We start from the raw sequence: 113,625 nt of genomic DNA, 5'->3' as shown, positions 1-113,625 counted from the left end.
ATCACCGCCGGGCGCCGGGGCAGCCAGGGGCCCACACAGCCCACGTTGCTCTTCACAAAACGTTGGCAAAAACCCGGCAGTACAGAAAGCTTGGGAGCGCTGCTTTTGGGGCCCCGCCATCCGGCTTAAAAGTCGATGGCGACCACCCGGGAATGGGCGTATGTTGCCTCGGCGCATATCTCATATATGCGTACTTGCGCAAACGCTCGTCGGCGCGACCGACAGCAGCGTTACCAGGGGGCGCGGTCACCTATCGAAACGAACGGGAGACCAGTGTTATGCATACTCGACTGCTTGTTGCAGTAGCAGCCATGGCGTTCGCAACATGTGCTTTAGGTGCATCCCCAACCACCCTCACGCTACAACGAGGGGGCACTACGGTGCCAACCACCACGCCTCTTGGTGGCGCACCGATTACAGCTCTGGAGCTGGATCCGGCGTTGGCCGGCGGGGAGTCGGATTCGGGGGGTGACCAGACTTACGGTCAGCCCGTCGTGAATCGCAGCATTGCGCATGGACATGCGGGCAGCAACAAGATGGGCAACGCCAACCGCGCCAAGTCGCATCCGGAACTCCTGGGTGGTTTCGATGGCCTCAACTTCCACGATCAGCGTTACGCCAATGGTGGTAACCAGTTCTCGGTGGAGCCGCCGGATCAGGGGCTATGCACCGGTAACGGGTTTGTTATGGAAAGCGTCAACGACGTTTTGGCCATCTATGACAGCGCGGGCAACAAGCTAGTCGGGCCAGTGGATCTCAACACGTTCTATGGCTACTCCGCGGCGATCAATCGCGGCACGGGACAGTACGGCCCGAGCATCACGGACCCTTCCTGCTACTACGATGCAGGCACGCAGCGTTGGTTTCAGGTGGCGTTGACGCTCGATCGCATTGGTACGACCTCAGCATTGGCTGGCACCAATCATCTGGATATCGCGGTCAGCCAGACCTCCAACCCCACCGGTGCCTGGACCATCTATCACTTGCCGGTGCAGAACAATGGCACGCAAGGCACGCCGGATCACGGTTGCGCAGGTGGCTTCTGCCTGGGCGACTATCCGCATATCGGTGCTGATGCCAACGCCATTTTCCTGACCACCAACGAGTTCGCGTTGTTCGGCCCAGGTTTCTACGGTGCGCAGATCTACGCGATCGACAAACAGGCATTGGCGTCGGGCGCTCCGTCACCAAATGTCGTGTTGTTCAACGGTGGTGACCCGAGCATTCAGGCAAACGCGTTCACCGTGTGGCCGGCTATTTCAACGGGCGGGCAGTACCCCACGGCGCATGGTGGCACGGAGTTCTTCCTCAGTTCGGACGCCGTGTTCTACAACTCGGGTACGTCCACCACTGTCTGGCTGTGGTCGGTGTCCAACACGCAGGCGATCACCAGCGTGCCCGGGGCATTGGTGTTGAATGTTTCGCCGCTCACGGTGCAGCAATATGCCGTGCCAACCAGCGACGCCCATCAGAAGCCGGGCAGCACGCCATTGCGCGACTGCTTCGCACTGATCACCTGTGCACCGGTCTATCTCGGCTATCCGAGCATCGTCTACTCGACGCCGCGCGACGTCGCAGTGAATGACTCGCGCATGCAGCAGGTGACCTACGCCAACGGCAAGCTGTGGGGCACGTTGGATACCGACGTGGTGCTGAGCGACGGAAGCCATGGCTCAGGCATCAATTACTTTGCAATCAACCCGAACTCCGGCCACATCTTTGTCAATGGCACGCTGGCCCTGCCGGATGCCAACCTGACCTACGGCGCGGCGGCCGTGACGCAAAGTGGTCGTGGCGTTATCGCGTTCACCGTGGTGGGTCCCAACGACTATCCGAGCGCCGGTTACGCCAGTTTTGATGCAAAAATCGGTGCCGGCGATGTGCATATCGCCCAGGCGGGCGCAGGTCCGTGGGATGGCTTTACGGGCATCCCGTACTTCGGCAGCGCACCGCGCTGGGGTGACTACGGCGCGGCGGCGGTGGATGGCAACACCATCTGGATCGCGTCGGAGTACATCGCCCAGACCTGCACGCTGGCGCAGTACCTGACCCCGCCGTTCTTCCAGTGCGGTGGTACGCGCGGTGCCTTGGGCAATTGGGCCACACGCATCTCGCAGATACAGCTCTGATCGTTGCTTAAAGCGTCCAGGAACGGGCGTGATGGGTCTATCCCATCGCGCCCGTTTTGCATTTGATGCGGGAGCATCGAGTCGGCGACGAATGGACGGGTGGAGCATTCCACTCGTTTTCACAGGATGGCCGCCGTTTCACACCATGTGACGTGGCGGTGTCGACCATGGGCGATGAAGCACCTGATGCCGGATGGGTCTACGTCATGTCGCAAAGCTTGTTTGCCCGGCCGGACCGAACACCGCTGTGCGTGAACCGTTCTAACTGTGCGGCGGATGCATAGGTCGAATGAAAGGGCTCGCCACCATGCAGCACATGGAAAGGATCGACCGACATCAGAATAATAAGGTCGACTTCGGCGCGGAGCAGGATATGGCTGTCTGGTGATGATGCCTGCGGTGCGTGCATGTCACCCATGTGATCGCCATCGTCACGCGCGAACAAATGCAACGGGCACGGCGCTCGGGCCGAGCCGGTCAGTGCATATCCGATGACGTCGCGAAACCGATCCTCACACTGGCCGGGCTTGTAGTGTCCGTGTCGACCGCAGTCATCGTCATTGGCGGCCTTCAGTGCGGCGCGTGCGTCATGAACTGGGCTTTCGATCCATGTAAGCACCGGGCGTTGACGATTCGATACCATCGTGTCGCCACTGCGGACCGTTGTGCGTCCGATATGCGAACGACTGTGTTGCACGGACAAGTGCTCGCTGTGATGGGGATCGCATAACGCCCACAGCCATGCCGTCAGGTTGGGTTGGCGACGACGAATGCAAAGTCGTTCGCCGGCCGCGACGCGCATGGTGCTCGCCTCTTCGAGGTTAACCGTTGTCAGCCCTGACTCATCCATGGATGCACCTGCGGTCTTCCGGTATTGCTTCGCTGTGGATTGCGGTGAGCCAGGTCGCGCACAGAAGCATCGGCATCGACACGCCGCCTTTACGGGCAGCTGTCGTGCCTTTCGCTAAGCTGAGCAACAGCACTGGTCGTGGGTAGAGCGGAGTGGATCCGCGCTGAGAACATGCCGGGGTAAGCATGGAACATCGCAGCGCCCGAGTGACTATTTGGCATTCGGCGTACGGGCTTCTTCAAATACCACAGGCCCGTCGGACGAAGCGTATTTGGCACGCACCGCCGACGTATTGCATGTGACATTGGTCAGGTCATGGTGGTTTCGATGAATGCGTTATCCATGACGCACGTTCAGGCATTTACGTTGCGCCAAACTTGCGCCGTGTTCCAGGGCGGACACATCCAGAGAGTAGAGTGAGCGCGAATGTCCGATGTCGATCTGAAGCAGCCGCCGTCGTTTTCCATGGAACGGCATGACGCGAGTGGCCGCTGAACATTGGCAAGGCCAGTTGACCCTCTACCATGCACCCCATGAAGCATCGCTTGAAGCGTGGGGCGTTGCGGACCCTCCCAGGGTTGTTTGTTGGCGTACCCTGGCGCCGCCGTTCAACGAAGGAGAAACGCGCATGACCACGTTGTTGCTGATTCGCCATGGCGAAGTGCCGGGCATTCAACCGCCCACGTTTCGCGGGCGGCTGGATCTTGCGCTCACCGACAACGGCAAGCACCAGGCCGAGCTGACACGTGACCACCTTGCAGAGCACTGGAAGCTCAACGCGATCTACTGCAGCCCCTTGTCCCGTTGCGTACGTACCGCCGGCACCATCGGTGCGCCGTTCGGCCTGCAGGGCATCACGCAGGAAGGCATTATCGATATTGATTACGGCAGCTGGGGCGGCCTTGCAGTGGCTGATGTCGAGCAGCGTTGGCCGCGCGAAGCCGGCCTTTGGAGAGCGGCGCCCCACCGATTTCGCATTCCCGGCGGCGAGTCGCTGCAGGAAGTGGCCGCCAGATCCACCGATGCGCTGGACGACATTCTCGACGCGCATCCGCAGGACACCATTGCCGTGGTGACCCACGACAGCGTGATTCGCGTGCTGCTCTGCCACTTTGCGGGGTTGCCGCTGTCCAGCTATTGGCTTTTCCAGCCATCGCCCTGCGGGATCAGCGTGGTGCATATCGGTGATGATGTTGCCATTCCGGCAGTCAATAGTGCCCAGCACCTCGGGCACTTGTGAGTTGCCGATACTCAGTCAGGCGCTCAATCGCCTCCGCAAATTGGCGGCAAAACGTTCCGCTGTTTCGGGCCGGCCTGCAAGGTGAAGCAAGGGCTCGATCACTTCCAGTTCCATCAGAAGGAAGCGGCCCTGGGTGATCACGCCATCTACTCGAGCGTAGGCAATGTCGGCATGGCCCATTGCCGCTGAAGCCTCGAGAGCTCGCTTCGCACTGGCAACAAGCGTCGCATCAGGTTCGACAGCTCGGGCGGTGCCGCCAAATTCGCCTTGCACGCGGTAGTCACCGTCGGCCGGACGCTTGATCACCGCGTGGCTGTATTCGCCATCGAAGAAGATCAGAGACCATTCACCGTCGGTGACGATCTCAGGTACGTAGGGCTGCACCAGATATTCAAACTCTCGCGGCAGCTGCGCAATGGCTTGATCCATCGCCGCATCACCTACAACGCCACGCACGGTATGCCATGCCGTGCCACTAATCGTTGGCTTGATGACGACTTCCCGCCCATGCATGGCAGCCAGCGCGTGTGGCAAATGCTTTGCCGATACGATGGTCGTGGGAATGATATCGACGCCGTGTTTCGCCAGCTCGGACAAGTAACGCTTGTTGCTATTCCAGCGCAACACGGCCTTGTTGTTGATGGTGGGAACGGGGAGCGCATCCAGCCATTGGCTGAAGGCCGCGTAGTGCTGAAAATAGTCCCAGGTGGAGCGCATCAGCACCGCGTCATATTGCGACCAGTCGACGGCAGGGTCATTCCACACGCACGCCACGGGCTCGATGCCGAGACGTTGGAGCGATGCCGCCAGGTGGGCATCATCCGGATGGATGTCCGGAATGATGGACGATGTAGCGATGGCAAGACGATGAGTGAAAGATGCAGACATTGCAAAACCTCCAACGATGGAGGGCGCCCTTGTCTGATAGATCGGGACCGAGCGTGGCGGACCTGGTCCGTCGCAGCACCCCTCGGCTCCGACTGCGTGATAGCTGGTATGCACGCAACGAGTAAGCATCGCCTTGACGATGCCTGATAAGTCTCACTGACTCGTCGGCATGCCGTCAATGTACCGTTTCAAAACAAGCGGCAGACAAACCGATGCGAAGGCATTGGCAAGTGGCATGATAAACCCGACGCCGCGCGCACCGCGGTGCAGAGAGAACTTCCACTTTTGATGGACCTAGTTATGGAAAACGCTGTTCCAGCCTTTTGCGCCATCTACCGTTGGCGTCTCCATCCTGGCTCTGAAGCATCCTTCGTCGAGGCCTGGTCACGAGTCACGCAGCTGCTCTTGACCGAGCGAGGATCGCTGGGCTCACGCTTGCACCGTGGCCCCGACAATATTTGGTATAGCTACACGCAGTGGCCATCGGCGGCGGCAAAAGCAGAAGGCCTCGCGCGACCGTCCGTCGATCCGGAGGCCTGGCAGCAACTGCGGTCGGCGATCGCGGAGAGTTTGCCGGAGTTGATTCTCGAACCCGTATCGGACTTCCTGGCGCCACTTCCACCCGATGGTTTATCGAGCAACCCAACGGGTTGATGACCTCGCTGCCATCCATGTAGCGAGAAAGTCAGGGGCGGCGTGCTGAAGCGTTCGCCTCTGACTCTAGGTGGGCATGCCTCACTCGGAAAGCGGGCGCGGCTGGTCCAGATGGGCCGTGGTGGTTTTCTTCAGTAGCCACAGGTTGCGGGCGTACAGAAAGGGCAGAAACGCGTAGCTCAGGATGATGGGGAGCTTGTCGATGTGCAGCGCATATACCAGCTGCAAGGCGCTTCCCCAAAAGCTGAGTTGCCAGAAGATGGGCGGCACTACCAGCTGCTTCTTCTTCTCCGAAAGCAACCACTGGATGACGAACCGCGCACTGAAGAGCCCGGCGCCAGCAAGACCTATCACCGTCCATAGCCAGGATTCGCTATAAAGCCACGGGGCCCAACTTCCGATCAGGGGTGAGAGGAATCCGCTCGAATCTTGCATCTTGGCCCAGGCTCACGTTGGTGGAGCCGAGATCTTGCAGCCTGATGGAGCGCGCAGCAAGCTGGGCAAGGCCTGATCGATGCCACCTGAGGTCAGGGCGGGCGACAGGGTTCCGCCACCCCCGGCGGGCATGCACTGGCGATGGTGGGTGGCTGGCGTATCCTGTATAGGCAGGGCCCGAGCATTCGATTCGAAGTTCCGTCTACGGATCGCCAATGACATCGACTACCACCACGACCGATCGTCGCGTCTTGCACGACGCGCAAGACTTTTCGTTGGTTCTCGGCGGGCCGCTTTTCCAGCTTCTGCGTCGAGCACACCTGGCCGACGACTCGCTGTCCCTGTTGCACAAACGCATCTTTGTGATCGCGCTCTTGGCGTGGCTGCCGCTTCTGGTCCTTTCAGCGCTGGAAAGCCATTTGTGGGGCGGTGCCGTGGCGGTGCCTTTCCTCAGGGATATGGAAGTGCACATCCGTTTCCTGGTGGCGGTGCCCTTATTGATTGTTGCCGAGGTGGTCGTCAACCAGCGCCTGCATCCGATTGCGCAGACCTTTCTGGATCGGAACTTGATTCCGGAGAACGCCAAGGCGCGCTTCGATCATGCGATCACGTCGGCGTTGCGCCTGCGCAACTCGGTGCTCGCCGAGGTGCTGCTGATCCTTATCGTATATACGGTCGGCGTGCTGGTCGTATGGCGCCACTACACCGCGCTCAATGCCGACACGTGGTATGGAACATCGTCGAGCACCGGCTCGAAGCTTTCGCTTGCGGGCACATGGTATGGCTACGTAAGCCTTCCCCTGTTTCAATTTCTCTTGGTCCGCTGGTATTTCCGACTCTTTATCTGGGCGCGGTTTCTCTGGCAGGTATCACGCATCAAGCTCAGCCTTATTCCGACGCATCCCGATCGCCTTGCCGGTCTGGGATTTCTTCCGGCGACAGCCTATGCGTTCAGTGTGCTGCTGGTGGCACACGGTGCCATGGTTGCTGCGCAGCTCGCTAATCGCATTATTTTTCTCGGTGCGTCTCTCTTTGAGTTCAGGGTCGAGATCGCAGCCATGGTTGTGTTTCTGCTGTGCGTGGTCTTTGGACCGCTGCTGGTATTCACACCTCAACTTTCCATGGCGAGGCGGACGGGTCTTCGTGAATACGGCACGCTTGCGGAGGGTTACGTACGCGAATTCGATGGCAAGTGGTTGCGGGGTGGTGCACCCGGTGATGAGTCGTTCGTAGGGAGTTCCGACATTCAGTCACTAGCGGATCTGGGCAACAGCTACGAAGTACTGCGGACGATGCGCGTCATACCCGTTACCCGGGACGCCATCGTCCAGCTGGCGGTTGCTGTGCTCGCACCGATTGCACCGCTCGCGTTGACCATCTGGTCGCTGGAAGATCTGGTGAAGCAGCTGTTCGGCATTTTGTTCTAGGGTCACGTCAGCTGGATTCTGATAACGCAGCTTTCCTCACCACGTGTAACGCAATCCGGCATCACCCCACACACCCTTGCGAGTTCCATCGGTGGATCCCGAGATGGAATGCGCGTAGCCGAACTGACCATAGAAGCTCATACGTGGCGTGACGTAGGCCGTCAGGCCGGCGGCAGCATCGAGTCGTGTCGCCTGCTGCGCCAGCGGCACGAGTTCGATATGGTCGTACATGGTCGATGCACGACCTCCTGCATCGCGCCATAGGTTGACGCGCACGTAGGGCTGCCATGTGGCCCCAGTTTCGCCGACAACCGTCCATTGAAGGCGCACGCCAAGCCGGCCAGACACGCCCGAGGTTGTTCCCGGCGACACGTCGGTGTTGCCATCATTGGCAGTGTCCAGCCCGGTACGTTGCCATACCACCTGGGCCTGCGGCTCCACCATCGCGTCGGGCCCCAGCGGTATCGCGAAGGGATAGCCTGCTTCGATGGACGCCACGCCGCCCCAGCCGTTGAGTGCGAGTTGGGCGAACGATGTGCGCGCCGTGCCGTCGTAATGCGTGCCTTGCAATACCGCATCCAGATACCAGCCGGCGGGCCCGTAATGCGTCCAGTAGGCGCCGCCGGCGTACGCATTGAGCCGAACGGTGCCGGTTTGGGTCATCACATACGCCGTGGCTTGCGCATTGGTGACGAGGCCATGCGCATCGACATCGCTATGGCTGTAGGCAAAGTACAGGCCGGCAGCATCGACATGATCGGGCCATAGACTTCCGCGCCACACATCCACGCCCGTCTGCAGGCCGAGCAGCGAGCCTTGCCCGGTCGCATTGGTGAAGCTCTCGTAGCGATTGTCGACCTGCTGTCCGAACAGGCGAGCCCAGCCGGAATTCAACCAACCGTCGCTGTCTGATGGGGCGTGAACGGGCGCGCTGGTGTTTCCGATGCGCTCGTGCAGCGTGCCGAGCATGGTGAGACCTTGCAGGCGCGTCATGGGTTGAGCGATGCCATAGGTGGACAACTCGGGACCGATGATCGGGTACTCGCCGGGGGGCAGTACGCCAGGTGGGGGAGTGAGTGGCAGCGATTCGATGGGGGGCGGGGGATCGATCGGAGGTGCCTCAGCGGATTCGTTGACGATGAAATCCGAACGCAGGAACCAGTCGTCCGGGAACGCGCCGCCTTGGCCGCCGTGGAACAGGCGATAGTCGAACGCGCCGGCACGCAACTCACCGGGAGCCTGTACGAATGCGCCTGGGCTTGTAGTGCCACCGTTGGACACCTGTACTACCGGGATGCCGTTGGCCGTCGTCTGTCCGCCCGGACCACCGACGTTGGTGACCAGCAGCGTCGTCGTACCGGTGGCCGTGCCACCGTTGATGACCATGTTGTCCGACGGCGAGGTGTCACCGCCAAGGTAGGTATTGATGGCCAGTGTGCCGCCCTGGCCAACGTAGTTGCCCGTGGTCAGCACGGCGCCGGGATCCCTCGCAATGCGCACCAGGCCGCCGTTGGTGACGCTTGCGACGGTCTGATCGAAACTCTGCACATCCAGCGTTGCGCCATTAGCGACGGCGTACGCCGAGTTGGGGCTGAAGACGTTGGTCGCCCCCGCTGCAAGTCGACCCGACTGCACAAGGGTCGGGCCGGCATAGGTGCCCGATCCCATGAGCACGGTGGTGCCTGTGCCGATTTGCGCCAACGCACCGCTACCTGAAATGGCGTTGGCTACGGTCATCGTGTCGGAGCGATTGAACGCCAGCAGCGCGTTGTCCACGACATCGCCCGTGCCTAGCGTACCCGTGGTCGTGCCATTGCCGATCTGGATGGCGCCGGCCGTAATCGTGGTGATACCGCTGTACGTGTTGTTGCCGGTGAGTGTCAGCGTGCCGGGGCCCAATTGCTGCACCGTGCCCGTTCCGCTGATCACGTTGGCGTAGGTCGTGCTCGAGCGATTGAAGGCCAGTGCACTGTTATCCACGATATCGGTAGCGACCGTGCCATCCAACACGCCGTTGCCGATGCTGAGCACGCCCGCATTGATGATGGTGGCGCCGGATTCCGCGACACTGCCGGTGATGAACAAAGTGCCATCGCCATTCTGCGTGAGGGTGCCGCTGCCGGTAATCGTGCCGCCAAACGTGATGTTGTCGGAGTGATAGAAGTCGAACGCAGCGTTGTTTACGACATTGCCCGTAATACTTCCCAGCGTGCCGTCATCGCCTATCTGCAGCGTGCCGGCGTTGATGGTGGTGCCGCCGGTATAGGTATTGGTACCGGTGAGCTCGGTGATGCCGGGCCCGACTTGCACCACGCCACCACTACCGCTGATGACCATGGGGACGACTAACGTGTCGGAGCGATCAAAGGCGAGTGTCGCGTTGTCGATGAAGTTGGTGCGCGTGCTGCCGACGGTGCCGCCGTTGCCCAGTTGCAGCGTACCGCCGCTGATGTTGGTAGGCCCGTCGTAGACTTCATCGGCCGCCAGAACTAACGTGCCGGCGCCGAGTTTGGTCAGGCTGCCACCGCCGTTGATCGGTGAGGTGAATGCTGCGGAATAGCCATGGGTATCGATGGTTCCACCGGGCGGATCCAGCGTCACGGCCCGTCTCGGTGATGGGTTGAAGCTGGCTTCGAACTGCAGTGTGCCGCCGGTAAAATCCAGCAGTCCGCTGGCAAAGCCGAGGCTGGCGTCGCTGGATACGCCGAGAACGCCTTTGTTCAAATGGGTGCCGCCGGCATAGCTGTTATTGCCTGACAGGAGCAGCGTTCCAGCATCGGTTTTGGTCAGCATGCCGAGGCCATCCACCACGCCCGACAGGGCCAGGGTGGTGCTGGCGACGGGCGCAAAGGTGCCGCCGCCGGTATTGAGAGTGACGTGACGCCCCGAGCTGATGTTGGCAGTGGTCGCCAAGGTGCCGGTATCCAGGCTGAGCCCCCCGCTGGCGGCGCCGAGATGGCTATCCGAACTCACTTGTAGCGTGCCACCGTTGATCTCGGTGCCACCGCTGTAAGTATTCGCGCTGCCCAACACCAGGATGCCGTCGTCGCGTTTGATCAACGACGCCGCGCCGCTTGGGCCATCGATGATCGGTGCGTTGACGGTTGCGGTGAGCCCCGGGTCGACTCGAATGACGGTGCTCGGATCCGCCGCCAGGCTGAAACCGTTGCCCTGGATCACGTAGCCCGAGGTCAGGAATTGCATACCCGAAACCCGGACATCCTCGACCAGCGTGACCGTGCCGGCCGTACCTTCGAATACTGCAAAGCCGTCGTTCCATGGGGCGATGCTGCTCTGGGTCGCTGTGGTCCAGTTTGTGGTGACGGTGTCCCAATTTGCCGTTCCACCATTGGCCCGACCAATAACCGTCCGCACTGGGCCATTCCAAAACTGCACGGGCACGCCGCCTGCAGCAACAATCAGGTTGACCTGGTTGGGCACCGTGGTCTGGATCTGCAGATCGCTCGAAGAAAAGCCCGTAGGCAGCGTGCCGAACGCCAATCCGTTATTGGTCAGCGTGCCGCCGTAGTCAAACACGCGGTAGGCGCCCGTGCCGAAGCCGCCCAGGTCAGTGATGTTCAGGGTGCCTGCCAGCGTGAGGTTACCGGCCACCTCGGTGAGATCGTTGGTGGTCCCGCCTACGATATTGGGCAGGCCAAACTCGTAATCGAGCTGTGAGCCACCATTGAGCACCAACGAGGCCACGTGCAAGGTACCGGGACTGTCGCCCGGTGCAAGGTGACCACCGCTCGCGATGTTGACTGCCCCGGTAATGCTACCGATGCCACCGAGAATGGCGTTGTTGTTGACTAGCGTATTGCTCGCAATGGCGCCGTCGACGTTGAGACGGCCTGATGCCACCGTCGTCGCCCCGGTATAGGTGTTGGTGCCGCTCAGGGTCAATAGGCTGCTGCCCGCTTGCGTGAGAACGCCGGAGCCGCTGATCGTGGCGGTATAGCGGAAGTCGGCGGCATGGTCGAAAACCAGAGCGCCGTTGTCGACGATGTTGCTCGCGACCGTGCCGTCGGCGCCGACGCCATTGCCGAGCTGAAGCGTACCCGCCGTGATCGTGGTGAGGCCGGTGAATGTATGGTTCTGGGTAAGCACCAGCGTGCCTGTGCCTGCCTGGGTCAGCGAGCCGCTGCCACTGATCACTTCACCGTATGTAACCGTGTCGCTGCGATCGAACACGAGCGAACCGTTGTCGGTTACGTCACCGTCGACGGTTCCCGTGGTTCCACTGGCTCCCCCCGCGCCCACTTGCAGGGTGCCGCTGCTGATCGTCGTGCGGCCCGTGTAGGTATCGGTGCCGGTCAGGATGGTCGTGCCGCCGCCGATTTGCGCGACGAGTCCAGTGCCCGAAATCAAATTGGAAAACGTAACGACATCGGAGCGATCGAAGGCGAGTGTTCCGCTGCCGTTGACGGTCACGTTACCGACGATGCTTCCGGTCGTGCCGTTGTTGCCCAACTGCAACGTGCCAACATCCATCGACGTGCCGCCGGTGTAGTTGTTGTTGGCTGTCAAAATGGTCGTGCCCGGGCCGATCTGCCTGATCGTGCCGTTGCCGGATATCACGCCCGCAAAGGCGCTTGTATCCGACCGGTTGAAGCTCAAGGCGCCGTTGTCGGTGATATTGCCAGTGACGCTCCCCGATGCGCCTCCGGCACCAAGCTGCAGCTCGCCGGCACTGATGGTGGTGCCACCTGAGTAGTTTTCATTGCTGGTCAGGGTGAGGATGCCAGCACCACTCTTGGTGACGGCGCCCGTGCCAGTGATCAATCCTGCGTAGGTGCCGTCGTTCGCTTGGCTAAACAGCACCTGGCCGTTATCGGTAATGCTGGGAGGAAGGCTTACGGCAGCAGCGACCAAGGTGCCGGCGGAATCCACCACCATGCCGCCGGTGAATCCCGAATTGTTGCCGACGAGGGCCAGCGTGCCCTGGTTCACATCGACGCTCATGTTGCCAGTGATGGAGCCGGTCAGAGTCCACGTGCCGGTGCTGATCTTGGTAAGGGTTGCAAACCCCTTGATCGATCCCGGCAGTGACTGCGAGCCCGCACCGGTCAATGTGATGCTGTCACTGCCTCCGCCACCCTGCAGCGAACCGGTGATTTGAGAGCCCGTGTAGAGCGTGACCTGATCTTGATGTCCCACCAAAGTCAGGTCGCCATCGACGATGCCGTAGTTAGTGAACAGGACGTTGGCACCCGTGGTGCCTCCCATCACGCCATGGGTGGATCGGATGACACCTGTGGCCAGGTTGAACACTGTATTCGTACTGCTTCCGTTTGCGAAGTTGATCGCAAACGAGGGGGCCGAATAGATCAGGCCACTGTTGCTGATGGTATTGCCCGTCCCACGAAGATTGATCGCTGCGGCCGTCGGAATGCTGCCGTTGCTTGCGACCGTCGCCGCCATACCGATGTTCAAGGTGGTGTTGGCGTTGAAATCGATGGTGTTCTTGCTGTTTCCATTCGGGCCGCCACCACCGTTGGCGCTATTGCTTACCGAGGCGTAGTTGCCAATGTTGATGACACCGCCACTGTTGATGGCAATAGCCTCTTTGTTCTGCAGCAATACATCCGCTGCGTTGGACGTCGAGGTGCCGCCGTTGATGGTCACCGTATAGTTGTTTTGTGAACCGTTGCCAATGCTCTGGTGATAGGGATCGGGATTGGAGGCATCGCAGGTGGCAGATCTACTGCCGACGGTGCAGTTGGCGAAGGCAAGGGCTGGCAAGCCGCCATACAAGCTGACGCAAAGCGCCCAGGCCAAGGGGCAGGGCAGATGGCGAGGCGATGCCGCGCAACACAACGAGCATCGAATGGTTGGCATAAGCGCAACCTCTTTCCCGACCCCCGTGCGAGCAATGTACTCGCCGATGCATCAACGTTATGCGTACCTGCACCGCAACGTCTTTTGTTGCGACGAAGTCCTCGTCCATGGCGCAACTAGTTGCGACACCTCCGCCGAGGCGAGGTAGAGACGAGAGAAGTTATGGAAAAATGTCCTGCTTCGAGGGTGGCCATCCGGCCACCTTGGCGCATGCCAATGGTCTGCCTTCGCCCCGATAGGGACCTTCTTCCCTCATGGCTACGCACCAGGTACCGGCGCATCTGCGCCGGTACCTGGTACGGATCAGAGTTGTGCAGTCACTCGCTCAGTGATGATCGTGGTCACGGTCGGCAGGGCCCTGATCCGGTGCAAACGAAATTCCGCGGAGCACCTCGGCAAAGTTGGCGGCGCGAAGTGTCACGAACCGCTCCTGTGCGGCAACGGTCGCATCGCTGTTTTTCAGCGTGTCGCGAATGGCCACCAGTTGGTTCGGATCAGCACCCGTATCGCCATTGCCACTAATGGTCGATGTGATGGCCCAGATCGTCACCCGGCCGTCATGATCGACGCGGCCTTCAAGATTGCGCAATCCATCGGTAGCCGGTGACCACGGCAAGCCGGTGACTGCGTTGATGCCCGTGGGATAGCCGCCCACCGTATAGGCCTGGCCAAGATTGAGACCGGCCTTCAAGGTGTAAGCCAGTGACCAGGTCTTGCTGTTGCTGTTGTACACCCACTTCTGCAGGCCCGCCGTGGTTTGCGCGGCAGCATGCGTGTACAGATCGGCGCCGCCGACGTAACCGTCCCCCTCATCCGCGACATAGAGCGTGTTGGCGTCGGCGAACCACAGCGAGAACGGATAAGACAGCGGCTTGGCTGTCTTCGCCGGCGTGGCCGGGAATCCGGCGAGGATGCACATATTGGTCGGCAGGCCGTTGCTTGCCAGGGTGCTTGCGTCGTAGCCCAACGGTGCGCTGGGCAGAGCGGCGCCCGCCACGGGCACACCGACGCCGTTCGGACACGCCGTACCCGTGGTATCGACGAAGTACACCGTATTCACACCGTTGCCGCCGCTGCCTTTGGTGAAATACACCACGTTGTCGTGCACGGTGATGCCGCGGAAGTTGTCGTCCTTGCCAATCTTGTCGGCCTTCAGGCCAAGCGCCGTGATGGAGAAGCTGGCCAATGGGGTGGTGGCGGCTGGGTGCTGCGCGATCTCAGGCAGGTGTGCTGGCGTGATGAACTGCGCGCCAGCACCAAGTACGACTCCGGCAGGCTGCGGATTGCTGCCGTTGCCTGCGTTGCCGGCCGTGAAGAAGTAGTCGGCTCCACCGCGGTTGAGAAGAATGGCTGCGCGTCCGTTGTTGCCGCTGTAAGCATTGGTCTCGGTAAAGCTGAAGTGGCCCTTGCGATCAACCGTCGCAATAGCGCGGTACACGCTTTGACCGTCGGGGTTGGTCGGATCAACCGCAGCAGGCGTGTTTGAGTTGGACACATCGAGCGCATTCACCGGCGCGACGTAGCCCATGAAGCTGAGGTACTTGTGATCCTGCGAAAGATGCAGCGCAAGCTCGGATTTGGAGCTGAAGCTGGTCACCATTTCGCCTTCAGGCGCAGTCGGGAGCAGGCTGTTTGGAACCTGCAACGAATCGATCAAGCGGCCGTCCGGTGTGATCTGGTCGAGATAGATGCGCGCCGTTATGCCGAAGCTGCCGTCGTACAGGTCGTTGTTCCACACATAAGGATATGTGCCGTCGAACGGAGCGCCACTGGCGGCGCCGCAACCGCCCGTCGTGCTGGCGCAATTCACCGGCAGGATGGTGCCCACCTGGACGTTGCTGGCTTTGTTGTCATACACGCTGCGGCTGAGCACGAGATTGCCAGGATAGAAATGGAAGTCACGCCGATTCCATGAATCGTCGGCATGGGCGACAACGCCGGTGCCGAACAAAACGAGCGCAAGGGTCGCGCCAATACGCTGCCGAGCAAAACGATTTGTCATGGTGGTCTCCAGGGGGTAAGCCGGCCCAGGACTGGGCGAGCGAAGCCACGCTAGTGCCCACCGATGAAGGATTATTGACAAGGTGTGATGGCTTCAAAACAAAAGCCGCTTCTACACAACGGCGTCACGGAACGAATTGCGCTACTCGAAAGAGCCTGCGTTGCATCCTTGCTCGACGTGTTGTGACATATCTGAAACGCGCCTGGCTACTTCGATGGTGTGGATCACTCAACGCAACATGCCCACAAGGTCTGGCTACGTCATGTCATGACGGGCTGTCGCGTAACTTTGTGCGCAAAGTAAAGTGATGGGAATAGCAAGGCAGCCTTGGCCACCCGGGCGTCCCTCAGAGGCGGCAAGCGCGCCATAACTCGGCGCGCTTGCGGGCTTTGACTAGCCGGCTGGCAGCATGTCAGTGGCTGCCAGGCCATTGATGACTGGGCGCAAGGCTTCCATCAATCTGCCTAGCGAGCGATTCACCAATTCCGTTGCCGCGCCCGCCCTGCATACTTGCTCAAGTTCGCCCGCCAGTGCTGCCACATTCATCGCGCCAATGTTTCCGGCCGCACCACGCAGGGTATGTGCGAGTCGCTCTGCCGCGCTGGCGTCGGCATCCCGACGGGCCGTCCCGAACGCTTCTTCGAAGTCGGCATAGTTCTGGAGGAACATACTCAAAAGGCGGCGGTACAGCGGCATCATCTGCGCGCATGTCGTCAGGCCGGCACGCTGATCGATACCCGGAAGTTCGGGCAGCAGAGATGACGACAACACCGGCAATGCCACCGCATCAGCATGAGGCTCGGGCTTCAGCCACCTCGCTATCGTTGAGAACATGGCATCCACGTTCAGCGGCTTGGAAATATGGTCGTTCATGCCGGCAGCCAGCGCGCGGTCGCGATCACCCTCCAACGCATCGGCCGTCATGGCAATGATGGGCATATCCGTGAGGCCCAACAGGTGACGAATGTGGCCCGCGGCTGCATAGCCGTCCATCACTGGCATCTGGCCGTCCATCAAGACGCCATCGAAGTGCGGGTCGCGCTTCAGGACATCCAGTGCCTCCTGGCCGTTGCGCGCCAGCACGACCTCCATGCCCGCGCCGCGTAGCAGCTCCAGTGCGAGTTCCTGATTCAGCTCGTTGTCTTCCACCAGTAGCACGCGGCTTCCCTTGAGCGCGACCATCGCATGCTCAGGCGTGGCGTGCGGCGTGTCGGGTCGCGCATCCGCTGCATCACCCGAGCCGAGTGCGTATCGAATGGCATGGGCCAGGGTGGATGGCGTGACGGGTTTTGCAAGCACGCCATCAAGCTGGACACCTCTTCGCTGCGCCTCCTCCATCGCCCGATCACGGCCGTAGGCGGTCACCATGATGACTGCCGGCAGATGGGTCGCTTGCGCCGATTGAAGAAGGCTCACCGCTTCGATGCCATCCATCTCGGGCATGAGCCAATCCATCAAGAGCAACTGGTAGGGCTGGCCGGCGGATAGCGCCTCGTCGATGCGTCGAAGTGCCGTCACGCCACTGTCGACGTCTTCTGTGACCATGCCAAGGTCCGCTGCCATGGACGAGAGCGCGGCGCGAGCCTCCGGGTTGTCGTCAACGACCAGCACGCGCAGGCCGCTAAGCGTGCCTCGTCCGTCCGATTCTGGGCGACGGCTCTCTCTCTGCAACCCCATAAAAATCTGGAAGTAGAAAGTCGCGCCGCTGCCTTCTGAGCTTTCGACCCAGATCCGTCCATCCATCAGCTCAACCAGTCGGCGTGCTATGGTCAAACCTAATCCCGTGCCGCCGTAACGCCTGGTGGTCGATGAATCGGCCTGGACGAACGATTCGAACACCCGCAAACATTGGTCGGCGTTCATGCCGATACCGGTGTCGCTCACCCGGAAGCGAAGTTCAACGCTTTCCTCCGTGGTCGATATCTGCTGTACGCCAACGACAATCGATCCATGCGTTGTGAACTTCACCGCATTGTTGGTGAGATTGAGCAGGATCTGTCCCAGCCTGAGCGGATCGCCGACCAGTGCGGTAGGTACGTCACGCGTCAGCTGAAACAGCAATTCCAGTCCCTTCTCCTCAGCTTTCAGTCCGACCATGCTGGCTAGCTCGTCCAGTACATCGTCCAGCCGAAACTCCACGCGCTCCAGACGCAACTGCCCCGCCTCGATCTTGGAGAAGTCGAGGATGTCATTGATGATGCCAAGGAGTTTGTCGGCGGATCGGTGGATCTTTTCCAGATAGCCGCGTTGCCGTGCATCCGGACCGGCCTGCAACGCGAGGTGGCTCATGCCAATGATGGCGTTCATCGGCGTGCGAATTTCATGGCTCATGTTGGCCAGAAAATCGCTCTTGGCGCGCGTGGCTTCCTCGGCCAGATCTTTTGAGCGTTGCATGGCGTCTTGTGCCGCCTTGCGTTCCGTCATGTCCAGCATCCAGCCGAGTACGCCCGGCTCGCCTTCATAGTTGATTGGCAGGTAGGTCACGACCATGTCGCGTTCACGGTGTTGGCCGTCGTACATCTGCACTTCGCGATCGGCAACGATGCCGCTCGTGCCAAGGGTCTCCCAGATCTGCTCGCGCTCGCGCAGGTTGACGTACATGCGGGCGGTACTTTCACCAGGCTTTATGCCAAACGCCTTGATGAATGCAGGATTGGCGAAGCGAATGCGCCCCTTGGTCGCCACCGCAATGCCGATAGGGCTACTGTCGAGGATGTATTGAAGCTGTTCTTCGCTTTTGAGAACGGCCGCTTCCATGGCGCGGCGCTCGCTGATGTCGCGTACAGACGCACAGATGCATCGGCCGCGACCTTCGAGGTCCGGAAGAAATGAAAGGCCGATCTCCACCGAGAATTCCGAGCCATCCTTGCGGACGCCGTGCAGATCCATGTTTCTTCCGCCCATCTGGCGACTGACGCCCTGGGAAAAAAACTGGTCGCGAAGATGGACATGCGCGCTCCCGGATGCGGATGGAACCAAGCGCTCAATTTGCATGCCGGTCAGCTCGCCGCTTTTGTAAGCGAAAATCTCTTCCAGTTTGGGGTTGGCCAGCAAGATACGCCCCTGTTGGTCGGCAATGAGGATGCCGTCTGGTGCCGAATCGACAATACCCCGATACCACGCCTTCGCCGCGGTGATCGTCAGCTGTTGTGCTTCCATCTGCAGCGTCTGGGTCTTGAGATCGGCGGCCTGCCGGCTCGTTTCTTCCAGCAGCTGTCGGGTGTGCATTGCCCGCTCGAGAATTTCCAGGTTCGTGGCGAGTAGCGGAATAAGCTCGTGGAGAAGCCCGCTCTGACTCGCGCTGAGCGGGGCCATCAGGGCGAGCTCAACGACGCCGTACAGGCGATCGCCTCTCTCCACTGGCAAGGTCAGGATCTCCAGTGGTTCGCCCTCGCCAAGGCCAGATGTCACGCGTAAATAGTGCGCCGTTGGCTTGATCAAAATGGCCTTGCGTTCCAGGGCACATTGCCCAACGAGACCTTCGCCAAGTGCGACATGATGTTTCGCTTCACTCGTGGCGTAGCTGCCGCGCAGCTCCAAATGGTCCGACGAGGCGTCATGCCAATAGAAGGCCCCTTGGCCTGCATGGATGAGCGGTGCCAGGACAGAAAGAAATCGGCCTGCCAACTCATCGATATCGCTGGCCGACTGAAGCACGCCCGTCATGGAAGCGACATGCGTCTTCAGCCATCGCTGATCGGCCATCTGCCTGGCTTCGCCCTGCAGCGTGACGATGCTTCGCGCCAGGTCACCGGCCTCGTTGGGGTAGTCCGTGCAGGGCACTACGGTGTCAAGTTCGCCCGTGCTCAATCGGTCCAGTGCCTGCCGGAGACCTTCCGCCGGACGACGAATGGATCGACTGATAAGCCAACCGAACAGCAGGCCGCCGCCAACGCCCAAAGCCAGCAGCCATGCCGTAAATTGCGCACCAAAGCGAAAGCGAGCGTTAGCTTCCAGCACGTCCGCGTCGGCGCCTTCACGCTTGAGTTGCTCAACGCGGGTCAGCGCTGCCTTGACATCGGCATCGCTGCGCCGAAACGCCGCTGACCTCAGCTGTGAGATAGCCGCAGCCTGCCCGCCATTTGCAGCTGCCGTCGAGGCACTCAGCTCAGTCGTGACCAGATCCACTTGATACGTGTACTTGGCGTAGGCCAGTTCAAACGTGTCGACGCTCTGTTCGGTTACCTCCCGATAGACGCGCGTCTTGACCAACGTGATCTGCTGGCGTTCAAGCGCTTCGGAGTCGGCCAACCGACGCAGCGCGTCGGCGCGTTCATGTGCCTCATCGACCAGCACGGCTTCGCGCAGATTCTGGCCGATGTCGCCCAGAGAGGTTCTCGCGGCCTCGATGAAGATCAGTCCCTGCATGTCCTTCTCGTGCAGTCGATCGATCTCCTGCTTTTGCAGTCGCTGCACACCGATGCTGTACAAGCCGAGGAAAACGGTCAGGAGCAACAAGCCGCCAAAACCGATCTGAAGCCGGCGTCGCAACGCCATGCGCTCCAATCGTTCAAGCAGGGCAGTCATGGCTACGAAGCCCCTTGCGGCTCTTCAAGACGGGTGCGTGGGGCGCCGGCTTTCGACGAGCCAATCGTCTCTCATGGGCATAGGTTCATCCGCAAAACGCTTGGCGATGGTCTGGAACTCGTCTTGCAGGTCGAGGAAGGCGTCAACGATGTCAGGATCAAGCTCGACCCCGCGCTTTTCCGTGATGAGACCCACCGCCTGGGCATGCGACATGCCTGCCTTGTAGATCCTGGGACTTATCAACGCATCATAGATATCCGCGACAGCCATCAGGCGTGCGGAGAGCGGGATGTCTTCCGCCGATCTGCCTTCCGGGTATCCGCTGCCATTCCATCGTTCCTGGTGGCTGTAGGCCATTTCCTTGGCGATTCGGAGGAATGGCACATCTCTTCCCAGCTGATTCTCAGCCCGCTGTATGGCGGCTCGACCCAGCGTCGTATGTGTCTTCATGACTTCGAATTCTTCAGGCGTCAGCCGCCCCGGCTTGAGCAGGATGCTGTCGGGTATGCCGACCTTGCCTATGTCATGCAGCGGTGCCGATTGGAACAGCAACCGACGCGTGGTTACATCCAGCGCCTCGGCAAACTTGGGGTGATCCTTGAGGTGGTCTGCCAACACCTTGACGTAATGCTGCGTGCGTCGAATGTGGTTTCCCGTTTCGTTATCACGGGCTTCCGCCAGTGACGTAAGCGCAAGGATAATCGCCTCCTGCAACGCCACGACTTCGTGAGTGCGCCGCTCAACCTCTTGTTCGAGGTACGTGTTCTTGTCGCGAAGAAATTCCTCCGCTGCCTTGAGGCGAAGATGAGTGGCGACACGTGCAATGACCACCGGCGGATTGATCGGCTTGTTGATGTAGTCGACGGCGCCGAGCGCCAGTCCGCGTGCCTGGTCTTCCGTCGAATTCAACGTCGTCAGAAAGATCACGGGGATATCGCGCGTCTCTGCTTGCGATTTGAGCTTCCGACATACATCAAAGCCGGATATGCCCGGCATCATGACATCGAGCAGGATGATGTCAGGCTTCTCAGGGCCAGCGACCGCCCTCAGCACTTCTTCGCCGTAGGAGGCATGGTTGACGCGGTAAAGGGGTTTGAGGATTTCGGACAGCAACAAGCGATTGTCCGGACTGTCGTCCACCACGAGTACGACAGGCTCTTTTGCGACGTCGCCCACCTCCATCGTGACTCTCCTTCGCAAGCCCTGTGCTCGAGTCTGTGCGCTTATGGCGTGATGAATCTGTGGTGGATGGATCAGCGTATTGTTTAACCGGTGGCAGGGCCGCTCCAAACTCTGTTGTGCGGCAAAATTTCACGCCAAATTGACATGACGGATCGACTTGGCCCCGCTCATGGCGGCGGCAATGAGCCTCTCTGCCTGGTTTGGAGCAAACGCCATGCGCCGATGTTCAGGTCGGCGAAAGTCGTCGGCAGCGACTCAAGGTCCGCTCAGGAAGTGCCGTTTCAAGCGGTCAACGCAACCCCCTGATGGACCCGCGAGGGCGGCGTAGCAAGGGTCGATGCGGCCCTCAGCGAGCCTTAAATCGGTTCAGGCGCGTTCAACTTTCTGCTTATTTCCCAAATAGTTACGCTTAGCTCAGCGTCACCATACGCCTTTGCGGGCACCCCGCCGGGGTGTTGCGTTGACCCACTGAGACGGCAACCCCATGCCGGCACGATCCGCCTCAGGCGACTGCCCCATCCACGGGGTGCTGGCGGAACGGCTGGGCGAAAAAGCGCATCTCAAGTGGAACTACGATTGCACTTTGGGGCGATGAGCCCTATCGTGCACGGGCTGAGTTTCAGGGGTCACCGTGAATCGTGGCCCGATGTTGTAGGTCTCAGATTCACTACACCGTTGTACCGCCTTCCTCCTTGCGACCAGCCTATCCGCCGCTTTGCGGCTTAATTTGTTCCAAGGTGATATAGACATGTCTCAGACAGAAACCGGTACGGTGAAGTGGTTCAACGATGCCAAGGGCTTTGGCTTCATCAGCCGCGATAAGGGCGGCGAAGACGTCTTCGTGCATTTCCGCGCGATCCAGTCTTCGGGCTTCAAGAGCCTGGTCGACGGTCAGAAGGTGACCTTCGTCGTGACCCAGGGCCAGAAGGGCCTGCAGGCAGAGCAGGTGCAGGTGGTCTAAGTACCCCTGTTCGTGTGAAAAAAAACCGGCCATGCGCCGGTTTTTTTTTGCCTGAATGGCTTCCGTGAAGCCTTGGGTCAGCACACGCTTGATTCGCCTGCGAAGCTCAGGCGTCCTCGATGGTTGGCGGGGGCGGGGCCGACGGTGTCTTTTCACCATCGCGCGACGCGACCTTCTTCGCCTGCTTGTCGTCCTGCTTCTTCTTCTTCGCGATTTCGCGCTGGCGTTTTTCGAAGGAGTAGTTTGGTTTTGCCAATGGAGCGTCCCCTTATGATGTTATGCGTGGTCGGTCTCGCGCAGCGTATCCGCCGGCATCGTTGAGAGAGCAGTCGTTATGCGGCAGGCGCACACCGCTCGCTGCCGGCGGCTGGACCGTTCGCTTCGGTATAGATGGCTTTGCAGTAGGGGCCATTCATGGCAAAGCGGCGGCACCCTGAGGGCCTCGTGTCATAGATGCCGCAGTTCATGTGCACCCGATCCAGGGCCACGCACCAGCCGTCCTCACTGCGCTTCATGATGCGCAGACCTTCGGGCGAAAGCGTGGTGAGGTCTTCAGGGATGTGGTCATCCGAATGCAGCACGACGGTGAGGCGGCAGCATGCAGCCTGGCAATGGGAACAATGAGCGCGTACATGCCGGGGCTTGTTGGCGGGGCCATGTGCGCGAGGCTCGCCCGGCTTCGGTTCTGGTAGGGCATCTTGTCGCGGCAAGTCGGTACTTCGCATGTTGCTCATAACGCAGTGTACCTCAGCATGTGCAACGCGCTGCCCTCCTGATAGCTGGCCCGAGTGCAAGCAAGGGCAACGCGCGAGTGCCGACTATTTGCGATAGGGCTTTTTGCCCGAGGCAGGGTGCTCAGGTGCCTGGCCGGAATGGGATGGATCCCGGTCGAACTGGCTGGTCGACTGGAAGGACTGCTTTTCGTCTACGACCCGGGTCGCTTTGCCTCCCGAGTAGATCGAGTGAATGTCAACCGTCGAAAGCGGCTTATCGACCTTTTCCATGGGGGCACCTAGCGGTAACGGGACACCTAACGGTACGCCACCTGATGCCGCGTGATGTTAAAAGCTCCTGGGCACCAAGGCGTTGAGTTGCTCATCGCTGTCCTGCCTATTCCATCGGGAGCATGGCATGGACCGGGGAGACCGATTCGCCAGCAGCCCTGGAGATTCGCTCAAGCGCTGGCGGAGCGATGACGCCGATGTTCGGTTTCGGTCCAGCGCCGACTTATTCATAGAGCTATAGGTAAACCCTTGTGATCGAGATGCCTCGCAGCCTGACGTTGGGCAACGTGTTTCCACACAAAGCAGAGGTGCTCGCTGCCGTCACGGGCGGGGCGAGCGTTCGCAAGGATGATCGAACACTGCATGTCGCGGACCTGCTTGGAACCTACACCCTTCGCCTGAGGCTCGCACAGGGCCGTGGAACAGCCGCTCAGGTTTCCGACCTGACCTACCTCGTCGCCAAGCTGCGAGAGCACATCGATGAAGCGGCGGATGTTTGGTACGTCCATACGCAGGACGGGGTCAAATTCCACGTCTTTGAATGCAGCGGTGACGGTACGGCGCTCGGCTGCCTTAGAGGGAACTTTGCGATGGCCCAGGTCTGGCAGCGGAACAAGTAGTTTGGTGCTGCTTGGAGCCGTTGGCCACGCCGTTCCATCGAGTGAATTCAAAAAGCTTCGCTTTCGACCCATCGCTGACGTACGAACAGCCAGCATGAATCCGTGCTCGATGTCTCCGCGCAGGGCCAGAAGTGGACGCGCGGCGCCATCAAGTGCGGGCCGAAGCCCTCGGACAGCACTTGCGCTGCTCGCGGAAGCTCACGCAAGGTTGCCGCCATGTCCATGCGCCAAGCTGGCGCACATGTCAGCACGGAGGCCGCATGCGCATACTTCTGGTCGAGGACGAAGCCGAACTCGCAGCTGCGCTGGCGTCGGCGCTGGCGCGCCACGACGTTGTGGTGGATCACGTGCCCAGCGTTGCCGCGGCTGCCTCCGCTGTGGGAAGCCGGGTGCATGACGCCATTCTTCTGGACCGCCGCCTGCCCGATGGCGATGGGCTGTCCCTGCTGCCCGTGCTGCGGGCTCATGACATCGACGTTCCCGTCATTGTGCTTACCGCGCGCGCCGGCCTGGAAGACCGCGTGTCCGGCCTGGATCACGGCGCAGATGATTACCTGGCCAAGCCGTTCGCCGTGGAAGAAGTGATGGCGCGCCTGCGCGCCGTACTCAGGCGCCCAGGAAAGGTGGTGACCGAGATCGTGCAGATCGGTCGCCTGGTGTTTCACACTGAACACCGCGAAGCCACGATCGATGGTGCGCCCCTGCTTTTGCCGCGTCGTGAACTGCTGGTGCTGGAGGCGCTGGTGCAGCGCAAAGGGCGCACCGTGCTGCGTAGCTCGCTGGAAGAAGCCGTGTACGGTTTCGATGAAGCCGTGCAACCCAATGCCTTGGATACCCACGTATCGCGACTGCGCGGCAAGCTGGCGGCTGCCGCGGTGGAGATCCACAGCATTCGCGGAGTCGGTTACCTGCTGCGGGAAGCACCGGCTTGAGCAGCAGCGGCACCTTACGTTGGCGGTTGGTACGGCGCCTGCTCGTTCTGCAGATCGCCATGCTGGGGTTGCTGTTGGTCGGGTTGCTGGGTCTATGGTGGTGGCGCGGCGACCCGCTCGCACTGGAGACGGAAGACCGCGTGCTTGAGGTGCTTGGTGATGCGCTGACGCGCGAACCCGATGGCGCCCTAGCGCTGCGGCCCACACCTGCGCTGGCGCAACTGCGCAGCGACGTACCTGGCCTGTGGTACAGCATTCATGACGCGCAAGGCCATTGGCTGAGCGAAGGCCAGATACCGACGGAATATGCACGCATCGGGCATGCGCTGGATGCCATCGGGCAGGCCCGGCTGGGCTGGAATCTTGGTGATCCGGCACGCCCTCCTGCACGCATCAAGCGCCTTGAAACTGCGGCGGGTACGGTGCAGATCATGACTGGCCCGGGCGGTCAGCTGTCCGCACAACAACTCGCCAAGGGGGCTCTTCTCACGCTGGCCGCGTTTGGCCTTCCCATTGCGGTATTGATGGCGCTGGCTACGTTGCTTGCGACGCCGCTGGTGGTGCGTCGAGCGATGCGCGGCCTGGACCGCGCCGCCGCCGATGCGGCAAGGATCGATGTGGATCAGCACGGTGTGCGGCTTCCCATCGAGCAAGTGCCAGCGGAAGCGAGGCCACTCGTCATCGCCGTCAACGCCGCACTCGCCCGCCTTGACGAAGGTTATGCGCGTCGGCAGCGCTTTCTGCTTGATGCGGCGCATGAATTGCGCACGCCTCTGGCCATTCTCCAGGCGCGACTGGAAGGGCTTGCCGATGGCCCGCAGCGCGCGCAGCTGCTGGGCGACGTCGCGCGCCTGGTGACGCTGGCCGAGCAGATGCTGGACGCAGAGCGCTTGCGCCAGCGCGTTGATAGCTTCGGTCCCGTGGACCTGGTTGCCCTCGCGCGTCAGGTGGCCGCCGATCTCGCGCCGCTTTCCATCGCTGCCGGCTACGAGCTGGAGCTGCAGGAAGACGCTGCCCATCCCTTGTGGATCAACGGTGACCGCCTGTCGCTGGAGCGCGTGTTGGCGAACCTGGTGCAGAACGCCATCCAACATGGCGGCCGGCATGGACGTATTGCGCTGCGGGTATGTGAACCGCTCGCGCTCGAAGTGGCTGACCAGGGAGAAGGTATTCCGGTGAAAGATCGCGAGCGCATCTTCGAACCGTTCCACCGCCTGGGCTCCCTGTCGGCGGGTACCGGTCTTGGCCTTCACCTGGTTCGCGAAATCGTGCAGCAACATGGTGCGCGTGTCTGTGTTCGTGATGAACCCGGCGGTGGCGCGTGTTTCCGTATCGATTTTCCGCCCCAGTCAACCACACCACATGCTGTGTCCATTGGGCAGCGACACGACGAGTCCAACCTCAACTGAACGTATCGTGGCGGACGCCATGTTGTTGCCATGCTGTTTCGCAAGGATGGCCATGCATCGACTTATGGAATGCTCATGGCCATCCTTCAGGACTCCCGGTTGTTCCTTCAACGCTGGCTCGCTGATCCACGTCGTGTCGGTGCCATCGCACCGTCGGGGCGCGCGTTGGCCCAGCTGATCACTCGCTGTGTGCATGCGCGCAGCGGACGCATTGCGGAATTCGGCGCGGGCACCGGCGTCTTCACGCGTGCGCTGCTCGCACGCGGTGTGCACGAAGGCCATCTTGTGCTGGTCGAACGCGATGAGGCCTTTGCTGACCGTCTGCGCGAACGCTTTCCTCGTGCGCACGTGCTGGCCATGGACGCCGAGCGATTCGGCGAATGGGCGCGCGCGGAGCGCTTTGCAGCGGGCGCCATCGTCAGCGGACTGCCCATGCTCAACCTGGGCAGCGATAGCCGGCGCCATATTCTTTCCAGCGCCTTCGCCAGTCTGTGCGGCGATGGCGTGCTGTACCAATTCACTTACGGACTGGCCTGCCCGGTACCCGCAGCACTACTGACTAGCCTGCAGTTGGAAGCGACGTCGTTGGGGCGAGCCTGGTTCAATCTGCCGCCAGCGTCGGTATTTCGCATCCAGCGTTGCCCGCCCAGCATCATCGCCGCCGCGGCTTGAGTGTCGATACATGTCCGACATTCTCATCCAGTGGCTGGGTAGTGGCTTGTTAGGCATGGGTGCGGCAGCGTTCGTTGAGAAGCTGGTGCCCGTGTTTCCCTCTTACCTGTTGTACACGTGGCTTGGCATGTATGCGACGCCCTCCGTGGCAGGTCTGTTGAGCGCCGCTGTGGTGGCGAGCACAGGATCAACGCTGGCCTCCCTATGCTGGTACGCGGTCGGCCATGCGCTCGGCCCCGTACGCACTGAGAGGTGGGTCGTCCGGTTTGGCGGCAAGAGCGGTCTGGACGCCGCACGCTATCGACTGCTGAGCGCGCGCTGTCGTCGGCAACCCTTTCCGTGGCTGCTACTTGGTCAGGTCACACCGGTCGTACGCCTGTGTGTACCGCTGATCGCCGGGGTTCTTGGCATCCGCGCGCGGACGTTCATCAGCGCAACGATTCTGAGCAATGCGTTGTGGAACACGTTGTTCCTCGGACTCGGTTTCGTCCTCTCCCATCACGCACGTGATCCGGCCCGCCTCGGCATGGGCGTCGTCACCGTGTTGGTGCTGGCGGAAGTAGCGGTTGCCGTCACGTGGCGCCACCGGCGTACATCGGATGCCGGCCAGATTTAGCCTGCAGGTGGATCTGCCGATGTCCATGTGTCGTGACCGAAGTCCGTTTGTCCGGACATCGTCCGCGGACAGTGCATATGCATGTGTGGCTTGCGTGAAAATGGCTTGGTAGCGCGGTTTTCCAGAGGTTCGCGCGGTTGGCACGGCGATTGCTCTATCTCCAGTGAAAGCAAAACCCACCCACTCAAGGAGAGCCATCATGAAATTCGAAAACATCATCCTGCCGGGCCTGTTCGTCGCTTGCTTCCTGGTTTGCGTGCTGACCATCGGTGCCATGATCACGGCTAAGCCGGCGCCCGCATCGAACGTGGTTGCCAGTCAGTCCACCGCTGCTTCCGCAACGTTTGAAAGCTGATCGGGTCGTCATGAAACGCCAAGAGGAGAGAGCGAAGGTAGTGCGTCACTGACTGCCTCCGGTCTCTCTCCAAGGGACAGACAAGAAGGGATTTCTTCGAGGTGATGTCGCCCGCTTCGGAGGCGAGATCACCGCAAGCGACGACCTGGCTCAGGCCATCGTCAGTCGGTCAGCTAACTGCTGCAGCGCCTGTCGCAAGGGCGCGGGGCTGCTGACACGAAACCCAAACGGCAGGCGCGCCAGTTCACGTGCGAGCCAATCCAGGTCGTCGACCTGGCTGCGCATCAGTACACCGCCATCAACAGGTTCAAACACACCGATGGCGCCGCCCAGGTGGCTCATGGCATTCGCCAGATCGGTATGCAGCTCCACTTCGGCCAGATAGGTGCGCGGCTGGGTGGCGAGGCTGGCGGTGAGATGAGTCAGCGTGTCGAAGCGTTCCGGGCGTTCGAAGCCAACGGCAAGTGAGTCAACACCAGTGATGCGATCCAGCCGGAACGAACGTAGCTCCCGACGCAGGTGGCAACGACCCACGAGATACCAGTGGCCGTCACGGTGTCCGAGCCCGAACGGATCGACATCGCGCTCGGTGTGCTGGTCCTGTGGCGAGCGATAGTTCAGACGCACCCGATACCGTGAATGAGCAGCCTTGCTCAGTTGCATCAGCAGGGTGCTATCCACATCAGGGACGGTGCGGCCGCGATCGAGACTGACGGTTTCAGTAAGTGCGCGCACGTGCTGTTGCAATGGCTCAGGCAGCACGCGCTCAAGCTTCGCCTGAGCGCTGGCGGCAGCTGTGCTGGCCTGGGTCATGCCCAGCCGTTGCGCGGCCAGCAGGCCTACCGCGAGCGCCAGTGCTTCGTCGTTGCTGAACATGATGGGCGGCAGTTTGAAGCCGGGCACCAGCATGTAGGCACCATGACGGCCGCGTTCGGTCGTGATGGGTATGCCAATTTCTTCAAGAATGGCTATGTACCGGCGCAGGGTGCGGGGGTGAATATCCAGCCGGCGTGCCAGTTCGCTGCCACTGATCCGACGGTGGGCCTGCAACAACTCCAGAACGGCCAGTGCACGGCTGGTGGGGTGGTACATGCGAAGGCCCTGGGGTTATTTAGGACGCAAACTGTCCTAATGGCTGCCTAGCATGCGGGCGATCCACGGGTGCCACAAGTGAGCCATGCGTGTGTGCCGTGGTCTTGTTTTGTTTTGCCAACTGAGGGAACGCCTTATGAAAGTGATGGGTTATATCTGCATTGCGTTGCTGGCCTGTGGGCTGGGTTCGCCGGTTGCCAAGGCGGCTGCCGCTGCTCCCCGTTGCGCCGACACCGCGCACCGTCAGTTCGATTTCTTCGCTGGCGACTGGGATGCCTATGAAGGCGGCAAGCTGGTGGGGCACAACCGTGTGGAAGTAGCGCACGACGGCTGCACCTTGATCGAGCACTGGACCGGCGTGGAAGGCGGCACGGGTACCAGCCTTAATACCTACGATGCCAACCGCAAAGTCTGGAATGAAACCTGGGTGAGCAGTCACGGCATGTTGCTCACTATGGAAGGCAGCATGCAGGGCAAGCAGATGGTGATGATCGGCACGCACGTCGAAGACGACGGGCGCGTGGCATTGCATCGCAATGTGTGGACGCCACTGCCCGATGGTGTTCATCAGGTATGGGACTACTCGTACGATGGCGGCCAGACCTGGACCGTAAACTACGACGGCTACCTGCACCCGGCCAAGGTGAAAGCGGCGCACTGAAAACGGGAGAGGGTTGGCATTTGCCAACCCTCTCCCTTCGTCACCGACATCGGGCTTTCTTCAGATGGCGCAGGTATCTGGCATGCCTGCGAATTTCTGCCCGATGTCGATGAACTCGCGCAATCACTTGTCCATGATGACGCTCTTGATCGGCTGATCTTGTCAGGCCTTCTTGGGCGAATGCGATACACACCAGCCCTTGGCATTGACCGCCTTGCCCGGGAACAGCTGGCACGGACCGAAGCCGGTGGGGCCGCCGGAGTAGAACTGGCAATTAGCGCAGCTGTCGCCGGCCTTGTGTTTGGCGTCGGCGGTCTTGCTCGCGTCTTCCACATAGCCGAGTGCCTTGGCGGTCGGGTCCGATTCCGAAAGGTGCGGGAGATCGGCGGCAAAGGCGAAGCGGGGCAGGTTGCCGATCACGGCGGCAGCGGCCACCGTGGTGCTGACCGTTTTCAGAAAGCGGCGGCGGGACTCGGTTTCTTTCTCGTTCGACATGGTCATCCACTCCGTCGACGGGATAGGGGAGCCTCAGATAGTGCACCGAGTGTGTGCAACGTCGCGTGATCTTCGGCCCTTGCGGGGTTCACATCGCCAAGGAGAGGTCACGGTTCGCTAGCGTGAGGTGCTGCCTGTCTGGCCACGAACCGGCACGGGCGAGCGGGGCGTTGCCAGCGGGGGCGCGAGCAGGCGCATCGCGGCGTCGCGATCGATGTTTGGTCCCGCTTCGATGCCGCCAAGAGACGCCCTGGCTAGAGTGCGAAGATGGCTCGCCGCGTCGTGATCGCCAAGCGCGGTGTCGACGCGAGCCAGGTCCGCCTCAGCGTACGCTGCGAGTACGTTGGTACCCGGCGCCATCGCGCTGGTGGCAGCGATGGCGCTTTCCAATTGGGCTCTGGCCTCGTTGTTGCGACCGAGTGCCTGTAAGAGATCGCCAAGCAGAAGACGCGTCCTGATGGCTTTCTCTGCACCCTGATCGGCCAGCGCGTCGTATATCGCCACGGCTTGCCCGCACAGCTCGGCTGCGTGTTGGTTATCACCGCTTGCTGCCATGAGCTCGGCTTCGACCATCAGGACGAATGCAATATCGGGATGTGCGTCCCGATGCCGTCGACGCGCTTCCGCCAGGGCCGTGGCGACCAGCGGTTTCGCTTCGCCGAGGCGTCCACGCGCGATGAGCACTTCGGCGAGACGCGCCTGGTCGTAGCCGAACCCATTGTCGCCATAGTCGGCGCCAAGCAGGCGCTGCTTGCGCCCTATCGCATCACGGTAGCCGGCCTCGGCGTCCGCGTAGTCTCCTTGTGCGTAATGAAGCCGCGCCACGTTGCCGATGCTCACCGCCTCGGTGAGGTCAGCCGCAGGCGCGATGGCCCGGGAGATCGCCAAGGAACGGGCGTAGAGTGCGCTGCCTTCGTTGAGTCTGCCTTCCTGCGTGAGCACATTGGCCAGATCGTTGAGATGCCACGCGGTGTGGGCGCTGGGGCGCGCGTACACGCTGTTGTCGATGTCGACGGCCTCACGCAGTAGCTGTTCGCTTTCGTCATAGTGACCGAGCTGGGCTAGCGGCTGAACCAGCAGGGCCAGGGCATCGGCCACATCGCCGTGCCGCGCACCGAGATGACTGCGTTTGCGCGCCACGGCCTCGCGCAGCAGTGGCACGGCCCGATCGGGATGGCCCGCGTCCATCAGGAGCCAGCCGAAGTTCAAGACGGCCTCGGTCAATGCATCGCTGTCGTCTGGCAACACGCGGCGCGCGAGCGAGACGGCTTTCTCTCCGATCTCGATGGCATGGGCTGAATCGCCACTGCGCTCATCGAGGCCGGCAATCCAGGCCAGCGCTTGTATCTCTTCAGGGACGTGGAGGCTGGACGCCGCCTCGTACGCTGCGACGGCGTTCTGCAATCGCGTGGTCGCCTCGTGCACGCGACCAAGCTCGTCGAATTCCTTCGCCAACAGATATTCCACATGCAGCGTGCGCCGGTCCGCAGCGCCATATTGCGTCCTGGCGAGCGTGGCGGCTTCTTCAAGCGGCTGGAGTGCGCGATCCGGGTGGCCGCTGCGGCGTTCGAGATCGCCGATAAGCGCGATGATCTCAATGCGAAGTGCAGGCTGCATCGCAAAATCGTGGTCGGCGCGCTCACGACCCAGTGCAAGCAGCTTCTCGGTGGTTTCTGTGCCCTTGGTTTCCGGCGCGGCGCTGTCGAACAATCCCTCGAGGAAGACCTTCAGCGCATCCGCACGGCGGGCTTCACCCTCCGCCGCCAAGGCCTGTGCATGCGCGTCCTGAGCGGAGCGCCGCGCGAGATGCGCCTCGTGCAGACCTACGACCGTGGCGCCGGCCAGCATGAGCGTGGCCGCCACGCCGGATGAAACGGCAAACACATGCCGCTTCGCAAACGTGAAGGTACGGTAGGCCAAGGTATCCGCTCGCACTTGCAGTGGCTTGCCGTCCAGATAGCACTGAATATCTGCACTCAGTGCCGACACGCTGGCGTAGCGCCGATTGGGGTCTTGGCGCGTAGCCTCCTTCACGATGGCGTGAAGGTCAGCACCGAGTTTCTTGTGCAACGCTTTGTTGTCGAACCCCGGAACCTCCCGGTCGGCCTGATCGTGCATACGGCGCGGCTGCTGGCCGCAAAGCAGCTCGGTCAGCAGCACGCCGAGGGCGTACACATCGATGGCCGTGGTGGCGGCATCGCCGGAAAACTGCTCGGGCGCTGCATATGAACGAGTAAGGCGTCGCGCCTCGGTGCGGGTGCGCTCGCTGTCGCCGGTCAGCAACTTGGCGATGCCGAAGTCCACCAGTTTGACGCAGCCGTCGGGACCGACGAGTACGTTGCTCGGCTTCAGGTCGCGATGAACGATCAGGCTGCGGTGCGCATGCTCAACGGCAGCGCAGACGTCGGTGAACAGCGCGAGGCGCTCGCGCACGCCAAGGCCATGTTGATCGCAATGCCGGACGATATCTTCGCCAGCGACGAATTCGAGCGCGAGGAACGGCGCGCCCGCAGGCGAGAACCCAGCGTCCAGCAGCTGCGCGATATGCGGATGCTGCAGTCGCGCCAGGATGCGCTGCTCTCGCAGAAAACGTCCGCGTTCTTCGACGTCGTGAACGTCGATGCGAAGCAGCTTGAGGGCCACCGTCTGCGGCCCTCCCGGCAGTGCGCGCTCGGCTTCGAAGACGCTGGCCATGCCGCCGGCGCCAACGAAACGGAGCACGCGATAGCCTGCGACGGTAGGCAGCGCATCGGGCGGGTCATCGACCAAGGCCGGCAGCCACTGCGTCATGCCGCGCTCGAGTGCCTGGTTGCTGGCGGCGTGGTCCAGCGCCTGTGCAACAAGCTTGCGCAGGGTGGCGTCTTTGCAATGCTGGTGCAGCCAGTCGGTTCGCTCGGCAGCAGGCACCTCGAACAGCTCGTCGATGAGCGGTTCGATCTCGTGCCAACGTTGGGCAAACTCGGTGATCATGGCTGTGCGTGAATCCGGTGCGTCATGTCTTTCATAGCGTATTTACGCGACGGTGACCGACACGGGCTCAGGACGACGGCATCAGGCATGCGGAGAGGAAGGTTCGCGCTTTCAACCAGTCCCGTTCCACCGTGCGCGCGTTGACGCCGAGCGTGGCCGCAATCTCCGGGCTCGAAAGGTCGGCAAACAACCGCAGCTGGGCGACCTGCGCCAGGCGGTGGTCGGTGGCGGCCAGGCGGGTCAGCGCCTCGTCGATGGCCAACACGTCGATCATGTCCGAGCTGTCCTCGGCCGCCGTCATGGGTGGGGCCTGACGCTTCTGTGCCTTCTTGCGGCGTGCGTGGTCGACCAAAATATGGCGCATGACCTGGCTCAAATAGGCATACAGGTGTGCGCGATCAGCAAACGCAGCGCCGCTTTGCGTCACCAGTTTGAGATAGGCCTCGTGGACCAGGGCGGTCGTTTCGAGCGTGTGGGCATCTTCACGCGCGCGTTGGCGTTTCGCGAGCTGGCGCAGCGTGGCGTAGATCCGTGGAATCAGCACATCGAATGCCTTGGGGTCACCATGGGCGACACGCGCAAGAACTTCGGTGACCTGGGGTTCGGCGTTCATGCGTGCGGCAAGCAGAGACGCTGCGATAGCGGTATCGATGGCTTCCATCGCAAGAGTTCACGAGCAACTGCTGCGCCGAAACCAGTGGCATCACTCGGATGAGCCGCAAGCCAGCTGAAAGTCATCGCCTGTCGCCTTCCGTTGGGGACCGAAGTGTCGCCGGATCATTGCGCTGCTCATGCGGACTCACAAGTGCGGTGCGCGATATTTCAGGTGTCACCGCCGTGACGATCTTTCATTGGGCTGACGTTGGCCGACGACATGCTGAATGGCGATGTCGACCGCTATGCAACATGACCGACTCATTCATCGCAGGTATCACGTGTTGTGCCATGGTTTCGAGCACCTCCTCTGCTGCTGGAGTATCGCTATGCGCCATCTCATTCCGCTCGCACTCTTTGCCTCGCTCTTCGCCATGCCGCTGATGGCGGCCCCGCAGCACGGCAACGGCGGCGGTGGCGGTCATGCCGCATCCATGCCGGCCAGCATGCCGATGAACCATGACATGCATGGCGACGCCGCATCGGCCCAGGCCAAGTCCGCCAAGGCCGCCGATCAAAAGGTGGGTCCGCAGGTGCGCGATGTCGCTCGTGACAAGTCGCACGGCAAAGGGTTGACCAAGACCAACGGCAAGGGCCACTAAGGCTGGCCCTCCGTTCAACGGTCGATGGTGCACGGGCGCCATCGATGAGGTGAGGGCTCCGCGAGGTGCGGAGCCCTTGTCACCTCTCTCTGGAAAGGGAGCTGAACATCGCCAGCTTTGCTAGGAAGCCTTCGGTCTTCGGCGGGTCAGCCCGTCGCGCTTAATGAGTTGTCGCCTGCAACGTATGCAGCGGGAGTTGCAGGGCGAAGCATCAGCACACCCAGCGAAAGCATCCACAGCGATTGCATGGCGAACAGCAACTGCATGCCATGAAGGTGCAGATCGAGCAGTCGGCTTAGAAGCGCGACCAGGCTAACGCCACCCAACACCAGACCAAAACCGCCGACCCAGCGCCCACCTCTTTTGACCGCCAGCAGGTCGATGGATACCAGTGCAATGGCCGTGGACATGGCCAGTTCGCCGGCCACAATGAGCACCTGATTGAGGGTCATGGAATAACGTATCAGCTGATCCATGATGACAAGGTTTGGGTCGCCATCGTGCGGATAGGTGGCAAGCGTACCGGTGACGAAGCCGTCCACCAGCGCCGCACCGATGACCCCCACGGTGCCAAGCAGCAGCATGATCGCCGCCCCCCGCGGTACGGGACGCAGCAGGTTTCGCGACACCAGCCAGCTAAGCAGGGCGCACAGAATCGCGCACTGCATGGCGATCAGTGCGCCGTGGACGACCCGCGCGGATAACGCCATCCCGGCAAGCTGAGGCATCGCTTCACGCACGTTGTGCGCGGCAACGGTGGGGTGGTGCGCGAGCACGAACAACGACAACAGGGGCATGACCACCAACAGCCAACCGGCCGTGCGCAGGTCGCCGCTTGGCTCGGGTCGATGGATCGCAACGGACATATCAGGTCGCTCCGGCATTGGGGTGGCCTGACCTTAAAGGCTGGCCCGGTGGCGTTGTCGGACGAAATCGCCGGAATGTCCGATATTGCCAGGCCGCTTCGCGCGATCGCATGATGGGTCCATACCCAGGGCGACGAGCATCTTCGGGGAGCACCATGGATCAACGCATTGACCGCAGTTGCACGGCACTGAAGCAGGCGCTGTCCAAGCTGCTGCTTACCCGGCCCTACGCGAGCATTACCGTCGAAGACATTGCTCAATGTGCGGGCGTGGCGCGCTCCACCTTCTACATGCACTTCAAGGACAAGGATGCACTGCTGAAGGACAGCATGTCTGGCCGGGTCACCGCATTGAGCCGCTTGGCATTGGAGGGCGAACCCGCGTCCAGCGTCGTACCTGCACTGAACCACTATGTCTGGGCGGGCGATGTGGCCATCGCCATGCTCACTGGAGATGTGCATCCTATGGTCTGCGCCGCGCTCGCATCACGGATCGAGGCCCACTTGCGCACACGTGGTCTGCACCGACCGGGGCGTCTGCTGGTCCCAGTGGCATTGCTCAGCGCCATGCTTGCGGAAGCACTGATCGCTGGCGTTCGCACCTGGCTGACTTCTCCCAGACGCATCAGCTCTGACGATTTCGCCTTGGTGCTGGGACGGCAAGTATCCGCGTTGATCCACGCATCCACTGCTGGCGCGCAAGCCCATATCGAAGCCGTGCTTGTGAACTGAGGTTGTGCGCGCGTGGGCATCGGGGCGAGCTCGAGGTCGCCGGACCCGCCTGTCCTCAACGAAAACGTCGCCCAGCGCCGGGATGCGTTTTCGGCTCGAGGGTTACGCCAAGAAATTGTGAAGACGAACGGGCTGCTGGCCGCTACACACGCAGGCCGCCTCGGCACCAGGGCGCAAACGCAGGCCTGGGCTGCTTTCTTACGTAAATTTGCGGTTCCCCTTTGCTGTCGACAGGCGTCAAATGAAAGTCTGGCTACACGCTCCATGACGCTGGTATGGCCTTGCAACGTGAGGTGGGAACCATGTCGACAAACCCGGCTGAGCAGCAGCTTCCGAAGGTGATCAAGCCACGGCCGCCCAAGGGCGCGGCCAAGGCCAAGCCAAAGGCCACTTCGAAATCCACGCCAAAGTCCAAAACGTCGTCAGGCGGCGGGCGCTTGGCGCAAGGGACGATGCTCGAGCGGCCAGAAGAGCGGCAGGCCGCGGCCAAGGCGCTGCGCGAGAGTTGTCCGCGCAAGTCATTGGGAGGCTGGCAGGCGCCGAAGAACCGGAAGGATCCGGTCGATATCCTGATTGAATCGTCGAAGGGACGCGTGGCCCAGCTGGTGCCGATTCGCTACGCGCGCATGATGGCTTCACCGTTCGCGTTCTATCGAGGCGCCGCCGCCGTCATGGCCAGCGACCTTGCCAGTACCGCACGCACCGATGTGCTTCTGCAGGTCTGCGGCGACGCTCATCTGGTGAACTTCGGCGGCTTTGCAACGCCGGAGCGCAAGCTGGTATTCGATATCAATGATTTCGACGAAACCACCGTGGGGCCGTGGGAGTGGGACGTAAAGCGCCTGTGCGCGAGCCTGGTGGTGGCGGCGCGCTCGAATGGATTCAATGCGAGTGATGCCAAGGCCACAGCTTGGGAAGCCGCCTCAGCCTATCAGTCGTACATGACGTCCTACGCGGAGATGCCTCTGCTCGAAGCCTGGTACGACCAGATCGATCTGGAGGATGTGATTGATCATCTCCAGGACGAGCAGGTGAAGAAGCTCGCCATCAAGAACGTGAAGAAGGCAGTGGAGCACACCGCTCACACCAAGGAGTTCATCAAGTTCACCGTGGCGGGCGGGTCGCCGCCGCAAATTCAGGACGAGCCGCCGCTGATCTATCACGACAAGGCGCTGCAAGATGAAGTGGGTGTGGAAGACCGGAAGAAGGCATTTGCCGACTACCGGGAATCGCTGTCACCGGAGCGACGCGTATTGCTTGACCGATTCGAGATTGTAGACGCCGCGGTCAAAGTGGTTGGTGTGGGCAGTGTGGGCACTTACTGCGGCATTCTGCTGATGGTGTCCGGCAGTGGTGACCCGCTGTTCCTGCAGTTCAAGGAGGCGCGTGCATCGGTAATCGACCCGTTCATTGGCAAGAACCCGTACAAGCACCAAGGGCAGCGTGTGGTGATCGGGCAGCGCCTGATGCAATCGGCGAGCGATATGTTCCTTGGTTGGACGGAAGGTCCGCGCCGCCACTTTTATCTACGGCAATTGCGGGACGCCAAGATATCTCCTCAGGTGGAGCTTATGACTGCGCCCGTACTGCGGCGCTACGGCAGGTTGTGCGCTCATGCGTTGGCGCGGGCGCATGCGCGCTCGGGGGATGCGGTGTTGTTGTCGGCGTATCTCGGAAAAAGTGATGCGTTTGCGGATGCCATGGCGTCGTTCTCGGTGGCTTATGCGGACCAGAATGAGCGGGATCATGAGGCGATGGTGAGGGCGGCGAGGGCGGGGCGGATTGAGGTGGCGTCGTTGACGTAGGGGTTCTGTGCTCCCTCTCCCCCTGTGGGGCACGCGGGGAGCGGCCATGGATGGCCGCGGCTTTGAGGAGCGAGGAGAGGGTTGGGATGAGCCCCGGAAAGGGGGTAAAGGTCGAGTGCTTGCGATAACGCATATTCCCCTCACCGTCATCCCCGCGAAGGCGGGAGGCGCTTTTCAACAGCCGAATGGCTGGTCATCCAGTGACTTTGCTTTCCGCTTTGAACGCGCCGCGGCCGCCAGCGTGCCGCCTACGCGGCGGGCGTTTCGATCCCCTGCCGGCGCTCGAGTCACTTTTCTTTTGCTGGCCCAAAAGAAAAGTAACCCAAAGAAAATGGCCTCAGAGCGGGGGCTGCCTTAGCGTCGTGATTGATACGAGCCTTGCCGTCCGCGAAGCCCGGATCGTCACGATCGCACGACATACGGTATGGCTACACCGCAACGCGCCAAGGCGAAGAGGACTTAAAGCGTTCGCGCACATCATTGCGCGCCGGAACTTTGCGATGCGCCACACTTCTCCCTCTCCCCTCCGGGGAGAGGGCTGGGGTGAGGGGCGGGTGCTCGCCTCACCATTGCATAATGACCGCTGTCCCAGTGAACGCTCAGGTTCCTTTGCCGTTTCTGGAGCGCACCAATAACGAAGCGAATTAGTGCGATTGCAAACGCTCCGCCATCGTTACGCTACGCGGTGCTGCAAGTCCGCCATATCGCACATCGATGGTCTCCAGCAAGCGACGGGCATCATCAGCCCTTCCGCTATCCAACAAGGCCTGCACTTTGTCGAGCTGCGTATCAAGTTCTCGAGCCATGCGGGCACGGCACGCCGCGAGTGCATTGGCATCAGGCGTGTGGTGTTTGTCCAACGACGTCAGTGCGCGATCGAGCGCCGTTGCAGCAGCCAACTGATGGCCTGTCCATGCCATGGTTTCGGTATCGACATCGGTGATGCACCAGTCACGCAGTGATTGGCGACTTTGTCGGTCCGCATCCTGCCTTGCCGTGTCTTTGTCTCCGGTGAGGTAGACCAGTCGCGTTGACTCCTGGAACTTCGACATCAACGGCTCTGGCGGGAGTGGGATGGTGTTGCCCAGGGTGTCGCTGCCGGCGTTGAGCAGTGCGCCGCGGAACAAGTCCGGGTAGCCGAGTGCGAGGCGCAAGGCCACACGTGACCCGCCGGAGAAGCCGCCCACGTAGATGCGTTGTGGATCGACGTGGTAGCGCGCCATCACGTTGGTGGCGGCGAGCAGTGCCAGGGGTTCTCGGCGGTCGAGCGGGTCGGCGTCGTTGCCGGCTTGGGCGGCGCTGACCAGGATCACGCCGTGACGGTCGAGTGTCGTCGTCCACGTGGGCGGTAGCTTCGCTTCGTTCCACGGTGGCACGAATACCAGCAGGGCGTAGCCGTTTGGCGGTGACTGCGGCGGGACGTAGAGGGCGAATCGCTCCTGGGTGAGGTCGATGGCTTGCTGGCGAATGCCGGTGGTGGTCGCGTGCTGTTGCAGGCGCCAGGCGTTCAATGGGCTGACCAGGCGCCGGATTAGTTCGGCGCTGCTGGAGAGATCGGCGTACTGGGAGAACACCACGTTGTCCTGCAGGCCGGTCGGTGCGGTGGTGCGGTCGTCGGCCAGCGCGACCCACGACAGCAGGCCGATGCATGGCAGCAGCGCTCGCCAGTTCATGGCGGCAGGCTAGCACCGGCAGGTGCCGGCTTCTGTAACAGCAATTTCTTGCGGCGCCGGTATGATCGGCGGCTCGTTTGCGCGCTTTCATCGAAAAAGGGGTTGCCGATGTTCCACTCGTCGCGGGCACGCCGTGCCGTGCTGCTTGCTTCGTTTTCACTGTTGGGCGCGTGCGCCAGCGAGGCGGAACAGTCGCCTGCAGCGGCCTCGTCGTCCATCGACGTGCCCAGCATCCAGCGACCGGATGGGGAGACGCCGCAGTGGTGGTTCCGCAGCGGTGCGGCGGCAGCGTCGCAGCTGGCAGCGCAATCGGGCAGCCATGGGCAGCGTGCGAAGAATGTCATCGTATTTCTCGGTGACGGTATGAGCCTTACCACCATCGCGGCTGCGCACGTGCGCGCGGGACAGCTCAAGGGTGTGGATGGCGAGAGTTATCGCCTGAGCTTCGAAAAGTTTCCCTTCAGCGCGCTGAGCCGCACGTATGAGACGGATCAGCAGACGCCTGATTCCGCCGGCACCATGACTGCCATCATGAGCGGTGTGAAGACGCGTGGCGGCTTTATCGGCGTATCGCAGGTACCGCGCCGGCAGGATTGCGCAGCCTCGCGTGGGCAAGAACTGGTGAGCACGTTGGAACTCGCCGCGTCGGCCGGCATGAGCACCGGCGCCATCACCACCACGCGCATCACGCATGCAACGCCGGCGGCGACCTATGGCCATCTGCCTGAACGCAACTGGGAAGTGGATGCCGACATGCCGGCCGAGGCCAAGGCGCAGGGCTGTAAGGATTTCGCCGCGCAGTTGGTGGACTTCCCTGCCGCCTCCGGGCTCACCGTCGCCATGGGCGGCGGGCGCACGGAGTTCATGGTGGCTGGCGAAGACGATCCGGTGGAGCAAGGCAAGGTTGGCCAGCGCCTGGATGGGCGTGACCTTATCGGCGAGTGGAAGCGTCAGCATCCGCAGGGCGCTTATGTGTGGAGTGGGCGGCAGCTGAAGTCGCTGGATCTCTCGCGCACGCCGCAACTGCTTGGCCTGTTCAATGCCTCGCACCTCAATTACGAACACGAGCGTGTGAACGACAAGCTGGATGAGCCCAGCCTCGCGGAGATGACCACCAGCGCCATCGATGTGCTCAAGCAGAATCCGAACGGTTTCTTCCTGATGGTCGAAGGTGGCCGTATCGATCACGCCTTGCATGCCGGCAATGCTTACCGTGCGCTGGATGAAACCATCGCCTTCGCCGACGCGGTGCAGGCGGCGCTGCAGCACACCGACCCGCGTGACACGCTGATCGTGGTGACCGCGGACCACAGCCACACCATGACGTTTGCCGGCTATCCCAAGCGCGGCAACGACATCCTCGGTCTGGTGCAGGGCCACACCGACAGCTACGACGACGAAGGTGGTGCGGGCATGGCGCGTGATGCTGCCGGCAAGCCGTACACCACGCTGGGCTTCGCCAACGGCCCCGGCTACACCGGCGCCAGCGATACGCAGCCGGAAGGCAGCAAGCAGTTTCCGCATGTGGCACACGACTACTCGCATATCACCAAGGGGCGCCCGGACCTGGCCAAGGCCAAGACCAACGATCCGAGTTACATGCAGGAATCCATTCTGCCGATGAAGGCGGAAACGCATGGTGGCGAGGACGTGGCGATTTTCGCAAACGGGCCCGGCGCGGCGGCATTCCATGGCGAGATGGAGCAGAACACCATCTTCCACGTGATCGTGCAGCACACTCAGCTGATCCGTGATGAGCTGTGCAAACTCGGCAGCTGCAACGCCGACGGTGTGCCGGTGGATCGACCCACGTATCAGGCGTGGTTGCAGCAGACCTCCGCTCCGGCAGCCCGATAGTCACGGCCAGCGTCGCAATTTCGTCGCGTGAAATTTTCGTGTAAACGAAATTTCATACGGCAGCTTCAGGATGGAGGGACATCCGTCTCCGTGCAGATGTCCCTTCCCCAGGAGTTCCCCGCTCAATGAAGAAGCACATGCTCGCTGCCGCTGTTGCGGCGGCCTTGGTCGTTCTTTTGCCCGGCGTACACGCCGCTGAGGTCAGTCAGCCAGCGGACGCCGCCACCTCGGTGGATAGCGCGAAGAATCTCGAAAGCATTTCTGTGATCGGCCAGGGTGAATCCCGCCAGGTGCAACGCGTCACTGTGCAGGACACCAAGGTGTTGCCGGCAGGCACCAGCATCCAGAAGGTACTCAATCGCATTCCCGGCGTGAACGTGCAGTCCAACGATGCGTTCGGCGCCAACGAAGAATCGCAAACGATCAGCCTGCGTGGCTTCAACACCGTGCGCCTTGGTTACACGCTGGACGGCATGCCATTGGGTGACAACGCCTACGGCAACTACAACGGCCTCAACATCAGCCGCGCGCTGATCGCCGAAAACTTCGGCGGCGTGGAGCTGGCCTCGGGCATCGGCAGTCTGGGCACGGCGTCCACCAGCAATCTCGGCGGCACCATTCAGTACTTCTCGGACGACCCGGCCATGGTACTTGGCGGCCGCTTCGGCCAGACCATTGGCACGGACCAGAATCGCCGCACCTATCTGCGCCTGGATAGCGGCGATTACCACGGCTTCTCGATGTATCTCTCCGGCATTCGCGCCACCGCCGACATGTGGGCGCCGCCGAATTCGCCGACCACCACCAAGCAGTTCAACGGCAAGGCGGTGTATCAGTTCGACGGCGGCAAGATCACGGCGTTTGCCAACACCTCGCGTACCTCGCAGGCGGACTATACGTACCTGTCCAAGAGCGGCATGGTGCGCGGGCTCGGTTGGGACTGGAACCTTTACGCACCGGATTGGCAGCGTGCCGTGTCCGCGGCGTACTGCGCGCCGATCTACACGAAGGGCGGCAAACGTGATCCGCGCTGTGCGTTCTCCGGCGGCGTGGACAACATCGACGACGCCTATTATCAGAGCCGCGCGCTGCGTCGCGATGATCTGTATTACCTCGCCGGCGATTTCTTCCCCAGTGACACGGTGACGGTCCACACGCAGGTCTATCACCACGAGAATGCTGGTCAGGGCCATTGGTGGGCACCGGGTCAGCCGTCCTATCCGGGCACGCCGCAGGAAGTACCCATCTCCATCCGCAGCACCAACTACACCATCAACCGCAACGGTGCCATCGCATCCGTTACGTGGGATCTGGGCGGCCATCACCTGGAAGGCGGTGTGTGGTACGAGCAGAACCACCACTCGGTGCAGCGCAACTTCTACTGGATCACCGGGCCGGTCAACGACGATAACTATCTCAGCGACCCCAATCGCCGCCTGTTCTATCAGAAGTACCTGATCACCACGAAACAGGCATACGTGCAGGACAGCTTCAAGCTGCTGGATGATCGCCTCAGCATCGATGTGGGCGTCAAGAGCCCCCACACCAGCATGAAGGCCAACGAAGTGCCGGGCGTGACGGTGGAGGCGCCGGTGGCCAATGGCCAGCTGAATGCCAGCAAGGCGTTTCTGCCACAGGTTGGTGTGAGCTATGCGCTGGGCGGTGGCCAGGAGTTGTTCGGCTCGTACGCCGAGAACATCGCCGCATTCCAGGGCGGTGGCGCGGGTGGTCCGTTGCTGGTGACGCAGGCGGCCTTCAATGCCACGCGTGGCAACCTGAAGCCGGAGAAGTCGAGCACCTTCGAAGGCGGCTATCGTGTGGTGCAGCGTGAGTTCGAAGCGTCCGCGGTGGTGTATGACGTGACCTTCGACAATCGCCTGCTGTCGCTTAACCCGTGCCCGAGCATCCAGCAGGGCACCACGCCGTTCTGCACCACGCGCTTCTACAACGTGGGCTCGGTGAGCAGCCGTGGTGCGGAGTTCACCTTCATCTGGAAGCCGTTCGAACACTTCGAGTGGTACAACTCGGCGTCGTTCAACCGCTCCACCTACGACGACAACTATCAGCAGAATGGTGTGACCATTCCCACCAGGGGCAAGACCACGGTGGATACGCCCAAGCGACTGTTCGCCAGCGAAATCAGCTGGGTTTATGGTCCGTGGAATATTGGCCTTCGCGGCAAGTACACCGGCACCCGCTACTACACCTACACCAATGACCAGGGCTTCGGCGGCTATACCTCGTTCGATCTCGGTGCGGGCTACGACTTCGGTGCGGTGGCCGGCCTCACCGACGTGAAGTTGTCGCTCAACGTCACCAATCTGACCGACAAGCGCTACGCCTCCAACCTGACGGCTTTCTCCAACAGTGATCCGGCGGGCCGCTCGCTCGCGTTTCATGCCAGTGCGCCGAGGCAGAGCTTCCTTACGCTGGACGTGAAGTTCTGATGGAAGGTTCCGCGTGAGGGCATGGCTTTGGCCGTGCCCTCACGCGAAGATGGGCCGTGTGTAGGAGCGCACTTGTGCGCGACCGTCACCTCCATGCCAGTGCGCCGCGGCAGATTTGGCCGTGCCGCCATGTGAAGGCAGGTCGCGCACAAGTGCGCTCCTACAGTGGGCATTCCCTTTACGGCAACACCACCTTGCTCGCCCCATACGGCAAGTTCAGCTTGCCCTTCGCGTAATCAATCGCCATCGGCATGTATCCCGCCGAATAACGCGTGCTGACGCGTTCGCCGTCGGGCTTCAGCTCATACTCGGTCATGCCATGTTCGGCATGGGGAAACAGCGCGGTGGTGATGGGCAAGCCCTTGGCCTGCAGCGAGGTGAGGCGGCGCATGGTTTCGCCGCTGGGTGCGTCGATATCGTCTTCGCCCAGTTGCCACAGCTGCGGAGTCTGGACCTTCTCCAGCACGGCCATGGAGTCGTAATGCCATGGTGTGTTCCATGAGGCAAAGGCTTTGCCCTTCTCGCGAATCTCGTCACTGCTCATCGGCAGCACCATGTAGCTGAAATCGCCGCGCACATCCTTGTACCAGGGCTCCTTGGCGTACCTGGCCTTGGCCGCTTCGAGCTGGTCGAAACCTTTGGTGAGGCCGCTGGAAAGAATGACGCCAATGGCATCGGACAGCTCCCACGCCTTGTCGATCACCGCCTGGTCGTAGCCCTTTAGCTTGAGGTCGAACGCGACGGCTTCGCGATCTTCTTCCAGCGGCGAGATGGCGAGCCCATAGCCGACGATCACAAAATCGACCTTGGTGCGCGTCGCCGCGAGTGGTGCCACCCAGCCGCCCTGACTGCCGCCGCGATAGCCCACGCGGCCGACGCGTGCACCGGCCAGTCGGCGGGCCTCGGCGACTGCGGCTACTGCGTCGTTGGCGAGCACGCTGTAGTCCTGCGTGTAGCTGCCGCCGGAGGCACCGGTGCCGCGCTTGTCGTATACGAAGGCGCCGACGCCCCCGGCAGGAAACTCGCGCTGCATGGCGTCGAACGTCATGGCCGAATCGTGTTCCGCCCCGTGCACCAGCACCACGATGGGGACCTTCGCGTTGCCGGGAGGCAGAATCAGCCGGCCCACCAGCTTCGTGCCACCGTCTCCGGTGAAGGTGGTTTCCTGCACCTTGAACGGGATGCGCGCGCCCTTCATGCCGTCAAAGCTGAGCTGGCCTTTCGCGCAATCGGAGAACTGCACGCTCTTGCCGTCGGGACGGTCGGTCCATCCCAAGGTGCTGGTCCACACATCACCTTTGCCATGCGCAAGCTTGCCGGTGCTGCCGTCGAGGCGACGCCAGCGCAGGGCATCCGAGTCGGTGGGCGCAATGTCGACCATGCTGCCGTCGGTCAGTCGATAGGCGCCGACGTGGCAATCGAGAGCGGGTTGAGCGCTGCTGAGCAGGCTGGCGAGCAGGAAGGAGAGCATGAGCGTCCTGATGCACTGGGAGTTGGCGCCAACCTAGCACCGATGCACCACGTCGCCATTGGCCGCAAGTCACACGGTGCCGTCAGTCATGTCATGGCTTACACATGACTTGCGTAAGCTGATGTTTCAAACGGGCTGTCTCACCGATGTCAAAGAAACGACACGCGATGGCGTCACCATGGGTAGATGGCTGCGCCGCATCGGCGTTTCGCGAAGGATCACGAGGGTTTTGCCGTGGGTCGTTTAAGCTGGACCGTCTTGATGGCGGGTGCGCTGCTGATGAGCAACGTTGTAAGCGCTAATGAGGCGCCGCTGGCGCAGAAGGTGCTGGTGATTGGCCATCGCGGCGCGAGCGCACTTCGCCCGGAGCACACGCTGGCCTCCTATGGCAAAGCGATCGCAGATGGCGCCGATTTCATCGAGCCGGACCTGGTGATGACTCGCGACGGCGTGCCTGTGGCACGGCACGAGAATGAGATCAGCGGCACCACCGACGTCGCTCAGCATGCGGAATTTGCCTCCCGCAAGACCACCAAGACCGTTGATGGCCAGGCGGTCACCGGCTGGTTCACTGAAGATTTCACGCTGGACGAGCTGAGAACGTTGCGCGCACGCGAGCGCCTTCCCGAACTGCGCAGCACCGCGTTCGACGGCCAGTTCCAGATACCCACGCTGGACGAGATCATCGATTTCGTCGCCACCGAGTCGGCTACGCAGGGCCGGGTGATCGGCATCATTCCCGAGATCAAGCACAGTACGTATTTCCAGAAGGCGGGACTGCCGATGGAAGATCGTGTGCTGGCCATACTTGCTGCGCATGCCTATACGCGCACGGCCCCGGTGGAAATTCAGTCGTTCGAGATCGCCAACTTGCGCTATCTGCGCAACAAGCTGGGCAAGGCGCACCCCAATATTCGCCTGCTGCAATTGTTGGGTGACTCAACCGAGCAGCCTTACGATGCGGTCGCTGCCGGCGGCAAGCTGACCTTTCGCGACATGATGAAACCGGCAGGTCTTCGCGAGATCGCCGGCTATGCCGATGCGATCGGCCCAAATATTCGCGCCATCATTCCTCTCGCTGCCGACGGCACGCTTGGCAAGCCCACGGCGCTCGTGCACGACGCGCATGCGGTGAAGCTGGAGCTGCATCCGTATACGTTCCGCCCTGAAAACCATTTCCAGGCGAAGAACTTCTGGAAGGGTAGCGACCCGAAGACATTCAACGAGGCGGGCTCCATGGCGGAGATTCGCGCGTATCTTGATGCTGGTATCGATGCGTTCTTTACGGACGATCCGGCGATTGGGCGTAAGGCGGTGGATGGGCGGCGGTGAGTTGATCTTATCTAGTGCCCGCTTTTTCGATCGTCATTCCAGCGAAAGCTGGAATCCAGTGTCTTACATGGCGCTAAAAGTCGCTGGATCCCAGCTTCCGCTGGGATGACGGTGAGGGTTAGCTACGTCTTGCAAGCTTGTTATCTGTGGTGATCGATCATGCATAAAGCCATCTCTTTGCTCGCTACCGCGCTGTTGTCGCTTTCGTTTAGTTTGCCCTCCACCGCGGCACCGGTACTGATGATCTCCATCGACGGTCTGCGCCCGGCCGATGTGCTTCAGGCGCAGCAGCGCGGACTGCATCTCCCGAATCTCGAAGCGTTCGTCAAGAACGGCACCTACGCCGAATCCGTGCGTGGTGTGCTGCCCACACTGACCTACCCGAGTCACACCACGCTGATTACGGGTGTGTCGCCGGAGGTGCATGGCATTGGTGGCAACCTCACGTTCGACCCGTACGGAAAAAACCAGCAGGGTTGGTACTGGTACGCCAGCGACATCAAGGTGCCCACGTTGTGGGATGCGGCACACGCAGCGGGTTTACATACGGCCAATGTGCACTGGCCCGTCAGCGTGGGCGCGCAGGTGGACTGGAATCTGCCGCAGATCTGGCGCAACGGCACCGCTGATGATCGCAAGTTGGTCGCATCACTGGCCACACCGGGTCTGCTGCCGGCGCTTGAAAAGCAGCTTGGGCCGTACGCCGATGGTATCGACGAGAGCCTTGCTGGCGACCGCACGCGCGCACACTTTGCCGTGGCCTTGCTGGAGTCACGCAAGCCCGATTTCATGACGGCATACCTCACGGCACTGGATCACGAACAACACGTCAGTGGGCCGGACACGCCACAGGCGCAAGCGGTGCTCGGGCACATCGACGAACTGGTGGGTGAGTTGGTGGAGGCCGCGCATCGCGTGCATCCCGATGGTGTCGTGGTAGTGGTTTCCGATCATGGCTTCCTGCCCGTGCAGAACGATGTGAATCTGTACGCGCCCTTTGTCCAGAACGGGCTCATCACGTTGAAGGATGGTGCCGTGACGGATTGGCAAGCCATGCCGTGGAACGACGGTGGCAGTGCGGCCATCGTGCTGCGCGATCCGAACGATGCCGTCGTGCGTGCGAAGGTCGACACGCTACTCGCCAAGCTGCAGCAGGACCCGGCCTTTGGCATTGCGCGTGTGCTGGACAAGTCGCAGGTGGAACAGCAGGGTGGCACATCGCTCGCACAGTGGTTCGTGCTGTTCAAGCCAGGCAATGAGATGAGCCCGAAGCCCGATGTACCGTTGGACTCGGCTAGCCACTATCGCGGCATGCATGGTTACGACCCTGCGTTGCCGCAGATGCGCTCCACCTTCTTGATAGAAGGAAAGGGCGTGCCGTCGAACAGGAATCTAGGCGATATCGATATGCGTGACATCGCCCCGACTGTCGCTCGCGTACTTGGCGTCAGGCTGACGAAAGCGCAGGGCAAATCGCTGCTTCCGTGAGTGGTGATGACAACGTGTGCTGTCACACGTTGTCGAATGTCTAAGCGGTTTTCGCGAGTGTTTTAAATATCCGTGTAATCGCGAATACACACGCAGCCTTCACGATTTCCTAATGCCGACCGAATGGTTCGGACGGCCATTTCGCTTTGTCTCCCCAACCAACGAAAACGTGCGGATTCACGGCGAATCCGCGCGCAAGGATTCGTCATGCCCAAGCATTCCCTTCGCAGGACCGCGATCGCGCTGGCTACCCTGGCATCCCTCTATAGCGGCGTGTTGCTCGCCGACGATATGAGCCCCGCCGCACCGGCACCCGCCGCAGACGCTTCGGCCAACGCCAAAGGCGACAAGGCCAAGAACATGGAGGCCGTTTCCGTGGTGGCCTCAGGCGAAACGCGCCAGGTGCAGACAATCACCAGTGAGGACCTCAAGGCGCTCGCGCCGGGAACCAGTCCGCTGAAGGCCCTCGACAAGTTGCCGGGCGTGAACTTCCAGTCGGCTGACCCATGGGGCAGCTACGAGTGGTCGACCCAGATCACGTTGCACGGCTTTGACCAGAGCCGCCTGGGCTTCACCCTCGATGGCATTCCGTTGGGCAATATGACCTACGGCACCACCACCGGCCTGCAGGTGACGCGCGCGATCACCAGCGAAAACATCAGCACAGTGGAACTGGCGCAAGGCGCCGGTGCGCTGGGTACGGCGGCCAATACGAATCTTGGCGGCACCATTCAGTTCTTCTCGTCCGACCCGGATGCGGTGGCCGGCGCGCGCATTAATCAGGTGGTCGGTTCGGATTCGACCACGCGCACTTTCGTTCGCCTGGATTCCGGCAACTACCACGGCTATTCGATGTACGTGTCGTATGTACATGCGTCGACCGACAAGTGGAAGGGCTACGGCGATCAGCGCAACGACCAGCTCAACCTGAAGTCGGTCTACCAGTGGGACAGCGGCAACATCAGCCTGTTCTTCAACGAGTCGCGCCGCAAGGAATACGACTATATGGATCTGTCCCTGGCCAGCCAGAAGGCACTAGGCTGGAACTGGGATTATCTGCAGCCGGATTGGAACAGTTCCGTGCAGATCGCGAACGCATACAACGGCAAGGGCAACTATCCCGCCGTGCTTTCGCCGCTGCCGCAGGGTTATGACCTGGTGGATTCCACCTATTACGCGGGTGGCGGTATTCGACATGACACGCTCACTGGCCTGAGCGGCACGTTCAATCTGGCGGAACACACCACGCTGAACCTCGGCACCTACTACCACGACAATCGCGGCGAAGGTCAGTGGGCCACGCCGTATGTCGCCTCCTCGCCGACCGTGCCGCTGGCCATGCGCACCACCGATTACGGCCTGGATCGCTACGGCGGCACTGGATCGCTGCAGTTCGCGCTGGGCAACAACGATATCGAAGTGGGGTTCTGGGCAGAGAACGCAAAGACCAATCAGGAACGCAACTACTTCTACCTGACCGGTGCGTACAACTACCTGAGCAATTTCTACGAGAACGAAGACCCGTTCTTGCGCGGCTTCCTGCAGCACTACGTGACGCAGACGCGCATGGCGTATGCCTCTGACACCATCCACCTGATGGACGATCGCCTCACCATCAACTTTGGTGCCAAGGCGCTGGGCGTCACCAACACGGCGGATTCGCTGGTGCCGACCAAAGCACTGGCACAGGGGCGCATTCGCGCCAGCGACGGTTTCCTGCCGCAGGTGGGCGCCAACTACAAGATCGATGCCAATCAGGAGGTGTATGCCTCCTACAGCAAAAACATCGCAGCGTATGGCTTCCTGCCCTTCAGCCAGTCGCAGGCGGCGTTTGACGCAAGCAAGGGTTCGCTCAATCCGGAACAGTCGCAGACGTTCCAGCTGGGCTATCGCGTGCATGGGGATACTTTTGAAGCATCGGCCGACGCGTACTACACGCGCTTCAGCAACCGCTTGCTGGCGGTGTCACCGTGCAGCGCCGTGCAGACCTGCTCGGCCATTCTCAACAACGTGGGTTCGGTGAAGAGCACGGGTGTGGACCTGGCCTTTATCTGGCGCCCGATCGAGCATGTGCGCTGGCTCAACTCGGTGTCGTACAACAACTCCAAGTACCAGGACGACTACCTCAACAACGGCGTGGTGGCCACCGACGGCAAGTACGTGGTTGGCATCCCCAGCTGGATGTTCACCAGCGATCTCAGCTACAGCTACGGCGGCTGGTCGGCAAACATCGACGGCAAGTACACAGGGCGCCGCTACGTCACCTACATCAACGACTCCCAGGTGCCGTCCTACTGGCTGTTCGAGGCCGGCGTGAACTATGACTTCGGCACGGTGTCCGTGCTGAAGGACCTGAGCCTGGGCCTCAACGTCACCAACCTGTTCAACAAGCGCTATTTCGCGACCACGGGTACCAACGGTTACGTGGCCACGGACCCGCAGGGCTGGAACCAGACGTTGATGGCCGGGGCACCGCGCCAGGTGTTCTTCAATATCAACGCGAAGTTCTGATCGGCGCGTTTCGTTTGGGGTGCCTTCCTCCTGTGAGGAGGAAGGCGGGAGAGGGGGCGCTGTCCCGCCGGCGCGCCCGCTTCTTGCAAACCCTCCCCCGAGTACGGGGGAGGTTTTTTTTTGCGTTGCGACAGGCAACTGGCGTCGTTCGCACTACCATCGGTCGGATCGATGCCCTGGGGAATCCATGCATGCTTGTTTCAAACGCTACGGCGAGGCAGCCCTCGTCGCTGTGGAGCGATCTTGCGATTGCTGTGCTGGCGGTCGGTGCGATCGCTGGCGCCATCCTGGGTGCAGCGGGGACGGCGGACGGCTGGCACTGGCTGCATTGGGTGTGCAAGCCGCTGACGACGGTGCTGATCCTGTGGTCGGCTTGGCGCGCCGAACCGCCGGTGTCCCTGCGCTATCGGCGCTGGATGGTGGTGGGCATGCTGTTTTCGCTGGCCGGTGACGTCTTTCTGATGTTGCCGCGCGACGCTTTCGTACCCGGCCTGGTCGCGTTCCTGATGGCGCACGCCTGCTTTATCCGGGCGTTTCTGGACGACAGCCGATTTGCCGGATACCCACTGGGCATGCTGGCATGCGTGGCCTATGGCGCACTGAATCTGTGGGCGCTGTGGCCTTCGCTGCCGTCGGCGCTGTATGTGCCAGTGATGGTCTATGTGCTGGTGCTGGCGAGCATGGGCGGGCAGGCGGTGGTACGGGCGCGGCAGCATGCGCGCGACGCGCTGGCCCGGTCGGCGCAATGGGCCATGACGGGCGCACTGTTGTTCATGGTCAGCGATACACTGCTGGCGTGGAACCGGTTCCGCATCGCCATTCCGCTGTCGGCGCTGTGGGTGCTGGCGATGTATTACGCCGCGTTGTGGTGTCTGGCGCGGTCGGTTCGACGGGGCGGCGAAGTGGCATGAACACGCAGGAAACCATTATCAGCTTGGCCACGCCGGTGTTCTTTGCGTTGATCGCGATGGAACTGCTGGTGGCCAAACTGCGCCGTCGCACCGTGTACCACAGCACCGACGCCATCAACAGCCTGGGCCTGGGCGTGATCTCGCAGATCGTGGCGGTGTTCAGCAAGCTGCTGACGCTGGGCATTTACGCATGGTGCGTGACGCATTTCGCTGTGTTTTCGCTGCCGGCGAACAGCGTGTGGGTGTGGATCAGCGCGCTGCTGTTCTACGACCTCTGCTATTACTGGCTGCATCGCGCCGGCCACGAAGTGAACCTGCTGTGGGCAGCGCACGTGGTGCATCACCAGAGCGAGGACTACAACCTGTCCACCGCGCTGCGCCAGACCGGCAGCGGCGTGTTGCTCGGCTGGCTGTTCTATCTGCCGATGGCCATCGTGGGTTATCCGCTGGAAGTGTTCGTGGTGGTGGCGCTGATCGATCTGCTTTACCAGTTCTGGGTGCATACCGAGCTGGTAGGGCGGCTGGGCTGGTTCGACCGCGTCTTCTGCTCGCCGTCCAACCATCGCGCGCATCACGCGGTGAACGATCGGTATCTGGACAGGAATTACGGCGGCATCCTGATCGTGTGGGATCGCCTGTTCGGCACCTTCGTGGAAGAAGACGACAACGATCCGCCCATCTATGGCACGCGCTCGCCGCTGCGCAGCTGGAACCCGTTGTGGGCCAACGCCGAGGTGTACTGGGCGACGTTGAAGGATGCATGGCATGCGCGTCGCTGGCGCGACAAGCTGCTGGTGTGGTTCAAGCCGCCGGGCTGGCGGCCGGGGGATGTCGCAGAGCGCTACCCCAAGCCTGATTTTGATATCCAGCGCGAGCGCTACCAGCCGATGTTGTCGCGCGGGCTAACCATCTACAGCCTGGTGCAGTTTGCGTTGCTGCTGGGCATGGCGGTGCAGTTTCTGGATCTGGCCAAGCATCTGGCGGCGTGGTCGCTGGTGGGTTATGCGGTGTTCCTGGTGCTGAGTCTCACGGCGTTGGGAGCGCTGACGGAAGGGCGGCGCGCTGGCGTGGGTCTGGAGCTGGCACGGTTGGCGGTGACGGCGGTGATTCCGCTGGTCACTGGTGGTTGGTTTGGTGTGCCGCAGCTGCCTGTGGGCATGATTGGTGCGCTGGTGGCCATTTCGGCACTGAGTGCGGTGGCGGTTGGCTGGTTGGCTGTTTCCTCTGCTCGCAGAGCTGGTACGGAGAAGCCCATTCCGGGGTAACCGAGCTCGAGCCCGTCATCCCAGCGCCTGTGTACCGTGCGAAAGACGCTGGATTCCAGCTTTCGCTGGAATGACGGCATGTATGTGCGTGGCCGCCAACACCCCCGCGGCGCAACTGCAGCATGGCATGGGCGGGGGCATTCGCTATGATCGCGGCTCATTTCCCGGGGATGAGCTGATGGGTGTCTTAAGTAAATTGGTGCGCCACAAACCTGTGGAGCTGTTGCAGGCCGAGGCCGGCAAGCGGGGCGATTTCCGCCGCGTGCTGGGGTTGTGGCAGCTCACCGCCATCGGAATCGGCGGCATTATCGGCGTGGGCGTGTTCGTGCTGGCCGGCCAGCAGGCGGCCATCAACGCCGGTCCTGCGGTGGTCATTTCCTTCCTGATCGCCGGTATCGCCAGCGCGGCTGCTGCACTTTGCTACGCCGAGTTTGCGGGGTTGATTCCGGTAACCGGCAGTGCTTACACCTACGGTTACGCCGTGCTCGGCGAGTTGGCGGCGTGGCTGATCGGCTGGGACCTCTTGTTGGAGTACGCGCTGATCGTGGCGGTGGTGGCCATTGGTTGGTCCGGGTATGTCCAGTCGGCACTCACCAGCGTCGGCATCCATCTGCCGGTATGGGCGCAGGGCGCAGTCGGCACCGGTGAGGGGCACGTATTCAACGTCATCGCCGCCCTGGTGACCCTCGGGGTCTCCGCGCTGCTGACCATGCGTACCGAATGGGGCGCACGCTTCAATACGCTGGTGGTGACCATCAAGGTCGCTGCGGTCGCATTGGTTATTGGCGTTGGCGTGTTCTACGTCAAAGCGGAGAACTGGGTTCCGTTCATACCTGAGCGGATTTTTGATGCCAAGGGCATCGGCCACTTCGGATTCCAGGGCGTGGCAACGGCGGCAGCCGTGGTGTTTTTTGCGGTGTTCGGCTACGACACGCTGACGACGGCGGCGGAAGAATCGAAGAATCCACAGCGCGATCTGCCGCGCGCCGTGCTGCTATCGCTTGCCATTTCGATGACGATGTATCTTGCCGTGTCGCTGGTGCTGACAGGCATCGCGCACTACAGCACCCTCAATACCGACGCCCCCGTGGCCGACGCGTTCAAGGGTCTGGGCTTGCACTGGGTGGCGTTGACCGTGTCAGTGTCGGCGGTATTCGGTCTCATCAGCGTGCTATTTGCTTTCATGCTGGGCGCGTCGCGCATCTGGTATGCGCTGGCACGCGATGGATTGTTGCCGGGCTGGTTTGCACACGTGCATCCGCGCTACGGCACCCCGCACCGCCCAACCATCGCGCTGGGTGTGTTTACGGCCGTGGTTGCGGGCTCTACACCGATTCAGAAAGTGGCCGAATTGGTCAATATCGGCGTGCTTTCGGCCTTCATTGTGATCTGCAGCTCGGTCATGATCCTGCGTAAACGCAAGCCGGATCTGCATCGTGCATTCCGCACCCCGCTGGTGCCGCTGGTGCCGCTGATTGGTATCGCATTCTCGATCTGGCTTCTGGCGGAACTACCGGCGATCACGTGGGAGGTGTTCCTGATCTGGGTGAGCCTGGGTCTGATCATTTACTTCACCTACGGCATGCACCACAGCAAGCTCGAGAAGCAGCAGTAAAGCAAAGCTATCGGTAGGAGCGCACTTGTGCGCGACCGTCAGGCAACATGCTGGCGAGACGCAGGTTGGTCGCGCACAAGTGCGCTCCTACAGGAAAAGCGTGGTGTCTGGCGGAATGCCGGTGCTATCGCCCAAAGAAAAACGGCCGCTTGCGCGGCCGTTTTTTTGTTTCCAACACTAAGCGATGCTTAGAAGCGGTATTCCACCGAAGCGGAGTAGGTCGCGATGTTGGTGTTGGCCTGCGACAGGCTGGTGTCGCGGCCGTACTTCACGTGGTAGTTGTCGTAGTTCAGCGCCAGGCTGACGTTCTTGGTCACGTCGTAGCCCACGCCTGCACCGGCGTACCAGCCGTTGTTCCAGCTGGTCTGCTTGGCGACGTTGGAGTCACCCACGGTGACACCGGCGCTGGTGCGCGAACGCAGGTAGCCGCCGTGACCGGTGACGTACCAGTTGTTGTAGAAGTTGTACTTGGCGGTCACGCCGAGCTGAGCAGCGCGCGGCTTGGCCCAGGCGCTGACGTCGCCGACGTTGTTCTTGACCTTGCCCAGGTCGACGTAGCCGGCTTCGGCGCCGACGATGCCGTTCCAGCGCCAGCCGAAACGCAGGTCGTAGAAGCGATCGCTCTTATCGGAGACACCGCCAATGCGGTAGTTGCTCTGGCCCAGGTTGCCAGCAACAAAGAAGTTGTCCAGCTGGTTGTTCTCATCGGCCTTGGCAGCAAACGGCGCAACAGCAGCGACGGCCAAAGCGGCCGCAATGAAGGTCTTGTACATGGAGTACTCCATTTCTTTCTTGTGATCCATCGCAACCAAAGGGGGATTGTTGCGACAGTCCGCGTGGGGATCGCGGTGATGAAAGGATACGGGTTTTTAACGTCTTTAGCCCGATTTCGGCATCTGCGGGATGGGCGAGGTTCAGACACTGCCATGACGAATGGCAGGGTGTGAGAAGCGTCAACGCACACTAGCATCGAAGGTTCATGTTTCGTGCAGCAACGCTCTGCACAGCTCGATTTTCGTAGGAGAACCTCTTGAAAGCTTCACGTCTCGCGTCAGCCATCCTCGCTTCCAGCATCGGCCTGTGCAGTTTTGTCGCACTCGCCGATGTGCCTGCGCCGAAGGACATTCCGTTCGACGGCACTCTGAAGATTCATGTGGATGCGACGGATCTGGCACATCGCGTGTTTCGCGTGCGTGAGACCGTGCCGGCACAGCCGGGTCCGCTGACGCTGCTGTATCCGCAGTGGTTGCCGGGTAATCACTCGCCGACGGGAGCCATCGACAAGCTGGCCGGCCTGGTGGTGAAGGCGAACGGCAAGACGCTGGCGTGGAAGCGCGACCCGCTCAACGTGTATGCGTTCCATGTCGACGTGCCGGAAGGCGCGAGCAGCGTGGATGTGGAGTTCCAGTTCCTCTCTGCGCAGGACACCCGTCAGGGCCGCGTGGTGATGACGCCGGAGATGCTCAACCTGCAGTGGAACTCGGTGTCGCTGTACCCGGCGGGCTATTTCTCCAGGAACATCAAGGCCGAAACCAGCGTGACATTGCCGACCGGTTGGCAGTACGGCAGTGCGCTGGAAATGGCGTCGCGCGACGGTGACACCGTGCGCTTCAAGCCGATCCACTACAGCGATCTGGTGGATTCGCCGATCTACGCCGGCAAGTACTTCAAGCGTGTGGATCTCGATCCGGGCGCGAAGGCGCCGGTGTTCCTCAATATCGTGGCGGACGATCCGAAGTTTCTCGAGATCAAGCCCGAACAGCTGAAGGTGCATCAAAACCTGGTGCAGCAGATGTACAAGCTGTACGGCGCGCACCACTACGATCACTACGATTTCCTGTTCTCGCTGAGCGAAAAGATGTCCGGCAACGGCCTGGAGCATCACCGTTCCAGCGAGAATGGCGTGGGCACCGGCTATTTCACCGAGTGGGACAAGAATGTGATCGTGCGCGATTTGTTGTCGCACGAGTTCAACCACTCGTGGGACGGCAAGTACCGCCGCGGCGCGGATCTGGCCACGCCGAACTTCAACGTACCCATGCAGAACAGCCTGCTGTGGGTGTACGAAGGCCAGACCCAGTTCTGGGGCTACGTGATGGCGGCGCGCTCGGGCCTGTGGAAGCAGGAGCAAGCGCTGGACATGCTGGCCAACGTCGCCGCCACCTATGACCAGGGCCGACCGGGCCTGGCGCAGTGGCGCAATATCCAGGACACCACCAACGATCCGATCATCGCGATGCGCCGCCCGCTGCCGTACCGCAACTACCAGATGAGCGAGGACTACTATTCCGGCGGTCAGATGATCTGGCTGGAAGTGGACAGCAAGCTGCGCGATCTCACGGGCAACAAGCGCTCCATCGACGATTTCGCCAAGTCGTTCTTCGGTATGGAGAACGGCAAGTGGGACGTTAACCCCTACACGTTCGAAGACGTGGTGAAGACGCTCAACGACATCGCGCCGTTCGACTGGGCGCCGTATCTGCGCGAGCGCCTGGATGGTCATGGTCCGCTGATCGGGGGTTTCGAAGCCAACGGTTGGAAGCTGGTCTACAACGACAAGCCGTCTGACGTGGTCAAGGCGTTGGAGACCCGCGTGGGTGGCGCCAATCTGACGTATTCGCTGGGCGTGTCGATGGGCAAGGCCGGAGACATTGTCGACGTGCTGTGGGATGGCCCTGCCTTCAAGGCTGGGCTGGCGCCGGGCATGAAGGTGATTGCGGTGAATGGCAAGGAGTATTCCAACGACGCCATCAAGGATGCGGTCACTGCAGCGGCGAAGGATAAGGGTCAGGCGGTGGAGTTGTTGGTGAAGGATTTTGATGAGTACAAGACGTTGCGGATCGATTACCACGGTGGATTGAAGTATCCGCATCTGGAGCGGGTGGCCGGGAAGCCGGATCGGCTTTCGGAGTTGCTCAAGGCGCGCTGACGTGCGGCGCTCTCTTCCTCTCCCTTTCGGGGAGAAGGTTGGGGTGAGGGGTGGGTGCTCGCGATACCGCGAGTGCTCGGGAGAATGCGTGTCCCCCTCACCGTCGCATACCCCCTCACCGTCATCCCTGCGAAGGCAGGGATCCAGTGACTTTGCTCTTGGCCTTGAACGTGGCGCTCCCGCCAGCGTGCCACCTACGCGGCGGGCGTTTCGATCGTCTGCCGACGCTCGAGTCACTTTTCTTTTGCTGGCCCAAAAGAAAAGTAACCCAAAGAAAACGGCCTCAAGAGCGGGGTTGTCGTAGCGTCGTGTTGAATACGAGCTTTGCCTGCTGCGAAGCCCGGATCGTCACGATCGCCCGACAGCCAGTACGGCTACACCGCAACGCGCCATCGCGGAGAGGGCTTAAAGCTGTCGCTGGCTTCGTTAGTCATTAAGGAAGCGAGCGAAGCACGACACTTCTCCCTCTCCCCTCCGGGGAGAGGGCCGGGGTGAGGGGTCAATCTTGGCGCAGTCCTTCCGCAAAACGGCCCTGTAAGCCCGTTTCGCCAGAACCCTACCCCCTCATGGGCTCCCGCCCCCAACTCCGCTATACTGCGCGTCCGCCGTACCGGGAGCTTTGGCTCCACGGACGCGCCAACGCTTATGCGCCCGTAGCTCAGCCGGATAGAGTAGTGGCTTCCGAAGCCATTGGTCGGGGGTTCGAATCCCTCCGGGCGCGCCATCTCCTCGCGTCGTTGCCAGCCCATTCCGGGCTACTCACGCACATCGCCATTCCTCTACACCCCATTGGCTAACCTGCTCGTAGTGGCTGGTCGGGTCGTTCGGGTCATCCGCGCCTGGTCGAGTGGGGTGCGACATCCGATTCGTGCTGCGGTCATTTGAAAATCACCTGCATGAGCCGTATATTAGATGTATCGAATATATGCATATAACGGAGTAACCGCATGCACCCGTGGGTACTCTCCGCCGTGGGCGGGGTATTGATTGGCTTGTCGGCCGTGCTGTTGATGGGCGCGCTGGGCCGCATTGCCGGCATCAGTGGCATTGCGAGCGGTCTGGTGGCTGGTGCGAGTGATCGTGGCTGGCGTGTGGCGTTTGTGGTGGGCCTGGTGGCTGGGCCGCTGCTGTTGCTGCTGTTGCGTGGCGACAGTGGCATCGGTGCGCCGCAGGTGTCGTTGCCGTGGATGGCGGTGGCGGGCCTGCTGGTGGGCTTTGGCACGCGCCTGGGGGGCGGTTGCACAAGTGGTCACGGGGTCTGCGGCATGGCGCGCCTTTCGCCGCGTTCATTGGCGGCGACCGTGGTGTTCATGGTGGTGGGTGTCGCAACCGTGTTCGTGATGCGTCATCTGCTGGGAGGTGCGGGCGCATGAAAATTGGGATGGCATGTCTTGCAGGCCTGTTGTTCGGGCTTGGCTTAAGTCTTGGCGGCATGACGCAGCCGGCGGTGGTGCTCGGCTTCCTCGATCTCTTCGGAAACTGGAATCCGCGTCTGCTGTTCGTGATGGGCGGCGCTGTGCTGACCACCGCGATCGGCTATCGGCTGGTGTGGGGACGGGCGCGGCCGTGGTTTGAATCCGAATTCAGGGTGCCGGCTGCACGGCAGATCGACACCCGTCTGCTGCTGGGCGCTGCCGTGTTCGGTCTCGGCTGGGGTATCGCCGGTTATTGTCCGGGCCCGGCGCTGGCGTCGCTCGGCGGTGGATGGGTACCGGTGGTGACACTGGTGGCGATGATGGTGTTGGGTTGGTGGCTTGCCGCGAAACTGCCGGCGCGCGCAAAAACAACGAAGTGAGATGCAAGCGATGAATCGTCCAGACGTAAAAGCATTCTTTGATGAACCGACCAACACCTTCAGTTACGTGGTGTGGGATCCCACCACGCAAAAGGCAGCGGTGATCGACAGCGTGCTCGACTACGACGCGGCTTCGGGCCGTACGAACCACGCCTCGGCTGACGCCATCGTCGATTTCGTGAAGGCGCAAGGCTTGGCGGTGGAGTGGGTGATCGATACGCACGTGCACGCCGATCACCTGTCGGCGGCGCCTTATGTGCAGTCGCGCCTGGGCGGCAGGCTTGGTATCGGTGAGCATATCCGCACGGTGCAGGAGACCTTCGGCAAGTTGTTCAATGCAAATGACGAATTCCGCGCGGACGGCAGTCAGTTCGATCATCTGTTCAAGGATGGCGAACATTATCGTGTGGGTTCCATCGAGGCCGTGGCTTTGCACACGCCGGGTCACACGCCGGCCTGCATGACGCATGTGATCGGCGATGCCGCCTTCGTCGGCGATACATTGTTTATGCCCGACTACGGCACCGCACGATGCGATTTTCCCGGTGGCGATGCCCGCACGCTTTACCATTCCATCCATCGCATCTTTGAGCTGCCAGAAGAGACGCGCGTCTTCCTGTGCCACGATTACAAGACGGCAGCTCGCGACACCTACGTACACGAAACCACCGTGGGCGAAGAACGGCGCGCGAATATTCACGTGCGAGATGGCGTCGATGAAGAGGCCTTCGTGAGCATGCGCACGACCCGCGACGCGACGCTGTCGGTGCCGCGCCTGCTGCTGCCTTCGGTGCAGGTGAACATGCGTGGCGGCCAGCTGCCAGCGGCGGAGGACAACGGCGTGCGCTATCTCAAGATACCGTTGGACGCATTCTGAGGATGCCGGCGTTATGAATCGTCCCGCAAAATCCGCGCCATCGCGTGCCCGCAAAACTGCCATGAGCATGGAAGTCATGCAGCGGCACGCGGACGAGGCGGTGGCAGCACTCAAGGCTCTGGGCAGCCCTAATCGCCTGATGCTGGTGTGTCAGTTGCTGGATGGCGAGCGCTCGGTGAACGAGCTGGCCGAAGCGCTGGAGCTGGCGCAAAGCGTGGTGTCGCAGCATCTGTCGCTGATGCGCCGCGATGGTCTGGTAGCCGGTCGCCGGGAAGGTCAATCGATCTACTACGCCATCGCGGACGAGCGCGTGCACGCGCTCATGGCGAAGCTGTTTGAGCTGTATTGCGTGGAAGAGTGAGACGGGCGATGCGTCCCTCTGCCGACCCTCTCCCCGCAAGGGGGAGAGGGCGCAAAAAGTGGTTGATGCTGATTAGTGGTGGCGAATCTTCTTCTCGAAGGCCTTGACCTGTTTCTCGGCCTCGTCGCGCGCCATGCCGTAGCGCTCCTGCAGTTTGCCTGAGAGGTACTCGGCGTTGCCCTCGGCTACTCTCAGGTCATCGTCGGTGAGTTTGCCCCAGTGTTGCTTGATTTGACCACCAAGCTGTTTCCACTGACCCTGGATGGTGTCTTGATTCATGGTGTGTCCTCGTTATGCGGGCGGAATGCAATGCGCATTGCAGGGCGCAATTCGAGCAGCGCCTGAGTTAAGTGCACGTGGCCGTGGTGTCGACTGTGGTGGAAACGTTCATGGGCGTATGCCGGCGCCTGATATGACGTTCGCATTTCGTCGACATGAAAGATGCGTCGATGGCGTCTCGTAGGGCTAGCGACAGGCTGACGAAGCCTGAGGCAAACGGCGTACAGCCGTGTGTTTGTCGGTACGGTCTACTGGCTACGGGCTGCTTTCGGCTCGTTTCTCAACATCACGGAGGGGCGCGACATGAGTTCTGTTCTGCAGCGTGGAGTCAGCCGTACGGGTTGGATTCTGGTGTTCTACGGCATCATCTCGATACTGTTCGGGATCAGCGCATTGCTCTGGCCGGGCAAAACGGCGGTGGCCATTGCGTGGGCGTTTGGTGTGATGGCCGTGGCTGAAGGCATCATCAGCGTGTTTGCCTTGTTCCAGCGACACGTCGCCGTGTCACGCGGCTGGCTGGTGCTTTATGCCATTGCATCGCTTTTGTTCGGTGTGTTGGCCATCATGCACCCGGTCGCGGTGCTTAATGTGCTGCTGATCTTTATTGCTGCTTGGCTGATTGTGGCCGGCGTGTACCGCATCATCTTCGCCATTCGCGTGCGCAAGGAAATCACCGGTGAATGGATGATTGCGCTGAGTGGCGTACTGGCGATTCTGCTTGGCGTGCTGTTTGCGGCTTACCCTGCGGCAGGATTGTTGACTCTGGCGGTGTGGATCGGAGCAGCGGCGCTGGTTTATGGCGTGCTGCAGCTCATCGCCGGTGTAAAGGTGTATCGCTGGAAGCGAGCGCTTTAACGACATCGCCAATATCCTCAAACGAAAAAGGCGCCAAGGGCGCCTTTTTCGTTAGTGGGAGACAGGGTCGGCTTCAACTTCGTACGTCGAAATCTTCCGTGGCGACGGCTTGCCCGTTGAGAGTGATGACCACCTTGTACTTGCCCTTCGGCCACGGATTCGGGTTCTGCACACTGAACGTGGTGATGGCCGGACCGTCGGTGGCGATCGACTCGGTGGTGCTGGTGAAGGTTTCATCCTTGCCGTCCACGTAGCTCCACTTGGCGTTCAATGTGGCGCTGTCGGTGGCGCCGGTGGTGGCGACGCTGGCGTAAATAGCCTTGTCCTCAGGCGCAAAGTGGCGCTGTTCCTTGCTGATGGCGTTGGCACTGTCGACCTGGCTGCCGATGGTGACGGCCGCTACGCGGATGCTTGCCGGCTTGAGGCTGGCGGACTTGCCCGAGGTGCTGGCGGGCGCTGGTGCCGTGCTGGCGGGTGCCGGCGCGGTACTGGCCGGCGGTGTGGCAGGTGTGGCGGCGGGTGCCGGCGCGGCCGGAGCCGGTGCACTGGCGGCAGGCGTGGTCGGCGTCGTGTTGGACGCTGGCTCCTGCTTGCCGCACGCGCTGAGCATCAGCAGGCCGGCAAGGGTCGCGCAGTACAAAGCGGTGTTGCGTGCCTGAATGTTCATGACTGACCCCGTGGCTGGTGGCGGACACACACCCGGCAACGCCGACGTCGCCGGGTGCCCAAGTACGCACAGGCTAGTCCCGTGGGACTGAAGCCCCGATTACCAGTAGCCTTTTTTCAACATGGCCTTCACGCGGTCAAAAGTCGCAGCGCGCGTTTACTGGCGCGCGCCGCGGGGGTTGCCCGGCGTGCTCTTGCCCGTGCTGCGATAGGGGTTGATGTCCAGGCCGCCACGCCGCGTGTAGCGCGCATAGACGCTGAGTTGCTCGGGGTGGCAGCGTTCCATCACGTCCACGAAAATGCGCTCCACGCACTGCTCATGGAACTCATTGTGGTTGCGGAACGACACCAGGTAACGCAGCAGGCCGGCCTGGTCGATAGGGGCGCCGCGATAGCGAATCTGCACGCTGCCCCAGTCGGGCTGGCCCGTTACCGGACAGTTGGAGCGCAGCAGGTTTGACACCAGTGCCTCTTCAATCACCGACTGCGTAGCGTCCACATGCAGGTAATCCGCGCGCGGTGGGCCGTAGTCGTCGATATCCAGCGCCTGCTCGTCGATCAGCTGCCCTTCAAGGTCGGCGACCGCATGCTCCTGCGCACGTGCCTTGCTCAGCAGCACTTCCACCGGTGCCCCGGCGGCAGCGGATAGATCGCGCTCCAGCGTGGCAACCAACGTCGCGGTATCAGCGATGCGCTCCTGCGAGAAACCGTTGAGATAAAGCTTGAACGACTTCGACTCGATGATATTGGGCGATGCCGCCGGCACGCGGAATTCCGCGAGCGCCACGATCGGCTTGCCTCGCGCATCCAGCCACGAAAGCTCGTAGGCGTTCCAGATATCCACGCCGTGGAACGGCAACGGTTCGGAGACGCCAATCTCCTCGCGCTTGGCGATGCGAGGAATGGGAAACAACAGGGTGGGGTCGTAGCGGTCGGCGTAGACCGTCACCTTGCCAAGCAGGGAGTGTTCGGGGGTAGTCATCCGCTTATTGTACCGCCGCCCGTCACCCGGCATCGCAGGAAGCTGCGGTACGCAACCATGACCACTGACCCGGTTCAGCAGGGCGCGGGGGTTCCTATAGTCTTGCCTTGAATCCGGGGAGTCGTGGGAAAGCCTGATGAAGAAACTGGTCCAGGCCAGCGGCATGGCCGCTGGCGTTATTGATGTTGCCCGACGTGCGTCACGCCCGGTGCGCCACTCGTTGTCATTCGCCACCTTGCTGGCCTTTGGCCTGCTGTCGACGGCACACGCCGACACCAACGACGCCGCTCGGTGGAAAGCCCAGGCCTCCGCTGTCACCGTCACCCGCGACGACTGGGGCATCGCCCATGTCCACGGCAAGACAGACGCCGATGCGGTATTCGGCATGGCGTATACGCAGGCAGAAGACGACTTCAACCGCGTCGAAACCAATTACCTCAACTCGCTCGGTTGGTTGGCAAAGACAGAAGGCGAGCAGGCGATCTGGTCGGATCTGCGTCAGCAGCTGTGGATGGATCCGGCCGAACTGAAGCAGCTCTACACCAAGAGTCCATCGTGGCTGCGTGAGTTGATGGATGCGTGGGCCGATGGCCTCAACTACTACCTCGCCACCCATCCGGACGTGCACCCGCGCGTCATCACGCATTTCGAGCCGTGGATGGCGCTGAGTTTCAGCGAAGGAAGCATCGGTGGTGATATTGAGCGTGTCTCGCTGAAAGAGCTGCAGGCGTTCTATGGCAAGACCACCGACACGGTCGCATTCGTCGATACGCCGTCAAGCTGGGTGGAGCCTACCGGCTCCAACGGTATTGCCATTGCGCCGAAGCTCACAGCAGACGGGCATGCGCTGCTGCTGATCAATCCGCATACCTCGTTCTTCTTCCGCTCCGAACTGCAAATGTCGAGCGACACGGGTCTGGATGTGTATGGCGCGGTGACGTGGGGCCAGTTCTTCATCTATCAGGGCTTCAACCCGCACATCGGCTTTATGCACACCTCGACCACGGCCGATGTGGTGGACGAGTTTGCCGAGACCATCGTTCGCCATGATGACAAGCTGAGTTATCGCTACGGCAAGGACATGCGGCCGGTTACGGCGAAGCGCATCACGGTAGCCTACCGCAAGGCAGATGGTTCCATGGGCGAGCGCACGTTCACCACCTACGCCACGCATCACGGCCCCATCGTGCGCGAGCAAGGCGGCAAGTGGATCGCCACAGCGCTGATGAACAAGCCGATGGAAGCGCTGGAACAAAGCTGGCTGCGCACCAAGGCCTCCGATTTCGCTGGCTTCATGAAAGTCGCCGAGCTCAAGGCCAATTCATCCAACAACACCATCTTCGCCGATGACAAGGGCAACATCGCGTACCTGCATCCGCAGTTCATACCCAAACGCGACAACCACTTCGATTACACCAAGCCCGTCGACGGCAGTGATCCGGCTACCGACTGGCAAGGCCTGCTGCCGCTGGATGCCGCGCCACATCTGCTCAATCCGGCCAACGGCTGGATCATGAATACCAACAACTGGCCGTACTCTGCGGCAGGCGCCAACAGCCCGAAGCGGGAAAACTATCCGCGCTACATGGACAGCGTGGGTGAGAATCCGCGTGGCCTGCATGCCACCAGGGTGCTCAGCGACAAGCGTGACTTCACCCTGGCATCGCTGATCACCGCAGCATTCGACGCGTACCTGCCGGCATTCGCGCGACAGATACCGATCCTTGTCGGTGATTACGACGCGCTGCCCGCCAGCGATCCACTGAAGCAGAAACTCAAAGGCCAGATCGCCCTGCTGCGCAGTTGGGACTATCGATGGGGCATCGCCTCCATGCCCACCTCGCTCGCCGTATTCTGGGGCGACACGCTGTGGGACAAGGTGGACAAGTCGGATGTCTCCGAAAGCCTGTCCGTCTACGACATCATGGCGGAAAAGGCGGGCCCGAAAGCACGCCTCGAAGCGCTGGTCGAGGCTTCTGACCGACTGCAGAAGGATTTCGGCAGCTGGGGCGTGCCCTGGGGTGAGGTGAATCGCTACCAGCGCATCAACGGCGATATCGTGCAACCGTTCGATGATGCCAAGCCGAGCATGCCCGTGCCGTTTACGTCTTCTCGCTGGGGTTCGCTGGCTTCGTTCGGTGCGCATCGCTGGCCAGGCACCCGGCGCTATTACGGCACCAGCGGCAACAGTTTCGTCGCGGTAGTGGAGTTTGGCCACAAGGTGAGTGCCCGCGCCATCACGGCCGGTGGCGAAAGCGGTCACCCAGGGTCGCCGCACTTCGATGATCAAGCCGAGCGCTATACCACTGGTAACCTGCGGGCGGTGTACTTCTGGCCGGAAGATCTGAAGGGACACACAGCGCGGGTCTATCACCCGGGCTCGTGAGTCCCGGCCAACGTCGGAACGTAACGGCCATCCAGACGTCTGCAACCTGATCGTAAGCTACGGACCCCATGCTCTCGCGGCTGGGGTCCATTCACCCTGCTGTCGCAAGTTTTTGAAGGAACATCTCGCTTCAATCCGAAAGACGACCACACTGATCACGAGGGGTAGTGATGAAACGCGTTCTGTGCCTGCTGTTGTCTTTCAGTTGGATGCTTGGTCCGTCGGTCTTCGCTCAAACGTCGCCCGGTTCCATGGACGTGCAATGGGATGCCGGCAAGGCTGACTGCAGCAAGGATGCACCGCGACCTCTGCAGGTGCACCGCTATAACGACAGCACCTACATCCTGCGCGAAAACGTCTGCACCACGTCCGAAGCGCCTTTCATGTATCTGCTGATCGGTGACTCAAAAGCCCTGTTGATCGATACGGGCGACGTCGCTGACGCAAACAAGGTGCCGCTGGCGGCCACCGTCATGCCGCTGCTGCCTTCGGTGCAGGGCGCCAGGATGCCGCTGATTGTGGTGCACACGCACGGGCACCTCGATCACCGCGAGGGCGACGTGCAGTTTGCCTCGATGCCCCATGTGCAGGTCGTCGGCACCGATGTGGATCATGTAAAAGCGTACTTCGGCTTTCCAAAGTGGCCCGAAGGCCTGGCGCAGGTAGATCTTGGCGGACGCGTGGTGGACGTGATTCCCACGCCCGGCCATCACCCGTCGCATGTCACCTATTACGACCGCAATACCGGGCTGGTCTTTATCGGGGATTTCTTCCTGCCGGGCCGGCTGATCATCGACGACGCCGATGCGGATCGCGCCAGCGCGCAGCGCATCGTGGACTTTCTGCGCACGCGGCCCGTGACCTACGTGTTGGGCGGTCACGTAGAGCTCAACCGCCAGGGCGAGCTGGAGGATCTGGGGTCCACCGTTCGCCCGGACGAGCGTCCGCTGCCGCTGAGCAAGGACGACCTGATGAACCTGCCGAAGGTACTCGCGACCTTCAATGGGTTCTACGGCAAGAGCGGCGTGTACGTCATGTACAGCCAGACCCGCGTGCTGCAGGGCCTGGCCGTCGCGGCGGTCATCCTGCTGATCGGTCTGGTGTTGGCGGTGCGCTGGCTGCTTCGTCGCCGCAAGCGTGTCAAGGCCACTAAGTCACCCTGACGGGTCATACGCCGTTGTTTACAGTAGGGTGAACAAAGGGGGGATCTCGCGTGATCGTGGCGCCGTGCGCAACATCGGGCCATCCACCCGTCAGTCTGGCCACCTATTGCCCACGGAGATTTCGCCGCATGCGTTTGCTACCTCTCTTCGCCGCTATGGCGCTGTCTCTTGGTTCAGTGGCCAGCGCCCTTGCCGACGATGCTCCCGCGCCCAAGCGTGTAGCGGTTCGCGCTGCCCATCTTGTTGATGTGCAGACGGGCTCGGTGCGAGACAATCCGCTGGTAATCATCGACGGTGAACAGATCACTGACGTGCGTTATGACGGTCAGGTGCCGGCCGGCGTGAATGTGATCGACCTGGGTGGCGCCACGCTGCTGCCCGGTCTGATCGACTGCCACGTGCATCTCACCGGCGACCCGAGCGCGGTGCAGGGTGATTACTACGAAGCCGTGCTCAAGCGCGGCTCCATCGACGAGGCGATCCTGTCGCCCACGTATGCCAAGCGCACGCTGGACGCGGGCTTCACCACCGTGCGCAACCTTGGTGCCGACGATTATGTGGACGTCGCCTTGCGCAATGCTATCAATCGGGGTGATATCCCCGGTCCTCGCATGTTCGTGTCGGGTCCGCCGCTGGGCGCGACCGGCGGCCATGCCGATGGCACCACGGGCTTCTCACCGATGATTCAGTTCCACGGCGTTGATGGTGTGGCCGACGGCGTGGATGCGATTCGCCATCGCGTACGTGAGAACGTGAAGAACGGCGCCGACGTGATCAAGTTCATGGCGAGCGCAGGGGTGCTCAGCGCCGAAACCTCGGTAGGCGCGCCGCAGTACTCGCAGGAAGAAATGAACGCCCTCGTCGACGAAGCGCATCGCTGGGGCAAAAAAGTGGCGGCGCATGCGCACGGTGCGGAGGCCATCAAGATGGCCATCCGAGCGGGCGTCGACTCCGTCGAGCACAGCAGTTTGATTGACGACGAGGGCCTCAAGCTGGCCAAGCAGCACGGCACTTATCTCGACTTCGACGTCTATAACGACGATTACATTCTCAGTGAGTACGCCAAGAAGGGTTTCCCGGCCAGCACCGTTGAGAAAGAGAAAATGGTGGGTCGCCTGCAGCGCGAGAATTTCCAGCGCGCGGTCAAGGCCGGCGAAAAGCTCGCCTTCGGCACCGATGCCGGCGTTTACCCGCACGGCTGGAACGGCAAGCAGTTCGCCACCATGACCCAGTGGGGCATGACGCCGATGCAGGCCATCCAGGCCGCTACCGTCAACGCCGCCGATCTGCTGGGCATGAAAGGAAAGTTGGGCGCCGTCGCGCCGGGCTACTACGCCGACCTCGTCGCAGTAAACGGCAACCCGCTCAGCGATATCGCGCAACTCCAGCACGTTGCCTTCGTGATGAAGGGCGGCGAGGTGGACAAGAACGAGATCAAGCGCTGATCTTTGCGACCATCGAGGGTGTGATGTGAACAGACAGTGCCTTTGGCGTGGTCTTCGCCAAAGGCACACTGTGGCTGTGTTGTGATACTTGCGGTGTTTCGCGCTTGCTGCATCGGAGGCGACCATGGCAAAGCTCGACCATCTGACGATTGCCGTTCGCAACTGCCGTGCGTCGGGCGAATGGTATGTACACACACTCGGACTTCGCCCCGAGTTTGAAGTGCCGGATCAGGTGATTGCCTTGCAGGACGAGGGTGACTTCACGCTGTTCGTGGAAGAAGCTCCGTCGCCGGTCTTGGAGCCATCCTGCGTGCTGTATTTCCAAGTGCACGATGTCGATGCGCTCCATCAAAAGCTCGCGTCGGCACAGCAAGTCGACGTGGCATACCCGCCGGGCCGGCAGTTCTGGGGCTACGGCATGGAGTTGATGGACCCCGACGGCTATCGGGTTCGCGTGTGGGATGCCAAGAGCATGAGCGAGCAGGGTGGCGCGTAACCGCGTTGCTCGTCGAAGCTACTTCACCGGTTCGGCCAACGGTTTGCCTTTGTCGACGATCCAGGTGGAAAGGGCCACACCGCCATCGCCGCCGGGAGCCGCGGCGAGACTGTGCACGGCGCCGCGTGGATTGAAGAAGTGATCGCCGGCCTTGAGTACGCGATCGGGTTGTCCGCGCGTCTTCAGTATCAGGTTGCCTTTCAGCACGTAGCCCGATTCGTCGCCCGGATGCACATGCCAGCCAACCACGGTGCCCGCGGGCAGTTCGGCAGTGCCGATCACGATCACCTTGTCCGGCACGTTGCTCTGGTCGTGCTGATCCAGAATGGTGCGCTTCGGTTGCGCCGCGCCTGGCTGGGCGTCCTGTGCCAAAGCGCTGGCTCCCAGGGTGGTTGCAACGAGCAGTGCAGTGGTCGCGATGAAGCGAGCGGACATAGCGGCGTCCTCGATGCTGAATCGGAGTCCGCGCATTGTGCGCACCGCGGCGTGACCGGGCCGCGAAGCGTGGCTCATCAGTTGCTGGCGGGTTCCAGCGACACCAGTTGGCGACGCATCACCTCGGTGGCGTCCTCACGACCCAGCGTGAGCGCCGCCTGGATGTCGGTGGCTGCCGTGCAGTTCCAGGTGGACACCGGCACGCGCCTGCTCGGCTGCAGGTAGTGACGCCCGCGATAGCGAAACAACATCGGCAGCTTGGGGTAGTAGCGGGTAAGCAGCACCAGGGTGGTTGCTCTCGCCGCTGCTGCTTCGGGCAACACCGGCACGCTGTCGAGGTAGCCACCATCCATGGCCACGCCTCCCGCCACCAGCTGCGCGGGAAGAAAAGGTGGCGCCGCTGCGGCTGCCAGCAACAAGGTCTGCGCCTCAGCCAGCGTGGCGCACTGCTGCAGCCCCACAAACTCCTGGCGCAAGCCGAGCATGCGCGGCAGGCGAGGGTGCAGGCGATTCCACACAAACTTGTCCACCAGGTAAGCGCAGGTGCCCGCCACCATCGAACCTTTCAGGCCCAGGGTGCGGGCGGGCCGTGTCAGCGCCACCATCAGTTGTTGTGGCGCTTCACGCACGGCGTCGAACGTACCGTCGTTGACGAAGGACGCGAGCCAGGCCGGGTAAACGCGGTGATGGGCAAACCGCCACTGCCGCATCGAACGGCCGCGCCACTCGAAAAGGCGCGGTGTTTCACTAAACAGCTGTCGGCACGAGTCAAAGGCGCGCTGCAGCCCGTCACTGGTGAGTGCTGCGGCTGCCACGGCGGCTCCCGCGCTGGTGCCGACCAGGGTCGGGGGCAGGCGCCAGCCGCGTTTCATCCAGTCGGAGACCATCGCCGCCTGCCACCAGCAACGGTTGCCGCCGCCGGCGAAGACCAGCGTTTCGATCTGGGGCAAATGCAGGCGTTGTACTGCCTCGACGTGCATGCTGTTTCGCGGATAACGGATAAGTCCGCAAGGATGGCGGCGCTTGGCGGAGGACTCAAGGGCGAAGCGTCGCGCTAGCCCAAAAAAGGATAGGCCCCCTTTCGGGGGCCTATGGGCCGGAACTAGGGGGGCGACCGGCCCGGGTGCCGCTCGTTCGTGGAAACGACCGGCATGCGTAGATTGCCGCAAAGCGCCGGGCGACCTGTGTAAGCGAACGCCTACTTGCTTGGTAGGAACTGGGATCGTCTTGTGTCGGCTCGCCTGAGTTCGATGCAAATTCATTGCGTACGCACGGTGCCATCGCCGATACCGAGGCAAAGACGTGCAGGCCATGTGAAGAAAGAACGATGCGCGCAACGACGTTGATCGGCTTCGCGCTTCTCGTCGAGCCGAGGGTTGCTCAGCCGCTGAGCTAATCGAACGTCAGTGATATAGCCGTGCAGAAAAAGCAGGTCGGTCCATAACGAACGAATGGGTGGTCTCCAGCTTCAGTCAACAGTGTCGCCGGTCAGCGGCGTGGCGAGCATCGAGGGACGTTGCACAAAGGCGCGGTACCACTCGGCGAGGTGCGGTCGGTTTGATTCGAAGTCGGGTAGCTCACGAAACGCCAGCCAGCTCAACGCCGTGGCCAGCGCGATCTGGCCGATGTCGATGCCGTCCGAAGGCGGCGCAACGGCCCATTCGCGTTCCAGAAAATCGTAAGAGGCCACCAGCTTCTCGATCTGGCCATCGCGCATGGCCGGGTAGCGCAACGCTTCGGGACGTCGCACCGTTTCATGGCGCACGGCAATGCCCGCATCGCACAGGCCCTGGGCAAGTGCTTGCAGACGAAGGCTGCGCCATCGTTCGCGCGGATCATCGGGAATCAGTTTCGGGCCCGCGTGCAGGCCGTCCAGGTATTCACAGATCACACTGGAGTCGAACAGGGTCGTGCCGTCGTCGAGTACCAGCACCGGCACCTTGCCTAGCGGGTTCACGCGAAATACCTCGTCATTGCGCCAAGTGGGGCTGGTTTCGTGGTGCACCACGCGGAGACGATCGGCGAGGTCGGCCTCATGGGCCATCACCAGCACCTTGCGGGCATAGGGGGAGTGGGTCTGATAGAGGAGTTGCATGGGCTCGGCAGGTGGGGCGGGTATGCGCATTCTGGCCGGCTCAGGCGCGGTTGAGCCGCGTATTGGCATGTTTTGTCGTTGCCGGGCCGCAGCTTTTGCCGTATCAATGCGGCATGGCGACTGACTACCTGCTGGACGATTTCGATCGGGAAATCCTGCGCTGGGTACAGCGCGACGCGCGTGCCACCGGGGAGGACATCGGTGCGCACATCGGCCTGTCGGCGGCTGCTGTGCAGCGCCGGCTGAAGCAGCTGCGCAAGATAGGCGTGATCACCGCCGAGGTGGCGATAGTGAATCCGACCGCTGTGGGGCAGATGATGGCCTTCATTGTGGGTGTGGAGCTGGAGCGTGAGCGCGTCGATATGCTCGACGCTTTTCGCGGCGCAGCGCGCGCTGACCCCAATGTGCAGCAGTGCTACTACGTGACGGGCGAGGCGGATTTCGTGCTTATTGTCACCGCAAAAGACATGGACGATTTCGAGGTGTTCACTCGCCGGCTGTTGTTCGACAACGCCAACATTCGCCGCTTCACCACGCAAGTGGTGATGGCGCGCGACAAGGTGGGCAGCAGCGTGCCGGTGTAATGCCGTACCGCGCGGCCCTCGCAGGGACCGCGCGGTACATGCAGGTTACACGTTGACCATGTGCATGCCGGCTTCGGTATAGCGGCTGCCGGCGATAGCTTCAGGCGGGAACACCGCATCGATCGCGGCCAGCTCGCCCGCACTCAGCGACACATCGAGCGCGCCCAGGTTTTCATCCAGACGATCGCGACGCTTGGTGCCCGGAATGGCCAGCACGTCCTTGCCCTGTGCCAACACCCAGGCCAGCGCCAGCTGTGCGGGCGTGCAGCCCTTGTCGGCGGCCAGCGCCTTCACCTTCTCCACCAGCTCCAGATTGCGGAAGAAGTTCTCGCCCTGGAAGCGTGGCGACTGGCGACGGTAGTCGTCTGCGTCGAAGTCATCAGGGCTGGCGAACGCACCGGTCAGGAAGCCGCGGCCGAGTGGGGAATACGCCACCAGCGACGTACCCAGCTTGCGGCAGGCGTCGAGCATGCCGTTCTGCTGCGGGTCGCGCGTCCACAGTGAAAACTCCACCTGCAGCGCGGCGATGGGGTGCACCTTGCTGGCGCGCTCCAGGGTGGCGGCGGAGGCCTCGGACAGGCCCAGGTAACGCACCTTGCCGGCCTTCACCAGCTCGGCCATGGCGCCCACGGTTTCCTCGATGGCTACGCTGGGATCGACACGATGCTGGTAGTACAGGTCGATGTGGTCGACGCCCAGGCGCTTGAGGCTGGCGTCACAGGAGGCACGCACGTATTCCGGGCTGCCGTTGACGCCGCGCGCCGTCGGGTTGCTGGGGTCGCGCATGATGCCGAACTTGGTGGCGACGAAGGCCTGATCACGACGATCGGCAATCGCCTTGCCCACCAGCTGTTCGTTGGTATGCGGGCCATACATGTCGGCGGTATCGAGCAGATTGAGGCCGCGTTCCAGCGCATGGTGAATGGTGGCGATGGATTCGGCGTCGTCACGACTGCCGTAGAAATCGCTCATGCCCATGCAGCCGAGGCCGAGGGCGGAGACGAGGGGACCGTGTTGGCCGAGCTGTCGCTTCTGCATGGGGATGTCCTTGGTGAGTGGGTGGGGCATGGGGCGCATTCTTCGCCATGGCAGGCTTCCGATAAATACTCAATAATCGCCATCTCTGTTGTTGAAATCGCCAACAATCAGCCGGGAGCCTTATGGACCGTCTGCAAGCCATGCGGGTTTTCACGCGCATCGTCGAGCTGGGCAGCTTCACTCGCGCCGCCGATGACCTCGACCTGCCGCGCGCCACCCTCACACACACCGTCAAGCGGCTGGAAGAACGCCTCGGCGCGCACCTGCTGCAGCGAACCACGCGCAGCGTAAGACCCACCCGCGACGGCGAGGTCTACTACAACCACTGCTTGCGTTTGCTGGCCGATCTCGATGCGGTGGAGGCGGACTTCCGCGAAGCTGCCGTGGTGCCCAAGGGCAGGCTGCGCATTGATCTCGCGTCATCGCTGGCGCGCAGCCTGGTGGTGCCGGCTTTGCCGGATTTCTTTGCGCGCTATCCGCAGATCGAACTGGATATCGGCACCAGCGATCGTTTCGTGGATCTGGTGCGCGAGGGCGTGGACTGCGTACTGCGCGCGGGTGAGCTTGCCGACTCCACCATGATCGGTCGCCGTGTGGCGAATCTGTCGCAAGTCACCGTAGCCAGCGCGGACTATGTGCGCCGGCATGGTCTGCCGCAGACCCTGGCCGATCTGCAGAACGGCCACCGGGCGGTGAACTGGGCATCGCCGACCACGCGTCGTACGTCGGCGCTGGAGTTCATGCAGGGGCGTCGCATGCACGAGGTGATGCTGCCCGCGCAGGTCACGGTCAGTGGCACCGAGGCCTATCTCGGTTGCTGCGAAGCGGGACTAGGTATCGCACAGTTCCCGCGCTATCGCGTCGTTGATGCACTGGCCAAAGGGGGGCTGGTCGAGCTTCTGCCGACGACACCGCCACCGATCTTGCCGCTGACCGTGCTTTACCAGGCGCAACGGCAGTTGCCGCTGCGCCTGCGTGTGTTCATCGATTGGGTTGGTGAGCTGTTGCGCGACTTGCCCTGAGCTCTATCGCCTACCACCGTCATCCCGGCTTATGCCGGGATGACGGTGGTGATAGCCAGTGCGTTAGTGAGCGTAAGCGGGTTGGCGGCTGATGCCTGACTCGGTGCGCAACGCATTCGCATCCATCAGCTTGCCGTCCATCAAGACGAGGTCGGTGTGGCGCAGATCGCCAATCTTGGTTGCAGGATTGCCATCGACCAGCACCAGGTCCGCTGCCTTGCCGACATGGATGCTGCCGGTGCGATCGTCCGCACCCACCAGATGCGCGGTTGCCACGGTAGCGGTGGCCAAGGCCTCTTCGGTGGTCAGGCCGGCCTGCACATACAGTTCGAGCTCGCGCACGATCTCCATGCCGGAGCCGTCGGTGCCGGCCACGATAGGCACACCAGCCTTGTGCAGCGCGCTCACCAGGGCCTGCAGCTTGGCGAAGCTGGCGCGGTAGTCCGCGCGGGTAAGGTCCTTCGGCACGGCGAAGCCGCCTGAGCGGAAGTTGCGTTCGACGGCAGGCGGCAGGCTGCCCTGGAAGGGTGCATAGGCCGGTGAAAGGTCGCCATTGTCCGGCACGTAGAGGCTTTCAAACGCCACCAGCGTGGGATCGACGGTGATCTTGCGCCTGGCCAGCGTCGCGATAAGCGACTTCATCGGGTCTTTGTCGAGATCGACGTCCTTGGCGTAGCGCCCAGGCCCTTCGAAACGCGCCATGCCGTTGGACACTTTCACCACGGAATCGGGCATCGCCTGCATCATCACGAAGTTGATGTGGGTGATCTCGTCATAGCCATCGGCAACGGCGTCGGCGGGGCGCATACCGGCGGGGATGTGACCGTGCACGTGCAGGCCCAGCTTGTGCGCCTCCGCGACTGTGGCCGGTACCCAGGCAGGATTGAAGGTGCCGTAGAGCTTGATGGCGTCGAAGCCATCGGCCTTGGCCTTGCGCACCAACGCGAGCGCTTCATCCTGCGAAGTGGCGACACTGCCCACCTGTGCCGTGAACGGGCCCTTCCCGTCGATCAGCATGGAGGGATAAACCCGTGGCCCAAGCAGCTCGCCCTTTGCCCGGCGGCTGGCGCGCGACAGGGTCAGGGTGTTGATGTTGCCGGGGTCCCTCACCGAGGTGATGCCTAGCGACAGCAGCATGGGGCCGGAGAAATCGTCCCCGACGTGCTGATGCGAATCCCAAAGGCCGGGCACCAGGGTCTTGCCGGTGCCATCGATGATCTGTGCATTCTTCGGCACCGTAATCGATGCGGCAGGCCCCACCTGCGTGATCACACCCTTGTCGATCACCACCGTTTGGCCGTCCATAAAGTGCGCGCCATCAACGAAGGCGCGTACATGAGTGAATGCGACCGGGCTTGCCGGTGTCTTGAGCAGTTTCGGCACCAGCGACTTGGCATGCTCAGCCATCGCGTCCGACTGCGCTTTCTCCAACACAACCTGCGCATTCTCATATCCCGTCGGCATCCAGGAAAGGAAACTAACGAAGGCGAAGAACTTGCCCGCGTCATCGGTCCAGACGGGCACAGGGGTGTTGTTGACGCCGGTGACCAGGTACGCCTTGACGGTCTTCTTATTCGCGCCGTCGCCGACCGTTGCGGTGGTGAGCGGTTCAATACGCGCCTGGCCACCCGGTAGCAGCAACAGCGAATGATCCGGCGATGCCAGTAATTTTTCGGTGAGATCGGCGGTGAGAGACATCGGCCCGCCAAAGGGATTGTAGTCAGCCGGTGAGCTATAGGCCACGGCGCCCGAATCCACCGGGCTCTTCCACGCGGCCTTGCTTGCCTTGATGTCGAACGTTTCGGCGGCATCACCCTGCGGTGTGCGTCCACGAATGACGACGTGATCGTACATGCCGTCCTTGCCGAGCGTGGCGCGGCTATCCACTTCCGTCACCATGCCGCGCAACAGCATGCTTTCGCGTCCCATGAGCGTGCCGTCAGCGGCCGTCCAGCGTTCGGACGTGCCATGCCTGCCGGCCGTGGACACGATGGTGAAGTGCTGTGCGTTGGCCGGTGGCTTGGCCAACTGTTCGGTAGGCGTAGGGGCGGGGGTATCTGCGAAGCAAGGAAGTGCGAGGCACAGGGCGAACACAACAAACGGGGCACGCATAGGTAAGCCTCCGACAGGGGTTCTCTGCGGAGTATCGTCGTGCGACTGATGCCGCAACAGTCCCCGATAGGGGGTACTGATGGCATAGGCCGGTCGCCACTTGGCGGCCCCTTGAGGTCAGGCAAACGTCAGCAAACGCCAGGCTGTTGTCCGTCCTGGGAGAACGGCGCTGGGGTCAACGCATGCCGACGTGTTGATGGTCGGGGCCGGGCCGACTCGCCTGGCGATGCGTAGCGCTATTTGCCGGGAAGTGTCCTCGCCGTAACCATCATCCCGGCAAGCGCCGGAATGATGTCCGTGAGGGCACCAGGGCTTCACTCGGCGTCAGCGGGCCGGCGACTGATACCTGACTCAGCGCGCAGGGCGTTCGCATCCATCAGCTTGCCGTCCATCATCACGATGTCGGTATGGCGCAGATCACCGATGTGCACCGCCGGATTGCCATCCACCAGTACCAGGTCCGCCGCCTTGCCTACATGGATGCTGCCAGTGCGTTCACCGGCGCCGACCAGATGTGCCGGTGTCACGGTGGCGGTGGCCAGAGCCTCTTCATTGGTCATGCCGGCTTGCACGTACAGCTCGAGCTCGCGCACGAGTTCCAGGCCGCTACCATCGGTGCCAGCCACGATAGGTACGCCAGCCTGGTGCAGCGCACCTACCAAGGCCTGCAGCTTGGCGAAGCTGGCGCGGTAGTCCGCGCGGGTAAGGTCTTTCGGCACGTCAAAACCACCCGAGCGGTAGTCGCGCTCGAGTGCAGGTGGCAGGCTGCCAAAGAACGGCGCATAGGCCGGCGTAAGCTCGCCATGGTCCGGTACGTAGAAGCTTTCAAACACGACCAGCGTGGGGTCGACGGTGACCTTGCGCTTGCCCAGTGTCGCTATTAACGACTTCATTGGGTCCTTGTCGAGATCGACGTCCTTCGCATAGCGCGCCGGACCTTCAAAGCGCGCCATGCCGTTGGAGACCTTCACCACGGCATCCGGCATGGCCTGCATCATCACGAAGTTGATGTGCGTGATCTCGTCATAGCCGTCAGCGACGGCATCGGCGGGACGCATGCCCGCAGGGACGTGGCCGTGCACATGCAGGCCCAACTTGTGTGCCTCTGCAGCCGTGGCGGGCACCCACGCAGGATTGAAGCTGCCGTAGATCTTGATCGCATCAAAACCGTCGGACTTGGCTTTATGCACCAGTGAGAGCGCTTCAGCCAGCGAAGTGGCGATATTGCCGTCCTGTGCCGAGAGGGGACCTTTGCCATCGATCAGCATCGAGGGATAAACGCGTGGCATAAGCAGCTCGCCCTTCGCCCGGCGGCTAGCACGCGACAGGGTCAGGCTGTCGATGTTGCCGGGGTCTCGCACTGAGGTGACGCCCAGCGAGAGCCGCAAGGGGCCGTCGGAATCTTCGATGATGTGCGCGTGCGAATCCCAAAGTCCAGGCACCAGAGTCTTGCCGGCACCGTCGATGATCTGCGTGGTCTTCGGCACGATGATCGAAGCGGCGGGTCCGACCTGTGTGATGACACCATGGTCGACCACCACCGTTTGGTCGTCCACGAAGTGCGCGCCGTCGACAAAGGCGCGCACATGCGTGAAAGCCACCGGACCCGCGGGTGTCTTGAGCAGTTTGGACACCAAAGACGTGGCGTGCTTGGCCAACGCATCGGCCTGCGCTTTTTGCAGAATGTTTTCCGCGTCCTCGTATCCGACCGGCATCCATGAAAGCAAGTAGACCAGAGCGAAGAACTTACCCGAGTCATCGGCCCAGACGGGCACAGGCGTGTTGATGAGGCCGGTGATCAGGTAAGCGTTGACGGTTTTCTTGTTTGCGCCCTCCCCAATCATCGCGGTGGTGAGCGGTTCGATTCGCGCTTGGCCGCCCGGTAACAGTCGAAGCGAATGATCCGGCGACGCCAGCAGTTGCTCGGTGAGATCAGGGATGAGCCACATCGGCCCGCCAAAGGTGTAGTACTCGGTGGGCGTGTCGTAAGCGACGGTGCCCGAATCCGACTGACTCTTCCACGTAGCCTTACCTGCCCGGATGTCGAACGTCTCGGCGGCATTGCCCCCCGGGGTGCGGCCACGTATGACGAGGTGATCGACCATACCGTCCTTGCCGAACGTGATGCGGCTATCCACCTCGGTGACCATGCCGCGCAACAGAATGCTTTCGCGCCCCACATGCGTGCCGTCAGCAGTCGTCCAGCGCTCGGACGTGCCGTGCTTGCCGGCCGTGGACATGACGGTGAAGCGCTGCGCGTTGGCCGGCGGTTTGGCCAGCTGTTCGGTGGGTGTCGGGGTGGAGGTCTCAGCGAAACAGGGTAGTGCGAGGCACAGAGCGAACACGACCAACGGGGCACGCATGGGTAAGCCTCCGACCAGGGTTCTCCGCGGAGTATCGCCGGGCGAGCACCGCCGCAACAGTCCATGACAGGGCGGCCTGATGGCCTAGGCCGAGCCCCGATTAGCAGCGCGTTGACGTCAGCCAAACGGCGGCAGGCGTCAAACTGTCGTTACTTCAAGGGAGCAGTGCGATGGGGTCGACACAACCCGATGTGTTGATTGTAGGCGCCGGTCCGACTGGACTGGCGGCGGCGCTGTTGCTCGCGCGTCGCGGTGTGACGGTGCGTATCGTCGATGTATTGCCGCAAGCTTCGATGTACTCCCGAGCGCTAGCCGTGAACATGCGTACGCTCGAAGTGCTCCGCGATACGGGCGTATCCGATCGCATCGTCGCCGAAGGCTGGGCTATCAAAGGCGCCTGCCTGCGCGCCGGGGATCGCGAGGTGCTGGTGCTAGACCTGCCCGACTCGTCCGGAGCGCCACAGGCCATGACGGCGCTGCCGCAAGCGCGCACCGAGGCTTTGCTTGCCGATGCTTTGCAAGCGCATGGCGTGACGGTGGAGCGTGGCGTGTCCTTACAGACGCTGACGCAGGATGCATCTCACGTCACTGCCAACCTGCGACACCCTGACGGTGCACTGGAGCAGGTACAGACGGCTTTACTCTTTGGTGCCGATGGTGCGCGCAGCGCCACCCGCGAATCGCTGGGGGTGGCATTCACCGGCAGCCATCTGCCGGAGCCATGGACGCTATGGGATATCGACATGTACACGTCACTCGATGCCTGGCGTGCCCACATTCTGTTGCAGCCAGACGGCTTCATCTTCGCGCTGCGGTTGCATGGTGATACGTGGCGTGTGATCGGCAATGGCGCTGACCCGCTGGCCACGCTGCGTCGCTATGGCACGTTAGGCAGCGTGGCGTGGCAATCGCAGTTTCACATCGGCCATCGCGTTGCTAGTCAAGCCGCAGTGGGACGAGTGGCGCTTGGTGGCGATGCGGCGCACATCCATTCGCCTATCGGTGCGCGGGGCATGAACCTCGGCATCGAAGATGCCTACGTGTATGCCGATTGCGCCGCAGATGCCTTGGCGGGTGACCTGTCGCGCCTGCGGGACTACGCGGTGTTGCGTCACACCGTGCACAAGGCCGTGGTGCGTCGCATTGGTGCGATCACCCGCTTTGTACATGGGCGCCCGCTGTGGTTGCGCTGGCTGCGCGACGAAGTCGTGCCCGTGGCGGGCCACATGGGCTTTGCGCAGCAGCAGTTTCTGCGCACGGTGAGCGGTCTCGACCATCCTTTGAAGACGCGCCTCGAGCGTCGCTGACACGGCACGGCGTCAGCCTCAAGTAAACCGACGTCATGCCGATAACCGGGCATGACCGCTCACAAGCCGCACATCAAGGGGAATCGCGTGGACTGGAGCGATCCACGCCTGGAAGCATTGCTGCGTGGGTCCGAGCACTGGAAGCTCGACAACCGCGGCACCTACAACCCCAAGGAAGTGCAAGTGCACCTGGGTTGGGGCGCCACCACCGGCCAGCCCGCGCTGCTGATATGGGAGCGCGATCAGGTCATGATGCTGGAAACCCGTTTCGCCATTCCGTTGGGCGAGCATGTGCGCGTAGATGAGCCACAGGGCGAGACCATGCGCACGGCGTGGGGCATCGTGGCGGAGGGGCGCGAAGGCTTTCGTGCCGAAGACCGCGACAATGGCGTGCATCTGCATTGGCTGCATTTACGCTGAGATAATGCGCGTCGGGTTCCAGCCCGACGCGTGGGCATCACTCCATGCGTGCAAGGCCCCTGCGCGGCGCCTGAGTGCCCATGGTCCCTGACGTGAGCGGCGCACCGGCTGCGGCCAGCGCAGCGCGTTGTTCCATCACCGGCAGGCGCAGCATGGCATCCTCGAGTCGCGCCAGTTTCTGGAAGGCGGGCAAGGCTTGCACCTTCTCCACCAGCGTCGCCATGCGTGGCCAACGCTGTGCATCGACGGCGTAGCGCACGAACGAGGCCGTGCGGAAGTACGCCGCCATGCTGATATCCGCGATCGACAGCGCGCCGAACACGTAGCCTTCAGCTGGCAACTGGCTTTCGAGGTAATCGAGGGCGGCGGGGATCTCCACTTCGAGTGCGGTGGTCACGATGTCCTCATCCGTCGTCTCGCCAAAAATGTGGCGACGGATCGCCTTCTGGTAGAACAGCTTCCAAATCAGCAGGCTGGCCAGATGCGTGTCGCAATACTCTTCCAGCCAGCGCGCCTTCGCACGAGCGGTGATGTCTGCAGGGTAGAGCGCTGGCGTGGGAAAGCGGTCTTCCAGGTACTGGCAGATCACCGAGGAATCGTTGAGCACCATGTCGCCTTCGATCAGCACCGGTATGCGGCGCAGCGGACTGAGCCCGGCGAAACGATCGTCACCGGTAAAGGGCACGATGGGATCGATCTCGTACGACAGGCCCTTGATGTCCATGCATACCAACACCTTGCGGACATAAGGCGAAATGTAATTGCCGATCACGGTGAACTGAGCAGACATCGCAGGGACTCCGGGTGGGGACCCATAGAGCGTGGTCGCGCGCCAGCTTCGTCGTCAAGGGCCGGAAGCCGCCATGCCGTGCGCAACGGAAGGCGGCCAATGCCCGGGCGATCAGGCGTGTGACGAGGCTTGAGCGGCCGGCAGCGCCGGCACCGTGGCTGGCACGCCGTTGGAATCCAGTGCCACCATCACGAATCGGCCGGTGGTGCAGACGCGGCGATCGCCCGTAAGCGGATCTTCCGCCGTGAGTTCCACTTCCACGGTCATCGAGCTGTGACCCACGTTCACGATGCGTGCGACCAGCTCGGCCAACTGTCCCTTACGCACCGGCACGCGAAAGTTCACTTCTTCCGAACGCGCGGTCACCACCGTGCGGCGTGCATGACGCGAGGCGACGATGAAGGCGGCCTTGTCCATCCACGCCAGCGCCTGCCCGCCAAACAGCGTGCCGAGGTGGTTGGTGTGATCGGGAAACACCATCTCGAGCATACGGGCTTCGGGCAGTGGCGTCGTGGTAGGCAATGTCGTCATGGGCGTGTTCAGCAGGGGAAAAAGGTAGGATGGGGGCACTAAAAGCGACACGGATCAGTGTCGTCTTCAGCGTGCAGCGAGGAGAACAGCATGCGCTACTGGCTTTTCATGGCCATGGCTATTGTCACCGAAGTCATCGGTACTGTGGCGATGAAATACGGTTCCCATCACGAGGCCCCATCGATAGGGCTGGGCGTGATGTACGTGATGCTGGTGTTGTCGTACACCAGCCTGGCATTGGCGGTGAAGCGCATTCCGCTGGCCGTGGCGTACGGCACGTGGGAAAGCCTGGGTCTGGTGCTGATCACGTTGTGCAGTGCGTGGCTGTTCGCCGAAGCGCTGACGCCCATCAAGCTGAGTGCCATGGTGCTGATCATCGCCGGCATCGTCTTGCTGGAGCGCGGCACCGACGAAGCACCGGCGGAGAGCCAGCATGCTGCCTGAGTTCCAGCCGATCCACCTGCTCTATCTCGCCATTGCGATCGTGTTGGAGATCGCCGCGAACGTGCTGATGAAACGCTCGCACGGCTTCACCTACAAGCGCCCGGCGGTGGCGGCCATCGTATGCGCGCTGGCGGCATTCACGGCCTTGAGCTATGCCATCGTTGGCATCCAGCTATCCGTCGCCTACGCCGTGTGGGGTGGCGTCGGCCTGATCGCGACTACCGTGCTTGGCATCACCATGTTTGGCGAGCGGCTACGCCGTGAGGGCTGGCTGGGTCTGGTGCTGATCACCGCGGGCGTGATCCTGATGCGGTTTGTGTGAGCGTACGGGACTCATGGCAGGGGTCACCCCCCTGGCTGCACCACTAGGATAAAAGGTTGATCAAGGCGTCCCACGTGACGCCGGTTGTGAGCTGTCTACTGGGGAGTACAAATGGTTTCGAAGACACACGGTGCGCGCCTGCTTGGCGCGATGGTGATGAGCGCCCTGTCGGCCGGCGTTGCCGCTGAAGGCCATACCCTGACCAACGACGATTACGCCCGTGCCGAGCGTTTTGCCGGCTACAACACCACGCCGCTGGTGGATCACGCCGTGCAGACGGTGACCTGGCTGGACAGCGATCACTTCTGGTACCGCGATCACGACGCCAAAGGCGATCACTTTGTGCGCTACGACGCCGCCACCGGCAAGACGGAGCCGGCCTTTGATCATGCGCAGCTTGCCGCCGCGCTGAGCAAGGTGCTGGGCAAGCCGGTGAGCGCCGACAAGCTGGGCATCACTAGCTTCACCGTAACCGCCGATGGACGTCTCGACCTCAACGTGAAAGGCAAGCACTACCTGTGCGAGTCAAAAGCCGAAGCTAGCTGCAGCAAGGGTAGGGACGAAAGCGTAGAAGGCGTGGGCAACGAGCCCGGCGTGCTCTCGCCAGACAAGCGCAGCGAAGCCTTTGTGCGCGACTGGAACCTGTGGGTGCGCGACGTCGCGACCGGCAAGGAAACGCAGCTGACCATCGACGGCGTCGAGAACTACGGCTACGCCACTGACAATGCCGGCTGGAAGCATTCCAACAAGGCGATCCTGGTGTGGTCGCCCGACTCGAAGCAGATAGCCACCTTCCAGCAAGACCAGCGCAAGACCGGCGACATGGTGCTGGTGGGGACCAACGTCGGGCAGCCCAAGGTGGAGAAGTGGAAGTATCCGCTGGCGGGCGACAAGCATGTGACCATGATCGAGCGCGTGATTGTCGATGCCGCCGCCCGCAAGGTGCTTCGCCTGAAGATGGAGCCTGACCAGCATCGCTCCACGCTGTGCGACGACGTCAGCTGCGGCCGCGATGGCGGCTGGGACGACGTGCAGTGGGCGTCCGACGCCGGGTCGCTCGCCTTTGTGTCGTCCTCGCGCGATCACAAGCAGGCCTGGTTCCGCGTGGCCGATGTGCACACCGGTGAGGTGCGCACCGTTTTCAACGAGAGCGTGCCGACGTATTACGAAAGCGGCAATGGCAAGGTCAATTGGCAATACCTGCCCGAGAGCCACGAAGTGGTGTGGTTCAGCGAGCGCAACAACTGGGGCAACCTCTACCTGTACGACCTGGACAGTGGCAAGCTCAAGCACGCCATCACCACCGGTGAGGGCAATGTCACCGAAGTGCTGCGCACGGATGCCAAGTCGCGCATGCTGTGGTTCCGCGGCGTGGGCCGCGAGAACAGCGTTAACCCGTACTACCAGCAGTTCTACAAGGTGAGTCTGGATGGCGGCGCAGCCACGCTGCTCGCGCCCGAGCCTGCAGACCACACCATCACGTTGTCGCCGGACGGACGCCTGTTCGCCGATGCGTACTCCACGCCCACCACGCCCTCAGTGACGGTGCTGCGTAACGCCGATGACGGCCATGTGGTCGGTACCGTCGCCAAGGCAGACATCAGCCGACTGCTCGCGACAGGTTGGCAGGCGCCAGAGCCGTTCACCGTCAAGGCACGCGACGGCAAGACGGATCTGTACGGCCTGATGTTCAAGCCGACGCATTTCGACCCGGCCAGGAAGTACCCGATCATCGACTACGTGTATCCCGGCCCGCAGACGGGCTCGGTGGGCGCGCGCAGCTTCAATCCTGCGCGTAGCGATCATCAGGCGCTGGCCGAGTTGGGCTTCATCGTGGTGGCCATCGACGGCATGGGTACGCCGTGGCGCTCCAAGGCGTTCCATGATGCGTACTTCGGCAACATCGGCGACAACACGTTGCCCGACCAGGTGGCTGGCCTGAAGGAGTTGGGCAAGCGCTACCCGTGGATCGATATGGATCGCGTGGGTATGTGGGGCCATTCCGGTGGCGGCAACGCGACTGCCGCGGCGATGTTCCGTTATCCCGACTTCTTCAAAGTCGGTATTGCGGAGAGCGGTAATCACGACAACCGCAATTACGAAGACGACTGGGCGGAGAAGTGGCAGGGTTTGCTGGTGACCGACAAGGATGGCAAGAGCAATTACGACGATCAGGCCAACCAGAGCCACGCCGCGAATCTCAAGGGTCATCTGCTGCTGGCGCATGGCACGATGGATGACAACGTGCCGCCGTACGAGACGCTGCTGGTGGTGGACGCGTTGATCAAGGCGAACAGGGATTTCGATTTGCTGTTGATTCCTAATGCGCGTCATGCGTACGGGAGTGCGGCGAATTACATGATGCGCAAGCGGTGGGACTATTTTGTGCGGAATCTGGCGGGGGATGTGCCGCCGATGCAGTATGAGATGAAGGCGCCAAAGGAATAAGGGGCGGGTATCTATTCTCCCTCTCCCTCCGGGGAGAGGGTTGGGGTCAAGGGCGGGTGCCTGCGAGAACTTGTGTCCCCCTCAACGTCATCCCCGCGAAAGCGGGGATCCAGTGACTTTGCTCTTGGCTCTGGTCACGCGATCCCGCCAGCGTGCCGCCTACGCAGCGGGCGTTTCGATCGTCTGCCGACGCTCGAGTCACTTTTCTTTTGCTGGCCCAAAAGAAAAGTAACCCAAAGAAAACGGCCTCAAAAGCGAGGTAGTCGTAGCGTCGTGACTAATACAAGACTTGGCGGCCGCGAAGCCCTGATCGTCACGATCGCACGACACGCGGTACGGCTACACCGCAACGCGCCTTAGCGAAGAGGGCTTAAAGCAGCGTCTCGTCGCTTTTAGCACTTCAAGCCCCGCTCTTCATTCCCTCTCCACTTGTGGGAGAGGGCTGGGGAGAGGGGGCGGCGGGTACTCGCGGCAAGTGCACAAAAGAACCAACCCCGCACATGCCTCATCACAACACCGCCCCACCCTTCAACTCTTATAAAGCGGCTGCGCCACACCCTTCGCCAGCGCTTCCTCAAGCAGCTTGCCCATCTGCTCGTTCGCACGCGTCATGGCGTCCTGCTGGCGGCGGTTCAGTGCCTCCTGCTGCTTGCCAAGCGCGTCTTGCTGGCGGCCAAGATCATCCTCCTGGCGTTCGAGTTCTTTGCGCTCGCGCTCAATCTCCGCATCCTGGGCTTTGATGCCCGCGCGCTCTCCAGCGGAAGCATCCGTGGACTTGCCTTGGGATTCGCGCATATCAAGTGCGGCTTCGCGGTTGGCGAGAGCCACCTGTCGCATGCTCAGCGCACCCTCGCGTGCACCGATGGCGCCTTGCTGTCCACCGAGTCGACCCTGCTCGCCACCGAGCTTGCCTTGTTCCTTGGCCAAGGCGGTGACCGGTGCGTAGGCTGTCTTGGCGCGTGTGACGAATGACGGGTCCTGGATCACATAGGCCTTGCCGCCACGGCGGAACATCAGCAGTGGTTCGCCGTTCTGACGCAGACGTTGCGCCGCCTGCAGGTCAGCTTCCGTGCCGTTGATCGTGATCGCATCCTTGTCGAGCAGGGCAAACCCGTACCCCATGTCGCTGTGCGTATCGATGTGCACATGGCGGGCGGAGAAGCCGTCGGTTTCAGGTGGCGCGGGTGGAGCTGGCGGTGCGGGTGGGACTTGGGGCACCGCTGGGACCTTCGGTACCGGCGGTACCGGAGGAACAGGTGGAACGGCCGGCAAGGTGGTGGATGTCGTTGAGGTAGTCGTGGTGGTGCGTGTGGTTGGCGCCGTGGATGCGCTGGCCGGTTGCGTCGCAGGTTGATCGGGTGCGGCTTCGGTCACGCGGTAGGGCAGTATGCCGATGGCGGCGAACACGGCGACGAGCAGCCAGCTGCGCGTGCGCGAGACGGTGTCTTGCTGATTGAGTTGCAGCATGGTCAGTCGTCGCTTCAGGTTGTGGAAGGTGGGTGAGGCGCCGGCCAGGCCGGCATGTGTCGGGCGCGCCACGCCGAGGCGCAGCAGCAGTTGTCCGTAGGTCTGTGGCGCGGTGTCGTGTTGCTGCAGTACTTGTGCGTCGCACGCGGCTTCGCGGTGTAGCGCGTACTCGTGCATGGCCCAGCGCACCAACGGATGGAAAAAGAACATGCGTTGCGCGATGGCAGGTATCCATCCCATCCACAGGTCGCCACGGCGAAGGTGGGCCAGCTCGTGCGCCAGCGCGAGCATGGAGTCTTCCGCCGACAAGGTGTGACGCGCCGGCAGCAGCACCACCGGGCGCCATAGCCCGCTCACTTGCGGAGAATCGATGGCGGGAGATACGCGCAGTGAAGGGCAGCGGCGCAGACCGAGTGTACGAGCCTGTGCGGCGCATGAGGCCTGCAGCGCAGCGTCATCCAATGGCTGTGATGCGCGCACGATGGCACGCGCATCGCGCCATTGCCGCGCCGCTATCGCCAGCTGCACCAGGACGCCGGCTAGCCAGAGTGCCAGCAGTGCGGTCTGCCAGTGGAAGGGAGCATGGTTCGCGCTCTGTGCAACGGGTTCGTGCAGTGACGCATGCGCATAGGCATCTGGCGCGGCGGCGGTGGATGGAGCCAGTCCGCTGACGCGGTGTTCGCTCGGCGACGTGGTGACGGACGTGTTCAGCGGTACCGAGAGCTCCGGCGACGGCGACAACAGCGGCAGCGCCACCGGCGTGGGCATCAGCAGGCCAAGCAACAATTGCACACCGAGCAGCCACCACAGCAGCGATCGCGTGGCGGCACTGAGGCGCGGCAACTGTTTTGCCACTAGCCATACGAGGACGATCAGCAACGAGGCTTGCACCGACGTCCATGCGAGCCGGGTGACGAGGTGTTCTGCAAAAAGTACGAGGGCACTCATGTCAGCTCTCCTTCCGTCGCGACTGCAGTTGCGCCACAAGTGCTTCAAGCTCGGCCAGTTCGGTGTCGCTGACATCCGCGCGTTCGGACATCCACGCCACGAAGGGCGATACCGAGCCGCTCAGCGTCTTCTCCACAAACTGGCCCACGGCGCTGCGCATCACTTCGCCAGGCCTCGTGGCCGGGCTGTAGCGATACACGCCTGCCACCTGGCGACGTTTCAGGTAGGCCTTGCCGCGCAGGCGTTCCATCATGGTCAGCACGGTGGAGCGGGCGAGCCCGCGCGGTTCACCGTAGCCGGCAGCGACCTCGCCGACCGATGCGTTGCTGTGTTCGGCGATGTACTGCAGGAGCGACAGCTCCTGATCGCCAATGGAAGGCTTGCCCATGTCCGTGGTCCAGTGACTACAGTTGTAGTCAAGCTAGACCGTGACTACAGCTGTAGTCAATAGGCCGGTCGGGCTAGAAAAGAGTCACCACTGACTTGTTGCGTTGCACAAGAATCGGAGTAGAGTGCGCGCCGTCCTCATCCAGCAGCGCCCATCGGAGTGCGCTTATATGAAGGCCGCATCCATCCGCTTCAGCAGCCCGTTCCGTCGCCAGCAGCGACTTTCGCTATTCCGGGCTTAGCGACTTCCAACGGTCGTCCATAACGCGAACACCTGCCACACGCTGAGCGTGTTGCGTGGTGTGCCCTGTCCGATGGACGTCCATACCGGAGCGCCACCCATCCAACTTACGGGGAACTCATGAGAACGCTAGTCGACCGGCTGACACATCGGCTGTGGCCGTTCGTCGTCTGCCTGCTGCTTTATGTCGGTTTTATCGGCCCGGAACTGATCTCGGCCGCCAGCACATTCGCTGTGCTTGCTGGCCTGACTCTTCTGGCGTTGCTCGCGACGTGGGGTGTCTTGTTGCTGCGTCGCGGTTTTACTCACAAGGAATGATCAAGCCATGAAACGTGTACTGACCGTGTTGTTGTCGCTTTCCCTGCTTTCGCTGGCGGCATGCGCGAAGGTGCCCGCGGGCAACGTCGGTGTGAAGTTTCAGATGTACGGCGATGGCAAGGGTTCACTGCAGGAGCTCCCGCCGGGTCGCTACTGGGTGGGTTGGGGTTATGAGATGTACACCTTTCCCACTTTTACCCAGACCTACACGTTCACGCGCTCTGCCATGGAGGGCCGTCCGGTGGATGAGTCGATCAGCTTCCAGACCGCACAAGGCCTGACCGTGAACGCCGACGTAGGCATTACGTATCACGTCGATCCGGCCAAGGTAACGCTGATCTTCCAGAAGTACCGCAAGGGCATCGACGAAATCACCGACGTGTATCTGCGCAACATGATTCGCGATGCACTTGTGAAAGAGGCATCAAGCCTGGACATCGAATCCGTCTACGGCAAGGGCAAGGCCAACCTCATAGACGCCGTGCAGCGCGACGTGAGCGACGAGGTGGCATCGGTGGGCATCGATGTCGAGAAGATCTACTGGATAGGTGAACTGCGACTGCCGGAAAGCGTGGTGCAGTCGATCAACGCCAAGATCCAGGCCACGCAAATGGCCGAGCAGCGCCAGAACGAGGTGGCGCAGGCCAAGGCGGAAGCCGAAAAAGTGGAAGCCGAAGCGCAGGGCCGCGCGCAGGCGCAGCTCACCATCGCGGAGGCAGAGGCCAAGGCCATTTCGCTGAAGGGCGAAGCGCTGCGTCAGAACCCCAACGTGGTGCAGATGTCGGCGATTGAGAAGTGGGACGGTCACCTGCCCACCTATTCGGGTACGGGCGCCGTGCCCTTCATCAACCTTGGTGCGGCGACCAACAAGTAATCGGGAGGAAGAGCACGGGTGGTTGCGCCACCCGTGCATTCGCGATGCGGCTTAGTGTCGCGAAGGCAGATCTGATACGACTGTCAATGATGCAGGTCAACCCATCGTGTAGGCGAATAACCACCAATGGATGTCACTTAAGTGTAAGGAAGGCAGTGACATGGCCTACATGGTTTGGCAGGACGATCTCAACACCGGCATCAAGGTGATCGACAACCAGCACAAGCGCATCGTGGAGATGATCAATCATCTCCACGATGCACTGGATCATCGTGAGCGCGCAGAAATAGGCGACATTCTCGATGAACTGGTGGACTACACCTTGTCGCACTTCACCTTCGAGGAATCCTTGATGGAGGACGCCGGCTACGAATTCAGTCGGGCGCACAAGCGGGTGCATGAGGTGTTCATCAAGCGCGTGGCGGATTACCAGCTGCGCTTCCGCGCCGGTGAGGACATCGGAGGAGAGCTGCTGCATACGCTTTCGCACTGGCTGTTCAATCACATTCGCAGTGACGACAAGGCCATCGTCGACTCAGTACGCCGCCACATGCAAGAGGCGGCCAACGACGACGGCAGCAGCAGCGGCTGGCTGGGGCGTTCACTCAAGCGCTTCTTCGGCATGGGGCGCTGAAGAGCGCGGGTTGACCCACATCAAGTCGCTCGACCGCGAGCCACGCTATCACTTGCCGCCCATGGAATGCCTTAGGGGGAGGCGATATGGGCTATCTGGCCTGGCAGGCAGATCTCGACACCGGGATCGACGTGATCGACAACCAGCACAAGCGCATCGTGGACATGGTCAACGCGCTCCACGAGGCGCAGCGGGAGTGCGAGCCGAAGCGGGTGCAGGAGGTACTGGAGGATCTGGTGGACTACACCTTGTCCCACTTCGCGTTCGAGGAAACGCTGATGGAGGACGCGGGCTACCAGTTCAGCAACGCGCACCGAAGCATCCACGAGCGATTCATCGAAACGGTGAGGCGCTACCAGGCTCGTGCACGGGCGGGCGAGGATGTGGCGGAAGAGCTCAAGTCGCTGCTGTCGCGCTGGCTGTTCCAGCACATACGCGGTGATGACAAGGCCTATGTGGCGGTGGTACGCCGCAATCTGTTGAAGCTGACGACGGATGCCCGGGAGGGCGGCTGGCTCGCGACGTCGTTACGGCGATTCTTCGGGCATCGCGCCTGATGGTTCAGTGGCGGTGGTGGGCGGCGCATCGCTGATGGCGGTGCGCCGCCCTTCATCATCAGAACGACATGTCGAACGCGACCTCGCCCTGCACGCCGACCTGGTAAGCCGACACGCGGCGCTCGAAGAAGTTGGTCACTTCCTGCACGTCCTGCAGGTCCATGAAGTCGAACGGGTTCTTCGCACCGTACTTCTTGGGCAGGTCGAGCTGGGTCAGGCGCTGGTCGGCGCAGTATTCGAGGTACTGGCGCATGTCCTTCACCGACAGGCCGGCCACGCCGCCGGAAAGCACATCCTCTGCAAACTGCGTTTCGCAGGCGATCGCTTCCTCCAGCATTTCCTCGATCTGCGTGCGCATCTCGTCGTCGAACAGATCCGGCTCTTCGGCACGCACAGTACGCACGACGTCGAACGCAAACGCCATGTGGCAGCTCTCGTCGCGGAACACCCAGTTGGTGCCTGAGGCCAGACCATGCAACAGGCCACGCGAACGCAGGAAGTACACGTAGGCGAACGCGGCGAAGAAGAACAGGCCTTCAATGCACGCGGCAAAGCAGATCAGGTTCAGCAGGAACTGGCGGCGCTGGTCGTGCGTTTCCAGCCGTTGCAGGTTCTGCACCGAGTCGATCCACTTGAAGCAGAACTCTCCCTTCTGGCGAATGGATGGGATGTTCTGGATCGCCGCGAATGCCTTGTTGCGCTCTGCCGGATCGGGTATGTAGGTATCGAGCAGCGTCAGGTAGAACTGCACATGCAGCGCTTCCTCGTACAGCTGGCGCGAAAGGTACATGCGCGCTTCCGGCGCGTTGATGTGCTGATACAGATTCAGCACCAGGTTGTTCGCTACGATAGTGTCGCCGGTGGCGAAGAAAGCCACGAGACGGTGGATCAGGTGGCGGTCGGCATCGGACATCTTCGACTTCAGGTCGGTGATGTCGAGCGAAAAGTCCACCTCGTCCACGGTCCAGGTGTTCTTGATCGCGTTGCGGTACATCTCGTAGAACTCGGGATAGCGCATGGGGCGCAGAGTGAGTTCGAAGCCGGGATCGAGAATGTGTTGGGTGGACATGGGGTTCCTCGCATCATGTGCGCTGCTTGGCGGGGCGCGCTGTTGTTCTTTGGCTTGTCATTCCTGCGAAAGCAGGAATCCAGTGCCTTCCCGCACTCCGCCGAAGCGTGTCGGAGAAAGGCGCTGGATCCCAGCTTTCGCTGGGATGACGGTCGTATTGGGTTGTGAACGGCGGCATCCTCGGGCAAAAGCAATAGGGAATCTGCTTCGTCATGGAACGCCAGCCTTGCGTCTACATTCTTGCCAGCGACCGCAATGGAACGCTGTACACCGGTGTCACTTCCAACCTCGCCGCCCGCATCTGGCAGCATCGGAACGATGTCGTAGAGGGTTACACCCACCGCCATCAAGTTCATCAATTGGTCTGGTACGAACTTCACGAATCTATGGAGTCGGCGATTTGTCGAGAGAAAGCCATCAAGGCGTGGAAGCGTGCCTGGAAGCTGGAGCTCATTGAAAAGACCAACCCCTATTGGCGCGATCTATACGGCGAGGTTTGCTCCTGACTGTCATCCCAGCGAATGCTGGGATCCAGTGCCTTCTCCACGCGGCGAAAAGGCACTGGGTTCCAGCTTGACCAGCTCTTCAGCTGTTGAAGAGCTCCTCGCTGGAACGACTCCCCGAATTACTGACACGCCTCGCAGTACTCCGGGTTCTCCAGCGAACAGAACACGGCGGCAGTCGCCTGCTCCTGATCCACCACCGGCGCAGGCTTGGCGACCGGAGCCGCCGAGACAGTCGTCTTGGCAATCTTGGTCGCCGGACGCGAACGGAGGTAGTACGTGGTCTTGATGCCGGACTTCCATGCGTACATGTACATGGAGCTGAGCTGGCCGATGTTCGGGTTTTCCATGAACAGGTTCAGCGACTGACTCTGGTCGATGTACGCGCCGCGCGCAGCACCAAGATCGATCAGTGCCTTCTGCGGCAGTTCCCACACCGTGCGGTAGATGGTGCGCAGGCGTTCCGGAATCGCGCCGATGCCCTGGATGGAGCCTTCCGCCAGCTTGATGGCATCGCGGACGTCAGCGGTCCACAGGCCGAGCGTCTTCAACTCTTCCACCAGGTAGCGGTTCACCACCAGGAAATCGCCAGAAAGGGTTTCGCGCTTGAACAGGTTGCTCACCTGCGGCTCGATGCACTCGTAGCAGCCTGCGATGGAAGCAATAGTGGCAGTCGGTGCGATGGCGATCAGCAGCGAGTTACGCAGACCCTTGGCCTTGATGGATTCGCGCAGCGCATCCCAGCGGGCCTGATCGTTCGGCTTGGCGTTGGCCCAGTAGTCGAACTGCAGTTCACCGTTGGCAGCGCGCGTTTCGGCAAAGCCCGGGTGCGCACCGTGCTCCATCGCCAGTTCGTTCGACTGCGACAGCGCGTTGTAATAGATCTCTTCGGCGATGCGCGTGGACAATGCCAGTGCTTCGGCTGAGTCGAATGGCAGGCGCAGCTTGAAGAACACGTCCTGCAAGCCCATCACACCGAGGCCCACCGGACGCCACTTGCTGTTGGCAGTCTTGGCGGTGGCGATCGGGTAGAAGTTCAGATCGATCACGCGATCGAGCTGACGCACGGCTGTACGCACAGTGGCCGCGAGCTTGTCGAAATCGAACTGGCCGTCCACCACATGGCGCGACAGGTTCACCGAGCCCAGGTTGCACACCGCCGTTTCATCGGCATTGGTGACTTCCAAGATTTCGGTGCACAGGTTCGACAGGTGGATGACGTTCTCCGCCTTCGCCGTCTGGTTGCTGGTGGCGTTGCTGCGGTCCTTGAAGGTCATCCAGCCGTTGCCGGTCTGGGCCAGCGTGCGCAGCATGCGGGCGTACAGCTCGCGCGCCTTTACCTTCTTCACCGCCAAACCTGCGGCTTCTGCCTCGCGGTACGAGCGCTCGAACGTCTCGCCCCAGCTGTCGACGAAGTGCGGCACGATCTTGGGATCGAACAGCGACCACTCGCCATCGATCTCCACGCGGCGCATGAATTCGTCGGGAATCCAATTGGCCAGGTTGAGGTTGTGCGTGCGGCGGGCTTCGTCACCGGTGTTATCGCGCAGCTCAAGGAATTCCTCGATATCCGCGTGCCACGGTTCCAGGTACACGCAGGCCGCGCCCTTGCGCTTGCCACCCTGGTTCACTGCCGCCACCGAGGCGTCCAGCGTCTTCAGCCACGGCACCAGGCCGTTGGAGTGGCCGTTGGTGCCCTTGATCAGCGAGCCGCGCGAACGCACGCGCGAATAGGCCAGGCCAATACCACCGGCGAACTTGCTGAGCTTGGCGACATCGCCGTACTTCTCGTAGATCGACTCCAGCGAATCGGACGGCGAGTCGAGCAGGAAGCACGAGCTGAGCTGCTCGTGTGCGGTACCTGCATTGAACAGCGTCGGCGAGCTGGCGATGTATTCCAGCGAGGAGAGCAGGCGATACAGCTCCAGCGTCTCGCCGATCTCGTTGCCGCCCAGTGCGCAGGCAATGCGCATGAAGAAGTGCTGCGGCGTCTCGATGACTTTGCGCAGCTGCGGATGACGCAGCAGGTAGCGGTCATACACGGTGCGCAGGCCGAAGTACTCGAAGCGGCGCGTGGCGAGCGTATCGATGGCGTCGTTGAGCTTGCGCGAGTTGGTGGCAACGAAGTCGCGCAGGCGATCGTTGAGGATGCCCAGTTCCGCGCCACGTGCGATCGACTGCGAGAAGCTCTGGATTTCCTGGCCGCTCACTTCCTTGTCAATGAACGCACCCAGCAGGCGCGCAGCCAGCTGGCCGTACTCGGGCTCCTCCGCCGTCAGCGCGGCGGCGGTGCGGATGGAGAGCTGGTCCAGCTCCTGCGTGGTGGCGCCGTCGTACAGGCCGCCAATGGTCTTGAGCGCCACGCGCATGGGGTCGACCCCATACAAGCCTTCGCTGCTGCGAGTGACGGCGCGGACGATCTTGTTCACGTCCACCACTTCCTGGCGGCCGCTGCGCTTGGTCACGCGCATCTGGCCGGGGTTGTGGGGCGGGGTCAGTGCAAACGGGGATTCCGTGCGCGGCGTATCGGCCACCACGGTGTCGGCAGAGAAAACGGGGGCATCACCGCGAGCGTCGTCGCGTTCGCGGCCGGTGGTATCAATAGGTTGCATGGCGACTTCGCTCCAAGCTTGGTCATCAACCGCCTGCTCCCGCGCGCAGGGCTGAAAGAAAGAGGGTGAGGTTTCGCGGACGGTCGAGCAGCAGGGCATGGCGCCCCGCGCATCGACGCGCTTCCCCGCGGAAGCCGTCACCACTCACCGTGGGGCATAGCCACGGCTGTCGGCAGGTCTTCGGACTCGCGGACATGGGTCTTTCGACCCGCCTACTCGCTCCCGCTTCCCAGCCGCTGAGGGCCAGTGCGTTGTTGGCTTTCGTTTCCGCTTACCGCTGCGGGGCAGTCCCGGATTTCCACCGGATTCCCGTTTTAAGCCATTCCGACCATGGGTCTGAGAGTGGCACCGACGGGGCACAACATATCGGGCCAACCCAGACGGGTCAACCCAATAGATTGTGGATTTCGCGTGGATAACCCGGAAAAGCCGAGCCGGGAAACGGGCTTAGCCGCGGATAGGAAATTTTCGGGCCCGGTCGGCCCGAGGGTCAGGTGCCCGACGGGCCGAGCAGGGCGGCGAACTCGCGCGAGAAGCGGTGCACATCCCCCGGCCAGCGGGCCGAGAGGTAGTTACCATCGCGCACCACGAACGCCGGGGTGTCGTCGGTATCGCTGTCGCGAACCAATCCGGAGGTTTTGCGGCGATAGTGTGTCGCGTCGCGAGGAACGTCGAGGAAATCCTCGGGGCGGGCGAGGGCGCGGGTGACTTCCTGCTGCACCGACATATAACCCGCCGGGTTGCCGGCGCCGTCCGGATAGGTGCGGTAGTAGTCCGGGTCCCAGAAGCGGGTGATGCGCGTCAGCGACCATGCGGATTTCTCCAGCGCCCAGGTCAGTGCGGTGGTGCGCCTGCCATGCAGCACCGAGCGGCCATCCATGCCACGGCTGCGCGCCGCCACCAGCACGCCGTGGCAGATCGCTGCCACGGGTTTGTCCTCAGCGAAGAAGGTGGCGGTCAGCGCCTGCAGTCGCTCGCTCTCCAGGTATTCGCGTACGCCACGCGCGCAATGGCCGCCCGGCAATAGCAGGCCGTCGAAGCGCGCCGGGTCGACAGCATCCCAACGCAGTGGTGCGTTGAACGCGGCGTCTTTCACTAGTGCGGCGTAATGGCGCCGTGCATCGGCATTGGCACGCAGCAACCGGCCGAACAACGTCAACTTGCGCAAGCCGGGGACGAAGCCCCAGGGATCCAGCCCTTCACCGCTGATCATGATGGGATCGGCGCTGGCGGGTTGGCCGTCCGGCGTAGCGAAGCTCACGCGATGTCCGGTTTCGGTGAGCACTCGCCACGGCACGGCGACTTCGCTGGGATCGAAGTCGCGGTGAGGCAGTGGAATCAATACGCTGGCCACGCTGGCGTGTCCCGATGGCAAAGGGCACCACAGCGTAGTGCCTGCTGCGAGCTCAGTGCGAGGACGGTCGCTCAGCTACCCACGGGGGAGGCGAGCTTGGGGCCCGTGCCAAGCTGATGAATGGCACCGTCGGGGGTGGTATCCGGTGCTTCGGCAAGTACGGCACGATCCTTTATCCATGGCACGTCCTGGCGCGGGCCGGGAATGTAAATTTCCCATTGACCGTACTTCTCTCCGGAATAGCGCTCCATGCCAGCGCCCTTCAGGGTGAAGTTCACAGGTACGCGAACCAGCCAGTAGGGTGCGTCTTTTTCCACGCCCTGAGTGGGGACATGGAAGGTCCAGTTCTTTCCGGCCCTAATGGAAGCATCAGCCAGATACTTGCGGTGTACGGCCATCTGCGCTTCCGTGCCGTAAGTGCGCAGATTCACCTGTTCTGCCGAGATCTCACGCACATGGCCGTCACGAGCCACCTGTACCAAAAGGTAGACGGTGCCTGACACACCGGCAGCCACGGATTCGCCCGGGTAGGCTGGAGCTACACGGTGGTCGGAGCGAACGTGTTCCTCATCCGGCAGCCGTGCGTCGTCAAACTGCGCACTGACGATGGCGATCGACATGTGATCGGCATCCTGGCTGCGCCCGATCAGGCGCAAACTTAGCTTCTGCGTTACCTTCTCTGCGGGTGGCGCGGTGAATTCGAGCTTCCACTTCGGAACCGTGTTTTGCACGAGGTCAACGATCGGTTTGGGAAGGCTCTCCGGCTTATCCAATACGAGGTGTTGGATGCTGCCATCAGGGTCAACGTCCACCGTGCCGGTCACCAGCATGGTGGCCTCGGCCCGCTTGCGCGGATCTTCGGCTTGCTTGCCGATGGCAATGAATGGAACGCCGGCCAACACTGCGGCCACGAGCAACTTACGCATATTTGACCCTCCCTGATGTGCCCCCTAGTGTAGGGGAGCACATGCCGTGGAGACAGCGTATCCGTCGGCGACTACGGTCTGGAAATGGGTACGCGGAAAAGCGTAGCGATTACCAGATCCGCACACGATCCGACGGCGACAGAAACAGCTTGTCCCCCGCCTGCACTTCGAACGCCTGATACCACGCATCGATATTGCGCACCGGTCCGTTGACGCGGAAGGTTCGCGGCGAATGCGGGTCGCTGGTGACCTGGCGGCGGATGGCGTCGTCGGTGAGCTTGCCGCGCCACGCCTGCGCCCAGCCGAGGAATACGCGCTGGTCGCCACTAAGGCCATCGATCACCGGCGCGCGCTTGCCGTGCAGTGATGCGTGATAGGCATCGAGTGCCAGCGTGAGGCCGCCAAGGTCGGCGATGTTTTCGCCCATGGTCAGGTTGCCGTTGATATGCACGCCGGGCAGCGGCTCGAACGCGTCGTACTGCGCGCCGAGTTTCTTCGCGCGTTCGTCAAAGGCCTTGGCATCAGCGGGTGTCCACCAGTCGCGCAGCGCACCCTCCGCGTCAATCTTGCGACCTTCGTCATCGAAGCCGTGGGTCAGCTCGTGGCCGATCACGCCGCCGATGGCGCCGTAATTGATGGCCGGGTCGGCGTTGGGGTCGAAGATCGGCGGTTGCAGAATGGCCGCCGGGAAAACGATGTCGCGCAGCGAGCCGTTGTAGGCGTCGTTGGTCTGCGGCGTCATGCTCCAGTCGCTGCGATCCACCGGGCCATGCAGGCGGTTCACGTAAAACGACCAGTCGGCCTGCGCAGCGCGCAACACGTTGCCGATGAGGTCATCACCGCGCATCTCCACGTTCGCGTAATCGCGCGGGTGATCGGGGTAGCCCACCTTGATGGTGTAGGTATCGAGTTTGCGCAGCGCTTCCTGGCGAGTCTGCGGACTCATCCAGTCCAGCTTCTCGATGCGCACGCGGTAGGCGGCCTTGAGATTCGCGACAAGCTCTTCGATCTTCGCTTTCGACGACGCCGGAAAGTATTTGGCCGTATACAGCTGGCCCACGCCCCAGCCCAGATTGCCGAAGCAGGAAAGTCGTTCGCCGACGCCACAGTCGCCGCCCGAAACGGCGTGCACGCCGCGCTTCCAGCGTGACTCGATTTGCTGTTGCCCAGCCAGCGTCTTGTCATGCATCTCGAAGTACGCGTCCTGGAACGGCTGCGAGAGGTAATACGCAGCGTTGTCCGCGATGCGTGCCGCCTGCCATGCCTGGATGGTGCTGACCGGCGTTTTGGCATACAGCGCGGCAAGTTGCGGGAACGCGGTTTTCTCCATCACCACTACCGAGGTGAGGTCGCCCAGTTGCGATGACTTCAGGAAGTCGGCCCAGGCGAAGCCCGGCGCCAATTTCTTCAGGTCGGCAAGGCTCATGGGGTTGTACATGGCCACGGGGTCGCGCTGCTCGACCTTGCTGAGGCTGGCCTGTGCGATGGCGGTTTCGAACGCCACTACATCCTTGGCGGCGGCCTCCGGTGCCGGCCATCCGGCCAGCGTCAGCAGGCGCGCCACATACGTCTGATAAGCCGCCTTCTGTTTGGCAAACTCCGGCTTCAGGTAGTAATCGCGATCCGGCAGGCCCAGACCCGCCTGCGAGAGATACACCGCGTAACGCTTGGTGTTCTTCAGGTCGATATCGAAGTTGACGCTGAACAGCGAACCTTCGAAATCCGTGTTGGTGCGCCCCATCAGCACGGCCTGTGCATCGCGCGTGCCGGCCTGGCGCACGGCATCCAGTTGCGGTGCGATGGGTTTGGCGCCCAATGCGTCGATATGGGCGTTGTCCATGAACGACTGATAGAACGCGCCGACTTTGCCTTCCAGCGTGGTGGCCGGCTCGTTGCCCTTGGCCGCCGCTTCCATGATGTCGTGCAGGCGCTGCTCGGTGAGGTCGGTCATGGCCAGCCGCAGGCTCACCGCCGGCTTGTCGGCCGGAATCGGCGTGTGGTCCAGCCAGGTGCCGTTGGCGTAGCGGAAGAAGTTATTGCCGGGCTTGGTGTGGGTGTCGGCACCCGCCTGATCAAAGCCCCAGGCACCGTATTGCGGCTTGCCCGCGGTGGGATCAGCGGCATGCGCCGCGCCGATGATCAGTGCACTCACGCAAGCCACTGCCAGTATCCGCTTGACCATAAGCCCTCCCGCCTTGGTTGAGTGCCCGGATACTCGCACGCCGGCAGGGTGTTGCCAGTGCTGGAAGTTGTGTCCTCGGCGCTTTACTCGTCATCCCAGCGAAAGCTGGGATCCAGCGACTTTCACACGCAAGACGCAAGGCACTGGATCCCAGCTTTCGCTGGGATGACGAGCCATTTGAAGCGCGTCTCGGTGATTTGAAAAAGAACGGCCCGGCAATTGCCGGGCCGTTGGTGTCACACGAGATGCGGCCGGATCAGCCAGCTGCACGCTGCTTGTGGATGCGCTTGCTGTCCTGGTTCAGCGACTTGTTGAGGTTCTTCTGTTCCTGCTTGGTCAGGTGGCCGCCGTGCTGGGCTTCATCGCGGCTTTCGCGTGCGGCGATGTTGGCGTCCTGCTTCTCGTCACGCGCGGCCTGCTTGGCGTTGAGCTGGCCGTCGGCCACACCGGCCTGGATGCGGTCCTGTTGGTTCTCCAGGCGCTGGTTCACCTCGGAAACGCGCGGGTGCCCGGGGATGTTTTCCGGCGAGGTGGACTGCGCCATGGCGCCGGCGCTCGCGAGCACCGCGGCCATCGAAAAAGCGATCAGGCTGAAACGCGACGTCATCTGGGTCTTCATGGTTATGAATCCTTGGCTCCGGGTGAGTTGTTTCGGAGCAAAGCTCTCTTTGGGGAGTTCCACCCCGTGAAGTTAAGAGCACTTGCCCCTGTCGCCACCCGTTTGAATGGGTGGCTCAGGGCGGAAAACGAGGCTGCGTGTGCGCGGTTGACGTCGTTGGGGCGCGTGCCTGGTTTTGTTCAGCCGCAAGCAGGAATTGCGTAGGCGACTGTCAGTTAGGCGAAAGGAAATGCCGGGCAAAACCGGGTCTTGAGGCTTTCGATTCTTTGGGCGGTTCCGATTTCCCGCATTCCTCGTTGCGACCTCACCGTCATCCCCGCGAAGGCGGGGATCCAGTGCCTTTCGGCTTCCCTCTGCGCCAGCTAAAGACACTGGATCCCCGCCTTCGCGGGGATGACGGTGAGGGGTAGGTGGAAGTGTGTTTAATGGGGGAGGCCGTGCTTAGGCCTTTGCTTCCACCATAGACCGCAGGCTTCCCAGGCCTTCTTCGAAGTCCTTGCCGATCATCTTGTCCATGTTGAACAGCATGCCCATTAACTTGTGGGTGAAGCTCGACTCGCCGTGCATCGCCCAGGTGACCTGGGTTGTGGTGCCGCGCGGTTCCAGCTTGAACTCAGCGGTGTTGCTGGCCTTGAACGGCGTAAAGAACTCCAGCTTGATCTCAACGCGCGATGACGGCGTGGACAGGCTGATCTCCATGCGGCCGCTGCCGATGTTCTTGTTGCCGTTCCAGCCATAGGCGGCGCCGGTGCCGGCGTCCGGGCCTTCAAAGCTGCGTTGCATGGCCGGGTCCTTCTTCTCGTACGGCGACCATGACTGCCAGTGATGAAAATCGTTGATGAGGGGAAAGATGTGCTCCGGCGGCGCCTGGATGGTGGCCGAGCGCTGGATGGTGAAGCGACTGGGGCGCGACGCGGCCAGCACCACCACGATGGCGAAGATCAGCAAAATAATGACGAGTGCGATAAGCATGATGAGTTTCCAGGGGATAAGGGGCGCAGGCTTGCGTCAGGCTTCGGCCGGTTCTTTCGGCACCATGTGCATATAGGGCTCGGCTTCCTTCAGCACGCGATCGTAGGAGGGCCGCTGCATCAGGCGCAGCAGATAGGCCGCGCTGTTGGGGTATTCCTCTTCCAGCGGTATCAGCAGATTGCCGAAGAACAGCGGCGGCGCGGCGGCGCAATCGGCCATGCTGAAAGCGTCGCCGACGGCCCAGGTGCGGTCCGCCATGCGCTTCTCGAGCAAGCCTAAGGACACATGCAGGCGATCACGCGCCTGCGCGACGCCGTAGTGATCGTGTGCACCCGCAGGGCGAATGCGATCAGTGATGATCTTCTGCACCTGGTCATGCAGGTAGATGTCGCAGAAGCGATCCTGCAGACGCACTTCCCGTGCGAGATCCGCATCGGCAGGTATCAGCGACGCCGGGCCGGGATAGTGCTGGTCAAGGTATTCGATGATGATGCTCGACTCGGGCACCAGGCGATCGTGCGCATCGTCGTGCAGAAGCGGAAAACGGCCGATGGGGTACAGCTTGTAGTAGGCGTCGCGTGCCTCGGCATTGCCCAGGTCGACCAGATGCGGCCGGAAGGGCGTGTGATTCTCGTACAGCGCGATGAGTGCCTTGTGGCAGTAGGACGCGAGCGGATGCATATAGAGCGTGAGTGACATGGGCTTGTACCGTCCGAGCAAGATCAGTGTTGGGGATGAGCCAGCGCCACCTTGCCGGTGTTGCTGGTGTCGTCGATCAGTGCTTCCACCTGGATGCGCAGCAAGACGTCCATCTTGAAGCCATAGGCTTTACCGCTGTCCATGCCGAAGTCATCGCGCTTGAAGCTGGCGATGGCGTCCGCACCACACAGTTCACGTTTGAACATCGGGTGCTGCATGCACTTGAACGAGTTGATGGTGAGATCGAGCGGTTTGGTAATGCCGTGCAGTGTCAACTCGCCGGTCACCTTGGTGGGGGCGCCGTTGACGAAGTCGGTGAGCTTGCCGCGATAAGTGGCCTTCGGGTACTTGGCCACATCGAACAGGTTGGGGCCGCGCGCCTCCTTGTTCAAATCGGCGAGGCCGAAGTCTGCGCTGGCGGTATCCACGGTGATGTCGACCGTGCCTGTACCGGCGGCCTTGTCCAGGGTGATCTTGCCGCTGGTGCTATCGAACTTGCCGCGCCAGGTCGACAGCCCGCCGAAGTGATCGGCCTCGAAGCTCGGATAGGTATGCATAGGATCGATGGAATAGGTCGCGGCGTCGGCTGCGCTGCTGGCCGTCAGGGCCATCAGCAGCGCGGGTCCGATCAGGTGCCGGCTCAGGCCGTTCATGGGATGCATCGTCAACTCCTTGTGAGATGGGATAAGGCGTGGGGCACGGGTGTTTTCCCCGCGCTCCACCTCATGACGAACGGTCCACCCCGATTTCGACATCGTCACTCATGTCATTTGAAGACAGGGTGTAATCTCCGTTCCCAATGCGGCAGCCACCGGAGATACGTGCCATGCGTGCGCCAGTAGGTTCCGTCGTCGGTTTGTGTTCTGCCTCCGCCGGCCTTTGCGCCATGGGCATGGCCTTTCTCGCCTGGTGGGGCGTGCACGAGCCGGCGCCATGGCGCTTCGTCGACGTGCTGGCGACGGTGTTGGCCTTCATCAGCTTCGGCGCACTGGCGTCGGTACCGTGGATCGCGACCACCCCCGTATCGGAAGAGGGCGCCGAGCGCATTCCTGCTGCCCGGCGTGCATTCGCCATCGGCGTCGTGGCGATATGGCTGGCCGCCGTGGTGACTATCGTCGGTTAGCTGCTCGCGTCAGTCGACGACGAACAGCCGGGCGCCGGTGGGTGTCGACGAGCGATGGGCCGCGTCGCCGAAATCGGACACCTGATAACTCATGCCGGCGGTCAGCACGAAGCGGCGGCCGTCCTTCAACTCGGTGTGCAGCTCGCCATCCAATACATAGAGCACGTGACCGCGATCGCACCAGTGATCAGCGAGATAACCCGGGCTGTATTCCACTGTGCGCACGCGCAGGTCGCCAACAGCGAACGTACGCCAGTGTGCTTCGCCCGTCTCCCCGGGGTGAACGGTGACCGGTAGCTGGTCCCATTGGGTGGGCGTGAACGGCAGCGCTGGGATCTTCACGGACGGGTATCTCCTCTGATCAGATTTGGGTGTCGACGGGGTAGGGCCCATCGCCAAAGGATTCTGCGTGGTAACCCTTGGCACCCACCTTTCGCGCCAGCGGACTGCGCAGATCGTCACCGGCCTGAAGTCGCGCGATGAGTGATGCGAAATCGTGGCGCGGTGACCAGCCCAGTTCGCTACGGGCGCGTGCATTCACGTACACGCGGTCGATACCCGGCGTCATCTTCCAGTGATGCTGCGTGTACACCATCTCGTAGGCCGAGACGCGTCGACGCACCACCCGCGGCGCATCGGTGCGCAGCTCGGCCAGGTCTTCCGGCAAGAAGGGCGTGGTGGCACTGATGATGTAGCGCCTGAAACCCAGTGCGGGCGCGTGGCGTGCGGCAAGCAAATGCGCGCTGACCACATCTTCAATATCCACGCGCCGATGCAGGTACTCGTTGACCTTCAGGTTGTCGTCTCCGTAGCTGGCGCGTGCTTCGCGGCTGTCGTCCTCTTCGGGAAAGAAGCGCGACGTGCGCAGCACCATGGTCGCCAGACCCTGGTTGCGCTGGAACAGCTGGCACAGGTTCTCGGCGGCCGCCTTGGTGACACCGTAGATATTCTTGGGTACCGGCGTCACCTCTTCGGTAATCCACGCAGCAGGTTCACCGGGCGGCGGCACCAGCGCATCACCAAAAACGCTGGTGGTGCTGGTGTACACAAAGGATTCCACGCCGGCAGCCACCGATTCCTCCAGCAGATTCAGCGTGCCGGTAAGGTTGACGTCGATGAAAGCCTGGCGGCTATGCGTGGCCACATGCGGCTTGTGCAGCGTTGCCGGATGAAATACCTCGTTCACGCCTGGCATCAGTCGCCGCACGACAGCGCGGTCGCTGATCGAGCCGATATGCGTGGTAGCGGGCCCTGCCATGATATCCAACCCTGTCACGTCATGACCGAGCCCGCGCAGCGTAAGGGCTAACGCTTCGCCGAGATGACCGGAACTGCCCGTGACCAGCATGCGCATGTCCATGGCGCTCGCACTAAGGGGAGCGCCGATGCTATCACCGGGCCTGCGCGCGTCACACTTCGGCTTTGAAGGTTTTGCCCAGCGCGTTGCCGCGGCCCACATAGTGCCGAAACAGATAGAACAGCGGCTGGTACCGCGTGGGATCGATATGCTGCGTGCCGTTCACCACGACCTCTTCGTGCGCATGCACGTGCAACACTTCCAGCTCAATGATGGCGTAGCCACCGGCGTCGCCCTGCCAGGGTTCGATGGGGCGATCGACCATCAACAGCACACGCGCTTCCAACTGCAACGGACATTCCGCGATTCGTGGTGCGCTTACTGACAAGGAGGGTGCCGCGTGCCAACCACCTAGTGCGAACTTGTCGGCTTCATGACGATAGCCGATGGCTTGCTTCCAGGCAGGTACGTGAGTGCGACCGGTGGTGGGTGCAATGCGTTCCACGCCCTCGCACAGATCTTCGCTGGCGAGATTGAGCACGCACTCACGTTCGCGTTCCAGGTTCGCCAGGCCCTGCCCGCCACCGGAAAGACCGATCACCACACGATCGGCCAGCGCCCATGCCGACGACATCGGCGTGATGTTGGTGGAGCCATCCGGATTGCGCGTGGTAATGAGCACCACAGGCGTGCCGAAATATAGGATGGAGGGGTGAATGACGCGCGATTCGGGGGTGTGATAGATGTCCATGGGCACAGTGTCCTCATGGCTCACCGCCCATGTTTCGCCACTCAACGAAATATCGCTGGTGACGTGGCGCTAGACTGCACCCATGAGCGATGCCGTCTCCCCAAGCCGCTACCAGCTCGCCGAGATCGGGGCCCTGCTGGCCGAACCCGCACGTGCCGCCATGTTGCTGGCGCTGATCGATGGCACCTCGCGCCCCGCTGGCGAGCTGGCACGCGCAGCAGGCGTGGGCGCCGCCACCGGCAGCGCGCATCTCAAACGATTGTTGGAAGGCGGATTGCTGGCGGTGCATGAGCAGGGACGCCATCGCTATTACCGACTGGCCAGCGATGACGTGGCCGCGTTGATCGAGGCGCTTGCCCTGCCACGCGCGCGCCCGGTGTTGCCGGATCCTTCAGGCGGCGATCGTCGCCTGCGCATGGCGCGCACGTGTTACCGGCATCTGGCCGGGCGGCTCGGTGTGGGGCTGTGCGATGCGCTGTTGGGCCACGGTTTTCTGCATACAGCGAGCGAAGGCATGCGCTTGCAGGAGGCCGGTGCAGACGCACTGGTGTCGGCAGGACTCGATGAGACGCTCGTCCATGCGTTGCTCCCGTTGGCCGGGCGAGGCTGTCTCGACTGGACTGAACGCCGCTTGCATCTCGGCGGCCCACTGGGCGTGTCGCTGACCGACACGCTATTGGCAGCGGGTTGGCTGCGCCGTCACAGCAGCAGCCGTGCGCTGCAACCCAGTGATGATGGACTACGCCGATTCGCCCAGCTGGGTGTGCGGCTGGACGAGTCGCACTAAGGCGACTCCCCATGGATTCACATCGGGCTGGAAAATAGCGAGCGCAACGCCATGTCGCTGCCGACCGGTGAAAGCATCAGAAGTTCATCGAGTAGCGCCACCTGCTGGCGGCACAGTTGCACGTGATAGTTGACTCCCGGCTGCACCGGCACCGATTTTGCGACATGGCTGCTCACCTGGCTCAGTTCGCGCTGGCCAAGTGCCCAGTCGACGTGGATCTGGCGGGCGGGATCGTTATCGCGCAACAGGCTCACATAGCTATGCCCGTTGTTCTCGTAAACTGTGTCGGCATCCTTGCCGGCATTGAACGAAAGGCCCGCGAGATAGCGTCCGCAGGCATCAGCGGAAAGCTTCTCGCTGAGGCTCATCAGCATGTCGCGCCGGGCGATGGCAAAACTCCGCACGTGATCGGCGGTCGCTGTCCGCATGGCCGCGGTGCGCGCGGCATGCAGCGTGTGCCATAGCGACGTGTTGTAGTCGGCCAGGCGCTGCGTGCGGGTGGATTCCTGTTCGATCTGCTGGTCGCGCGTCACCCACGCGCTGTAGATGCCAGGTGACTGATCACGGATCAGCGTGAGTGCCTCGCCCATCGGCTGCGAGCTGGGGTTGAGGCTGAACCCATAGAGGAATTTCTCCTTACGCCACTGTGCTTCGGCCAGCACGCGGTCATCGATGCGCAGGCCGGTGATGACGTGGTTGGCAAACAACACATTGACGTCAGGCGAATAGTACTCGTCGCCTTGCTTGGCAAAGGCCAGGCGAATGAAATCGGGTGAGGCGCCGAGCGCGGAAAGCATGGCCTTGAACTTCTGTTGCTCGGTGTCCACGTAATCTTTGGACACGCGCGAGTCGATCATCGAATGCATCTGGTGGAATCCCAGCATGCCATGGGCAGAGAGGATGCGTTCGGAAGCGCCGGTAAACACTACGGTACAGGCGCTCACGCAGGCGTGATCGACTTCAACCACGATGTCTTTCCGGCCGGCCAGGTAGTCATGCAGTTGCATGGCGTTGTCGACATCGCCGCCAAGGCTCTCAAGCACCAGGCGATGCACATCCGGATGTGCACGGAGCGCGTCCATCACCGCGTCCGCGTAGCCCACGCCGACATTGCCCCTGACCATGATCGCGTGCGCGACAGGGTCGGGTACGACGGTGAAATTGCTCAATCGCCGTTGTGCAGCAGCGCCGTGCGCCAAGCCCTGCAGCTCGTGGATTCGTATCGGCAGGCTGCCGACCAGCACCAGAATGGCCAGCACCATCAGAATATTCACCGGCACGGCCCAGCGGCTGCCGCTGATCGCGGCCGAGCGCAGAATGCCTACCACTTGCCAGACCGAGATGATCAGCCGCAGCACGACGTAGGTCGAAGCGATCGCCAGCAGCCACGTCAACGACAGATGGTGAGCCTTCATCCATTCCAACAAGGCCGCTTCGACAATCGACAACCCGAGGCCCACCAGCGCGCCACCGATCCAGAACGACTGCCAGATCGGCAACTCGCCTCGCCAGTGCGCGACGATATAGGGCGAGCGGGGCAGTGAGGCCGCCGGTGCCCGGCGTGAGCGTGCCGCTGGCGGTGGCATGCTGCCGTCCCAGCGAGGTTCGATGCGGTCATGGCGCCGGAACGGCGGCTCTGCGTAAGTCATGGAACGTTCTCTCCCCCCTGTCGAAGTGAACCCCACGTTGGCCTGCGAAACGCCGTGCAGCCCGAGACACCGGGCCACACGGCGCAAACATCATCAGGCTTGCTTGCGCTTGAACAGCTTGGCAAAAGCGCCGCCAATGGCCGCAATGCCGAGCACGATGAACTTTTTGAACGCCAGCAACATCACGCCGAGCTTGGCGAACAGACCTGCCTTGGCGGCGATGCCACCCGCCACAAGCGCGGCAATGCCGTAGGCAGCGGTCTTGTCGGTCGAGGAGTTGTAGTCGGCGTAGCGCTGGCCAGCGTCGAACTCGGCCATTTCCACCACGGCCGGCATATCGGCACGCACCTGGGCGAGCTGCCCGATCGGCGCCACGGCGTTGAGCGAGAGATAGCCCTTACGGCCCAGCACGCGAATGGCGTAGTTCAGCGTGTGACCCTGATCAGAACCGTCGGCCTTCTTGAACTGGAGGTCACGCGCCCAGTAGAGCTTGTGCGAGGCTGCGTCGTAGTGCGGAGGTTCAGCCCAGCCCAACAGTTCAATGGCGGGGTAGCCTGCCTTCAGACGATCCGGGTTTTCCTCTTTGGTCGCCTTCTGCAGGTCCTTGAGCATGTCGTTGTAGTCGACCTTGGCGGCGTCCTGGTCGGTCACATAGCCTTCGTCGACAAAGCTCACCACCACGGCCCAGTTCTTTTCCTGCAGCACGGCATGCGCATCCGTGCTGGGAATGATCATGCCCAACACACTGTCATCCGGCGGGTTGCCCCAGGCCTGGGTCAGCACGCGCTGCGCGTCCTTGGCCGGCAGAAAACTGTAGCCATCGGCAATCGTCAGCGTGGCCTGCGCGCCCGGAAGGGACACACTGCCCGTCTGCGGGTGCAGCGAGCTGACGAATTGTTCTGCGGTCATGGAGTGGCCGCCCGTTTCGGCGGCGGCCAGCGCAGGCGCGGTCAGGGCAAAAGCAGTGAGCAGCCCAAAAGCGGGCAGAAATGTTCTGCGAAGCATGAAGAAACCCTCGGTATCGTCCGTTGATACGCATCCCCCGATGCGGCCGCTGCTCCCCCTTGGCGCAGCGGCGGGGTCATCTTATCGCTTATTCAGGCACTTCTGGTCAGGGCGACTTCGCTGCGGGCGAGCGCTCGAAGCTGCCGGCATCGCCCGGGAACACCACCGGGCTTTCGTAGCCATCCGCCGAAACCGCTGAGACACCGAAGAACCAGTCGTCGATCACCACATCCTTGATCACCGCCTGGTCCACATTGCCCACGGCGTGGCGGTGCTGCCACTGCGGCGCCACGGTGTCGCGCCAGTGCACCACGTAGCCAGCAGCACCGGGCACTTTCTTCCAGTGCACGGTGGTGTCCGTGGCCAGCGCGCCCTCGGTGGTCACGCCGGTCGGCGGCGCGGGTGCACGGCTGAGGGCGGCCATGGTGATGGTGTTCAGCGCCGTTACGCGGGCGAGATAACGGAAGTCCACACCGTCGACGGTGTCGCCGTAGTGGATGCCATCGCCCGTGCGCAGGTCCTGGTGCTGGCGGGTGTAATCCTCGTGGCCTTCGGTGACGCGCACGGCGGGATAGCCGGCCTCGAGGAAGGGCACTTGATCGCCGCCGCGGCTGTAGCGGTCGGTACGGTAGACCATGCGCACGCGCAGATCGGGCATGTAGCTCGTCGCCATCTGCTCCATATAGCGCGCGATATTGCGCGAGGGGGAATCCACCTCGCCGCCGTGATACGCGCGATACTTGGCCTGCTCAGCCGTCTCGTTGCTCTTGGTGCCTTCGGAGAAGATACGCACCGTGGTGTTGTCGAGCACTCCGTTCTGCCCGTGGCTATTGCCCACGATGTCGTTGTTGAGATCGGCCTGCACCTGCCAACCCTGTGCGGTGGCGTAGTCGGCCAGCACCTTGCCACCGTACAAGCCCTGCTCCTCGCCGGAAAGCGCCGCAAATACCAGTGTGGCGTCGTTATTCTGCTTTGACAGCAGTCGCGCCGCTTCCATCAATGCGGCAACGCCGGAGGCGTCATCGTTGGCGCCCGGCGCATCGCTGGTGGCATTCATCACATCGGTGACACGCGAATCGATATGGCCGGTCATCACGATCACGCGCTTGGGGTCACCCTTGCCACGCTTGATCGCCACCACATCCATTACCTCGGTCGGTTGTGGAACGCGCTTGCCGGTGAACACCTGCGACGGCGTCACCACCTCGATGCAGCCGCCGCACTCCCTGGAGATCTGCTCAAAGCGCGACTTCACCCAGCGGCGCGCCGCACCAATGCCGCGCGTGTCGGATTGGGTATCTGACAGGGTGTGCCGCGTGCCGAAGCTCACCAGCTTCTCGATGGTGGCCCGCAGCTCCGCCTCGCTCGGCGCGGTGGACAACGCCTGCAGCGAGGGTTGCTCGCGCGGCCCTACGGGCAGGTCTGCTGCCTGGGCGGCAAAGGTGGCGGTGATCAATGCGGCAAGGCAGAGGGTTTGGCGAGACACGGGCTTCATCCGGCAAGTGGTGAAGCCTGCACCTTACTACGTGGTTTGGACGTCCGGGATGGGCCGATGGTCAGCCCAGCGCGCATCTGCTGTAGGGGCGCACTCGTGCGCGACCCGCCGCAGGCAAGGGCTAGTGCGCCGGCGGCGTCAGCACGATCTCGAACAGCGTCGGCCAGCGCTTGCCGGTGACAAAGAGTCGATCATGCTGCGCGTCGTAGGCGATGCCGTTGAGCACATCATTGGTGGGGTCGGGCAGCTTGCTGGTGTCCAGCAAGCCGGTAAGGTCGATCCAGCCCTTCACGTTACCGGTGGCCGGGTCGATGCGGGCAATACGGTCAGTCATCCACACATTGGCGTAGAGCTCGCCCTTCACCCACTCCAACTCGTTGATGTTGGGTACCGGCTTGCCGTTCTCCATGACCATGATGCTGCCCACCGTGGCCAGCGTTTCCGGATTAAGGATGCGCACCACCGGCGAGCCGTCGCTCATGTAGATGTGTTTGTCATCGCGCGTCAGCGCCCAGCCCTCGCCGGGATAGTTGAACGTGCGCTGCGGCTTGAAGCTGGCCAGGTCGTAGACGAAGCCCAGCTGATCCTTCCAGGTCAGCTGCACGATGCGCTGGCCCCAGTCGACGATGCCCTCGCCGAAGTACTGCGCGGGCAGGTCGTGACGTTGCACGACCTTGCCGCTGGTGAGCTCCACTTTTCGCACGGTGGATTCGCCAGCCTCGCCGGTGCTCTCGTAGAGATAGCCATCCTTGTAAAACAGACCCTCGGTATAGGCCGAGGTGTCATGCGGATAGCTATGCACAACGCGGTAGCCGTAGACCGGCGTGCCAGCATGGGCGGTGGCGGTGATGGCAAGTGCCATCGCGCAGATCATCCAACGGATCAAGCGGGTTTCCTCGAGGCGGGGCGCGGTTCGCAAGTGGACTCAGTGCAGCGCACGCACACGGAAATTCTTCCCCTTGATGCGCCCGGCGCGCAGGCGTTCCAGCGCCTTGTTCGCCAGATCACGCCGAATGGCGACGTACGCACGGGTGGCAAACACATCGATCTTGCCGATGTTCTTGCCGTCGAGGCCGGCATCGCCGGTCAAGGCACCGAGGATGTCGCCTGGACGCAGCTTGTCCTGCCGCCCGGCATCGATCACCAGCGTGCGCATCGGCGCCAGATGTAGCTGCTTGCCACGCGACGGCGAGACCTTCAGTGGATGCCAGGGCAGGGCGCGACCCAGCTGCTCTTCGATGTTGAGTGCCTTGGGGCGCTCGCGTGGCGTGACCAAAGTGATGGCCAGGCCATCCTCGCCTGCGCGGCCGGTGCGGCCCACACGGTGCGTATGAGTGTCCGGGTCGTGGGCGATGTCGTAGCTCACCACCAGCGGCAAGGCGGCGATGTCGAGTCCTCGCGCAGCCACATCGGTAGCGACCAGAATGGAACAGCTGCGGTTGGCGAACTGCACCAGCACTTCATCGCGATCGCGTTGCTCCATATCGCCATGCAGGGGTAGTGCGGTGAAACCACGCTTGTCCAGTTCGGCAGCGACGATGTCCACATCCTTGCGCATGTTGCAGAAGACCAATGCGTGCTGCGCCTGCTCTTCCTTGACCTGATCTTTGCCCAGCAGCTGGGCGAGGGCATCCATCTTCTGTGCCGGCTCCACCTCGTGGAAGCGTTGTTCGATGGTCACTTCGTCGTGCGGTGTTTCCACCGTCACTTCCACCGGATCGCGCTGCTGGCGCTTGCTCACCTGTCGAATCTCTTCGGCGTAGGTGGCGGAGAACAACAGGGTCTGATGGTGTTTGGCGATGCGCCCGACGATGTCGTCGATGGCGTCGCTGAAGCCCATGTCCAGCATGCGGTCGGCCTCGTCCAGCACCAGCACCTTGATGCCGCCACCATGCAGGCTGCCGCGCTTCAGATGTTCCTGCACGCGCCCCGGCGTGCCGACCACGATATGCGGATCATGCGTGAGCGAGGCCAGCTGCGGGCCCAATGGCATGCCACCGCACAGCGTCAGCACCTTCACATTGGGGATGTTGGCCGCCAACTTACGGATGGACTTGCTGACCTGGTCGGCCAGTTCGCGCGTGGGGCAGAGCACCAGCGCCTGCAGGCGAATGGTGTCGACGTCGAGATGATGCAGCAGGCCGAGGCCGAATGCGGCGGTCTTGCCGCTGCCGGTGCGGGCCTGGGCGATCACGTCTCGGCCTTCCAGGATCGGGGGGAGGCTGAGTGCCTGCACCGGGGTCATCTCGGTGTAGCCGAGGGTTTCCACGCTGGCGAGCAGGGCGGGTTTGAGGGGGAGGGTGCGGAAATCGGTCATGCGACATGATCGCATGGGAGGGGGTGTGGGCGCGGCGGGGGCCGCCACGTCCCCTCTACCAGACGGGCGACCCGAAGGTAGTCCCCGTGGGAAGGAGGGTTGGGGTGAGGGGTGAGTGCTCGCGAGAACGCGTGTTCCCCTCACCGTCATCCCGGCGCAGGCCGGGATCCAGTGACTTTGCTCTTGGCACTGGTTGGCGATCCCGCCAGCGTGCCGCCTACGCGGCGGGCGTTTCGATCCCCTGCCGGCGCTCGAGTCACTTTTCTTTTGCTGGCCCAAAAGAAAAGTAACCCAAAGAAAACGGCCTTTAGAGCGGGGTTGCCGTGGCGTCGTGGTGAATAAAAGCCTTGACGCTGACGAAGCCCGGATCGTCACGATCGCACGACACGCGGTCCGGCTACACCGCAACGCGCCACAGCGACGAGGACTTAATGCGGAGCGCTACGCGCCTTTGCTCCCTCTCCCCTTCGGGGAGAGGGCTGGGGTGAGGGGCCAATCTTGCGATCCGGCTCATCGATGCGACTTGGGAAACAAGTCCCTTCTTGCCCCAGACAAACAAAACCCCCATGCCGGTCTGGCACAGGGGCTTCGAGTGAATCAGCGGAAATTACGAATGGGCTCTTACCCTTGCATATCTTCCAATTCCATACCCTTCGTCTCGCGCACCGACGTCACCACGAACACCAGCGAAATCAGCGCGAACAGGGCGTACAGACCATAAGCGAACGACAGGCCCGCCTGCGCCAGCGCAGGGAAGGTGGCGGTGATGGCGAAGTTGGCCAGCCACTGCGCGGCGGCGGCCACGGCCAACGCAATGGCGCGGATGCGGTTGGGGAACATCTCGCCCAGCAGCACCCACACCATCGGGCCCCAGCTCATGCCGAAGAACACCACGTAGGCATTGGCAGCGACCAGCGCCACGTAGTTCCACGGCGTGGGCAGCGAAAGGCTGTCGCCGCTGCCGATGGCTTGCGAGAAGCACCAGGCCATCAGGCCCAGCGTGACGGCCATGCCGGCGGAGCCGATGACCAGCAGCGGCTTGCGGCCGATGCGGTCTACCAGCGCAATCGCCACCAGCGTCACCAGCACGTTCACCACCGAGGTGGCCACGGTGATGGAGAACGAGTCGGCTTCGCTGAAGCCCACCGAGTGCCACAGCGTGTTGGAGTAGTAGAAGATGACGTTGATGCCGACAAACTGCTGGAACACCGACAGCAGAATGCCGATCCACACGACCGGCAACAGGCCCAGACGCGGGCCACGCAGATCGCGCAGGCGCGGGCGGTATTCCGAACGCAGGCTCTGCTCGATGTCCTGCAGCTTGGTATCCAGCGCGGCTTCGTTATGGATATCGAGGACCTTGCGCAGCACGTCGCGCGCTTCGGGCAGGCGACCCTTGGCCACCAGATGGCGCGGCGACTCCGGCACGCCCAGTACCAGCGAACCGTAGATCAGCGCGGGCACTACGGCGACCAGAAACATCCATCGCCACGCGGCCAGACCGAGCCACAACGGCTGCGAAGCGCCACCAGCGGAACCACGCAGCCAAGCGGCGCTGAGCAACGCCGCGAAAATGCCAAGCACGATGGCCAGCTGCTGCAACGAACCCAGTCGTCCGCGCACCTGCGCCGGCGACACCTCCGCGATATACGTCGGCGCAATTACCGAAGCCACGCCCACGCCAATGCCACCGACCAGGCGCCAGAAAATCAGGCTGCCCACACTGCCGACGAGGCCAGCGCCCAGCGAGCTCACGGCCAGAAGCAGCGCTGCCACTTGCATGGTGCGCACACGGCCGAAGCGGTCCGCCAGCGGGCCGGCATACCAGGCACCCAGCGCAGAGCCAAGCAGTGCGCACGACACCGCAAAGCCGATCTGACCAACATCCAGGCCAAAGTGGGCACGCACCGCATCGACGGCGCCGTTGATCACTGCTGTGTCAAAACCGAAAAGAAAACCGCCCAGTGCCGCTGCCGCTGCAATCAGTACCACGCGCGCAGTCGCATGCTGGCCGAGGTCATCGACGGCATTCGCCGAAGGTGTATTCAGATTCATTGCCTCTCCCCGATGTGAGTTCGGCGATTCTGCGATGGCGGAGCGGGTTCGAAGGATTGAATACGTATGCACCAACGGGGTGGTGCTGTCGAGCTTGTGGGGTGGAAGGTGGGAATGATGCGGTGCGTTAGAGGGTTTGGCGTGGGAGGGTGAAAAGGTGGAACGGTTCTAGGATGTTTGCCCCGGAATGTTGGTGCGATGCGACATCGTAAGGTAGGCGTGTCACGGCATTTGGCTTTACCCTTCCTTTTGGAGTGGCGAATCGAGAAGAGGGGTTCTGTGGAAGAACTTCTACAGGCCTCAGCTAAAGGAAGGCATTTGCAAGAGTGCCCCCTCTCCCCAACCCTCTCCCACGAGGGGAGAGGGAGCAAGAGCCAAGAGCCAAGAGCCAAGAGCCAAGAGCCAAGAGCCAAGAGCCAAGAGCCAAGAGCCAAGAGCCAAGAGCCAAGAGC

Annotated in this window: 96 protein-coding genes, 1 tRNA gene and 2 riboswitches; of the genes, 48 read left to right on the top strand and 49 right to left on the bottom strand. The window is 62.1% G+C overall.

Annotated elements, in window-relative coordinates:
• Positions 1–380 precede the first annotated feature (380 nt).
• The gene (locus tag AC0GUR_RS12315; protein ID WP_472877777.1) at positions 381–2,129 is read left to right on the top strand and encodes a hypothetical protein; all 1,749 of its coding nucleotides are present in this window, start codon (positions 381–383) and stop codon (positions 2,127–2,129) included.
• Positions 2,130–2,328: 199 nt separating this feature from the next.
• Here the strand turns inward: AC0GUR_RS12315 and AC0GUR_RS12310 are convergent, their stop codons facing one another.
• The gene (locus AC0GUR_RS12310) at positions 2,329–2,979 is read right to left on the bottom strand and encodes a DUF1989 domain-containing protein (protein WP_472877776.1); all 651 of its coding nucleotides are present in this window, start codon (positions 2,977–2,979) and stop codon (positions 2,329–2,331) included.
• A 628-nt stretch (positions 2,980–3,607) separates the two neighbouring features.
• Between AC0GUR_RS12310 and AC0GUR_RS12305 the strand changes: the two genes are divergently transcribed.
• The gene (locus AC0GUR_RS12305; RefSeq protein ID WP_472877775.1) at positions 3,608–4,219 is read left to right on the top strand and encodes a histidine phosphatase family protein; all 612 of its coding nucleotides are present in this window, start codon (positions 3,608–3,610) and stop codon (positions 4,217–4,219) included.
• A gap of 15 nt (positions 4,220–4,234) precedes the next feature.
• On the opposite strand, the gene AC0GUR_RS12300 is transcribed toward AC0GUR_RS12305, so the two are convergent.
• A complete protein-coding gene (locus tag AC0GUR_RS12300; RefSeq protein ID WP_472877774.1) occupies positions 4,235–5,107 on the bottom strand; it encodes an ATP-grasp domain-containing protein in 873 nt (290 codons plus the stop codon).
• Positions 5,108–5,121: 14 nt separating this feature from the next.
• Positions 5,122–5,197, bottom strand: a riboswitch (S-adenosyl-L-homocysteine riboswitch).
• A 210-nt stretch (positions 5,198–5,407) separates the two neighbouring features.
• On the opposite strand from AC0GUR_RS12300, the gene AC0GUR_RS12295 reads away from it, so the two are divergent.
• The gene (locus AC0GUR_RS12295; protein ID WP_472877773.1) at positions 5,408–5,761 is read left to right on the top strand and encodes an antibiotic biosynthesis monooxygenase family protein; all 354 of its coding nucleotides are present in this window, start codon (positions 5,408–5,410) and stop codon (positions 5,759–5,761) included.
• 81 nt (positions 5,762–5,842) lie between these two features.
• On the opposite strand, the gene AC0GUR_RS12290 is transcribed toward AC0GUR_RS12295, so the two are convergent.
• Positions 5,843–6,115, bottom strand: coding sequence for a lipid-A-disaccharide synthase N-terminal domain-containing protein (locus tag AC0GUR_RS12290; protein WP_472877772.1), 273 nt, complete (start codon positions 6,113–6,115; stop codon positions 5,843–5,845).
• A gap of 332 nt (positions 6,116–6,447) precedes the next feature.
• Here AC0GUR_RS12290 and AC0GUR_RS12285 point away from each other — a divergent pair, with 332 nt between their 5' ends.
• Positions 6,448–7,623, top strand: a complete 1,176-nt coding sequence (locus tag AC0GUR_RS12285; RefSeq protein ID WP_472877771.1) for a hypothetical protein — start codon at positions 6,448–6,450, stop codon at positions 7,621–7,623.
• A 36-nt stretch (positions 7,624–7,659) separates the two neighbouring features.
• Here the strand turns inward: AC0GUR_RS12285 and AC0GUR_RS12280 are convergent, their stop codons facing one another.
• The 4 genes from AC0GUR_RS12280 to AC0GUR_RS12265 form a co-directional block, all read right to left on the bottom strand.
• A complete protein-coding gene (locus tag AC0GUR_RS12280; protein WP_472877770.1) occupies positions 7,660–13,461 on the bottom strand; it encodes an autotransporter-associated beta strand repeat-containing protein in 5,802 nt (1,933 codons plus the stop codon).
• A gap of 325 nt (positions 13,462–13,786) precedes the next feature.
• Positions 13,787–15,463 carry a hypothetical protein gene (locus tag AC0GUR_RS12275; RefSeq protein WP_472877769.1) on the bottom strand — a complete coding sequence of 559 codons (1,677 nt, stop codon included), beginning with the start codon at positions 15,461–15,463 and terminating at the stop codon, positions 13,787–13,789.
• Positions 15,464–15,856: 393 nt separating this feature from the next.
• Entirely contained in the window at positions 15,857–19,990 is a 4,134-nt protein-coding gene (locus AC0GUR_RS12270) for a response regulator (protein ID WP_472877768.1), read from the bottom strand.
• 24 nt (positions 19,991–20,014) lie between these two features.
• Positions 20,015–21,172, bottom strand: a complete 1,158-nt coding sequence (locus AC0GUR_RS12265) for a response regulator (protein WP_472877767.1) — start codon at positions 21,170–21,172, stop codon at positions 20,015–20,017.
• Positions 21,173–21,920: 748 nt separating this feature from the next.
• Here AC0GUR_RS12265 and AC0GUR_RS12260 point away from each other — a divergent pair.
• Positions 21,921–22,133, top strand: coding sequence for a cold-shock protein (locus AC0GUR_RS12260; RefSeq protein WP_472877766.1), 213 nt, complete (start codon positions 21,921–21,923; stop codon positions 22,131–22,133).
• 106 nt (positions 22,134–22,239) lie between these two features.
• Here the strand turns inward: AC0GUR_RS12260 and AC0GUR_RS12255 are convergent, their stop codons facing one another.
• From AC0GUR_RS12255 to AC0GUR_RS12245, 3 genes are all read right to left on the bottom strand, one after another.
• On the bottom strand, positions 22,240–22,389 hold the full coding sequence (locus AC0GUR_RS12255) for a hypothetical protein (RefSeq protein ID WP_472877765.1): 150 nt from the start codon (positions 22,387–22,389) through the stop codon (positions 22,240–22,242).
• A gap of 76 nt (positions 22,390–22,465) precedes the next feature.
• On the bottom strand, positions 22,466–22,858 hold the full coding sequence (locus AC0GUR_RS12250; RefSeq protein WP_472877919.1) for a YkgJ family cysteine cluster protein: 393 nt from the start codon (positions 22,856–22,858) through the stop codon (positions 22,466–22,468).
• A gap of 93 nt (positions 22,859–22,951) precedes the next feature.
• On the bottom strand, positions 22,952–23,137 hold the full coding sequence (locus AC0GUR_RS12245) for a hypothetical protein (protein WP_472877764.1): 186 nt from the start codon (positions 23,135–23,137) through the stop codon (positions 22,952–22,954).
• A 251-nt stretch (positions 23,138–23,388) separates the two neighbouring features.
• Here AC0GUR_RS12245 and AC0GUR_RS12240 point away from each other — a divergent pair, with 251 nt between their 5' ends.
• From AC0GUR_RS12240 to AC0GUR_RS12215, 6 genes are all read left to right on the top strand, one after another.
• Entirely contained in the window at positions 23,389–23,757 is a 369-nt protein-coding gene (locus AC0GUR_RS12240; protein ID WP_472877763.1) for a hypothetical protein, read from the top strand.
• Positions 23,758–24,017: 260 nt separating this feature from the next.
• A complete protein-coding gene (locus AC0GUR_RS12235; protein WP_472877762.1) occupies positions 24,018–24,689 on the top strand; it encodes a response regulator transcription factor in 672 nt (223 codons plus the stop codon).
• The gene (locus AC0GUR_RS12230) at positions 24,686–26,098 is read left to right on the top strand and encodes a sensor histidine kinase (protein WP_472877761.1); all 1,413 of its coding nucleotides are present in this window, start codon (positions 24,686–24,688) and stop codon (positions 26,096–26,098) included. The genes AC0GUR_RS12235 and AC0GUR_RS12230 overlap by 4 nt, the downstream gene beginning before the upstream one ends.
• Positions 26,099–26,173: 75 nt before the next feature.
• Entirely contained in the window at positions 26,174–26,770 is a 597-nt protein-coding gene (locus tag AC0GUR_RS12225) for a class I SAM-dependent methyltransferase (protein ID WP_472877760.1), read from the top strand.
• Between the two features lie 10 nt (positions 26,771–26,780).
• Positions 26,781–27,386, top strand: coding sequence for a DedA family protein (locus tag AC0GUR_RS12220; protein ID WP_472877759.1), 606 nt, complete (start codon positions 26,781–26,783; stop codon positions 27,384–27,386).
• Positions 27,387–27,585: 199 nt separating this feature from the next.
• Entirely contained in the window at positions 27,586–27,741 is a 156-nt protein-coding gene (locus AC0GUR_RS12215; protein ID WP_472877758.1) for a hypothetical protein, read from the top strand.
• 150 nt (positions 27,742–27,891) lie between these two features.
• On the opposite strand, the gene AC0GUR_RS12210 is transcribed toward AC0GUR_RS12215, so the two are convergent.
• On the bottom strand, positions 27,892–28,833 hold the full coding sequence (locus AC0GUR_RS12210; protein ID WP_472877757.1) for a helix-turn-helix transcriptional regulator: 942 nt from the start codon (positions 28,831–28,833) through the stop codon (positions 27,892–27,894).
• 136 nt (positions 28,834–28,969) lie between these two features.
• Here AC0GUR_RS12210 and AC0GUR_RS12205 point away from each other — a divergent pair, with 136 nt between their 5' ends.
• On the top strand, positions 28,970–29,494 hold the full coding sequence (locus AC0GUR_RS12205; RefSeq protein WP_472877756.1) for a hypothetical protein: 525 nt from the start codon (positions 28,970–28,972) through the stop codon (positions 29,492–29,494).
• A 162-nt stretch (positions 29,495–29,656) separates the two neighbouring features.
• On the opposite strand, the gene AC0GUR_RS12200 is transcribed toward AC0GUR_RS12205, so the two are convergent.
• The 3 genes from AC0GUR_RS12200 to AC0GUR_RS12190 all read right to left on the bottom strand — a co-directional run bounded on the left by AC0GUR_RS12200 (position 29,657) and on the right by AC0GUR_RS12190 (position 33,620).
• Positions 29,657–29,989: a high-potential iron-sulfur protein gene (locus tag AC0GUR_RS12200; RefSeq protein ID WP_472877755.1), complete on the bottom strand. Its 333-nt coding sequence runs from the start codon at positions 29,987–29,989 to the stop codon at positions 29,657–29,659.
• Positions 29,990–30,106: 117 nt separating this feature from the next.
• Positions 30,107–32,959, bottom strand: a complete 2,853-nt coding sequence (locus AC0GUR_RS12195; RefSeq protein WP_472877754.1) for a protein kinase domain-containing protein — start codon at positions 32,957–32,959, stop codon at positions 30,107–30,109.
• Between the two features lie 67 nt (positions 32,960–33,026).
• Positions 33,027–33,620: an ECF-type sigma factor gene (locus AC0GUR_RS12190; RefSeq protein WP_472877753.1), complete on the bottom strand. Its 594-nt coding sequence runs from the start codon at positions 33,618–33,620 to the stop codon at positions 33,027–33,029.
• Positions 33,621–33,942: 322 nt separating this feature from the next.
• Between AC0GUR_RS12190 and AC0GUR_RS12185 the strand changes: the two genes are divergently transcribed.
• Positions 33,943–34,215: a hypothetical protein gene (locus AC0GUR_RS12185; RefSeq protein ID WP_472877752.1), complete on the top strand. Its 273-nt coding sequence runs from the start codon at positions 33,943–33,945 to the stop codon at positions 34,213–34,215.
• A gap of 146 nt (positions 34,216–34,361) precedes the next feature.
• Here AC0GUR_RS12185 and AC0GUR_RS12180 read toward each other — a convergent pair whose 3' ends face one another.
• Positions 34,362–35,081: a hypothetical protein gene (locus tag AC0GUR_RS12180; protein ID WP_472877751.1), complete on the bottom strand. Its 720-nt coding sequence runs from the start codon at positions 35,079–35,081 to the stop codon at positions 34,362–34,364.
• A 155-nt stretch (positions 35,082–35,236) separates the two neighbouring features.
• On the opposite strand from AC0GUR_RS12180, the gene AC0GUR_RS12175 reads away from it, so the two are divergent.
• Positions 35,237–35,812 carry a TetR/AcrR family transcriptional regulator gene (locus AC0GUR_RS12175; protein WP_472877750.1) on the top strand — a complete coding sequence of 192 codons (576 nt, stop codon included), beginning with the start codon at positions 35,237–35,239 and terminating at the stop codon, positions 35,810–35,812.
• Between the two features lie 302 nt (positions 35,813–36,114).
• Positions 36,115–37,617 (top strand): DUF2252 domain-containing protein, encoded by a 1,503-nt coding sequence (locus AC0GUR_RS12170; protein ID WP_472877749.1) that lies wholly within the window; start codon positions 36,115–36,117, stop codon positions 37,615–37,617.
• A 644-nt stretch (positions 37,618–38,261) separates the two neighbouring features.
• Here the strand turns inward: AC0GUR_RS12170 and AC0GUR_RS12165 are convergent.
• Positions 38,262–39,290: an alpha/beta hydrolase family protein gene (locus tag AC0GUR_RS12165; protein WP_472877748.1), complete on the bottom strand. Its 1,029-nt coding sequence runs from the start codon at positions 39,288–39,290 to the stop codon at positions 38,262–38,264.
• A 108-nt stretch (positions 39,291–39,398) separates the two neighbouring features.
• Between AC0GUR_RS12165 and AC0GUR_RS12160 the strand changes: the two genes are divergently transcribed.
• Together AC0GUR_RS12160 and AC0GUR_RS12155 are read left to right on the top strand one after the other, a co-directional pair.
• Complete coding sequence (locus AC0GUR_RS12160; protein WP_472877747.1) at positions 39,399–41,147, top strand: alkaline phosphatase; 1,749 nt, start codon at positions 39,399–39,401, stop codon at positions 41,145–41,147.
• A 125-nt stretch (positions 41,148–41,272) separates the two neighbouring features.
• Positions 41,273–43,594: a TonB-dependent receptor gene (locus tag AC0GUR_RS12155; protein ID WP_472877746.1), complete on the top strand. Its 2,322-nt coding sequence runs from the start codon at positions 41,273–41,275 to the stop codon at positions 43,592–43,594.
• A gap of 178 nt (positions 43,595–43,772) precedes the next feature.
• Here AC0GUR_RS12155 and AC0GUR_RS12150 read toward each other — a convergent pair whose 3' ends face one another.
• Positions 43,773–45,065, bottom strand: coding sequence for an alpha/beta hydrolase family protein (locus AC0GUR_RS12150; RefSeq protein WP_472877745.1), 1,293 nt, complete (start codon positions 45,063–45,065; stop codon positions 43,773–43,775).
• A gap of 279 nt (positions 45,066–45,344) precedes the next feature.
• On the opposite strand from AC0GUR_RS12150, the gene AC0GUR_RS12145 reads away from it, so the two are divergent.
• From AC0GUR_RS12145 to AC0GUR_RS12120, 6 genes are all read left to right on the top strand, one after another.
• Positions 45,345–46,397, top strand: a complete 1,053-nt coding sequence (locus AC0GUR_RS12145) for a glycerophosphodiester phosphodiesterase (RefSeq protein ID WP_472877744.1) — start codon at positions 45,345–45,347, stop codon at positions 46,395–46,397.
• A gap of 159 nt (positions 46,398–46,556) precedes the next feature.
• The gene (locus AC0GUR_RS12140) at positions 46,557–47,885 is read left to right on the top strand and encodes an alkaline phosphatase family protein (protein WP_472877743.1); all 1,329 of its coding nucleotides are present in this window, start codon (positions 46,557–46,559) and stop codon (positions 47,883–47,885) included.
• A gap of 207 nt (positions 47,886–48,092) precedes the next feature.
• Positions 48,093–50,396 (top strand): TonB-dependent receptor, encoded by a 2,304-nt coding sequence (locus AC0GUR_RS12135; RefSeq protein ID WP_472877742.1) that lies wholly within the window; start codon positions 48,093–48,095, stop codon positions 50,394–50,396.
• Positions 50,397–50,587: 191 nt separating this feature from the next.
• Entirely contained in the window at positions 50,588–51,307 is a 720-nt protein-coding gene (locus tag AC0GUR_RS12130) for a lysoplasmalogenase (RefSeq protein ID WP_472877741.1), read from the top strand.
• Complete coding sequence (locus AC0GUR_RS12125) at positions 51,304–52,572, top strand: sterol desaturase family protein (protein WP_472877740.1); 1,269 nt, start codon at positions 51,304–51,306, stop codon at positions 52,570–52,572. Before AC0GUR_RS12130 ends, AC0GUR_RS12125 begins: the two co-directional genes overlap by 4 nt.
• Positions 52,573–52,750: 178 nt before the next feature.
• The gene (locus tag AC0GUR_RS12120; protein ID WP_472877918.1) at positions 52,751–54,187 is read left to right on the top strand and encodes an amino acid permease; all 1,437 of its coding nucleotides are present in this window, start codon (positions 52,751–52,753) and stop codon (positions 54,185–54,187) included.
• A gap of 188 nt (positions 54,188–54,375) precedes the next feature.
• Here AC0GUR_RS12120 and AC0GUR_RS12115 read toward each other — a convergent pair whose 3' ends face one another.
• Positions 54,376–54,960 carry an outer membrane protein gene (locus tag AC0GUR_RS12115; protein WP_472877739.1) on the bottom strand — a complete coding sequence of 195 codons (585 nt, stop codon included), beginning with the start codon at positions 54,958–54,960 and terminating at the stop codon, positions 54,376–54,378.
• A gap of 284 nt (positions 54,961–55,244) precedes the next feature.
• Between AC0GUR_RS12115 and AC0GUR_RS12110 the strand changes: the two genes are divergently transcribed.
• From AC0GUR_RS12110 to AC0GUR_RS12085, 6 genes are all read left to right on the top strand, one after another.
• Complete coding sequence (locus tag AC0GUR_RS12110; protein ID WP_472877917.1) at positions 55,245–57,116, top strand: M61 family metallopeptidase; 1,872 nt, start codon at positions 55,245–55,247, stop codon at positions 57,114–57,116.
• A 647-nt stretch (positions 57,117–57,763) separates the two neighbouring features.
• Positions 57,764–57,840, top strand: a tRNA-Arg gene (locus AC0GUR_RS12105).
• A gap of 223 nt (positions 57,841–58,063) precedes the next feature.
• On the top strand, positions 58,064–58,489 hold the full coding sequence (locus AC0GUR_RS12100) for a YeeE/YedE family protein (RefSeq protein WP_472877738.1): 426 nt from the start codon (positions 58,064–58,066) through the stop codon (positions 58,487–58,489).
• Entirely contained in the window at positions 58,486–58,911 is a 426-nt protein-coding gene (locus AC0GUR_RS12095; protein WP_472877737.1) for a DUF6691 family protein, read from the top strand. Before AC0GUR_RS12100 ends, AC0GUR_RS12095 begins: the two co-directional genes overlap by 4 nt.
• Positions 58,912–58,921: 10 nt before the next feature.
• Positions 58,922–59,788 carry an MBL fold metallo-hydrolase gene (locus tag AC0GUR_RS12090; RefSeq protein ID WP_472877736.1) on the top strand — a complete coding sequence of 289 codons (867 nt, stop codon included), beginning with the start codon at positions 58,922–58,924 and terminating at the stop codon, positions 59,786–59,788.
• A 13-nt stretch (positions 59,789–59,801) separates the two neighbouring features.
• Positions 59,802–60,149 (top strand): ArsR/SmtB family transcription factor, encoded by a 348-nt coding sequence (locus AC0GUR_RS12085; RefSeq protein WP_472877735.1) that lies wholly within the window; start codon positions 59,802–59,804, stop codon positions 60,147–60,149.
• A gap of 72 nt (positions 60,150–60,221) precedes the next feature.
• Here AC0GUR_RS12085 and AC0GUR_RS12080 read toward each other — a convergent pair whose 3' ends face one another.
• A complete protein-coding gene (locus AC0GUR_RS12080; RefSeq protein WP_472877734.1) occupies positions 60,222–60,428 on the bottom strand; it encodes a CsbD family protein in 207 nt (68 codons plus the stop codon).
• Positions 60,429–60,731: 303 nt separating this feature from the next.
• Here AC0GUR_RS12080 and AC0GUR_RS12075 point away from each other — a divergent pair, with 303 nt between their 5' ends.
• Positions 60,732–61,283: an HdeD family acid-resistance protein gene (locus AC0GUR_RS12075; protein WP_472877733.1), complete on the top strand. Its 552-nt coding sequence runs from the start codon at positions 60,732–60,734 to the stop codon at positions 61,281–61,283.
• A 73-nt stretch (positions 61,284–61,356) separates the two neighbouring features.
• Here AC0GUR_RS12075 and AC0GUR_RS12070 read toward each other — a convergent pair whose 3' ends face one another.
• Both AC0GUR_RS12070 and queF read right to left on the bottom strand, forming a co-directional pair.
• The gene (locus AC0GUR_RS12070) at positions 61,357–61,950 is read right to left on the bottom strand and encodes a hypothetical protein (protein WP_472877732.1); all 594 of its coding nucleotides are present in this window, start codon (positions 61,948–61,950) and stop codon (positions 61,357–61,359) included.
• A 156-nt stretch (positions 61,951–62,106) separates the two neighbouring features.
• Entirely contained in the window at positions 62,107–62,931 is an 825-nt protein-coding gene (queF, locus tag AC0GUR_RS12065; protein WP_472877731.1) for an NADPH-dependent 7-cyano-7-deazaguanine reductase QueF, read from the bottom strand.
• 163 nt (positions 62,932–63,094) lie between these two features.
• Here queF and AC0GUR_RS12060 point away from each other — a divergent pair, with 163 nt between their 5' ends.
• From AC0GUR_RS12060 to AC0GUR_RS12045, 4 genes are all read left to right on the top strand, one after another.
• Positions 63,095–65,317: a penicillin acylase family protein gene (locus tag AC0GUR_RS12060; RefSeq protein WP_472877916.1), complete on the top strand. Its 2,223-nt coding sequence runs from the start codon at positions 63,095–63,097 to the stop codon at positions 65,315–65,317.
• A 170-nt stretch (positions 65,318–65,487) separates the two neighbouring features.
• Positions 65,488–66,480, top strand: coding sequence for an MBL fold metallo-hydrolase (locus AC0GUR_RS12055; RefSeq protein ID WP_472877730.1), 993 nt, complete (start codon positions 65,488–65,490; stop codon positions 66,478–66,480).
• 128 nt (positions 66,481–66,608) lie between these two features.
• Positions 66,609–67,925, top strand: coding sequence for a Xaa-Pro dipeptidase (locus AC0GUR_RS12050; protein ID WP_472877729.1), 1,317 nt, complete (start codon positions 66,609–66,611; stop codon positions 67,923–67,925).
• A 124-nt stretch (positions 67,926–68,049) separates the two neighbouring features.
• Positions 68,050–68,421 carry a VOC family protein gene (locus AC0GUR_RS12045; RefSeq protein ID WP_472877728.1) on the top strand — a complete coding sequence of 124 codons (372 nt, stop codon included), beginning with the start codon at positions 68,050–68,052 and terminating at the stop codon, positions 68,419–68,421.
• An 18-nt stretch (positions 68,422–68,439) separates the two neighbouring features.
• Here AC0GUR_RS12045 and AC0GUR_RS12040 read toward each other — a convergent pair whose 3' ends face one another.
• The 3 genes from AC0GUR_RS12040 to AC0GUR_RS12030 form a co-directional block, all read right to left on the bottom strand.
• Positions 68,440–68,856: a cupin domain-containing protein gene (locus AC0GUR_RS12040; protein WP_472877727.1), complete on the bottom strand. Its 417-nt coding sequence runs from the start codon at positions 68,854–68,856 to the stop codon at positions 68,440–68,442.
• A gap of 77 nt (positions 68,857–68,933) precedes the next feature.
• Positions 68,934–69,836 carry a patatin-like phospholipase family protein gene (locus AC0GUR_RS12035; protein ID WP_472877726.1) on the bottom strand — a complete coding sequence of 301 codons (903 nt, stop codon included), beginning with the start codon at positions 69,834–69,836 and terminating at the stop codon, positions 68,934–68,936.
• Between the two features lie 488 nt (positions 69,837–70,324).
• On the bottom strand, positions 70,325–70,951 hold the full coding sequence (locus AC0GUR_RS12030) for a glutathione S-transferase family protein (RefSeq protein ID WP_472877725.1): 627 nt from the start codon (positions 70,949–70,951) through the stop codon (positions 70,325–70,327).
• 113 nt (positions 70,952–71,064) lie between these two features.
• Between AC0GUR_RS12030 and AC0GUR_RS12025 the strand changes: the two genes are divergently transcribed.
• Entirely contained in the window at positions 71,065–71,535 is a 471-nt protein-coding gene (locus tag AC0GUR_RS12025; protein ID WP_472877724.1) for an Lrp/AsnC family transcriptional regulator, read from the top strand.
• 45 nt (positions 71,536–71,580) lie between these two features.
• Here the strand turns inward: AC0GUR_RS12025 and AC0GUR_RS12020 are convergent, their stop codons facing one another.
• The gene (locus tag AC0GUR_RS12020) at positions 71,581–72,573 is read right to left on the bottom strand and encodes an aldo/keto reductase (protein WP_472877915.1); all 993 of its coding nucleotides are present in this window, start codon (positions 72,571–72,573) and stop codon (positions 71,581–71,583) included.
• Between the two features lie 122 nt (positions 72,574–72,695).
• Between AC0GUR_RS12020 and AC0GUR_RS12015 the strand changes: the two genes are divergently transcribed.
• Positions 72,696–73,595, top strand: coding sequence for a LysR family transcriptional regulator (locus tag AC0GUR_RS12015; RefSeq protein ID WP_472877723.1), 900 nt, complete (start codon positions 72,696–72,698; stop codon positions 73,593–73,595).
• A 63-nt stretch (positions 73,596–73,658) separates the two neighbouring features.
• Here AC0GUR_RS12015 and AC0GUR_RS12010 read toward each other — a convergent pair whose 3' ends face one another.
• Together AC0GUR_RS12010 and AC0GUR_RS12005 are read right to left on the bottom strand one after the other, a co-directional pair.
• On the bottom strand, positions 73,659–75,707 hold the full coding sequence (locus AC0GUR_RS12010; protein WP_472877722.1) for an amidohydrolase family protein: 2,049 nt from the start codon (positions 75,705–75,707) through the stop codon (positions 73,659–73,661).
• 314 nt (positions 75,708–76,021) lie between these two features.
• Positions 76,022–78,070 carry an amidohydrolase family protein gene (locus tag AC0GUR_RS12005; protein ID WP_472877721.1) on the bottom strand — a complete coding sequence of 683 codons (2,049 nt, stop codon included), beginning with the start codon at positions 78,068–78,070 and terminating at the stop codon, positions 76,022–76,024.
• Positions 78,071–78,240: 170 nt separating this feature from the next.
• Here AC0GUR_RS12005 and AC0GUR_RS12000 point away from each other — a divergent pair, with 170 nt between their 5' ends.
• Both AC0GUR_RS12000 and AC0GUR_RS11995 read left to right on the top strand, forming a co-directional pair.
• A complete protein-coding gene (locus AC0GUR_RS12000) occupies positions 78,241–79,377 on the top strand; it encodes an FAD-dependent oxidoreductase (protein ID WP_472877720.1) in 1,137 nt (378 codons plus the stop codon).
• 51 nt (positions 79,378–79,428) lie between these two features.
• A complete protein-coding gene (locus AC0GUR_RS11995; protein WP_472877719.1) occupies positions 79,429–79,797 on the top strand; it encodes a hypothetical protein in 369 nt (122 codons plus the stop codon).
• Positions 79,798–79,834: 37 nt separating this feature from the next.
• Here AC0GUR_RS11995 and AC0GUR_RS11990 read toward each other — a convergent pair whose 3' ends face one another.
• Both AC0GUR_RS11990 and AC0GUR_RS11985 read right to left on the bottom strand, forming a co-directional pair.
• Positions 79,835–80,587 carry a glutathione S-transferase family protein gene (locus tag AC0GUR_RS11990; RefSeq protein WP_472877718.1) on the bottom strand — a complete coding sequence of 251 codons (753 nt, stop codon included), beginning with the start codon at positions 80,585–80,587 and terminating at the stop codon, positions 79,835–79,837.
• A gap of 111 nt (positions 80,588–80,698) precedes the next feature.
• Entirely contained in the window at positions 80,699–81,118 is a 420-nt protein-coding gene (locus AC0GUR_RS11985) for an acyl-CoA thioesterase (protein WP_472877717.1), read from the bottom strand.
• A 90-nt stretch (positions 81,119–81,208) separates the two neighbouring features.
• On the opposite strand from AC0GUR_RS11985, the gene AC0GUR_RS11980 reads away from it, so the two are divergent.
• From AC0GUR_RS11980 to AC0GUR_RS11970, 3 genes are all read left to right on the top strand, one after another.
• Complete coding sequence (locus tag AC0GUR_RS11980) at positions 81,209–81,562, top strand: SMR family transporter (protein ID WP_472877716.1); 354 nt, start codon at positions 81,209–81,211, stop codon at positions 81,560–81,562.
• Positions 81,552–81,884, top strand: a complete 333-nt coding sequence (gene mdtI, locus AC0GUR_RS11975) for a multidrug/spermidine efflux SMR transporter subunit MdtI (protein ID WP_472877715.1) — start codon at positions 81,552–81,554, stop codon at positions 81,882–81,884. The genes AC0GUR_RS11980 and mdtI overlap by 11 nt, the downstream gene beginning before the upstream one ends.
• 111 nt (positions 81,885–81,995) lie before the next feature.
• On the top strand, positions 81,996–84,332 hold the full coding sequence (locus tag AC0GUR_RS11970; RefSeq protein ID WP_472877714.1) for a S9 family peptidase: 2,337 nt from the start codon (positions 81,996–81,998) through the stop codon (positions 84,330–84,332).
• Between the two features lie 528 nt (positions 84,333–84,860).
• Here the strand turns inward: AC0GUR_RS11970 and AC0GUR_RS11965 are convergent.
• Positions 84,861–86,747 (bottom strand): M56 family metallopeptidase, encoded by a 1,887-nt coding sequence (locus tag AC0GUR_RS11965; RefSeq protein WP_472877713.1) that lies wholly within the window; start codon positions 86,745–86,747, stop codon positions 84,861–84,863.
• Position 86,748: 1 nt separating this feature from the next.
• A complete protein-coding gene (locus tag AC0GUR_RS11960; RefSeq protein ID WP_472877712.1) occupies positions 86,749–87,135 on the bottom strand; it encodes a BlaI/MecI/CopY family transcriptional regulator in 387 nt (128 codons plus the stop codon).
• Positions 87,136–87,495: 360 nt separating this feature from the next.
• Between AC0GUR_RS11960 and AC0GUR_RS11955 the strand changes: the two genes are divergently transcribed.
• From AC0GUR_RS11955 to AC0GUR_RS11940, 4 genes are all read left to right on the top strand, one after another.
• Positions 87,496–87,693, top strand: a complete 198-nt coding sequence (locus tag AC0GUR_RS11955) for a hypothetical protein (protein ID WP_472877711.1) — start codon at positions 87,496–87,498, stop codon at positions 87,691–87,693.
• Positions 87,694–87,700: 7 nt separating this feature from the next.
• Entirely contained in the window at positions 87,701–88,567 is an 867-nt protein-coding gene (locus AC0GUR_RS11950; protein WP_472877710.1) for an SPFH domain-containing protein, read from the top strand.
• 160 nt (positions 88,568–88,727) lie between these two features.
• Positions 88,728–89,201 (top strand): bacteriohemerythrin, encoded by a 474-nt coding sequence (locus tag AC0GUR_RS11945; RefSeq protein WP_472877709.1) that lies wholly within the window; start codon positions 88,728–88,730, stop codon positions 89,199–89,201.
• Positions 89,202–89,287: 86 nt separating this feature from the next.
• Complete coding sequence (locus AC0GUR_RS11940; RefSeq protein WP_472877708.1) at positions 89,288–89,758, top strand: bacteriohemerythrin; 471 nt, start codon at positions 89,288–89,290, stop codon at positions 89,756–89,758.
• A gap of 58 nt (positions 89,759–89,816) precedes the next feature.
• Here AC0GUR_RS11940 and AC0GUR_RS11935 read toward each other — a convergent pair whose 3' ends face one another.
• The gene (locus AC0GUR_RS11935) at positions 89,817–90,827 is read right to left on the bottom strand and encodes a ribonucleotide-diphosphate reductase subunit beta (RefSeq protein ID WP_472877707.1); all 1,011 of its coding nucleotides are present in this window, start codon (positions 90,825–90,827) and stop codon (positions 89,817–89,819) included.
• Positions 90,828–91,039: 212 nt separating this feature from the next.
• On the opposite strand from AC0GUR_RS11935, the gene AC0GUR_RS11930 reads away from it, so the two are divergent.
• The gene (locus AC0GUR_RS11930) at positions 91,040–91,333 is read left to right on the top strand and encodes a GIY-YIG nuclease family protein (protein ID WP_472877706.1); all 294 of its coding nucleotides are present in this window, start codon (positions 91,040–91,042) and stop codon (positions 91,331–91,333) included.
• Between the two features lie 119 nt (positions 91,334–91,452).
• Here the strand turns inward: AC0GUR_RS11930 and AC0GUR_RS11925 are convergent, their stop codons facing one another.
• From AC0GUR_RS11925 to AC0GUR_RS11890, 8 genes are all read right to left on the bottom strand, one after another.
• The gene (locus AC0GUR_RS11925; RefSeq protein WP_472877705.1) at positions 91,453–93,942 is read right to left on the bottom strand and encodes a ribonucleoside-diphosphate reductase subunit alpha; all 2,490 of its coding nucleotides are present in this window, start codon (positions 93,940–93,942) and stop codon (positions 91,453–91,455) included.
• A 154-nt stretch (positions 93,943–94,096) separates the two neighbouring features.
• A riboswitch (cobalamin riboswitch) is annotated at positions 94,097–94,310 on the bottom strand.
• Between the two features lie 122 nt (positions 94,311–94,432).
• Positions 94,433–95,296: a type 1 glutamine amidotransferase domain-containing protein gene (locus AC0GUR_RS11920; RefSeq protein WP_472877704.1), complete on the bottom strand. Its 864-nt coding sequence runs from the start codon at positions 95,294–95,296 to the stop codon at positions 94,433–94,435.
• Between the two features lie 71 nt (positions 95,297–95,367).
• Positions 95,368–96,222 carry an energy transducer TonB gene (locus AC0GUR_RS11915; RefSeq protein WP_472877703.1) on the bottom strand — a complete coding sequence of 285 codons (855 nt, stop codon included), beginning with the start codon at positions 96,220–96,222 and terminating at the stop codon, positions 95,368–95,370.
• A gap of 109 nt (positions 96,223–96,331) precedes the next feature.
• Entirely contained in the window at positions 96,332–98,404 is a 2,073-nt protein-coding gene (locus AC0GUR_RS11910; RefSeq protein WP_472877702.1) for a M13 family metallopeptidase, read from the bottom strand.
• Between the two features lie 256 nt (positions 98,405–98,660).
• Positions 98,661–99,023 (bottom strand): hypothetical protein, encoded by a 363-nt coding sequence (locus tag AC0GUR_RS11905; protein WP_472877701.1) that lies wholly within the window; start codon positions 99,021–99,023, stop codon positions 98,661–98,663.
• A gap of 441 nt (positions 99,024–99,464) precedes the next feature.
• Positions 99,465–99,995: an SRPBCC family protein gene (locus tag AC0GUR_RS11900; RefSeq protein WP_472877700.1), complete on the bottom strand. Its 531-nt coding sequence runs from the start codon at positions 99,993–99,995 to the stop codon at positions 99,465–99,467.
• 36 nt (positions 99,996–100,031) lie between these two features.
• Complete coding sequence (locus tag AC0GUR_RS11895) at positions 100,032–100,694, bottom strand: glutathione S-transferase family protein (protein ID WP_472877699.1); 663 nt, start codon at positions 100,692–100,694, stop codon at positions 100,032–100,034.
• A 23-nt stretch (positions 100,695–100,717) separates the two neighbouring features.
• Positions 100,718–101,347: a YceI family protein gene (locus AC0GUR_RS11890; RefSeq protein WP_472877914.1), complete on the bottom strand. Its 630-nt coding sequence runs from the start codon at positions 101,345–101,347 to the stop codon at positions 100,718–100,720.
• Positions 101,348–101,520: 173 nt separating this feature from the next.
• Between AC0GUR_RS11890 and AC0GUR_RS11885 the strand changes: the two genes are divergently transcribed.
• Positions 101,521–101,817 carry a hypothetical protein gene (locus AC0GUR_RS11885; RefSeq protein ID WP_472877698.1) on the top strand — a complete coding sequence of 99 codons (297 nt, stop codon included), beginning with the start codon at positions 101,521–101,523 and terminating at the stop codon, positions 101,815–101,817.
• A gap of 9 nt (positions 101,818–101,826) precedes the next feature.
• Here AC0GUR_RS11885 and AC0GUR_RS11880 read toward each other — a convergent pair whose 3' ends face one another.
• Genes AC0GUR_RS11880 through AC0GUR_RS11870 form a run of 3 tightly spaced genes read right to left on the bottom strand, consistent with a single transcriptional unit; the run spans position 101,827 to position 103,865 of the window.
• Entirely contained in the window at positions 101,827–102,159 is a 333-nt protein-coding gene (locus tag AC0GUR_RS11880) for a DHCW motif cupin fold protein (protein ID WP_472877697.1), read from the bottom strand.
• A gap of 19 nt (positions 102,160–102,178) precedes the next feature.
• On the bottom strand, positions 102,179–103,177 hold the full coding sequence (locus tag AC0GUR_RS11875; RefSeq protein ID WP_472877696.1) for an NAD-dependent epimerase/dehydratase family protein: 999 nt from the start codon (positions 103,175–103,177) through the stop codon (positions 102,179–102,181).
• A 49-nt stretch (positions 103,178–103,226) separates the two neighbouring features.
• Positions 103,227–103,865: a flavin reductase family protein gene (locus AC0GUR_RS11870; protein ID WP_472877695.1), complete on the bottom strand. Its 639-nt coding sequence runs from the start codon at positions 103,863–103,865 to the stop codon at positions 103,227–103,229.
• An 82-nt stretch (positions 103,866–103,947) separates the two neighbouring features.
• Here AC0GUR_RS11870 and AC0GUR_RS11865 point away from each other — a divergent pair, with 82 nt between their 5' ends.
• On the top strand, positions 103,948–104,652 hold the full coding sequence (locus tag AC0GUR_RS11865) for an ArsR/SmtB family transcription factor (RefSeq protein ID WP_472877694.1): 705 nt from the start codon (positions 103,948–103,950) through the stop codon (positions 104,650–104,652).
• A gap of 17 nt (positions 104,653–104,669) precedes the next feature.
• Here the strand turns inward: AC0GUR_RS11865 and AC0GUR_RS11860 are convergent, their stop codons facing one another.
• The 6 genes from AC0GUR_RS11860 to AC0GUR_RS11835 all read right to left on the bottom strand — a co-directional run bounded on the left by AC0GUR_RS11860 (position 104,670) and on the right by AC0GUR_RS11835 (position 113,173).
• A complete protein-coding gene (locus tag AC0GUR_RS11860) occupies positions 104,670–106,301 on the bottom strand; it encodes a hypothetical protein (protein WP_472877693.1) in 1,632 nt (543 codons plus the stop codon).
• Between the two features lie 93 nt (positions 106,302–106,394).
• Positions 106,395–107,306, bottom strand: a complete 912-nt coding sequence (locus AC0GUR_RS11855; RefSeq protein WP_472877692.1) for a DUF2167 domain-containing protein — start codon at positions 107,304–107,306, stop codon at positions 106,395–106,397.
• 106 nt (positions 107,307–107,412) lie between these two features.
• Complete coding sequence (locus AC0GUR_RS11850; RefSeq protein WP_472877691.1) at positions 107,413–108,801, bottom strand: M20/M25/M40 family metallo-hydrolase; 1,389 nt, start codon at positions 108,799–108,801, stop codon at positions 107,413–107,415.
• A 121-nt stretch (positions 108,802–108,922) separates the two neighbouring features.
• Positions 108,923–109,687 (bottom strand): glutaminyl-peptide cyclotransferase, encoded by a 765-nt coding sequence (locus tag AC0GUR_RS11845; RefSeq protein ID WP_472877690.1) that lies wholly within the window; start codon positions 109,685–109,687, stop codon positions 108,923–108,925.
• Between the two features lie 39 nt (positions 109,688–109,726).
• A complete protein-coding gene (dbpA, locus tag AC0GUR_RS11840; protein WP_472877689.1) occupies positions 109,727–111,118 on the bottom strand; it encodes an ATP-dependent RNA helicase DbpA in 1,392 nt (463 codons plus the stop codon).
• 621 nt (positions 111,119–111,739) lie between these two features.
• Positions 111,740–113,173 carry a sugar porter family MFS transporter gene (locus tag AC0GUR_RS11835; RefSeq protein WP_472877688.1) on the bottom strand — a complete coding sequence of 478 codons (1,434 nt, stop codon included), beginning with the start codon at positions 113,171–113,173 and terminating at the stop codon, positions 111,740–111,742.
• Positions 113,174–113,625: the final 452 nt, after the last annotated feature.

This window comes from Dyella sp. PARNA 12/25, assembly GCF_055702865.1.
The sequence above is the reverse complement of the archived record's forward strand: the minus strand, read 5'-3'. Positions and strand labels throughout refer to the sequence as shown.

What these genes read in the sequence shown, in the direction of transcription:
- AC0GUR_RS11895 (WP_472877699.1), bottom strand. Translation starts at nt 100,694, where the DNA reads ATGTCACTCACGCTCTATATGCATCCGCTCGCGTCCTACTGCCACAAG.
- AC0GUR_RS12160 (WP_472877747.1), top strand. Translation starts at nt 39,399, where the DNA reads ATGTTCCACTCGTCGCGGGCACGCCGTGCCGTGCTGCTTGCTTCGTTT.
- AC0GUR_RS11945 (WP_472877709.1), top strand. Translation starts at nt 88,728, where the DNA reads ATGGCCTACATGGTTTGGCAGGACGATCTCAACACCGGCATCAAGGTG.
- AC0GUR_RS12050 (WP_472877729.1), top strand. Translation starts at nt 66,609, where the DNA reads ATGCGTTTGCTACCTCTCTTCGCCGCTATGGCGCTGTCTCTTGGTTCA.
- AC0GUR_RS12170 (WP_472877749.1), top strand. Translation starts at nt 36,115, where the DNA reads ATGTCGACAAACCCGGCTGAGCAGCAGCTTCCGAAGGTGATCAAGCCA.
- AC0GUR_RS12120 (WP_472877918.1), top strand. Translation starts at nt 52,751, where the DNA reads ATGGGTGTCTTAAGTAAATTGGTGCGCCACAAACCTGTGGAGCTGTTG.
- AC0GUR_RS11950 (WP_472877710.1), top strand. Translation starts at nt 87,701, where the DNA reads ATGAAACGTGTACTGACCGTGTTGTTGTCGCTTTCCCTGCTTTCGCTG.
- AC0GUR_RS11965 (WP_472877713.1), bottom strand. Translation starts at nt 86,747, where the DNA reads ATGAGTGCCCTCGTACTTTTTGCAGAACACCTCGTCACCCGGCTCGCA.
- AC0GUR_RS12280 (WP_472877770.1), bottom strand. Translation starts at nt 13,461, where the DNA reads ATGCCAACCATTCGATGCTCGTTGTGTTGCGCGGCATCGCCTCGCCAT.
- AC0GUR_RS12180 (WP_472877751.1), bottom strand. Translation starts at nt 35,081, where the DNA reads ATGTCCGTTGCGATCCATCGACCCGAGCCAAGCGGCGACCTGCGCACG.
- AC0GUR_RS12140 (WP_472877743.1), top strand. Translation starts at nt 46,557, where the DNA reads ATGCATAAAGCCATCTCTTTGCTCGCTACCGCGCTGTTGTCGCTTTCG.
- AC0GUR_RS12245 (WP_472877764.1), bottom strand. Translation starts at nt 23,137, where the DNA reads ATGGAAAAGGTCGATAAGCCGCTTTCGACGGTTGACATTCACTCGATC.
- AC0GUR_RS12055 (WP_472877730.1), top strand. Translation starts at nt 65,488, where the DNA reads ATGAAACGCGTTCTGTGCCTGCTGTTGTCTTTCAGTTGGATGCTTGGT.
- AC0GUR_RS12085 (WP_472877735.1), top strand. Translation starts at nt 59,802, where the DNA reads ATGAATCGTCCCGCAAAATCCGCGCCATCGCGTGCCCGCAAAACTGCC.
- AC0GUR_RS12090 (WP_472877736.1), top strand. Translation starts at nt 58,922, where the DNA reads ATGAATCGTCCAGACGTAAAAGCATTCTTTGATGAACCGACCAACACC.
- AC0GUR_RS11860 (WP_472877693.1), bottom strand. Translation starts at nt 106,301, where the DNA reads ATGACTTACGCAGAGCCGCCGTTCCGGCGCCATGACCGCATCGAACCT.
- AC0GUR_RS12000 (WP_472877720.1), top strand. Translation starts at nt 78,241, where the DNA reads ATGGGGTCGACACAACCCGATGTGTTGATTGTAGGCGCCGGTCCGACT.
- AC0GUR_RS12155 (WP_472877746.1), top strand. Translation starts at nt 41,273, where the DNA reads ATGAAGAAGCACATGCTCGCTGCCGCTGTTGCGGCGGCCTTGGTCGTT.
- AC0GUR_RS11940 (WP_472877708.1), top strand. Translation starts at nt 89,288, where the DNA reads ATGGGCTATCTGGCCTGGCAGGCAGATCTCGACACCGGGATCGACGTG.
- AC0GUR_RS12190 (WP_472877753.1), bottom strand. Translation starts at nt 33,620, where the DNA reads ATGGAAGCCATCGATACCGCTATCGCAGCGTCTCTGCTTGCCGCACGC.
- AC0GUR_RS11890 (WP_472877914.1), bottom strand. Translation starts at nt 101,347, where the DNA reads ATGAACGGCCTGAGCCGGCACCTGATCGGACCCGCGCTGCTGATGGCC.
- dbpA (WP_472877689.1), bottom strand. Translation starts at nt 111,118, where the DNA reads ATGACCGATTTCCGCACCCTCCCCCTCAAACCCGCCCTGCTCGCCAGC.
- AC0GUR_RS12195 (WP_472877754.1), bottom strand. Translation starts at nt 32,959, where the DNA reads ATGATCACCGAGTTTGCCCAACGTTGGCACGAGATCGAACCGCTCATC.
- mdtI (WP_472877715.1), top strand. Translation starts at nt 81,552, where the DNA reads ATGCTGCCTGAGTTCCAGCCGATCCACCTGCTCTATCTCGCCATTGCG.
- AC0GUR_RS12200 (WP_472877755.1), bottom strand. Translation starts at nt 29,989, where the DNA reads ATGTCGAACGAGAAAGAAACCGAGTCCCGCCGCCGCTTTCTGAAAACG.
- AC0GUR_RS11930 (WP_472877706.1), top strand. Translation starts at nt 91,040, where the DNA reads ATGGAACGCCAGCCTTGCGTCTACATTCTTGCCAGCGACCGCAATGGA.
- AC0GUR_RS12015 (WP_472877723.1), top strand. Translation starts at nt 72,696, where the DNA reads ATGGACCGTCTGCAAGCCATGCGGGTTTTCACGCGCATCGTCGAGCTG.
- AC0GUR_RS11915 (WP_472877703.1), bottom strand. Translation starts at nt 96,222, where the DNA reads ATGCGTAAGTTGCTCGTGGCCGCAGTGTTGGCCGGCGTTCCATTCATT.
- AC0GUR_RS12145 (WP_472877744.1), top strand. Translation starts at nt 45,345, where the DNA reads ATGAGCAACGTTGTAAGCGCTAATGAGGCGCCGCTGGCGCAGAAGGTG.
- AC0GUR_RS12135 (WP_472877742.1), top strand. Translation starts at nt 48,093, where the DNA reads ATGCCCAAGCATTCCCTTCGCAGGACCGCGATCGCGCTGGCTACCCTG.
- AC0GUR_RS12185 (WP_472877752.1), top strand. Translation starts at nt 33,943, where the DNA reads ATGCGCCATCTCATTCCGCTCGCACTCTTTGCCTCGCTCTTCGCCATG.
- AC0GUR_RS11995 (WP_472877719.1), top strand. Translation starts at nt 79,429, where the DNA reads ATGACCGCTCACAAGCCGCACATCAAGGGGAATCGCGTGGACTGGAGC.
- AC0GUR_RS12035 (WP_472877726.1), bottom strand. Translation starts at nt 69,836, where the DNA reads ATGCACGTCGAGGCAGTACAACGCCTGCATTTGCCCCAGATCGAAACG.
- AC0GUR_RS12060 (WP_472877916.1), top strand. Translation starts at nt 63,095, where the DNA reads ATGGCCGCTGGCGTTATTGATGTTGCCCGACGTGCGTCACGCCCGGTG.
- AC0GUR_RS12005 (WP_472877721.1), bottom strand. Translation starts at nt 78,070, where the DNA reads ATGCGTGCCCCGTTGGTCGTGTTCGCTCTGTGCCTCGCACTACCCTGT.
- AC0GUR_RS11850 (WP_472877691.1), bottom strand. Translation starts at nt 108,801, where the DNA reads ATGAAGCCCGTGTCTCGCCAAACCCTCTGCCTTGCCGCATTGATCACC.
- AC0GUR_RS12260 (WP_472877766.1), top strand. Translation starts at nt 21,921, where the DNA reads ATGTCTCAGACAGAAACCGGTACGGTGAAGTGGTTCAACGATGCCAAG.
- AC0GUR_RS11865 (WP_472877694.1), top strand. Translation starts at nt 103,948, where the DNA reads ATGAGCGATGCCGTCTCCCCAAGCCGCTACCAGCTCGCCGAGATCGGG.
- AC0GUR_RS11935 (WP_472877707.1), bottom strand. Translation starts at nt 90,827, where the DNA reads ATGTCCACCCAACACATTCTCGATCCCGGCTTCGAACTCACTCTGCGC.
- AC0GUR_RS11900 (WP_472877700.1), bottom strand. Translation starts at nt 99,995, where the DNA reads ATGCTTATCGCACTCGTCATTATTTTGCTGATCTTCGCCATCGTGGTG.
- AC0GUR_RS12045 (WP_472877728.1), top strand. Translation starts at nt 68,050, where the DNA reads ATGGCAAAGCTCGACCATCTGACGATTGCCGTTCGCAACTGCCGTGCG.
- AC0GUR_RS11960 (WP_472877712.1), bottom strand. Translation starts at nt 87,135, where the DNA reads ATGGGCAAGCCTTCCATTGGCGATCAGGAGCTGTCGCTCCTGCAGTAC.
- AC0GUR_RS11985 (WP_472877717.1), bottom strand. Translation starts at nt 81,118, where the DNA reads ATGACGACATTGCCTACCACGACGCCACTGCCCGAAGCCCGTATGCTC.
- AC0GUR_RS11955 (WP_472877711.1), top strand. Translation starts at nt 87,496, where the DNA reads ATGAGAACGCTAGTCGACCGGCTGACACATCGGCTGTGGCCGTTCGTC.
- AC0GUR_RS12080 (WP_472877734.1), bottom strand. Translation starts at nt 60,428, where the DNA reads ATGAATCAAGACACCATCCAGGGTCAGTGGAAACAGCTTGGTGGTCAA.
- AC0GUR_RS12310 (WP_472877776.1), bottom strand. Translation starts at nt 2,979, where the DNA reads ATGGATGAGTCAGGGCTGACAACGGTTAACCTCGAAGAGGCGAGCACC.
- AC0GUR_RS12025 (WP_472877724.1), top strand. Translation starts at nt 71,065, where the DNA reads ATGGCGACTGACTACCTGCTGGACGATTTCGATCGGGAAATCCTGCGC.
- AC0GUR_RS12270 (WP_472877768.1), bottom strand. Translation starts at nt 19,990, where the DNA reads ATGACTGCCCTGCTTGAACGATTGGAGCGCATGGCGTTGCGACGCCGG.
- AC0GUR_RS11885 (WP_472877698.1), top strand. Translation starts at nt 101,521, where the DNA reads ATGCGTGCGCCAGTAGGTTCCGTCGTCGGTTTGTGTTCTGCCTCCGCC.
- AC0GUR_RS12275 (WP_472877769.1), bottom strand. Translation starts at nt 15,463, where the DNA reads ATGACAAATCGTTTTGCTCGGCAGCGTATTGGCGCGACCCTTGCGCTC.
- AC0GUR_RS12265 (WP_472877767.1), bottom strand. Translation starts at nt 21,172, where the DNA reads ATGGAGGTGGGCGACGTCGCAAAAGAGCCTGTCGTACTCGTGGTGGAC.
- AC0GUR_RS12300 (WP_472877774.1), bottom strand. Translation starts at nt 5,107, where the DNA reads ATGTCTGCATCTTTCACTCATCGTCTTGCCATCGCTACATCGTCCATC.
- AC0GUR_RS12250 (WP_472877919.1), bottom strand. Translation starts at nt 22,858, where the DNA reads ATGCGAAGTACCGACTTGCCGCGACAAGATGCCCTACCAGAACCGAAG.
- AC0GUR_RS12295 (WP_472877773.1), top strand. Translation starts at nt 5,408, where the DNA reads ATGGAAAACGCTGTTCCAGCCTTTTGCGCCATCTACCGTTGGCGTCTC.
- AC0GUR_RS12305 (WP_472877775.1), top strand. Translation starts at nt 3,608, where the DNA reads ATGACCACGTTGTTGCTGATTCGCCATGGCGAAGTGCCGGGCATTCAA.
- AC0GUR_RS12115 (WP_472877739.1), bottom strand. Translation starts at nt 54,960, where the DNA reads ATGTACAAGACCTTCATTGCGGCCGCTTTGGCCGTCGCTGCTGTTGCG.
- AC0GUR_RS12100 (WP_472877738.1), top strand. Translation starts at nt 58,064, where the DNA reads ATGCACCCGTGGGTACTCTCCGCCGTGGGCGGGGTATTGATTGGCTTG.
- AC0GUR_RS12010 (WP_472877722.1), bottom strand. Translation starts at nt 75,707, where the DNA reads ATGCGTGCCCCGTTTGTTGTGTTCGCCCTGTGCCTCGCACTTCCTTGC.
- AC0GUR_RS12030 (WP_472877725.1), bottom strand. Translation starts at nt 70,951, where the DNA reads ATGCAACTCCTCTATCAGACCCACTCCCCCTATGCCCGCAAGGTGCTG.
- AC0GUR_RS12040 (WP_472877727.1), bottom strand. Translation starts at nt 68,856, where the DNA reads ATGTCCGCTCGCTTCATCGCGACCACTGCACTGCTCGTTGCAACCACC.
- AC0GUR_RS11870 (WP_472877695.1), bottom strand. Translation starts at nt 103,865, where the DNA reads ATGGACATCTATCACACCCCCGAATCGCGCGTCATTCACCCCTCCATC.
- queF (WP_472877731.1), bottom strand. Translation starts at nt 62,931, where the DNA reads ATGACTACCCCCGAACACTCCCTGCTTGGCAAGGTGACGGTCTACGCC.
- AC0GUR_RS12225 (WP_472877760.1), top strand. Translation starts at nt 26,174, where the DNA reads ATGGCCATCCTTCAGGACTCCCGGTTGTTCCTTCAACGCTGGCTCGCT.
- AC0GUR_RS12020 (WP_472877915.1), bottom strand. Translation starts at nt 72,573, where the DNA reads ATGCAGAAGCGACAGCTCGGCCAACACGGTCCCCTCGTCTCCGCCCTC.
- AC0GUR_RS12235 (WP_472877762.1), top strand. Translation starts at nt 24,018, where the DNA reads ATGCGCATACTTCTGGTCGAGGACGAAGCCGAACTCGCAGCTGCGCTG.
- AC0GUR_RS11875 (WP_472877696.1), bottom strand. Translation starts at nt 103,177, where the DNA reads ATGGACATGCGCATGCTGGTCACGGGCAGTTCCGGTCATCTCGGCGAA.
- AC0GUR_RS11980 (WP_472877716.1), top strand. Translation starts at nt 81,209, where the DNA reads ATGCGCTACTGGCTTTTCATGGCCATGGCTATTGTCACCGAAGTCATC.
- AC0GUR_RS12215 (WP_472877758.1), top strand. Translation starts at nt 27,586, where the DNA reads ATGAAATTCGAAAACATCATCCTGCCGGGCCTGTTCGTCGCTTGCTTC.
- AC0GUR_RS11970 (WP_472877714.1), top strand. Translation starts at nt 81,996, where the DNA reads ATGGTTTCGAAGACACACGGTGCGCGCCTGCTTGGCGCGATGGTGATG.
- AC0GUR_RS12125 (WP_472877740.1), top strand. Translation starts at nt 51,304, where the DNA reads ATGAACACGCAGGAAACCATTATCAGCTTGGCCACGCCGGTGTTCTTT.
- AC0GUR_RS11910 (WP_472877702.1), bottom strand. Translation starts at nt 98,404, where the DNA reads ATGGTCAAGCGGATACTGGCAGTGGCTTGCGTGAGTGCACTGATCATC.
- AC0GUR_RS11835 (WP_472877688.1), bottom strand. Translation starts at nt 113,173, where the DNA reads ATGAATCTGAATACACCTTCGGCGAATGCCGTCGATGACCTCGGCCAG.
- AC0GUR_RS11905 (WP_472877701.1), bottom strand. Translation starts at nt 99,023, where the DNA reads ATGAAGACCCAGATGACGTCGCGTTTCAGCCTGATCGCTTTTTCGATG.
- AC0GUR_RS12165 (WP_472877748.1), bottom strand. Translation starts at nt 39,290, where the DNA reads ATGAACTGGCGAGCGCTGCTGCCATGCATCGGCCTGCTGTCGTGGGTC.
- AC0GUR_RS11925 (WP_472877705.1), bottom strand. Translation starts at nt 93,942, where the DNA reads ATGCAACCTATTGATACCACCGGCCGCGAACGCGACGACGCTCGCGGT.
- AC0GUR_RS11990 (WP_472877718.1), bottom strand. Translation starts at nt 80,587, where the DNA reads ATGTCTGCTCAGTTCACCGTGATCGGCAATTACATTTCGCCTTATGTC.
- AC0GUR_RS12095 (WP_472877737.1), top strand. Translation starts at nt 58,486, where the DNA reads ATGAAAATTGGGATGGCATGTCTTGCAGGCCTGTTGTTCGGGCTTGGC.
- AC0GUR_RS12175 (WP_472877750.1), top strand. Translation starts at nt 35,237, where the DNA reads ATGGATCAACGCATTGACCGCAGTTGCACGGCACTGAAGCAGGCGCTG.
- AC0GUR_RS12075 (WP_472877733.1), top strand. Translation starts at nt 60,732, where the DNA reads ATGAGTTCTGTTCTGCAGCGTGGAGTCAGCCGTACGGGTTGGATTCTG.
- AC0GUR_RS12130 (WP_472877741.1), top strand. Translation starts at nt 50,588, where the DNA reads ATGCTTGTTTCAAACGCTACGGCGAGGCAGCCCTCGTCGCTGTGGAGC.
- AC0GUR_RS12210 (WP_472877757.1), bottom strand. Translation starts at nt 28,833, where the DNA reads ATGTACCACCCCACCAGCCGTGCACTGGCCGTTCTGGAGTTGTTGCAG.
- AC0GUR_RS12150 (WP_472877745.1), bottom strand. Translation starts at nt 45,065, where the DNA reads ATGCTCTCCTTCCTGCTCGCCAGCCTGCTCAGCAGCGCTCAACCCGCT.
- AC0GUR_RS12205 (WP_472877756.1), top strand. Translation starts at nt 28,970, where the DNA reads ATGAAAGTGATGGGTTATATCTGCATTGCGTTGCTGGCCTGTGGGCTG.
- AC0GUR_RS11855 (WP_472877692.1), bottom strand. Translation starts at nt 107,306, where the DNA reads ATGCTTCGCAGAACATTTCTGCCCGCTTTTGGGCTGCTCACTGCTTTT.
- AC0GUR_RS12070 (WP_472877732.1), bottom strand. Translation starts at nt 61,950, where the DNA reads ATGAACATTCAGGCACGCAACACCGCTTTGTACTGCGCGACCCTTGCC.
- AC0GUR_RS12220 (WP_472877759.1), top strand. Translation starts at nt 26,781, where the DNA reads ATGTCCGACATTCTCATCCAGTGGCTGGGTAGTGGCTTGTTAGGCATG.